This window comes from Streptomyces sp. NPDC001700 (assembly GCF_053596435.1).
Genome location: NZ_JBSFGE010000019.1, coordinates 1 through 112,844, shown reverse-complemented (window position 1 = coordinate 112,844; position 112,844 = coordinate 1). Strand labels below are relative to the sequence as shown.

The following is a 112,844-nucleotide window of genomic DNA, read 5'->3' as shown; positions in this document are numbered from 1 at the left end:
CCGCCTTCCACGCCACCGTGTACGTGCCGTCGGGCAGCCCGGGGCGCAGCGCGGCCGCCGCGGTCGACGACTGGCCGTTCACATGGGCCGTCTTCCCGGTGTCCACGCGCTTGCCCTTGGGGTCGAGGACGCGCACCGCGTCCCGGCCGAGCAGCACGCCCTCGGTGAAGGTGAGCCTGACGTCCGACGGCGCGGACTTCACCACCGAGCCCTCGCCGGGGCTGGTGGAGGTCAGCGCGGCGTGCGCGGACGCGGGCCCGGCGCCGAAGCTCAGCGCGCACAGCAGCGCGGCGAGCAGTGTGCCGAGGACCGACAGCAGCCGCCGCGCGGTGACGGAGACCCGGGGCCGGGCGGTCGGGGAGGTCAGCGAGGGCATCGGCTGTCAGTCCTTGGGACGGTACGTCATCGGCTCGACCGGGACTTTGATCTTGATGGGGTCGGAGGTGGCGAAGTGCAGGGTGAATTCGACCTTCTCACCGAGCTTCGGCCGGTGGACCAGTTTTGTCAGCATCAGATGATCGCCCCCGCTGGTCAGCTTCAGTTCGCCGTTCGCGGGCACGTCGAGCGAGCCGACCTGCTTCATCTGGGTGCCCTTGGTGGTGTGCAGGGTGACGTCGCGGGCGAGCGGGGTGGTGATGGACGTCAGCTTGTCCTGGCCGCCGCCCTTGTTCGTCACGGTCAGGAAGCCCGCCGCCATGTCGGACATCGCGGGGCGCGGGATGTACGCGCCGCCGACGGACAGCTCGGGGCGGTCCCCGCCGTCGTCGCCGCCGCAGGCGGTGAGCGTGCCGGTCAGTCCGAGGGCGAGGGCGGCCGCGGCGGCGGCCCGGTGCCGGGTGATCACGGGTTCTCCCCCTTGATGATCTTCGGGAGGTCCTTGGCGTACTGCTGCGGCGAGGTCGACGTGGTGTAGATCCAGTGCCCCTTGTCGTCCTTGGGCGAGAAGCCCAGCACCTGGGCACCGTGGTTGACGGTGAGGCTGCCGTCCTTCTGCTTCTTCGGCTTCTCGATGAAGATGCCGAGCGGCCTGGCCCCGGCCTCGATGGTGTCGAAGTCGCCGGTCAGCCCGACGAAGTCCTTACCGCCCTGGGCGTCCAGCCACTTGCGCATCCGCTCGGGGGTGTCGCGCTCCGGGTCGGTGGTGACGAACACGACCCGCAGCTTCTCCCGCTCCGCCTTGGACAGCTTGGAGACGGCGATGCCGAGGTTGCTCATGGTCAGCGGGCAGACGTCCGGGCAGTGGGTGTAGCCGAAGAAGACCAGCGTCGGGCGGCCCTTGGTCTCCTTGAGCAGGTCGTACTTCTTGCCCTCGGTGTCGGTGAGGACGAGGTCGGGCTTGGCCTTGGCGTCGTTGTTCAGGACGATCGCCTGTCCCGTCTTCTGGCCGCCCGAGACGCTGGCGGCGCTGTCCCCTTTGTCTCCTCCCTCGCCGGAGCCGCCGCAGGCGGTGAGGGTGAGCGCGGCGGCGGCGACGAGGGCGGAGCCCAGGATCTTGGTGCGCATGGAGCTGTTCTCCAAAAGAGATCGTTGGATCGGTGGTGCGGTACGGCGTGCCGCAGCGCCGGGTCGGGGCGCGCGGACACGCCGTACCGCCACGCGGGGTCGGGGCGGGTCAGGCGGAGCGGCGGCGGCCCGCGAGCACGCCGAAGGCGACTCCGGCGACGCCGATGACGATGCCCGCGATGCCGAGCACCCGTGCGGTGGTGTCGGTGCCGTCGCCGTCGGACGCGGAGGCGGTCTTCGCGGTGCCGGAGCCGGACGCCGTGGTCTTCTTGGCGTTGTCCGCGCTCGCGGAGCCGTGCCCGTGCGCGCCGTCCCCGGCCGCGTCGGTGAGCTTGAGGACCGGCGCCGGGTTCTCCGGCTCGGGCGCGCCCTCCTTGGGCTCCTCGATCCAGCGCACGACCTGCTTGTCGTCGTACGTCTGGAGGGCCTTGAAGGCGATCTGGTCGGCGTCCTTCGGCAGCGGGCCGACCGAGACCGGGAACTGCTGGAACATGCCCGGCTCGATCTTGCCGCCGGTCCAGGTGATCTTGGTGACCGCCTCGGTCACCTTGCCGTCGCTGGTCTCGATGGGCTTGTCCAGCTTGGACTTGGTGACCTTCACGTCCCAGCCGGGCACCGGCTGGGGCATCACGGAGGCGAGCGGATGGTCGGTGGGCAGGTTGACCTCGAGCTTGACGGTCGAGGAGTCGTCCCGCTCGTTGGGCACCTTGAAGTCGACGGTGCTGTAGCCGCCCTTCTCGGCCTGCTCCGGCTGCACGGTGACGTGCGCGAAGGCGGGGCCCGCGGCGAGCAGCAGGGTGCCCGCGGTGAGGCCGCCGAGAACCGGCAGACGGCGAAGACGCATGGCGTTCATGTCAAACGCTCCAGATGAGGAGTGATCGGTGGGGGTCGGCGCGCGTGCGGCGTCGTCGCGGCCACCCTCCGATCCCGCTGGAGGAGTGTCGCGTCAGTCAGGCCGCGAGGTCGTAGCGCGGCGGTCCCCGCCGGATCACGCTGTGCTGGAGGACGACGGAGGTCGTCCCGCCCTCGTCCGCCCCGTCCGGGCGCGGGCGGGGCGGCCCGGTGCCGGACGCGGGGTCCAGGAGCCCGGTAAGCAGCGTCCGTACGAGCCCCAGGGCGGCGCGCAGGGAGCGTACGAGCGCGGCTTCCGCGACCCCGCGCGCGCCGTCCAGCGACAGCCGTACCGCCCGCCACACGGCCCGCTCGCCGCGCCGCAGCAGCCAGCCGACGGCGAGGGCGGCCAGCAGATGGCCCAGGGCCATCGGCAGCGACGGCAGCAGGGCGGCGAGGCCCATGTGGTGCTCGGGGCCGGTCGCGGCGGGGTGCAGGGACTTCGGGTCCATGCCCGACCGGGCGACGATCCGGTGCGCCGTGGCCGCGTCGAGGCGGCCGGGGAGCGTGGTGCACAGCAGCTTCGCCGCCATGCCGATGACCCGGCCGTCGGCGGCGTCCGCGCGGTGGGCGGCCTCCGCGGCGGCGGCTGCCTGCTGTCCGTAGCTGAAGAGGCTGTGCAGCGCGAGCTGGCCCAGGGCCAGCACCGCCGCGATCCCGGGCAGCGACCGCTCCCGCCCGGCCAGCGGCAGGACGACCGCGAACACCGCCGCGGCCCCCGCGCCGAGCGTCCACAGCGGCACGGCCGTACAGGACGCCAGGACGTGCCCCGCCGCGGACAGCACAACGCAGACCGCGGTGAACACCGCGGCCCGCAGCATGCGCAGATCGGCACCCGCACGGGCGACAGGGGAAGCCATGGCCGCGCCATCATCCCACTGGGTAAACGCGTTCCCTACGGCGGGTAGGGCGTACCGGCGCACACCAGGACAGGCCTATACACCGATGCGCCTACCGCGCGCGTCCGCCGAATGAGCGGAGTCACGTCAATCGGACGCTTACGGACCATGGACCCAGGCAATACGTAACGGTATGTCGAGCCGCGGCCGGGAGGCTGGAGCATGAGCATCTGGTGGTCACTCCATTTGCCCCGCGAGGCGGCGAGCGTTCCGCTCGCACGACGACTGCTCCTCGGCACCATGGAGACGGCCGGAGTCGATCCGGAAATCTCCTACGACCTGTCGGTCGCCCTTTCCGAGGCATGCGCGAACGCGGTGGAGCACGGCGGCAGCGACGGTACGGGCGGGGACTACCGGGTCACGGCCTTCATCGACGGCGACACCTGCCGTATCGAGGTCACCGACTCGGGTCCCGGCTTCTCCGGCCGTGGCACCGTGCGCCGCGAATCGCGCACCCGGAGCGAGCGGCGTCCGGCGTCGGCGCCGAGGCCGCAGCACCCGCACAGTCCGGCTCCCGCGCACGCGGAGCACGGACGGGGGCTCTTTCTCATCGAAGCGCTCACCGATCACGTCCGCTACCGCGACCGGCCCGGTCGCGGTGGGGTGGTGGTGAGTTTCGACAAGATCCTCAAGTGGCGCGAGGACTCCCTGCTCAGGGCGTCGTAGTCGCGCGTCACTCCTCACCGGGGCACTTTTTCACCGGGGGGGGGGCTCTCACCGGGGGGACTTTCACCGGGCGGCAGCGCCCGGCACAGCGCGTCCAGCGCCCCCGCGAAGGCGTGGTCGGGCGGGGCCGCGTAGCCCACGACCAGGCCGTCGTGGGCCGGTCCCGTGGCGTCGGGGTGGCGGAAGGCGGCCAGCCCGTCCAGGGCGAGCCCCTGCCGGGCGGCGGCCCGTACGGCGGAGCGCTCGGTTCCGGGCGGCAGCGCGAGCACCGCGTGCAGCCCGGCGGCGATGCCGGAGACCCGTACGTGCGGGGCGCGCTCGGCGAGCGCGGCCACCAGCTGGTCGCGGCGCCGCCGGTAGCGCTGGCGCGCCCGGCGCACGTGGCGGTCGTAGCCGCCGGACTCCAGGAAGTCCGCGAGCGTCAGCTGATCAAGGGCGCTCGCCCACGCCTCGCGCTCTCCCTTGGCGACCAGCACCTCGTCCACCAGCGCGTCCGGAAGGACCATCCAGCCCAGCCGCAGCGCGGGCGACAGGCTCTTGCTGACCGAGCCGACGTACAGCACACGCTCGGGGTCGAGGCCCTGGACGGCGCCGACCGGGCGGCGGTCGTAGCGGAACTCCCCGTCGTAGTCGTCCTCCACGATCAGCCCGCCGCCCGCCCGCGCCCAGTCGACGGCCGTGGCCCGCCGCTCCGGACGCAGCGGCCCGCCGGTCGGGAACTGGTGGGCGGGGGTGAGCAGCACCGTCGTCACGCCCCGCAGATCCCGGCGGGTGGCCAGCTCCTCGATGCGGGCGCCGTGCTCGTCCAGCGGGAGCGGCACCGTCCGGATTCCGGCGTCGGCCAGCAGCGAACGGTGGAAGCCCAGGCCGTACGCCTCGACGGCCACCGTGCGGCGCAGCGCGCTGGTGCCGCTCAGCAGCCGCAGGGCGTGCGCGAAGCCCGAGCAGATCACGATCCGGTCCGGGCCGGTCCGCACCCCCCGGGCCCGGGAGAGGTAGTCGGCCAGGACGCGGCGCAGCTCCGGGCGGCCGTGCGGATCGCCGGGGCCGAACGCCTCGCTGGGCGCGGCGGTCAGGGCGAGCTGTGGGTCGGGCGGCGGCGTCCGGCTGGCCCTGGAGCAGGTTGTGGACCGGGCGCGGGGCGCTTTCCCGTTGGGTCGCGGCAACGCCGGTACGCCGGGGCGGGGGCGGGTCGGCCCGGGGCGCCACGTGCGTCCCTGACCCCTGGCGGGCGGTGAGCCAGCCCTCGGCGACCAGCTCCGCGTACGCGTCGGCGACCGTGTTGCGGGCGATGCCGAGGTCGGCGGCGAGCGAACGGTAGGGCGGCAGCCGGGTGCCGGGGGCGAGCCGTCCGCCCCGGACGGCGTCCCGCAGCGCGCGGATCAGGGCGGCCCGGCGGCCGCCCGCCCCGGCCAGCTCCAGATGCAGATCACTGACCACAGGGCCTCCGCCGGATCGACCGAGAGCGGGGGAGCGCCTTCCGACGCTCCCCCGCTCTCATTCCGGCTTGTCTGAGCCGCTTCCGGCTTCTCTCAGCCGCTTCCGCCTCGTCTCAGCCGCGCTGCGCGACGATCCGCGCCATCCACGCCTCGACGTCATCGGCGGACCTCGGAAGCGCCGCCGACAGATTGCGGTTGCCGTCCTCCGTCACCAGGATGTCGTCCTCGATCCGGACGCCGATGCCCCGGTACTCCTCGGGCACGGTCAGATCGTCCGGCTGGAAGTAGAGGCCCGGCTCGACGGTGAGGCACATGCCGGGCTCCAGCGTGCCCGCCACATAGGTCTCGGTGCGGGCCACGGCGCAGTCGTGCACGTCCAGGCCGAGCATGTGACCGGTGCCGTGCAGCGTCCAGCGGCGCTGCAGACCCAGCTCCAGGACGCGCTCGACCGGGCCCTCGACCAGGCCCCATTCGACGAGCTTGGTGGCCAGGACGCGCTGGGCGGCGTCGTGGAAGTCGCGGTACTTCGCGCCCGGCTTGACCGCCGCGATGCCCGCCTCCTGCGCCTCGTACACCGCGTCGTAGATCTTCCGCTGGAGCGGGGTGTAGCCGCCGTTGACCGGCAGGGTGCGGGTGACGTCCGCGGTGTAGAGCGTGGTCGTCTCGACCCCGGCGTCGAGGAGCAGCAGATCGCCGGAGCGGACCGGGCCGTCGTTGCGCACCCAGTGGAGGGTGGTGGCGTGCGGACCGGAGGCGCAGATCGAGCCGTAGCCGACGTCGTTCCCCTCGACGCGGGCCCGCAGGAAGAACGTCCCCTCGATGTAGCGCTCCGAGGTCGCCTCCGCCTTGTCGAGGACCTTCACGACGTCCTCGAAGCCCCGCACGGTCGAGTCGACGGCGGACTGCAGCTGGGCGATCTCGAACTCGTCCTTGACCAGGCGCTGCTCGCTGAGGAAGACCCGCAGCTCCTCGTCGCGCTCGGCGGTGACCTTGTCGGTCAGCGCCGACTCGATGCCCGCGTCATGGCCGCGTACGACGCGCACCGGGCCGGTCGCGGCGCCGAGCTGGTCGGCCAGCTCGCGCACGTCCTGGGCGGGCAGCCCCAGCAGCCGCTCGGCCTCGCCGAGGCTGTGCCGCCGCCCGACCCACAGCTCGCCCTGGCCGTCCAGCCAGAACTCGCCGTTGTCCCGGTCGGAGCGCGGCAGGAGGTACACCGTCGCCTTGTGACCCCCGGCCGCGTCCGGCTCCAGCACCAGGACGCCGTTCTCCGTCTGGTCGCCGGTGAGGTACGCGTACTCGGTGGCGGCGCGGAAGCTGTACTCCGTGTCGTTGGAGCGGGTGCGGAGGTTGCCCGCGGGGATGACCAGGCGCTCGCCGGGGAAGCGCGCGGAGAGCGCGGCACGGCGGCGGGCGGTGTTCGGGGCCTGTTCGATGGGGCTCAGGTCGTGCAGCTCGGTGTCCGCCCAGCCGGACTTCATGTTCTCGGCAAGCTCGTCGGACACGCCCGGGTAGAGGCCGTTCTTCCGCTGCTTGATGGGCTGCTCCTCGGCCTCCGGGGTCTCCAGGGCGTCAGGAGTGGGCTCCTCGGTCACGTCATCCTCCTCGAACTGGACCTCTCCCATGGTAGGTCCGGGGCCGCGGCGCCCGGGAGACGTCCGGGGCGCCGCTGATCATTCGAAGCGGGCGACTCTTTCGAAGCAGGCGGCTCATTCGAAGGGAGACGACTCATTCGAAGGGAGACGACTCATTCGAAGTGGGCGACGAGCAGGACGATGTCCTCCGAACCGTCCCCCGTGGCGGGCCCGCGAACGGCGTCACCGGTCTCGCCGGTCCCGGCCGCCGAGTCCGTTTCGCCGGGGAGCATCGTCAGCAGCACATGGTCCGCGAAGGCGTCCGGATCGGCGCGCACCGCCCTGGGGGCGGTGGCCGCGGCCGCGTGCAGCCGGGCGAAGGCCCGGTCCATCGGCTCACCGGTGCGGTGGAGCAGCCCGTCGCTGTAGAACAAAAGCGTTTCTCCGCAGGCGGGCTCGATCTCCACGCTCGGCGCCTCCCAGCAGGAGAGCATGCCCAGCGGCGCGGACAGCGTGGTCTCCACGAACTCCGTGCGCCGCTCCCCGGTGATCAGCGGCGGGCAGTGCCCCGCCCCGGCCAGCACCACCCGGCGCGCCCCGGGCTCGCAGTAGGCGAACAGGGCGGTCGCGGAGCGGGCGGGCTCGGTGAGCCGCAGCAGCAGTTCCAGATCGGAGAGCACGGCGACCGGATCCTCGCCCTCCATCACGGCGTACGCGCGCAGCGAGGCCCGCAGCCGTCCCATCGCGACGATGGTGCCCGGCCCGGAACCGGTGACCGCGCCGACCGACAGCCCGAGGGCGCCGTCCGGCAGCGGCAGCGCGTCGTACCAGTCCCCGCCGCCCCGCGCGCCGGGGCGGTGGCGGACGGCGAGGCGCACCCCGGGCAGCCGCGGCAGCCGGGTGGGCAGCAGCTCCTCCCGGACGGTCGCCACGGTGGCGCGGGCGCGGGCCAGCTCGATCAGCCGGGTGATGTGGGCGGCGGCGTAACGGCAGTACAGGGCCACCAGATGGCGCTGGTGCTCCTCGGGTTCGGCCGGTTCGTCGTAGAGCCAGGCGACCGCGCCGAGCCGCCCGGCGGGCACGCCCGCCAGACCGGGGGCACCGGCCGGGGCGGAGGCCTGCGCGGCGCCCTGCCCCGCCGCGCCCTGCCCCGCCGCGCCCGGCGCCGTACGGTCGCCCGCGCCCTGGGGCGCGTCCTCGGCGGCGTCGGCGGGGGCGGGGACCATGGCGAGCCCGGGGCCGATTCCTGGGCCGCTGCCGGGGCCGTTGCCGGGTCCGCTGCCGGGGAACGGGTCCAGCGGGACCGCGTAGCTGGCGGCGAAGCCGAGGCGGGCGGCGACCTCGCGGTGGCGCGGGTGGAGACCCGCCTCGCCCGGGATGTCGGGGTGGGTGACGGCGGGGTGCCGCTCGCCGCCCGGTTCGGGCAGCCCGTCGAGGAGATGGCCCGCGGGCGCGGAGCTGCCCGGGATCGTCTCGATCTGGCCGAGGTCGGCGCGGCCGAGGCCGAGGCCGACGGTGGTCACCGGGCCCTGCCCGTCCGCCGGTTCGAGCGCGACCAGCCCGCGCTGCGCGCCCACGAGCGCGGCGCCCGCGCGCAGCAGTTCCCGCAGCGCGTCGTCCAGGGCGCTGGTGTGGATCAGCCGCTCGGTGAGTTCGTGAAGTGTCGTGAGATCCGAGACCCACCCCGCCAGCCGGTCCTGGACACCGGGCGCCGGTTCGCCGGGCTGCGCGGCAAGGGGCGGGGTGATGGGGTCGGCAGTTTGCGTGGGTGCGGGGAGGGAAGAATCGATTCCAGCCACTTTCGGCGGATGAGGCGAGTTCATGGACCGCTGCCTTCACCCGCTGCGCCCAGCCTGCTCAATAGCATCGCAAACCCCCTGTCATGCTGCGCCGCTACTGTGCCGCTACTGTCTCCAGATGTACACGCACGGGAGAGCCGATGTCCAGCATTGTCCCGGTGGTCTTGTTAGTGTCTGTGGGGAATTCAACTTGGCCGAAAAAAAGTCGCTAGGCTGCCAATTTGAGGTCGACTGACGTCATTCGACAGCGCGTCGTCTCCATCGCGGCGGGTACACATTCGGAGAGGGACTGGGGCAGTTCGGACCGCCCCGGAACCCAGCGGCCGGTCCAGGCGTCATAGACCACAACGGCCGCGCCCCTCCCCGAGTGGCGAGGAAACGCACCACCCAGGACGGTAAGCGCCATGCGCGCGCCACCCCTCGCCACGTTCCACGCTCGGCCCGCGGCGTGATGCGCTGCCTTGTACGCGCAGTGACTTGTGATCCACGTGCTGTGAGCGGCCGAACGACGCCCGGCAGCGCCACGTAGTGCCATGTGAAGTGCCACGAAGTGCCGAAGTGCCACGAAGTGCCATGTAGTGCGAACGGATACAGCCCTCGGCGTTAACGGAAAGGAACGAGCGCTCATGCGCGAGATCCTCGGAAGGCGACGCAAGTTCTCGCTGCGGCGCGGCGCACGCTCGCCGCTGCTCCGCGCGGCGCTCACCTGCGCCGACGAGTGGCAGTGGCCTGTCCTGCCGGGTATCGGCCTCCAGTCCGGCGGCGGGCGCGCGCGGGTGTGCGGCTGCCCCGACCCGGACTGCGCGGTGCCGGGCGGACACCCCTTCGACCCCGTTCTCCTCGCGGCCACCACCGATCCGCGCATGGTGCGCTGGTGGTGGAGCAACCGCCCCGGTGCGCCGCTCCTCCTGGCCACCGGCGGCACGGCCCCGTGCGCGCTCAGCCTGCCCGCGGTCGCCGGGGCCAGGGCGCTGGCCGCGTTCGACCGGGCGGGCGTCCGGCTCGGCCCGGTGGTCGCCACGCCCACCCGCTGGTCGCTGCTGGTGGCTCCGTACTCCCTCGAAGAGCTGGGCGAGCTGCTCAACCGCCAGGACTGGGTGCCCAGCTCGCTGCGGTTCCACGGCGAGGGCGGCTATCTGGTGCTGCCGCCGTCGCAGACGGGGCTTGGCCGGGTGCGCTGGGAGCGGGCGCCGCAGCGCCGCGGGCGGCCCTGGCTGCCGGAGGTGGCCACCGTGGTGGACGCGCTCGTCGAGGCGAGCAGCAGCGCGCCGGACGGGGGCAGCAGGCTGGCCTACTGACCCGGCCGTCTTGTCGGTAGAACGCCACACGCGGCGCGGCCTCGGGCCGCGCCGCGTGTCGCGCGTTCGGGTGATCTTCAGCGGCCTGCTGGCGACGGGGGCCTGCTGCCGATCGGGGCCTGCTGTCGACGGGGGCCCGCTGCCGATCGGGGCCTGCGGCGGGGCAACTCCCGCGGCGCCGCAGCCGGTTGGTCCGTACCGGATCCGTGCGTTCCGGTACCGGGCATGCAAGCGCCCGGTCGCTGGCGACGGGGGATGCACCAGCGACCGGGCTTTTAGAACCGTAACAAGAGATCGGCGCTAAGCAAATTCGATCGCGGATTTCCGGACGCGTACTTCCAGGCTGTAACGGTGAGTTGTGAGCAGCGTCACGCGGTCCGAGCGCCGTGCCGACCCCGTCCGGAACGTCAGCTGAGCGTCACCTGACGGTTGGTGAGACCGCCCCGGGCGCGGCGCTGTTCTGGGGTGAGCGGCTCGTCCGAGGCAAGGGCCTCGCCCAGCCGCTCCGCCAGCTCCGCGGCCGGCTTCTCGACCTCCTCCGCGCCCATGCCGCGGGGCAGGTCCCACACCGGCACGGTGAGCCCGTGAGCCCGGAAAGAGCCCACCAGACGGGTGTCTTCGCCCAGTGAGGACGCCCCCGCCGCATGCAGCCGCGCGAGCGCGTCGAGCAGCTTCTCCTCCGGGTGGGACATCACCCAGCGCAGGTGGTTCTTCTCCGGCGTCTCGCACCAGTAGGCGGCCTCCGCACCGGTGAGCCGGACGGTGGGGATCGCGGCCGCGTTGGCCCGTTCCAGCGACGCGGCGACCTCCCCGGTCGCGTTCGCGGCGTCCTCCAGCCAGAACTCGAACCCCTCGTGCAGGGTCGGCGTGAAAGCGCCGTTCGGGTCGAGCAGATCCTGCAGACGCGGACCGTCGCCGGGCGCCCGCTGGGCCGACACCGGCGTACCGGGCTCGGCGGTCAGCGCGCGCCGCAGCGTGTCGGCGAGATCGCGGCTGAGGTCGCCGGAGGCCGTGTCGTTCTGCAGACCGACCAGCACCGCGCCGCTGTCCCGGCGCAGCGCGGGCCAGGCCATCGGCAGCACGGTCGCCAGGGTGACCGACGGCACGCCCTCGGGCAGCCCCTCGGCGAGGTTCAGGCGGACGGTCGCGGCGGGCACCAGCTCGCGCAGGGCCACCCAGTCGCATTCGCCGGGGAGCCCCTCGAAGGGCCGCTGCACCAGCTCGGTGACGGCGTGGGCGGCCTCCCGGCCGTGGCAGGCCTTGTAGCGGCGGCCCGAACCGCACGGGCAGGGCTCCCGCGCGCTCACCACGGGGATGTCGCCCGTGGCACCCCGTGATCCTGCGGCCTTCGTCTGGGGGCGGCGCTTCTTGGCCATGATGTGGCTGTCTCCCGATCGTGGCGGCTCAGGGCTTGTGCGTACGGCTCGCATACGGCTCGTATCGGCTACGGCTCGTATCGGGGCGTACGTCCTCGTACTCGTACGGCAACGCGTACGGGCGGGAGCCTAGCCCGTCGGCCGAACGTCGTCGGCCAGATGCGCCGCGCCGCTCACGCCAGCTCGTCCAGATCGGCGAAGCCCAGGTCGCGGTCGAAATCGGGATCGATGTTCGCGTCGATATTCGCCACGAGGCCTGGCCCGGCGCCCGCGCCGCTCTTCGGGGCGCTGTGCGCGCCGCTGTGCGCGCCGCTGTGCGCGCCGCTGTGCGCGCCGCCGCTCGTACCGCGAAGGCCGGGGGTCAGTTCCGCGCCGAGATCGGTGCCGAGGTCGGGGCCGAGATCGGGCGGCAGGACGACCCGCCCGGAGAAGCCGGTGTCGGTCGGGAGGAGGGCCCATACGGTGACCTCGCCCGTGCCGTCCCGTACGCCCCAGTCGTCGGCCAGGGACCTGATGATGTTCAGCCCGCGGCCGCCGCGGGCCGTAACGGAAGGTTTGGCCGGAAGTGGCCTTGTGGGGCCACCGCCATCGGTGACTTCGACCGTCACCCGATCGTCTTCGTCGACGTTCCACGCCGCGCGAACCGTCTCGCCGCCAGGGCCGGAGCGCCATGGGCTGCCATGCCGCCACGCATTGCTGAGCAGTTCCGAAAGGATCAACACTGCGTCGTCTATGACCGAATCCGATACCCCAGTCCTGCCCAAATCGCCGCGCATCCAGTGTCGTGCCGCGCGGACGCCCGCAGGACCATGGGGTACGGCCATGGTCGACGACGTCGGCACCTTCTGTGCCACCACCAACGCCACCCCCGAGACCTCCTTAGCCCCACGCCAGGGGATGGATGCCCCGATGGGCTGGAGCGGAAACCGGCCAAGTGGCATCGCGTGACGCACTCGTCACGATCGAATACGTAACGAACGCGCCGGTGCACGCCTTGTAATGCCCACTATGAGCGCCCGAGTTGGGACAGTACCTGTTTGGGGCGATTCGTGATCAGCGCGTCGACGCCCAGTCGCACGCACAGCTCGACATCGGCCGGTTCGTCGACGGTCCACACGTGCACTCGGTGCCCCGCGCGCCGCAGCCGCGCCACATAGGCGGGGTGGTTGCGCACGATCCGGATGCTGGGTCCCGCGATGCGCACCCCCGGCGGGAGATGTCCGTCCCGGTGGCGCGGCAGGACGAACTGCATCAGATAGACGGTGGGGATGGCGGGCGCCGCGAGCCGCACCCGGTGCAGCGAGCGCGCCGAGAAGCTCATGACGCGCACGGGCGGCGGCTCGCCCGGCGGCGGCGCGTCGAGCCCGTACCGGCGCAGCAGCTGGATCAGCCGGTCCTCGACCTGGCCCGCCCACCGGGTGGGGTGCTTGGTCTCGATGGCCAGTTCGACATGGCGTCCGGTGTCGGCGATCAGGCCGAGCAGCCGTTCGAGGGTGAGGACGGACGTACTGTCGCGGCTGTTCCGGTCCGGCGCCTCCTGGTCGGTGGCCTGCCCCTTCCAGGACCCGAAGTCGAGGGCCGCGAGATCGGCCAGCTCCAGCCCGGAGACCGCGCCGCGGCCATTGGAGGTGCGGTCGATACGCCGGTCGTGGACGCAGACGAGGTGGCCGTCGGCGGTCAGCCGGACATCGCATTCCAGGGCGTCGGCGCCGTCCTCCAGCGCTCTGCGGTACGCGGACAGGGTGTGTTCCGGTGCGTCCTCGGAGGCCCCGCGGTGGGCCACGACGGACACGGTGTGCGGACCCGGGCGGATGTCCCGGTCAGAACGCGCATAGGTCACCGCGTTATGGTGCCACCGCCCGGTGTCCATCGGTGGAAGGTTCCTCTTCCGGCCGTTGCCCGGAATGGCGGTAGGGCGAATTGTCCGGGATAAAGGGTGGTAGTCCACACGGCCGCCCCTCCTTACGGCGGTCTGACGCGCCGTGGGAAAAGCTGACAACGGTAATACGTACGCGTGGGCCGTCATGGAAAATCTGTCGTGCACCTGAGGAGACAGCTGTGAGCACCGAGAACGAGGGCGCTGCCGTACCGCCTGCGGCCGGGCCGCACCCGGCCCCTCCGGCGCCGCACCCGAACCCCGCGGTGCCCCCCGCGCCGGACTTCGAGCCCACCGCGGGCGCGAAGGCGGCCGCACCGGACGCGCCGATAGGCCGGACCCCGGACCAGCCCGCCCCGGACCCCACGGCTCCGGACCAGACCGCTTCGAACCCCACGGCTCCGAACCCCACGGCACCGGACCACACCGCTCCGGACCACCACACGGCTCCGGACCACCAGACCGCTCCGGGCCAGACGGCGACGGCGGGTGGCAGCCCGGCGCCGTCCTCCCCCACCCCTCCGGCCCAGCCCCCGGCCCCGGCCCAGCCCCCGGCGGCGTTCGCGTCGACCGGCGCGGGCGACCCCGGCTACGGCGCCCCCGGACCGTGGCCCTCCGACGGCGGCCAGCCGGGCGGCCCCGGCGGTGCCCCCGGCTACGGCGCCGAGGGCGGCGGCCCGGGCGGCCCCGGCGGCCCGTGGGGCAACGCCCCCGTACCGCCGCCTCCCGGTCCCCCCGGGGCCTCGGAGCGCAAGCCCCGCGGGCTCGTGGCAGCCGTCCTGGCCGCCGTGCTGGTCGCGGGCGGCATCGGCGGCGGCGTCGGCTTCTGGGCGGCCGACCGGGAGAGCGACAGCGGCGACACCACCACCGTCTCCGCCGTCGGCAACCCGAAGGCGGAAAGCCGCGCACCCGGCTCCGTGTCCAACATCGCGGGCAAGACCCTGCCGAGCGTCGTCACCATCGAGGCGCAGGGCAACAATGGCGAGGGCGGCACCGGCACCGGCTTCGTCTACGACAAGCAGGGCCACATCCTCACCAACAACCACGTGGTCGCCTCCGCCGCCGACAACGGCAAGCTCACCGCCACCTTCTCCAACGGCAAGCGGTACACCGCCGAGGTCGTGGGCAAGGCCCAGGGCTACGACGTCGCCGTCATCAAGCTCAAGAACGCCTCCGGCGCCAAGCTCAACCCGCTGCCGCTCGGTGACTCCGACCGGGTCGTCGTGGGCGACGCCACGGTCGCCATCGGCGCCCCCTTCGGCCTGTCCGGCACCGTCACCACAGGCATCGTGAGCGCCAAGAACCGGCCGGTCGCCTCCAGCGACGGCGGCGGTGGCAACGCCTCGTACATGAGCGCCCTGCAGACCGACGCCTCCATCAACCCCGGCAACTCCGGCGGCCCGCTGCTCAACGCGGAAGGCGGCGTCATCGGGATCAACTCGGCCATCCAGTCCGCGGGCAGCGGCAGCGGCCTCGGCGAGTCCCAGCAGTCCGGCAGCATCGGCCTCGGCTTCGCCATCCCGATCAACACGGCGAAGAACGTCGCCCAGCAGCTGATCAAGACCGGCCAGCCGGTCTACCCGGTGATCGAGGCCACGGTCAGCATGAAGGACAGCGCCTCGGGCGCCAAGATCGCCGCCAACGCCACCGGCGGCAGCCCCGCCGTCGTCCCCGGCGGCCCGGCCGCCAAGGCGGGCCTCAAGTCCGGCGACGTGATCACCAAGCTCGACGACACCGTGATCGACAGCGGCCCGACCCTGATCAGCGAGATCTGGACCCACAAGCCCGGCGACAAGGTCACCCTCACCTACAAGCGCGATGGCAAGACGTCCACGGTCGACGTCACCCTGGGGCAGCGCAAGGGAGACAGCTGACACGCTAGGCTGATCCCCGCGCCACCAAGGTGGCGCGGGGAGGCTTGCCCGAGCGGCCTAAGGGAACGGTCTTGAAAACCGTCGTGGCAGCGATGTCACCGAGGGTTCAAATCCCTCAGCCTCCGCAAGTGAACGGCCCCTGACCAGGAATGACGGTCGGGGGCCGTCGCTATGCGCGCTACCCGCCGGGCACCGCCGTTCCCCATGATTCCCCGACCGATCGGGCACGGAAGGGGCACGGCCGAACACCGGCTGAGAGAGCCCCGCCGACTACCGATTGATCGGAATCTCGTACACGATCTCGCAGTGAGCGGCGGGTACGACGATGTCCGCCGTCTCCACGGGCCGCCCTTGGTCGCTGTAGTACGTCCGCCGGATGTGCGTGACGAGCGCGGCCTTCTGGATGCCGAGAAGCGATGCCTCCTCGGCGGTCGCCTGCCTCGGCTCCGGCTGCTCCACAGCATGGCTGACGGTGATTCCGATAGCGGCCATGCGGTTCACGACTCCCGCCCCGGCGTGCGGACCTCCCTCAGGGAGGACGACGAGCGTCCCTGCGGTGAGGTCGTACGGCTCCCAACTCGTCGACAGCTGCACGGGCCTGCCGTCGGCCAGGAACTCGTACGACGTCCGGACGCACAACTCGCCCTCGGCGATGCCCAGTCGCGCCACGATGTCCGCCGGGGCTGGCACCTTGGCATCGGTCCGGCTCTCCCAGTCGCCGTACTTGCCGACGGCCTTCATATCCGCGCGGAACGGCGACCCTTCAGGCTGCTCGCGCGCCGATGACCGGACGACCCGCACTCGCTGCCGGGGCTCGGCGACGTAGGTACCCGATCCGGCTCGGCCCTCCAGCACACCCTGGGAGATCAGCAGCTCCTGCGCCCGGCGGACCACGTTCTCGCCCACCCCGCACTCCTGGCCGATCTGGGCGCGGGACGGCAGGCGGTCCCCCGGCTCCCATACGTGCTCCGCGATCCGCCGCCGTAGTTCGTCGGCGACGCGGAGATAGGGCGGCTGCTCAGGCATATGGAAAATCTAGTCCACTAGCTCTAATCTAGTTAACTAGCTTCACTGAAAGTGATCGCGAGTTGACGGAGGCTGCCCTGTGCCCGTTCCGGGAGTTAGCGCGGCGGCCATCGCTGCCCGGCTGTCCGCCGTCGGGCTCCCCACGCGCGTGGAGGAGCACGTCCGATTCACATCGGTCGAAGCGGAGGTGCCGGAATCACTCTCCGCCGAGTCATGGAAGGAGGTCCTGGCGGCGGTGGCCGAGGCCGATCGGTTCGGGCTCCTCGCCAGCTGCCAGAACGGCCGCACTCTCCGGGCGGTCGTAGAAAAACCGGTCCCCACGACGGGCGATGTCGGGGGACCGAGCCATCAGCGATAGGAGCTGATTCAGCGTGCTCAACCGTATCCGCCGTGCCGTCTCCCTCACCAGGGCGCGGCACTTCTCCAAGGGCAGGCACCGTCGCCCCTTAGTGCCCTCCCGACCGTCGGTCGCTCCCGCCTTCTCTCCGCGCGCTGACGAACCGACGCTCAGCCTGGGCCGGGCCTCCGATTGGGCGAGGCACCGCTACACGCTCATGGCCGAGGAAACCGCGCTCGTCCGCCCGTACGTGCTGGCCTGGGAAAGGCGTGCACGACAGCGCCCGACGGTTGTCGTCGCTCCCCATCTACCGACCGAGGCCCGGTCGGCTCTCCTGGGGGTCAACTGATGCCCTCTCGAAGGCAGACCCACCGCCCGGTCTCCTCGGCCGCCCCCTACCGCTCGCCCGCCTGCCGGATCGGCACGCACCAGGCTTGCGTGGAGTCTTCTCCAGCTCCGGCACCGGTCGATGTGCCGTTGATCTACGAGGCGTGCGCATGCCCGTGTCACTCGGCGTCCGGACAGGTCGGGCCAGCAGAGGCGAAGCAATGAGCGACTGGGCACCCGGCAGCGCGCCGACATCCAGTAGCGAGATCCACCGAGAGGCAGACGCAGGGATGACTGCACAGAACGAACTGAGGCTTCTCCCGTGGGCTGGGCCAGAGGGCAAGCCGTGCTACCTGGACACCGACGACCGGGAGGGCTACATGTCCCGCTTGGCGGACCATATCGAGGCGGTGCAACTCGGGATGGCGGCCGAACTGCTCGGGCAGACAGTTCAGGTACTCGACGACGAGACTGAAGATCTGGAGAAACTGAGGCTCACTGCTGCGCAGTTGGCTGGCGCACTACGGGACGTGCTGCGCGTGGCGACCAGCCGTGGACACCGCCTGGTGACGCCTGAGTAGCACCCTCAGAGGAACACCGGTCGACTTGCCACCGCGGGTTCTGGCTAGCAGCCATGTGCAGTACAACAGGGAGCCTCGGATCCGTTCCGAGACCTCCCTGCTTTCTCTTGGCGACGCGGGGTTGGCTGACTGCTCTCGCCCTAGCCTGGCCCCGGATGCCAGATGACGGGACGCCGCCGGAGCGTCAGGGGTCCCTCTTGTGACCACTTCAGCTCCTCCTTGACCGCCTCGTCCAGGCCTCAAGGGACATGACAGCCCGCTTCCTCCTGTAGCTACAAACGCGTTTGAAGCTCGTGGAGTGTCTTGCCTCCAGTACATAAGTCGGGAGCGGTGCCGAAGGAGAACACGGAAGCGCTGTGACCAGTCGCTTCGTGGTCGCTGTACTGGGTCGTGCCGCACTTAACAGAGTGGCGCACGACCCAGTGCCTATTCAGCGGCGGCGGCGTTCGCGGTGCTTGCGCACGACGGGGCGTCCACGTCCGCCGGGGCCCTCGACGAACTCGTCTACCGAATCGATCAGCTCATCGGCAACGGCTGGCTCATGCAGGATGACCATGCGGCCGCCCTCGTCGAAGAGCAGCACAGGGTATGTCGGCTCAGTCACCGATGACCCTCCTGCGCGGCCGAAGGTACTGCGGCCTCGATGCGCTGCTGCCCCTTAAAACCGAACATCAGTATGACTTGGGGGCAATCTGCGAGAACTATATTCCACAGCCACGGGGCACCCCCTAAGGTAGATCCACAAGTTTCGAGCACTCAGCTTGCAGGGGGCACCGACCATGCGGATCAGCAGACTGCGAATCAAGAATTTCCGCAATCTCGCCGCGGTTGACATTCCGCTAGGTTCCTACAACGTGGTCGTGGGCGAGAACAGGGTCGGAAAATCAAATCTCGTTCATGCCTTGCGTCTACTTTTTGATCCGACTCTCCCAAACAGCGACCGAAACCTCCGTCGCGAGGACTTCTGGGACGGACTCGCGAAAGGCAAGGTGGATTGGGACCCCTTCGTTGAGAAATCCGAAATATCCGTCTCGGTAGACATTGAAGACTTCGAGGATGAGGATCGCGCTGCAGCCGTACTGTCAGGCGCCCTGGTCAGCAAATCACCGCTTGTTGCTCGACTTACCTTCAAATATGCACCTAAGGATCTGCCGGGCGATGCAACGGATGCCACAACCTACCGAGGTTTCATCTTCCAGGGGGACGATGAAAGCAACTTCATGCCAGCGGAACTCCGCGGGTTCCTGCACATGGCCTTTCTCCACGCCCTAAGAGATGTCGAGTCAGACGTGACGAACTGGCGCCGTTCGCCATTGCGTCAACTACTGGAAGCTGCAGCCGAGTCGTCGACGGCAGAAGAACTTACGAAGATAGCTCAATCTATCGAACAGGCCAATAGTCAAGTCAGCGCTCTACCATCCATTAAGGATCTCGGTGAGAAAATCACAGAGCTGATGACTGACATGGTGGGCTCATCCCACGCACTACAGTCAGAACTCAGTGTGGCTTCCACGGATCCGCAGCGTCTTATCCGGACGCTACGTGTATTCGTCGATGGCGACAACAAACGTCCCCTGTCGAGTGCAAGCCTGGGAAGTCTTAACATCCTCTATTTTGCCCTAATGGAACTAGGGTTGGAGCAGCGACTAACCAAGGAAATTGCTCACGCTATCTTGACCATTGAGGAGCCGGAGGCCCACCTTCATCCTCACCTACAACGCCTGATTTTTCGCCGACTTCTGGAAAATTCCAGCGACACGCACACTGTCTTCGTTACAACCCAATCTCCTCATATTGCAAGCGCCGCCGGACCACAAAATATCATCTTCGTCCGAAGCGAGGAGGATCGCTCCACCGTACTCTCCGCAGCGGATGTCGACCTTAGTGACGAGGAATGGGAAGACATCACTCGTTACCTGGACGTCACGCGTGCTGAGATGATTTTCTCCAAGCGCGTACTGCTTGTCGAGGGCTACGCGGAACAGGCAATCATCCCTTCCTTGGCCGAGGCGATGGGGTACGAACTAGATAAGCATGGCATCACCGTCTGCGCGATCCACGGGACCCATTTCCTTCCATACATCAAGTTTTGTAGGGCCGTCGGCATCCCGTGCGCGGTCATCACAGACGGCGACGAGACTGGTCCCCGAGCAAACGGAAGAAAGGTGGTCACCGGTCGTATTCGCGCCCGCAGGTGGTTGACAGCCCTCGCAGAGAAGCGCACCGCTGAAGAAGCTGGCGTGTTCGTGGGGAATACCACCTTCGAGTACGACCTAGCGGCCGTTTCAGATGCCAACCTTCAGGCCGGCATCGCCACGCTCAAGGAACTCGCCCGTACTCAGCAAGCGCTCCGGGATATTGCATCTTGGGGCGGCTTGCTGCCGACATACAAAAAGTACCTGGGAATGATCGGCCGTGTTGGTGGTAAGGGACGCTACGCTAACGCCGTCCTAGGCTATGAGCTGGACTGTCCCGCCTACGTACAGAATGCCATTGAGTACCTGGTGGCAGAGTGAAGCCCCTCTCAGCCTCCATTGCGGAGCTAAAACGGAACGAACGACAATGGCAAGCCTTCAATGTTGAAGGTCACTGCGTGGTTGTCGCTCCCCCCGGAAGCGGAAAGACTAAGTTGCTCTCGACCCGTATTGCCTTCGATCTGGCGACCCGCATTCCTGCACCGCAAGGTGCGGCGTGCGTCACATTGACGAATGCTGCGGCTGGCGAGCTAAACCGTCGCGTCAATTCGCTTACGGATCAACGGCGACGAAACCTGTTTGTAGGCACCGTTCACGCTTTCGCGCTCAAGGAAATAATTCGCCCCTTCGCTTCAGTCTGTGGTTACCCATACCTGCTAGATCGAAAAATTGCAACCAATAAGCAGGTCAATGCTGCATATCGCGAGGCTGTCGCCGAGGTCTACCTGCGCGGTGAAGATACTCGAAACGTGGTGTCTACGGCGAAGCAGCATCTAACGATGCTGGCAACCGAAGATGAGTGGCGCAGAGCGGGCCCACGCATTCAGAAGGTGGCCCATCGGTACTCAGAGATCCTGGCCACTCAGGGGCTTGTCGACTTTGACACGCTGATTAGATCTGCATTGCGTATGGTGGAGGAGAATTCCTTTGTTCGGCGTCTCCTGGTATCAAAGTTTCCTCGAATCTACGTCGATGAATACCAAGACCTTGCGCCAGCACTAGACAGGATCGTGCGGTTGCTCTGTTTCGGCGAGAAGAGCAAGGCGATTCTTTTTGCTGTGGGCGACTATAATCAGGCGATTTATGGTTGGCTCGGAAGCCGACCCGAACTCTTGAAAGAAATTGGTGCACTTGATGACGTGACACCAGTTGAACTAAAGATCAACTACCGCTGCGCTCAGGAAATCATCGATGCCGCCAATCGCCTCCTGGAGGTTGGCGGGGTCGAGGGAACTCGCAGCGGCGGGGCGGTGGAGGCCCACTACTGCCCTGGCACCCTTCTCCTTCAATACAACCAAGCGGCTAGTTCCATCGCACGACTGATTACTGAGGGAGTCTCTCCTCATGAAATTGCCGTGCTGTGTCCGACAAACGATCACTCGGCGCGCTTCGTCAACCTGTGCCGAGAGATTGATATTCCAGCCGTTGACCAAGGGTCCCCTTATGTCTCAACCACCTTCACGACACTGATTGAGCAATTGGCGGTCTGGGTAGTGCACGGCGACGACGACTCGATCGAAAGGTCGCGGTTGCTCCTAGAGTGGAAATACTTGCAAGAGGAGGTACCAGACGGGCTTGACTCAGAAGTAGCACTCTTGAAGGCGCTGAGGGATACACAGTCGACCGAGTCCGCCAGCTCATTCCTAACCCGTCTTATGTCGAGCGGGCCAGGCGACGAATATGGACTTCTTCGCCCGGAGAATCAGACGTCCTGCGTCGAGCTACGAGAGATGTTTGATTCAGGAGGAGAGTTGGCGCGATGGACCGTTAGCGAACTGAGCGAACGGGGTTGCCGGAATGGTCAGGTTCAGGTTTGCACGATGTCTTCAAGTAAAGGCCTTGAATTTGATTACGTGTTCATCATGTGCGCCAACGACGGCATAATTCCACATTTCTTGTCCCAGTACTCGGCGGCAAAGATGGCAGAGGATCAGCGGAAGTTCTACGTATCGGTCACACGAGCAAGGCTAGGAACGCATATTTACTACTCGGACCGAAGTGAATGGCTGACTACAGGAAAGAGTCGCCTAAGTGGCCCCAGTCGGTTTCTACGCCAGATGAGACTCGCATAGCGATCTGCCACTCCGCCCGTGCTCTGCGAAGTCCGTCCACCCACCGGCTGCCGAGTCACGCCGCGCAGTCCCGTGGCTGACCTCCCAGGTGTCGTAGGCCAGCCTCCCGCAACGAGACGTCTAGGACTGACCCGGTCAACGTTCCCCCGCTACCACCCACCCCGGCTCCCATCCCGTCTGCCGTCGACCCACACACCGTGGAGCGGGCGTGGTCCCTGGCGTCCAGGTGGAGCGCGCCACTGTACGAACGACCTGGACGCCAGGGACCACGTCTGCTCGGCTTCGCCTGGGTCGACGGCAGACGGGATGGGAGCTCCCCACGCACGCCACAGGTAACCGGCACTCGCGGACGGCGCCCCGTCCATCCCGGAGCCTGAGCGCCCCCGCCGGAGGCATCAATCTCTAGGGTCAAGCGGCTGATTGCTGTGTGCGCGGCACGGACGGCGGCCGGGCTGGAGCGGGGCGGAGACAGGAGCGCAGGCCCGGCCGGGGGCCGGGCCGCGCGCGGGGAGCGGAGCGAGCCGCCTTGATCGAGTAGGGAAAGTTCTACCGCGCTCTGGTTGATCGTCTTGGTCGGTCGATGCCTACTCACGTGAGTAGGCACGCGGATACCCTGGTTTTAGGTACGTACGCAACTAGAACCAACGACGGCAGGAGTGTGCTGACCGGATGGGACCGAAGTCGGAGCGGGTCTACCTCACGATTCGCGAGTGGATCGCTGCGGGCAAGTACTCGCCAGGTTCCAAGCTCCCGTCCGAGCGGACCCTGTCGGAGGATCTGGAGATCGGGCGTACGGCCCTGCGCCAGGTGCTGGCCAAGCTCCTTGCTGAAGGCGTTGTCGAGGTGCATGGCCGTAGCTCCTACCGGGTGCCGGATCGGTCAGTGACCACCGAAGCGCCAGCAGACGTCGAGCCCTGGCAGATCCACGGTGAGCGGACGGTGTACGACAACCGATGGGTGAAGCTGAGCCTCGTTGACGTGGAACCTCCCGGCGTGAAGCGCTTCGAGCACCATGTCGTCAAGCTCCACCATGTGGCCATCGCCGCCGTGATCGATGACCAGGACCGAGTGCTCATGATGTGGCGGTACCGCTTCGTCCCTGATGCCTTCGGCTGGGAGTTGCCGGGCGGCATCGTCGATCCGGGGGAGGAACCCCTTCAGACCGCCTTGCGTGAAGTCGAGGAAGAGACTGGCTGGCGGCCGGAGGCCTTGCGGCACGTGGTCACCTACCAGCCCATGGTCGGCATGGTCGACTCACCGCATGAAATCTTCGTCGGCCATGAGGCGAAGCTGGTCGGTGAGCCGACCGATCTGGAAGAGGCCGGGCACATCGCCTGGGTGCCTCTGTCCGACATTCCCGGGCTGATGGCTCGTGGTGAGCTGATGGGGTCCGGCACCTTGGTCGCCCTCCTTCATGTGCTCGCTTCACGGGGTGCCGGTACGTCGCCTACAACCCCTGCGTGAGCTGCTCGATCCGGCGCCTGTGACGTACTGACCTGGTCCGGCTCGCCACCAGTTGGGCTTGCCGCAGGTGCTTCTGCGCCTGGTCCTGCTCGCTGCGGGCCAAGTGGGCCTGCGCCAAGTCGCAGTGGAGTCCCGACGATGCCCTGACGAACGTGGGGTCGGTCGTCTCCAGTGCGGCGTACAGGCTGCCCACTGCTTCCTCGTCGCCTATCAGGGCGAGAGCGCTCCCGCGCCACCTGGTGAGGTGGCCTTCATTCAGGAAGATGCTCAGCATGTCCGGATCGCGGGCGTCTTCTCCTGCGGGCAGGTGTCGCATCGCGAGTTCAAGAGCCTGCTGACACTCGGCCTGAAGCCCAGCTCGGGCGCAGATTTCCGCCTCGGCTGCGTACAGCCAAGCCCTGAGGCGTGAAGACATGCCCTTCCCGCCGAGGCGCTGCGCATCTCGAACCAGCTGCACCGCCATCTCAGGACGTCCGGCGTCACACAGCACGTATGCCTGTTCGGCGGTGGCGTGCGCGAGGTACATGGGCTCCTCGGCCTCCTGGGCGGCGCGCTTCCCCAGCTCGTAGTGACGCCAGGCTCGTTCCACGGCTCCGACGTCGAGAGCCTGCCAGGCCGCCAAGGTGGCTGCTCCGGCCAGAGCCAGAGCGACCGGACGTCGGGTCTCCGGGAGTACCGCGAAGGTGAGGGCGTCTTCCAGCCGCGTCAGGTGGGCGGTCATCTGGTCGACCAGACTGGCGGCGCCCATCTGCCGGTCGACGGTCCGGAGCAGTTCGGTCTGGTCCATGAACGTCTCGACCATCGTCAGGCTGACGTTCTTGGCCTCGTCGATCCGGTCTATCAGCTCGTCGTACCCGTCGGCTGTGGCGACTGCCAGCGGCGACTGTGATCCGCCTGCCAGTTCATCGTCGGTGATCCCGAGCAGCGCGCGGAGGATCTTGGCGTAGTGGCTGGAGATCGTCCGTCGGCCGTTCTCCCACTCCGAGACGTACACTCGCAAACTCGCGGTTGAGGCGACGGTAAGCATGTGCTGGCGCGCATGGCGTTCGATCTCCCGCACAAGACGCTCTTGTGACCATGCCCGTGCCGTCCTCGCTGCCTTGAGTCCATTCATCGGGTACTGCCGCTCCGGGTCGGGGGTGTTGAGCCGTAACAGCAGCATGCCTCACATCGGCCCAGGTCGGCAGGGGTTAATGGGGCTGCTGTTAACCCCTGTTGTCTACCGGATCGTTGCTCGGCGCGCTTTCCTGGAACTGTCGCAGTCAGGCGAGTTGAGACGCCGGACCAACGGCGATGCTTGACATCTGGTGCGCACCAGATGCAACCTTCTGGTGCGCACCAGTTGGAAGCGCAAGCACTCCGCAAGTTTGCTGCGGCATTCAATCAACGTTCAGGAGCGGCGACCCACCGCCAAGCAAGTACGCCGCTCCCGCCCCTGAAGGGACCTCCATCATGCGTCAGATTCCCGTCGACACGTCCGCCGCGACCGTGATGGTCGCCAAGTCCGCCCAGCCGAAGGTTCGTGACCGCCGCACCGGTGAGATCGCCTTGGACGCGGACGGTGTGAAGCTGATGACCGTGGACGTGATGTTCGCGGCCAACGACAACGTCGAGATCCTGTCCATCACCGTCCCGGAGACCGGTATCTCCGGCGACCTGGCCATGGGCGCCCCGGTCGCGCTCACGGGCCTGATCGCCCGGCCGTGGGAGAACGAGTTCAACGGTCAGAAGCGGCACGGGATCGCTTTCCGCGCCGTCGCGGTCACCTCGCTCGCCACCTCGGGCGCGAAGGCGGCCTGATCATGACCTGGTTCATGGTCGCTGTGGTGGTGGTCGTCGCTGCTGCGGGTCTCCTGCGGTGGCGGCGCCCCGCCTGGTACTGGCTCTCCCTCGGCGTCACCTTCGCCACCGTGCGGGTCCTGGTCCGCTACGCCTCGGTCATGGACGCCTGCGGGCTGACCGTCCCGCCCGCCCGCTGGCGTCTGGCCCTGGCTCGGATGGCTGGCCGGGAGGTGCCGGAGTCCCGCCCGCCGCGCATCCTGCGTCTGCGCCCGACCCGCACTGGCCTGGTGCTGCGGCTCAAGCTCAAGCCTGGACAGGACGCCTTCGACGTCGCCGCCGCCACCGACCGGCTCCGCCACTCCTTCGGCCTGTACGGGGTCACCTCCCGTGAGATCCGCTCGGGTGTGGTGGAGATGCGGATGACCGGCTACGACGTGCTCAAGCGGGTGCAGATGCCCGCCCGGCTCGATACCCGGCCGATGTGCATCCCGGTCGCCCTGCGAGAGGACGGCTCGGTGCACTACCGCGACTACCGCGCCGTCCCACACGGGCTGACCCTCGGCGCCACGGAGTCCGGCAAGTCCGTATACCAGCGCAACCTGGTCGCCGGGCTCGCCTCGCACCGTGTCGCCCTGGTCGGCATCGACTGCAAGCAGGGCGTGGAGTTGTTCCCGCTGGCCCGCCGGTTCTCCGCGCTCGCCGACAACCCCGACACCGCGCTGGAGCTGCTGGAGGCGCTGGTGACGCACATGGAGGAGGTGTACCAGCTCATCCGGGCCGAGCAGAGGATCAGCATCGCCGTGCCGGATGCGGAGATCGCCGCCGACATCTGGGACCTGCCCGAGGACATCCGGCCGGTACCGGTCGTGGTCCTGGTCGACGAGGTCGCCGAACTCGCCCTGTACGCCACCAAGGACGAAGAGAAGCGCCGGGACCGGATCATCACCGCCCTCGTCCGCGTCGCCCAGCTCGGCCGCGCGGCCGGCATCTACCTGGAGATCTGCGGGCAGCGCTTCGGCTCCGAACTCGGCAAAGGCATCACCATGCTTCGCGCCCAGCTCACCGGCCGCACCGCCCACCGCGTCAACGACGAAACGTCCGCCAACATGGCCTTCGGAGACATCGCCCCCGATGCCGTGCTGGCCGCGATCCAGATCCCGGCCGAGACCCGCGGCCTGGGCATCGCGGGCGATTCGACCGGCGGCTGGCACCGCATCCGCGCCCCGCACACCTCGCTGCGCGAGGCCGTGAACGTCTGCAACAAGCACGCCCACCGCACCCCTGACGTGCCCGCCTTGGCGGCCTTCCGCCCCGCCACCGCAGCGGTGCCTTCGGCTCGGGCCCGGCTGTCCAAGACAGCCCCGGCTTCCGCCTGACCTCACCCTCTCTTCCGGTCGGCGTGACCGTCTTCGCGCCAGCTCCCTACCCCTCCCATGCCTGACGACAGGAAGGAACCCGTGATGGCCCGCCCGCGTGTCGACGCCGTCCTGGTCCAAGCCGTCATCGCCGGGGCGCTGTCCTTCGCCCACCTGCACGATCTGGCCGCCGCTGCCGGACAGGACGGCTGGAAAGCCTGGGCCTACCCGATCAGCGTCGACCTGCTCCTGGTCGCTGCCTGGCGTCGACTGCGCACCGGCGGGCCCACTCGGCTGGCCTGGTGCTGGTTCCTCATCGCCCTCGCTGCCTCCCTCGGCGCCAACGTCGCCACCGCCGGACTCCTCGACATGCACCACGTCCCTGCCTGGCTGCGCATCCTCGTCGCCGCCTGGCCCGCCCTCGCCTTCATGGGCGGAACTCTCCTCGCCCACACCACCGCTCACGCGGAGCCGGAAGCGTCGGTGCACCCCGATTCGGCACCCCGGCCCCCGGCTGTCGAGGACGACCAAAAGCCCGAACCCGCACTCGGGCCGGTGGCCAACGTCGAGGAACCCGTCGCGCCTCCCGCCCCCGGGCCCCAGCCCGACCCGGCCCCGCCCGCTGCTCCCGCCGCGCCGGTCCCGGCCGCGCTGGTCGACCACGCCCGCAAAGTCGCTGATGACCACCACGCCCGTACCGGGGCCCCGATCGACACCGACACCCTCCGCGCCCGTCTCGGCGTCCCGCCCCATCTCGCCGATGCCATCGCCGCTCAACTCGCCTGACCCCGAAAGGAAGCGACGTCCCATGACCCGCGTCCCGGCTGACTTGACCGCTGCCGACTACCTCGACGGCGCCCGCGAGATGGCCGCCGCCGACCGGCCCTTCCTCGCCCACCTGCTTGCTGAGAAAGCCGCCCAACGCACCACCGACCCGGCCACCGCCGCCGGTATCCGCGCCAGCTTCCTCGACCCGACTACACGAACGGAGACCGACTGAGATGCCCGCACGCGACCACTTCCACTCGGTGATGCGCATCGGACCGGTGCAGGTCGGCACCCACCGCGACCGGCACGGCCGCACCGTGCACGCCGCCGTGTGCACCAACGACCGCTGCGGCTGGTCCGCCGACTACTCCAGCCGGTCCGCCGCCCAGCTCGCCGCCCGCACCCACCGCTGCCGCATCAACTGACCGGAGGTTCTGCCATGGACGTCCCGCTCTGGCTCGCCCTGATCGTCGTCGGCTGGCTCGGCGTCAAGCTCATCCGTCCGCCCTGGTGGCTCATCGCCGTACTCCTCCTCGGCGGCTACCTCCTCGCCGACAGCCTCTTGGCCCCCGTCATCGACACCGCCGTCAAGTAACCCCAGGAAGGGGAACAGCCCATGCTCCGGCCCAAGCACCCGATCATGCCCCAGCCCACCGGCCTGGTCACCCCGCAGACGCCGACCACCATCCAGCCGACGAACATCACCCCTGGCACTCCAGCTCCGCCGCCGATACCCAACGCCCCGGCCTCTACCCGGCCGGTCGTGCAGCTCACGCCCGGCACCGCGATAGCCCTTGTCGGTGGTGGTACGGCCGTGGTCCTGGTCGTCGGCGCCGTGCTGGTCTCCATGCTCCTGGCCGTCGCCGTGACCGGCGTTTCGGTCGCCGTCTGCGCCGTCGTCCTGCGCTCCCTGCTCGCCTACGACACCAAGCGTCGCTGACCGGCCCCCGGGCGGCTCCGATACCGCCAAGCATCCGCCGCCCGGGCGCCGTCCCTGTCCGATCCACTGAACCGGAAGGAAGTCCCAGCATGCCGCAGCGCACCAGCCCGACGCCCCGCATCTGCCCGAGCTGCGACGGCTTCGCCTCCGCCGCCATTACCACCGGCGGACGCGACCAGTGCGGCCACCTCCACACCATCACCGCCGACTGCCCGGCCTGCCACGGCACCGGCATCCGCATCGTCCGCCGTGACCAGGAGGACGCCCGTGTCTGACGTGCTCGACCCGACCACCCTCGGCGACCTGCTGAGGGTGGCTTCGGCTCCTGACTACACCCGCTGGGAAGACCAGATCCGCCGTACCGGCGGCTGCGCCGACCCCATTCACCTGCGCGGCTGGGTGACCCAAAAGGACAAGACGACCGGTGCCACGCTGCACCACTACACCACCGCTAGCGAGCCGGGCGGGCGGCTCCGTGTCGCCTGCGGCAACCGCCGCGCCTCCCGCTGCCCGGCCTGCGCCTGGACCTACGCGGGCGACACCTACCACCTCATCCGAGCTGGCCTGGCCGGGGACGACCGCCGAGACATCCGTGCCACCGTCCGCAACCACCCCCGCGTCTTCGCCACCCTCACCGCCCCCTCCTTCGGCCCGGTCCACAACCGACCGGACCGTGGCGCCTGCCGCTGCGGTACCCACCACGCTCCAGACGCACCGGAGCTGGGCACCGCCCTCGATCCGGCCACCTACGATTACGCGGGCGCCGTGCTGTTCAACAACCACACCGGACAGCTCTGGCAGCGCTTCACCAACCGGCTACGCCGAGAGATCGCCGTACGCGCTGGCATCACCCAGCGAGAGCTGAAGGAGCGTGCCCGCCTCTCGTACGGCAAGGTCGCCGAGTTCCAGAAGCGCGGCGCCATCCACTTCCACGCCGTCATCCGCCTCGACGGCCCCGACGGACCCAACACCCCGCCACCGTCCTGGGCCACTGTGCAGCTCCTCACCGATGCCATCCACGCCGCCGCCACGCACGCCTACACCTCCGTCTCGGTCCCGGCCGCCGAAGAGCAGCCCGCCCGCACCTTCCGCTGGGGCACTCAGCTCGACGTCCGCCCCGTCGAGGCGTTCGGCGACGGCTCCGACATCACCGAACAGGCCGTCGCCTCCTACGTCGCCAAGTACGCCACCAAAGCCGCCGAGACCACCGGAACCCTGGACCGCCGCATTGGCGAACTCTCCGAACTCGACCGTTACGACGTCCCCGACCACACCCGTCGCCTGATCGAAGCCTGCAAGCGGCTCGACCTGCTCTACCCCGACCGGCGCCTGTGGGCCTGGGCGCACATGCTCGGCTTCCGGGGCCACTTCTCCTCCAAGTCCCGCCGCTACTCCACCACCCTGGGCACCCTGCGCCAGGCACGTGCCGACTACCGGGCCGCCCAAGAGACCGCCGCCCTCGGCCTGGAGGACGTTGAGCTGGACACCGTTCTGGTCCTGGCCGACTGGCAGTACGCCGGACACGGCCACACCCCCGGCGAATCCGCCCTCTCCGCCACCATCCACCGCGACCTGCAACTCAACCGCGAGACAGCTCGTGACGCACTGACGAACGAGGGGGAGTGGTGACCATGGACCGGCTCCTCACCGTGTACGAGGTCGCGGAGCGGCTCGGCACGGGCGTCCGCTTCCCCCGCCGACTCATCGAGGAACGCCGCATCACCTTCGTCAAGGTCGGTCGGCACGTCCGCATCCCTGAGGGCGCCGTCGAAGCGTTCGTGGGGGCCAACACCGTGGAACCGATCACTCTGCGGCCCACGAAGCTCAGGAGGGCTGCCTGATGGCTGGCAAGCGCAAGTCTCGCCGGGACTTTGGACGCGTCCGCAAGCTGCCTTCCGGCCGGTTCCAGGCTCGGTATCCGGGACCTGACGGTGTCCTGCGCCCGGCGGATCGAACTTTCGCGACGTCGACGGACGCTGATCGCTGGCTGATACGGAAGCGCATCGAGGTCGAAGAGGGGCGCTGGCTCGATCCTGCCGAGGGGCAGACGACCGTACGCGACTGGGCGGCCCGCTGGCTCGCTGCCGTCTCGCCGCAGCTCAAGCACAAGACGCAAGCCTCGTACCGGTCGCTGATCAACTCGCTGATCAATCCGGCACTCGGCGACCGCGAGCTGTCGACCCTCCGGCCGATCACGATCGCTGAGTGGGTCGGTGCGATGAAGACCAAGGGGCTCAGCGCTTCACGTATCCGGCAGGCGTACCGGGTCCTGTCGCAGATCATGCGGGCGGCTTTCGACAACGACATGATTCCGCAGACGCCATGCAGGGGCGTGAAGCTGCCTCGGATGCCGCAGACCGAGCCGCACATCCTCACCCCGCTCGAAGCCTCCCGGATCGTGCGGAGTGCCGACAAGCCGCATGACTTGTTGATCGCGCTCCTCGCGTACGCGGGACTGCGCGTCGGCGAAGCGTTCGCCCTCCGGCGCGTGGACATCGATGTGTCCGGCGGCTTCGTCCTGGTCGATGAGAACCTGGCGGAGGCCAACGGTGCCTTGGTCTTCGACACACCAAAGTCCCATCAGAAGCGGCTCCTGCGGGTTGGCCCGTCGCTCGCGAAGCGGCTCGGCCGGTATCTGGAGGTCCTGCCCGGTGGAGATGACGCGCTCCTGTTCACGACACCCGGCGGCAAGCCGCTCCGCTACAACCAGTGGCGCAAGGCGTACTTCGACCCCGCCGTGTCGGCAGCCGGGCTGACCGACGTGACCCCACATGACTTGCGCGCCTCACACGGAACGTGGGTCGCCGATCAGTACGGCGTGATGACCGCCGCTCACCGGCTCGGCCACTCGAACGCGAGCGTCACGACTCGGCACTACGCCCGGCCGGTCGCCGGTCGTGATGACCAGGTTGCCGAAGCGGCGGACTCCTGGCTCAGCGGGCACAACCATGAGCTTGGGGCACGTAGCGGGCACGACGACGATGACGACGGCTCCGCTGGGGTGCTCGCACCCGTCTGACCTGTGGCGGAGCGCCCCGCCGGGCAAATCGTCGAGAGATCTTGAAAACCGTCGTGGCAGCGATGTCACCGAGGGTTCAAATCCCTCAGCCTCCGCGCAGGTCAGCGAAGTAGCTGGTCAGAAGGGGTGCCCCGAGTCGAGGGGCACCCCTTCCGCATGTCCGCTGCCTCACCCTGCGCCGCCCGAATCGTGGGCCAGGCGTGGGCCAGGGGCGCACCAGGTGTCAGGAGATGGAGAGGCTGGTGCCGAACTCGAAGGCCCTGGACTCGTTCGGCCTGACCTGACCGATCCGCTGCCCCTGACAGTTGGGAAGAGCGAAGACGGTGGCGACCTGGTTGGTGTTGTTCGCGACCAACATCGGCCAGATGTCCGTCGTGTAACAGCCACTTGGGTTGGTGTGGGTGGTCAGCCCGACGGTCAGGGTTCCCTCGGCGGCCACGGCTGACCCCGCTGACGACAGGGCGAGGACCACCGCACCCATCACCGACGCCGCCACAAGCCCAATTCGACGCATCGTTGCCTCCTGCTCAGACACGATCCGGAGGAGACGCCAACCGCCTCCCGACCCATTGCTAACGGCCGTCGCTTGACGGACACTCACGGCTCGCGTGAGTGCCGCCGGTGCTCCTCGGCGATCAGCGCGTGCGGCCAACCTGTGGCCAACTGGCCGGGGGCTTACGGGTGGTACTTCTCCTCGACCGTCTCGGCGCCGCCGGACTTGGTGTTCATGGTGACGCGGACGGTCACGCTGTTGCTCTTCGCGGACTTCTCCAGCTCTTCCACGCTGCACTTCGCGGTGCCGTAGCCGTCGTCGCCGATGGACGCGCCTCCGTTGCTGTCGTCGGAGCAGATCGCGGCCGCGCCGAGGATCTTCGTGGCGTTGGAGATCAGGAACGCCTGCTCCGTGCCGCCCTCTTCAGGCGTGACGGTCAGCTTGCCGGGCGCGAGGTACTTCAGGGTGCCGACGATCGCGCGGTGGTTGCCCGCGTTGGCGGCGCCGCCCCCGTCGGGCGGAGCGGGGGCGGCGCTGCCGTCTTCCTGGCCCTGCGAGCCGGAGCTGTCGGAGTTGTCCGAGGAGGAGCCGCCCGTGGACTGGGGTGCGGACGATTCCTGGGAGCTCGAGGAGCCGGAGGCGTCCGACGCGCCGTCCTCGGGCCCGCAGGCCGTGGCGCCCAGGCTCAGCGCCGCGGCGGCGACGAGGGTGGCGGCGAGGCGGCGGCCAGCGCGGCCGCGGAGGCGGTTGGTGGCGGTGTTCATGGCGTTCTCCTGTTGCTCTGTTCTCTCGTGTCTCTCCCGGACAACACCCAGCTTCGAAGATCGACTTGGTGTTCTACTAACAGACGACTAATGCGCCCTCAGGGCGCCTACCTGCTGGTTCATGCGGCGAGCAGGCGTAGACCGGCCCGGTCCGCCCGGCGTGCCGACCTCTTGGAGTCCCGACGTCATCTCGGGGCCCGCGCGGCTGTCAGGCGACCGGCGGCAGGTGGCGGCCGGTGGTGCTACGGGCCGCGGAGGCGACCGTAGCCTCGGCTTCGCGCCGCGTCAGGCCGGTGTGGAGCGCGGCGTCGATGAGGGCCGGGGCCAGTGCGTCCCCCGCGCCGGTCTCGTACGCCCGGCAGGCGGCCCAGAACAGCCGGTCGTTGCGCCGCCCCTCCTGGGATGCGCGGACGAACCGTATGAGGGCGGCGTCGCGCCCCGGCGCCCCGCCGGTGTCCGGGGGGATGCGATCCGGCGGCGTACGGTCCGGCGGCGTACGGTCCGGGGGCCGCAGCAGGCTGAGGAGCGCGGGCGGTACGGGGGCGGGGCGCCAGGCGGGGGATCCGGGCGCCAGGCGGTAGCGGCCGCGTGAGGTGGCCGAACCGGGGCCGACGAGATAGCCGCCCGCCCCACGGATGTCGATGCCGGGGGCGATCCGTCCGGCGGAGTTGGGGACGGCGAGCCCGGGCGGTCCGCACAGCCACAGATGGCGCCCGCCGCCGGGGGTGAGCACGGTGACGGTACGGGGGAGGGCGAAGGCGTACCGGAGGGCCAGCCGTGCGAGCGCGGCGGCACCGTCGACGCGCGGTTCGTGCTTGAGGTCGAGGTCGACGCCGATGAGGTGGTGCGGGGCGCAGCCGCAGGCGATGCCGTAGCCGGTGGCCCAGGGGGCGGCGGCGAACAGCGCCCGGATCGCCGCCGGGTCGGCGGACGCGTCGTGGACGCCGTGGCCGGGCTGCCCGCAGGCGCCGCGGCAGGGCAGCGGTACGGGGTCGTGGTGGTGAGGGGAGCGTACGGCGGGCAGCTTCGCGCGGGTCAGCGGGATGACGCGGAAGCCATGGGCGGCGGCCGCAAGGGCATGGGCGAGTGGAGTGTTCGCCATGTCCTCCATTTTCGTACAGGTGTCCGATAAGGGGAAGGGGGTGAAGGGCCGGGAGCGGTGCACCGGGGCGTTCTGGGGCGCGGGGGCGCGTCGAAGGTTTGAAAGGAGTTCATCATGCTTGCGTGGTAATACGTCGTTCGGTGCGCTTCGTCTGCCGATGGGTGGGCAACTTTCCGTCATGGCAGGTGTTCGCGCATGACCGGCACGAGTGAGTAGTGGTGATTCATTGAGTGAACGGGACGGGTGAGGTCGTTTACGGTCACGCGGCGGCGCTTCGGTGCCGCCGCGCGGTCGTGTTCGCTCCGCCGCTGCCCGGCCTGCTCGACTGCCTGCTCGACGGCGTGCTTGACAGTGTCAAATTATCTGACGGATAGTCAGAAAGCTTTCCGTGCGGTCGTACGTGCGGCCGTGCGACGCCGTCAAGCCCAGGGGAGCCCGCTGCCCATGCACCTCGCCCCCACGCCCCGCCAGCGGCAACTGCGCGAGCGACTCCGCGCCTACTTCCGCGAGCTGATCACTCCTGAGGTCCGTGCGGCGCTGCCGGGCGACCCGGCGGGCCAGCGACGGCTGTTGCGGCGGATCGGCGCCGACGGGCTGCTCGGGCTCGGCTGGCCGGTCGAGTACGGCGGTCAAGGGCGCGGTCCGGACGAGCAGTTCGTGTTCTTCGACGAGGCGTACCGGGCGGGTGCACCGGTCTCCATGGTCACGCTCAATACGGTCGGTCCGACGCTGATGCGGTACGGCACCGAGGAGCAGAAGCGGTTCTTCCTGCCGCGCATCCTCAGCGGCGAGATCGTCTTCGCCATCGGCTACTCCGAACCGGAGGCCGGGACCGACCTCGCCTCGCTGCGCACGAAGGCCGTGCGGGAGGTAGGCGGGGAGGATGGGGAGCATGGGGCCAAGTCCGGTGCCGGGCGCGGCGGGGCGGACGCCGAGTCGTGGCGTATCGACGGCGCCAAGACCTTCACCAGCAACGCCCAGAACGCCGACTGGATCTGGCTCGCCTGCCGCACCGACCCGGAGGCCCCCAAGCACAAGGGCATCTCGATCATCCTGGTGCCCACCGACGCGCCCGGCTTCTCCTGGACGCCGATCGAGACGGTCGCGGGCCTGACCACGACAGCGACCTACTACGACGCGGTCCGCGTCCCGGCCAGCCATCTCGTCGGCGAGGAGAACGGCGGCTGGGGGCTGATCACCACTCAGCTCAACCACGAGCGGGTCGCGCTCGCCGCCATCGGCATGCAGGCCGAGGACTTCTACGAGGCCGTACTCGCCCACGCCCGCACCCCCGACCCGGACACCGGGGCCCGCCCCGCCGACCAGGACTGGGTACGGGCCCGGCTGGCGGAGGCGCACGCCCGGCTGGCCGCGACCCGGCTGCTCAACTGGCGGCTGGTCGGGGACGTGGGGGCGGGGACGCTGAGCCCGGGAGACGCGAGCGGCGTCAAGTTCGCGGGAACCGAAAGCGCGGTGGCGGTGTATTGCCTATGTCAGGAAATCGCGGGAGAGGCGGGGCTGATCCGGTCGGGGTCGCCGGGAGCGTTCGGGGACGGCGAGCTGGAGCGGATGAACAGGGCCGCGCAGATCAACACCTTTGGGGGCGGGGCGAGTGAGGTGCAGAGGGAGATCGTGGCGACGATGCGGCTCGGCATGCGGCGGGTGCGGCGATGACCGCTGAGACGCATGAGCTGTACGAGAGGCTGCGGGGATTCGAGGGCCGAGTGGCGGCGCGCGGCGGCGAGGGCAGGGACCCCGTCAACGAGCCCATGATCAGGCACTGGTGCGAGGCTATGGGCGACACCAACCCCGCCTATCCGGGCATCGCACCGCCGACGATGCTCCAGGCATGGACGATGGGCGGGCTCGGCGGGCACCCCGGCGGCTCGGCCAGGTCGGAGGCGTATGAGGAGCTGCTGGCGCTGCTCGACGAGGCGGGCTGCACCTCGGTCGTCGCGACGGACTGCGAGCAGGAGTATCTGCGGCCGCTGCGTCCGGGAGACCGGATCACCTTCGACGCGGTGATCGAGTCGGTGTCGCCGCGCAAGACCACCAAGCTGGGCACGGGCCACTTCGTCACCACCCGGATGGACATCCGTGCGGGCGATGAACTGGCCGGGACGCATCGCTTCCGCATCCTCAAATACGCGCCGACGCAGCAGCAGCAGCCGAAGCCGAAGCCGAAGGCGAAGCGCCCGCGTCCCGTCATCAACCGGGACAACGCGGGGTTCTGGGAGGGGGTCGCCGCCCACCAGTTGCTCATCCAGCGTTGCACTGGGTGCGGCACCCTCCGCTTCCCCTGGCTGCCGGGGTGCGGCGGCTGCGGTTCACCGGAGTGGGACACGGTCGCGGCCTCCGGCGCGGGCACGGTGTTCAGCTATGTGGTCATGCACCATCCGCCCTTCCCCGCCTTCGATCCGCCGTATGCCGTGGGTCTGATCGAGCTGGCCGAGGGGGTTCGCATCGTCAGCAACATCACGGGGGTGCCATACGAGGAGGTGCGCATCGGGATGCCTGTCGAGCTGGAGTTCCTGCGGGCCGATGACGAGCTGGAGCTGCCCGTTTTCCGAGGGGCGGTGGCCTGATGGACTTCACGCCCACCGCCGAGCAGCAGGCCGCCCGGGACCTGGCGGCGGAGATCTTCGGGGATCTGTCCACCCATGAGCGGCTATCGGCCCTCGGGACCGGTGTCGACGGCGAGTTGTGGAAGACGCTCTGCGCGGCGGGGCTGCCCGCCGCTGTGGAGGAGATCGGCCTGGTCGGCCTGGTGCTGCTGCTGGAGGAGCAGGGCCGGGTGACCGCCCAGGTGCCGCTCGCGGCCAGCTGTGCGTACGGGCTGCTGCCGGTGGCCGTCCATGGCACGGCAGAGCAGCGCGCGCGGCTGCTGCCCGCCCTGCGGGACGGTACGGCGGTGGCGACGGCCGCGTACCGGCCCGGCTCCTCTCCGGCGGCCTCGGCCCGCCGGACCACCGCGGGGTGGGTGCTGACCGGCACGTTTCCGGTGGTCCCCTGGCTGCGGGCCGCGACCCATGTGCTGGTCGCGGCCCGCACGGAGGAGGGGCGCACACGCTGCTTCCTGATCGAGACCCCGCCGGTCTCCGCCCCGGCCGCCTCCGCCCCATCCACCCCTCCCGCGCTTGCCTCTGGTGCGCATACCTCAGACGTGCCCATCCGGACCGAATCCGTCGAGACCACCGCACCCTGGGCGGCGGGGCGGCTCACGCTCCAGGACGCGCCCGCCGAGCCGCTCGGTGACGACAGCGTCGTCTGGGCCGATGTGCTCGGCAGGGCCCGTACCGCCTTCGCCGGATTGCAGGCGGGCGTCTGTCAGGGATCGGTCGCGCGGGTGGTCCATCACACCTCCGTCCGCGAGCAGTTCGGGCGCCCGCTCTCCGCCCAGCAGGGCGTGCTGCTGCGCGCGGCGGACGCCCATATGGACACCGAGGCGATCCGGGTGACCGCCTACGAGGCGGCCTGGCGCTATGACCGGCATCTGCCCGCGGCCACCCATGCGCTCACCACCGCCTGGTGGGCCTGTGAGGCGGGCAGACGGATCGTCCACGCGGGGCAGCATCTGCATGGCGGCATCGGCGCTGATGTGGAGCATCCGGTGCACCGGCACTTCCTGTGGGGGCGCCAGTTGGACGCGTATCTGGGCCCGGCCCCCGCCCTGCTGGCCGCGCTGGGCACCCTGCTCACGGAGGAGACGTCCGCATGACGGTCATGGTCACGGTCACGGTCCGCGCGGGCGAGGCGCTGCCGCCGCTGCGTATCCCGATCACCCGGACGCTCATCGTCTCCGGCGCCCTCGCCTCCCGGGACTACCAGGATGTGCACCACGATGCCGAGGCGGCCAGGGAGAAGGGCTCTCCGGACATCTTCATGAACATCCTGACCACCAATGGCCTGGTCGGGCGCTATATCACCGACCACTTCGGGCCGCGGGCCCGTCTCCGGAGGGTCGCCATCCGGCTCGGCGCCCCCAACTACCCCGGAGACGAGATGGTGCTGACCGGAGAGGTCACCTCGGTCGCGGACGCCACGGTGGAGGTCGCGGTGACCGGGCAGAACGCCATCGGCCGCCATGTGACCGGCACGGTCACGGTGGAACTTCCCGCTGGTTCCGCCGAATCCCCGACCGGAGCGGTCCGATGAGCGCCCGTCGGCCGGACCGGCTCGGGGGGCGGGCGGCCGTCGTGGGCATCGGCGCCACCGAGTTCTCCAAGGACTCCGGCCGCAGCGAGCTGACGCTCGCGGCCGAGGCCGTCCGGGCGGCGCTGGACGATGCGGGGATCGCCCCGGCCGAGGTCGACGGGCTGGTCACCTTCACCATGGACACCAGCCCCGAGATCACCGTGGCCCAGGCATGCGGCATCGGCGAGCTGACGTTCTTCTCCCGGGTGCACTACGGCGGGGGCGCCGCCTGCGCCACCGTGCAGCAGGCCGCGCTCGCCGTCGCCACAGGTGTCGCCGAGGTCGTCGTCTGCTACCGCGCGTTCAATGAGCGCTCCGGGCGCCGCTTCGGTTCCGGGGTGCAGCACCGCGAGCCATCGGCCGAGGGGGCGGCGCTCGGCTGGTCGCTGCCCTTCGGTCTGCTGACCCCCGCGTCGTGGGTCGCCATGGCCGCACAGCGCTATCTGCACACCTACGGTCTGACGCCCGAGGCCTTCGGCCAGGTGGCCGTCATCGACCGGCGCCATGCCGCCACCAACCCGGCCGCGTATTTCCACGGCAAGCCGATCACCCTGGCCGATCACGCCGCCTCCCGCTGGATCGTGGAGCCGCTGCGGCTGCTCGACTGCTGTCAGGAGACGGACGGCGGCCAGGCGATCGTGGTCACCAGCGTCGAGCGGGCCCGCGACCTCCCGCGGCCGCCCGTCGTGATCACGGCGGCGGCGCAGGGCGCGGGCCGGGCGCAGGAGCAGATGACGAGCTTCTACCGGGACGATCTCTCAGGGCTGCCGGAGATGGGCGTGGTCGCGCGGCAACTGTGGAGCGGCAGCGGGCTGAGTCCCGCCGACATCGATGTGGCCATCCTCTATGACCACTTCACGCCGTTCGTGCTGATGCAGCTGGAGGAGTTCGGCTTCTGTAAGCGCGGCGAGGCGGCCGGATGCGTCGCCGAGGGCGCGCTGCCGCTCAACACCCATGGCGGACAGCTCGGCGAGGCGTATCTGCACGGGATGAATGGGATAGCGGAGGCCGTCCGCCAGATACGCGGCACGGCCGTCAACCAGGTGCCGCATGCCGCCAGCGCACTGGTCACCGCGGGCACCGGAGTACCGACATCCGGGCTCCTCCTCGGCGCAGACGGCTGAACCACGCGCGTGTCTGCGGCACCGGCCCTCCGGTGTCCACATTGACTCCTCATATGAACCGAGGAAAGAAGAGCAGATGGATGTTCATGGGCTGGGCTGCCAGTCTGATCGCGGTGCTGGCCACCTCGATCAGCGGCCCCGCCTCCGCCTCGGCGGAAGCCCTCCCCGACCCGCGTCCCCTGGGCGCCAAGGTCTTCCAGGGCCGGGGCTTCGACACCTGCCACACCCCCACGCTCGCGGCCCTGCGCGCGTGGAAGGCCTCCCCCTATCGCGCCGTCGGCGTCTACTACGCGGGCCGTGGCCGGGCCTGCCCCAGCCAGCCCAACCTCACCGTCTCCTGGATGCGCGGAGTGAAGAGCATGGGGTGGCATGTGCTGCCCATCTTCGTGGGGTCCCAGTCCCCCTGCGTCCGCAACAAGAACAAGAGGAAGTTCGCCATCGGCAGCACACCCTGGGCGCAGGGCCGCAAGGAGGGGAAGGACGCGGTGGCCCGCGCGAAGGCGCTGGCGATGAAGAAGCGCAGCGCGCTCTATCTGGACATGGAGGCCTACGACCCGGGGAAGGCGAGCTGCGCGGCCACCACGCTCTCCTTCATCCGAGGCTGGAACCGCGAGGTGCGCTCGCACGGCTTCTTTCCCGGTTTCTACAGCAGCGCCGAGTCCGGGGTGCGCCATCTGGAGAAGTCCCGGAAGGCGGGGATCCGTGATCTCCCCTCCGTGATGTGGTTCGCGCGCTGGAACGGGAAGGCGGCGCTGGCCGGAGAGCCGGTCCTGGCCAAGAAGGCCTGGAATCCGCACCGCCGCATCCATCAGTACGTGGGCAATGTGCATGAGAAGCACGGCGGCCGGACGATCCAGATCGACCGCAACAAGGTGGACGCGCCGGTCGCGATCATCAGCTGAAGCATCGGCTGATCCGTCAGCTGATCCGTCCGCTGTGCCGTCAGCCGCTGGGAGGACCCTCTACGGCACAACCCTGACGGAAGTCCCGCTCTATCCATCCCCAGGAGGTGTTGTCAGCCCTACCCCTACAACCTCAGGTTGATTCGGCTTCGGCACTTGTGGCCGATCCGCGGTGAGCCCCTCACTCCCTAGCGTTGGGGCATGACCACGACCGTGTGCTCAGGGGCTTCCGTCGCCGCGTTCCCGTCGTTCACCTCGTACGTACGGGCACGGGGGCCGATGCTGCTGCGCACCGCCCGCTCGCTGACGCCCAACGCCTGTGACGCCGAGGATCTGCTGCAGACCGCGCTGACCAAGACATACGTCGCGTGGGAGCGGATCGAGGACCACAAGGCGCTGGACGGCTATGTGCGCCGGGCGCTGGTCAACACGCGGACCTCCCAGTGGCGCAAGCGCAAGGTCGACGAGTTCGTCTGCGAGGAGCTGCCCGAGCCGGACCCGGTCCCCGCCCCCGACCCCGCCGAGCAGCAGGTCCTGCGCGACATGATGTGGCGCGCGGTGATGCGGCTGCCGGACCGCCAGCGGGCCATGGTCGTCCTCAGGTATTACGAGGACCTGAGCGAGGCCCAGACGGCGGAGGTGCTCGGGGTGTCCATCGGCACGGTCAAGAGCGCCGTCTCGCGCGCCCTCGTCAAGCTCCGCGAAGACCCGGAACTGATCCGCGCGGCCTGACGATCTACGGTGGACTCCAGGGCCGAGCGGGGTAGTGACATACCGGCCGGTCGCTTGCACAATCGGCGGACTACCCGCGCGTAACCGTAAATTCCTGGAGGCCACGGTGCTCAGCACGATGCAGGACGTACCGCTGACCGTGACCCGCATCCTCGAGCATGGAGCGCTGGCCCACGGCACGGCTCAGGTGCTCACCTGGACCGGTGGCGGTGAGCCGCAGCGCCGTACCTTCCACGAAGTGGGCCTGCGGGCCACCCGGCTGGCGAACGCGCTGCGCGACGAGCTGGGCGTCGAACAGGGGCAGCCTGTCGGCACGCTCATGTGGAACAACTGCGAGCATCTGGAGGCCTATCTCGCGGTCCCCTCCATGGGCGCCGTGCTGCACACCCTGAATCTCCGGATGCCCACCGGCCAGCTGACCTGGATCATCAACCACGCCGCCGACCGCGTGATCGTGGTGAATGGTTCGCTGCTCCCGCTCCTGGCCCCGCTGCTGCCCGAGCTGGGGTCCGTGGAGCACATCGTCGTCTCCGGGCCGGGCGACCGTTCCGTGCTGGACGGGTGCCGGGCCCGCGTCCACGACTACGAGGAACTGATCGAGGGCCGTCCCGAGCGTCATCCCTGGCCGGTGACCGACGAGCGGCAGGCCGCGGCTCTGTGTTACACCTCCGGCACCACCGGCGACCCCAAGGGCGTGGCCTACAGCCATCGCTCCATCTACCTGCACTCGATGCAGGTCAACAGCGCCGAGGCGTTCGGCATGTCCGCGAAGGACACCCTGCTGCCCGTGGTGCCGATGTTTCACGCGAACGCGTGGGGCACCCCGCACGCCGCCTTCATGGCGGGCGCGTCGATGGTGATGCCCGACCGCTTCCTGCAGCCCGCCCCGCTCGCCGACATGGTCGAGACCGCCCGGCCCACCCTCGCCGCCGCCGTCCCCACCATCTGGCAGGGGCTGCTCGCCGAACTCACCGCCACGCCACGGGACGTGTCCAGCCTCACCCATGTCTACATCGGCGGGTCGGCCTGCCCACCGTCCCTGATGAAGGCGTTCGAGGAGCGGCACGGCATCCGGGTCGTGCACGCGTGGGGCATGACGGAGCTGTCGCCGCTCGGATCCATGGCCCATCCGCCCGCCGGTCTCACGGCCGAGGAGGAATGGCCGTACCGGGTGACGCAGGGCCGGTTCCCGGCCTCCGTGGAGTACCGGCTGATGGCGCCCGGGGGCGAGGTCGTGCCCGCGGACGGGGAGGCGGTCGGCGAACTGGAGGTGCGTGGACCGTGGATCGCGGCCGCGTACTACGGAGGGGCGACGGGCGAGCCCATGCGTCCGGAGGACAAGTTCACCGAGGACGGCTGGCTGAAGACCGGCGACGTCGGCACGGTCTCCCCGGACGGCTATCTGACCCTGACCGACCGGGCGAAGGACGTCATCAAGTCGGGCGGCGAATGGATCTCGTCGGTCGAGCTGGAGAACCATCTGATGGGCCATCCGGAGGTCGCCGAGGCGGCGGTGGTGGCGGTGCCCGACGAGAAGTGGGACGAGCGCCCGCTCGCCACGGTGGTGCTGAAGGAGGGCGCCACCGTGGACTACGCGGGGCTGCGGGAGTTCCTCGCCGGGCGGGTCGCGCGCTGGCAGCTGCCGGAGCGCTGGGCCCTGATCCCGGAGGTGCCGAAGACGAGCGTGGGGAAGTTCGACAAGAAGGTCATCCGGAAGCGGTACGCGGACGGGGAGCTGGAAGTGACCACCCTCGACTGAGGCCGCCCGACTGAAACCGCCTGGCTGAACCCGCCCGGCTGAACCCGTACGACCGAGGCCGTCCGGCTGGGGGCATCCCCCTCAGCCGGTGCCCGACCTCAGCCGGTGCCCTACGCCTCCGCCGGTGCCTCAGTTGGTGCCGATCTTCGCCAGCAGGTCGACGATCCGGGCCTGCACCTCCGCGCTCGTCGAGCGCTCCGCGAGGAACAGCACCGTCTCGCCCGAACTGAGCCGCGACAGGTTCGCCGGGTCGATGTCCGCGGAGGTGTAGACGACCAGCGGGGTGCGGTTGAGCAGCCCGTTGCCGCGCAGCCAGTCGACGATCCCGGCCCGGCGGCGGCGTACCTGCATCAGGTCCATCACCACCAGGTTCGGCCGCATACGCCCCGCGAGCGCCACCGCGTCCGCGTCCGTCGCGGCCCGGGCGACCTGCATGCCGCGCCGCTCCAGGGCCCCCGTCAGCGCCGCCGCGATCGGCTCGTGCTCCTCGATCAGCAGGACGCGCGGCGGATGCTGTTCGCTGTCGCGCGGGGCGAGCGCCTTGAGCAGGACGGCCGGGTCGGCCCCGTACGCCGCCTCCCGCGTCGCCTGGCCGAGCCCCGCCGTCACCAGCACCGGCACCTCGGCGGCGACCGCCGCCGTCCGCAGCGACTGCAGCGCGGTCCGGGTGATCGGCCCGGTCAGGGGGTCGACGAACAGCGCCGCCGGATACGCGGCGATCTGCGCGTCCACCTCCTCACGGGAGTTCACGATCACCGGGCGGTAGCCGCGGTCGCTCAGCGCCTGCTGCGTGGACATGTCCGGCGCGGGCCACACCAGGAGCCGGCGCGGGTTGTCCAGCGGCTCCGGGGGCAGTTCGTCGTCGGGCGGCGGGGTGCGGTCGTCGACGATCTCTATGGCGCCGTTGGGCCCGTCCAGCGGCTCCGGCCCCTCCGCTCCTTCGTCCGGCGCGCCGATCGCGAACGCGCGCCCCGAACTGTGCGGCGAGGCCGGGCGGGGCGGCTGCGGCCCCGGGCCGGGCTGGTTGCGCGGCTGGGCTCCGGGTGGGGGCCCGGCCTGGCCGGGGGCCTGCGCCGGGGACTGGGGGTGGGCGCGGCTGCCGGTGGGTTCCAGATCCGCCGAGCTGTTCTGGTCGGCCATATCGGGGCGGGCGGCCAGCTTGCGCCGCCTGCCCGACCCCGCGGTGGCCGTACCGCCGGAGGGCGTCTGGGGCTGCTGCGGCTGTTGCGGCTGGGGAGTGCGCTGGTGCTCGCTGACCTGCTGTGCGAACGGCACCCCTTGGCCCAGCGTGCGCACGCTGAACGCGCGCCCCTGGGTGGTCTCCGCGCCCTGCGGAGCGCCCTGCGGGCGGCCTTGGGGGGCGCTTTGGGGCGCGCCCTGAGGGGGCTGAGGTGCCTGGGGGGCGTTCGGGCGTGCGTTCTGGGGCGTGCTCTGGGGCGCGCGCGGCGCCTCGGGAGGCAGCTGCTGCGCCGGGGGAGCCCCGGGCGCGGGCTCCGGCTGCTCCTCGGAGAGGGGGCGCCGGGCGCGGCGGCGGCCGGAGTGCTGAGCCGCCTGCTGGCCGCCCATGGAGTCCTGCGCGGGCTCGCCCCAGGCGGGCTGCTGCTGTTCGGGGGTGCGCGCGGCGGGGAGCGCGGGCATGGCGGACCCGCCGCCCGCACCGGAGCCCGGCCCGGCACCCTGCCCGGCACCTGGTTCGGCACCCGGCCCGGCCGTGCCCGGACGCGGGGCCTGCGGCCCGCCCTGCCCCTGATTCTGGTTCTGGCCCTGCTGGGCCGGTGCCTGTTGCGGGGCCTGACCGGGACCGGACGGCCAGCCTCCGTTGCGGGGCGCGGTCCCGCCCGGGGGCACGGGCTGTACGGCCAGGCCACCGCCCTGCGGCTGGGCCTGCGCCTGCGGGGCGCCGACGCGCGCGTCCCGGGGGCCATGCTGCGCGGGGACGAGCCCGGCGGGCCCGGCCGGGCCCAGCTCGGGCGGCAGCGCGCCGGGCTGCGACGGCCGGTCGGCCGCCGCGGGCGGCAGCGCGAACGGAGAGCGTGCCGCGCCGGGTTCCCCCGCCGCCTGTGCCTGGGGCTGCGGCTGTGCCTGAGGGTGAGGCTGTGTCTGGCGTTGCGGCTGAGGCTGAGCGCCCTGCTCGGGCACCGCCCGGTTCGGCGTCTCGGTCAGGGGCCGCCGGGCACGACGGCGGCCGCTGGGGACCGCCCCCTCGCCCTCGGCGGAGTCCTGGGAAGGGTCGCCCCAAGCGGGCTGCTGCTGGTCCGGGGTGCGGGCGGCGGGGAGCGCGGGCACGGCGGACTCGCCCGCACCGGCCGCATCGGGGCCGTTCACGTCGGGGCCGTTCGCGTCGGCCGCCGCCGGAGGCAGGGCGAACGGGGAGCGGCCGCCGCCCTGGCCACCCTGCTGGGCCGGATACGGACCGGCGGCCTCCTGAGCCGGGGAGCCGCGCCGACGACCGCCCGCGGCCGGGTGCTGCGGCTGGGCGATGCCCTGCGGCGGTACGACGCCCATCGCGGCGGCGCCGACCGCCTGCGGACCGGCACCGGCACCGGTGCCCTGGCCGTCCGTACCGTCGTTCGCGGCCGCCGGGGCCTCCTCGTCGGCGCGCGGGCGTGCCCGGCGCCGTCCGGTCGGCCGCGGCTGGTCCTGCTCGCCCGGCTGCTGCCCGCCCTGCTGGTTCTGCTGCCGCGGATCGGTACCGGCCTCCGCGGGGAGCGTGGCGGGTACGGAACGGTTCTGCGCGCCGCTCGTGTCCGCCCCCGGCGCGTTCTGCGGATCGCCGGAGCCGGGGGCGCCGTTCGGACCGCCGTCCGCGCCGTCGCCGCCCGCGGTGCCCGCGGTGTCCGTGGCCGCGCCGGTTCCGCCGCCCGAAGTGCCCTGCCCCTGCGTACCCTCGGCGCCTCCGGACGCCGCCTGGGCGTCGGCCTTCGCCCGCTCCTGGTCGGCGGCCGCCGCCGAGATCGGCACCTCCAGGACGTAGGCGTGCCCGCCCATGCCCGGCATCTCATGTGTCTGCAGCACACCACCGTGCCGGCGCACGATCCCGCGCACGATCGGCTCGTGCACCGGGTCGCCGCCCGCGTACGGTCCGCGGACCTCGAACCGTACGACGTTGCCGCGCTGTGCCGCCGCGACCACGATCGTCGAGTCCCCGGACGCGCCGCCTCCGCCCGAGGCCGCCTTGCCGGTCGAGTCGACCCCGGCCACGTCCGCGATCAGGTGGGCGAGCGCCTGGGCCACCCGCTGCGGGTCCACTTCGGCCTCGATCGGCGGGGCGTGCACGGCGAACTGCGCGCGCCCCGGACCGATCAGCTCGACCGCGCCCTCCACACCGGCGGCCACGACCTCGTCCATGGAGACCGCGCGCCGGGCCAGCTCCTCGCCGTCCGCGTCGAGCCGCTGATAGCTCAGGACGTTGTCGACGAGCGTGGTCATCCGGGTGTACCCGGCGGCCAGGTGGTGCAGGATCTGGTTGGCCTCGGGCCACAGCTGCCCGGCCGGGTCGTCGGCCAGGACGCCGAGTTCGCCGCGCAGCTCCTGGAGCGGACCGCGCAGCGACTGGTCGAGCACCGCCAGCAGCTGGCTGTTTCGGGCGGTGAGGGCGTCCAGCCGCTCCGCGTACGTCTGCCGCTCCCGGTCGAGCTGCGCCTGCAGCTCCTCCAGCGCCTTGGCGTGCTCGTCGCGAAGCTCTTCCAGCTCCTTGGCGCGCTCGTCGCGAAGCTCCTCCAGCTCCTTGCTGTGCTGCGCCGTGAGGCTCTCCACCTCCTCGGCGTGCGTCGAGACGAGCGCTTCCTCGGCGCGCCGGTCGGTGAAGGTCATGACGGCGCCGACGAGTTGCTCGCCGTCCCGTACGGGCGCGGTCGTCAGGTCGACCGGTACCGCGCTCCCGTCCTTGGCCCACAGCACCTGGCCGCGCACCCGGTGCTTGCGGCCGGAGCGCAGGGTGTCGGCGAGCGGGGACTCCTCGTACGGGAAAGGGGAACCATCGGGGCGCGAGTGGTGTACAAGAGAGTGAAGTACCTGACCGCCCAGGTCACTGGCCCGGAAGCCGAGGATCTGCGCTGCGGACGGGTTGACGAGGACCACCTTGCCCTCGGTGTCCACGCCGACCACGCCCTCCGCCGCCGCGCGCAGAATCATCTCGGTCTGGCGCTGCTGGCGGGCGAGTTCGGCCTCGGTGTCGAGCGTCCCGGTCAGGTCCCTCACGATGAGCATCAGCAGCTCGTCGCCGGTGTAGCTGTACTGATCGGCGTACGGGTCCGCGTACGGGGTCCGGCTGTCCTCGACGTTCGCGCTGGTCACCTCTACGGGGAACTGAGCCCCGTCGGTGCGCCGCGCGATCATCCGGGTCGGCTTGGTGCTGGTGATCCGTTCCGCGTCCCCGGGCCTGCGCATCGACCCGGGGATCCGATTGGGATCGAAGGAGGGGAGAAGATCGAGCAGACCACGGCCCACGAGTGCGGTGCCCGGCGTCTCGAAGGACTCCAGCGCGATGTGGTTGGCGTTGACGATCGTGCCGTTGCAGTTGACCAACAGCAGAGCGTCGGGAAGGGCGTCGAGTATCGCTGCGAGGCGAGCAGCGCCTCGGGATGGCCTGCTGCTCACGACGACGCTTCCTCCCTGACTTACCGCACCTTGCTGACACCCGCGGTCATTGTGCCGCCCGTCCGTGGAGTGTCTCAGGGGAGTCTACGGGCACCAAGGGCGGGCGCGGCGGTAGATGAGAGGGAGGTCGCAGCACGACATGCACGTCTCGGCGCACGCCCGGACAAACTTCCCGGGCCCCGCCGCCGCACACTCCCGGCTCAATCCCCAGGTCAGCTCCCAGGCAGACGCAAAACGATCGAGAAACGGTTCCACCTGGAGATTTCGCACCCATTCGTTCGCGTGAAGCGAGCGTTGACGGGGCGCCCCGCCCACCGCCCCCGCACCGTCGCCGTGGCCTCCCCGCCGTACTGACCCGTGCACATCGCCCCGGGCGGCACCGGCGCGAACGGATCCCGGCCCCACTTGGTCTGAGCCTCCAGCTGACGGCAGGCGGCCCGGGCCCGGGGGTGGGTACCGCCGGTGGGGTGGCATGCCAGTACGTACCGCACGGTGTCGAGGTGCTGGCCCGTCTCGCTCACCCTGATGACGAGACGATCGGAACTCTCCCCGTCGTACGACACGGGCAGCGGCAGCGGCGTGGCCGCCGCGGGGCTCAGCGCGGCCACGGTGGCGGCGACAGCGGCGGCGGTGGTGACGGCGAGGCGATGCAGCAGGGGCATGTGAGTACTCCTGGTGTGATCAGACCGGGGCGCGCTGCCCCTGCCCCTGCTAACGCGCCTCCGCCGCGCGCGTTGCGCCGCCATCCGGGCATCGCGCCCCCTAAGAGCTTTGCGGTCCTGCCCGCCCGCCGAGTACCGTAGGCCGCGATTGGTGACATCCCGCTGGGCTGTGACATCATCTGCACACGCCACATCGCGCTCACGCGAGCGCGCCACGGCGTGCTGGAGGCTTCGCCTAGTCTGGTCTATGGCGCCGCACTGCTAATGCGGTTTGGGCCCTAAAGCCCATCGAGGGTTCAAATCCCTCAGCCTCCGCTTCTCGAGAGCCCCGGTCGATCACGACCGGGGCTCTTGTGTCGCGTGCCCCTCCCGAGTGACGGCCCCTCTCCGCAGCGTCACCCCGCCCAAGCGCCCCCAGCCCCCCTCCCGCGCGGCCGTTCTCCCAGCCGCGGCCCCGCCTGCCCGAACGGGCCTCGCAGGCCTCAAAACAGGTATTTCCGCAGGTCAGGTGGGGTGTGGCAAACGGATTTCGCGTGACGGCGCAGGTCATGTAATGTTGTTCCCGCAACGCCGACCGGCAAGAAAAACCGCCGGGAAGCCAAGCGCTCGTAGCTTAACGGATAGAGCACTTGACTACGGATCAAGAGGTTGCAGGTTCGAATCCTGCCGAGCGCGCAGCAGCGTAGAGGCCCCTTCCAGAGATGGAAGGGGCCTTTTGCGTTGGCCGTTGCCCGGTTCGGTGCGCGGTCGTGGGGGCGTCAACCTGGGGCGTCGTTGGCCCTTCGTGTGGGTTATGGCCTTTCCGGCCTCGAAGGAAGCGCCGCAAGGCGGCCGATCCCCCAGCCTTCAAGGGTCGATCAAAGTAAACGTCTGTTTTTGGATATTTAAAGCATCCCATCACAAAATGAGACTGTTTGGGTGTTCCTGTCGCTTGCCAAGTACCTGAGGACAGCGTCCGAGGCAAAGGGGCACAGGCATGGCTGACTGGAAGAACATCTCCGGGGGACTCACGACGATCTCGGTCGGTTCCCGGACGCACGTGTGGGGTGTGAACTCCTTGGGGCAGATCTACCGTTACACGGGTCACGATGCGAATCCGTGGATCGGTATCCCGGGTAGGGCGGTCGACATCGGTGTGGCTGCTGATGGCACGGTGTGGCATGTCAACTCTGCCGGTGCTATCTACCGGTACACCGGGGATCAGGGTTCGACTGACTGGGTCAGCGTCGCGGGTGGTCTGAGTCGGATCTCGGTGGGTTCGCGGACGCATGTGTGGGGTGTGAACTCCTTGGGGCAGATCTACCGTTACACGGGGCATGACGCGAATCCGTGGATCGGTATCCCGGGTAGGGCGGTCGACATCGGTGTGGCTGCTGATGGCACGGTGTGGCATGTCAACTCTGCCGGTGCTATCTACCGGTACACCGGGGATCAGGGTTCGACTGACTGGGTCAGCGTCGCGGGTGGTCTGAGTCGGATCTCGGTGGGTTCGCGGACGCATGTGTGGGGTGTGAACTCGTCGGGGCAGATCTACCGTTACACGGGGCATGACGCGAATCCGTGGATCGGTATCCCGGGGGGTGCGGTTGATATCGGTGTTGCCGCTGATGGCACGGTGTGGCACGTCAACTCCGCCGGTGCCATCTACCGCTACATCGGAGACCAGCCGAGCTGACAAGTCGGCAACCGTGCGAGGGGCCCCGATCCGGAAGGGCCGGGACCCCTCCTGGGGCGCGGTCCGCGTCGAGCGCCAGGTCAGTCAGGAGCGGGAGCGGTCACCTGTGGCCTCCAGTGGTGAGTTCGCGGACGAGGCTTTCGACGCGGGCTCGGATCTCGTCGCGGATCGGCCGTACCGCCGCGACGCCCTGTCCGGCCGGGTCGTCGAGCTTCCAGTCCAGGTAGGTCTTGCCGGGGAAGTACGGGCAGGCGTCGCCGCAGCCCATGGTGATGACGACGTCCGAGGCTTGTACGGCTTCGGCCGTCAGCACCTTGGGGATTTCCGCGGCGATGTCGATGCCGACCTCCGCCATCGCTTCCACCACGGCGGAGTTGACGTGCTCGGCGGGGGCCGAACCGGCGGAGCGGACTTCGACGCGGTCACCCGCGAGGTGGGTGAGGAAGGCGGCGGCCATCTGGGAGCGGCCCGCGTTGTGGACGCAGACGAACAGCACGGACGGCCTCGGGGAGTCAGACATGGGCGGGACCTTCCTGGGCGGGCGTGCGGTCGGCGGACGCGTCGGATGAGCGTGGGAAGGAGCGCCGGGTGGCCAGGGCGACGTAGACGAGGCCGATCAGTACGGGGACCTCGATGAGCGGGCCGACGACTCCGGCCAGGGCCTGGCCGGAGGAGGCGCCGAAGGTCGCGATGGCGACGGCGATGGCGAGTTCGAAGTTGTTGCCCGCGGCGGTGAACGCCAGCGTGGTCGCGCGGGGGTAGTCCAGGCCCACGGCCTTGCCCAGCGCCATGGACCCGGCCCACATCATGGCGAAGTAGACCAGGAGCGGTACCGCGATCCGGGCCACGTCCATCGGCTGCGAGGTGATCGCGTCACCTTGGAGGGCGAACAGGAGGACGATCGTGAACAGCAGCCCGTACAGGGCGAACGGGCCGATGCGCGGGATGAGTGTCGTCTCGTACCAGGCCCGGCCCCTGGCCTTCTCGCCGAGGCGCCGGGTCAGGAATCCGGCCACCAGCGGGATGCCGAGGAAGATCAGGACGCTGCGGGCGATCTCCCACACGCCGACGTCGAGACCGGTCTGCTCCAGGCCGAGCCAGCCGGGGAGGACGGTGAGGTAGAACCAGCCGAGCGCGGAGAAGGCGATCACCTGGAACACGGAGTTCAGGGCGACGAGGACGGCGGCGGCTTCCCGGTCGCCGCAGGCCAGGTCGTTCCAGATGATGACCATGGCGATGCAGCGGGCCAGGCCGACGATGATCAGGCCTGTCCGGTACTCCGGCAGGTCCGGCAGGAGGAGCCAGGCGAGCGCGAACATGAGCGCCGGGCCGAGGATCCAGTTGAGGACGAGCGAGGGGATCAGCAGGCGCCGGTCCCGGGTGACCGTGTCGAGGCGGTCGTAGCGGACCTTGGCCAGGACCGGGTACATCATCACCAGCAGGCCGAGCGCGATCGGCAGGGAGACGCCGGTGACGGTCACCTTCGCCAAGGCTTCGCCCAGGCCTGGGACGAGCCGTCCCAGGCCGAGGCCGGTGGCCATCGCGAGCAGGATCCACACCGCGAGGTACCGGTCCACGAAGGACAGGCGCGCGGCGAGCGGGGCGGTGGCCATCAGGCGTCGTCCGCCGTCGCGGCGGGCTCGGGCAGCGGCTGCCCGGCGGGGCGGGGCTCGGTGGGGCGGGTTCCGGCGGGTCGGGTGAGGAATCCGGCGAGCCGGTCGGTCATCTCCGGCAGGAGCCGGTAGTAGACCCAGGTGCCCCGGCGCTCGCAGTCGATCAGCCCGGCCTGTCGCAGCAGCTTCAGGTGGTGGGAGATCGTCGGCTGCGAGAGGTCGAAGGCGGGGGTGAGGTCGCAGACGCAGACCTCGCCCCCGGCGCGCGAGGCGATCATCGACAGCAGCCGCAGCCGGATGGGATCGCCCAGTGCCTTGAACACCTTCGCCAGCTCGACGGACTGCGCCTCGTCGAGCTGGGCGGTCAGAAGTCCGGGGCAGCAGCCGTCGTTCTCGTCCTCGTCCTGGCCGGGCACCGCGAGCTCTTGTTTCGACATGCTTCTATGTTGACGTTCTTCAATGCAAGACGCAAGCTTGCATTGAAGGAGATCGATACAGGCCGATGGGAGACCACCATGTCCCGCGCGCAGCTCGCCTTGAACGTGCCCGACCTCGACGCCTCAGTGGCGTTCTACTCCAAGCTCTTCGGTGTCGAGCCAGCCAAGCGCCGCCCCGGATACGCCAACTTCGCGATCACCGAGCCGCCGCTGAAACTCGTCCTCATCGAAGGCGAAGCAGACCAGGAAACCCGGCTCGATCACCTCGGCGTCGAGGTCGATTCCACCGACCAGGTCAACGCCGCCACCGACCGCCTCAAGGATGCCGGACTCGCCACGTTCGAGGAGGACGACACCTCCTGCTGCTACGCCCTCCAGGACAAGGTCTGGGTCCACGGTCCTGGCAAGGAACCCTGGGAGGTCTACGTCGTCAAGGGCGACGCCGAGGAGATGGGCAAGAAGGCCGCCACGGGCTGTGCATGTGGAACCTGAGTCGTCCTGTCGAGTGCGCGGCAGTTCAGAGGCCCCTGTCCGGGCATGAGTGAGGGGCGGTGAAGGGGACGTTGGTGGCTTGGGCGGGGATCTCGATCTCGTCGCCCAGGGCCCATTCGGCTACTCGCGAGACCATCGGCGCCGGTACCGCGTCGTGCCGGACGGGGGCGGGGCGTTAGTGATGCGTTAGCGGGCGCCACCGGGGTGTTAATGGGGCAATAGCGGCGGTCGTCAGGGTTGGTGGTGAGAGGGACGTTCCATCGACCAAGGGGGTTCCCATGTCGCACAGCACGCTCACCCGCCGGGGCAAGGTCGTCGTCGCCACGATGGCGGCTGTGGCGGCCATGGGGATCACGGCTTGTCAGGGGAGTGATCCCAAGCCTGCGGGGGCCGAGTCCGTGGGGTCCGGGGCCGCAGCCTCGAAGGATGCCTCGGTGGACGGGGAGGGCATCGGGGCCATGGCCGGGAGTGCCGGGGGCGGGCGGTGTGAGTCCTCGTCGATGAGTCTGCGTGTGGGGAACGCGGACGTGGGGGCGGGCAACATCCGGTATTCGCTGGTGTTCACCAACAAGGGGAAGAGCGCCTGCACGCTCAACGGGTTCCCCGGGGTGTCGCTCCTGGCCAAGGACGGGCAGCGGATCGGGAAGCCCGCCGAGCGGGAGGGGGCCGCGGGGAAGCCCGTCACAGTGGCCGCCGGGGGGAGCGCGCATGCCGTGCTGCACACGATCAACGACGGTCTCTCGGACAAGCCGTGCTGGAAGAGCGCCTCTCTGGTGCAGGCCTACCCGCCCGGCTCGAAGGAGGCCATGACCGCGCGGGTCGCCTCGGGACTGCGGGTGTGCGGGGACGAGTTCACCGTCACGGCTGTTGAGTCCGGCGCCGGGGTGTGAGTCGGGGCGGTATGACGCCCCGCCTGCCTGCGCGCCCGGTCGACACACCGGGCGCGCAGGCATTTCTGTGTTCATCCGGGCGTCGTCGCTCCGGCGTAACCGGCCCATCGCCCGGTCGCCTCGGATACCGCGCCGGGCTCGCCGAGGGCGATCACGGTCATGGCGTCCGCCCGGAACAGCGCGGCGCCCGCCGCACCGACCTCGGCCGCCGTGGTCTGCCGGAGGTCGTCCGGCAGGCGTTCGGCCCAGTGGACCGGGCGGCCTGCCGAGACACCGTCGCGCAGCAGATCGGCCTTCGCCGCCGGGGAGTCGAAGGCGCTGAGGAGCTGGGCCGCGCAGAAGGCGCGGATCGGTTCCAGCTCCGCCGCGGTGGCGGGCGTGTCCGGCAGCGACCGCAGGGCCTCCTGGATGCCCGCGACGCCGCGGGCCGCGTCCCGGCGGGGCAGCGTCGCCCTGACGTAGGCACGTGGGAGGCCGAGGCAGATGTCGCGTCCCGCGTGGAGCGAGGGGGTCAGGCCCGCGCCGAGGGCGCTGGTGACCAGCCGGGATCCGTGGTGGGCGCCGAACAGCGCGGTGGCGAGGTAACGGGCCGCTCCTGTGGGACGGTCGTCGGCCGGTTCCGGGGCGCTCAGCGTCAGGCGCACAGCGTCCGGCACGTCGTGGTGGACCGCCAGTAGGCCGCCGGTGGGGGGCGGGGAGGCGGTGTGGGGGGCGGTGTGCCCGGACGGGCCGGGGGCCAGCGTCCGTTCGGCCTCGGCGGTGAACCGTTCGGGATCGAGATCGCCTACCGCGATCAGCCAGCCACCGTGCCGCAGGATCTCCTGGTGCATCGCGCCGAGGTCGCAGGGGGTGGCGGAATGGGTCGCGGGAAGCGTTTCGGCCAGCCAGTGGCGGCGTAGCGCGGTGTCCATCAGCGCCTCGGGGGCGTGCGGTCTGCGGGACGTGGGGGGCGTACGGGGCGGCGAGGTCGCGGTGTCGAGTGGTGTGGCCAGCCCGCCCAGCAACGTCAGCCATGCGCCGACCTGGTCCGCGGTGGTGTAGCCGGAGACGTCGAACCACTCGCCGTCGGTGGTCAGCTGGCAGCTTCCGCCCGCGTGCTCCGCCCGGGACGCGACCCGGTACCGGGCGGCCAGCAGCCGCACCAGCGCGTCCGCGCCCTCCGGATCGCGCCACCCCGACGGCCCCAGCGGCAGCCGCCACCGCAGCTCCACCAGCGGGGAACGGGCGTCCCGGACGGCCACGACGCGGGTGCCTCCCGGAAGCGTGGTCTCGCGCCGCGCACCGTGGTACGGGGCGGGCCGTACGCCCAGGGGCGGTACGGGGCGGGCTGCTGCCGGGGGCCGGGCACTCGGTGTCGGATCGGGGACGGCCTCCGCCGCTGTCCCTCGCACCGGGTCCGGGCGGGTCCGGGTGGGGCCGGGGGCCATGACGAGCACTCCCTTCGGGGCCGTCCCCAGGCCTCGGGCCGCCTGTGCCACCTCCTCCGGGCCGATCCCGGCGAGCAGCGCGGGGTACGCGTCGAGCAGGTCGGCCCGGTCGAACAGAAGTTCCAGCCGTCCGAGGGCTCGGGCGCGCGCGTACGCGTCGGCGTGTTCGCGGTGGTGCCGTGTGATCAGGCGCCGTACCGCTTGGGACTGGGCCTGCTCGAAGTGAGGTGCGGCCGCCCACGGGGACCAGCTGTCGGTCACGGTGCCGACCGCCTGTTCTGGCGGGACCATCGAGGGGACCAGGCCGGTGATGACGAGGAGGTCGGGGGACTGCGCGTCGAGCGGGCCGAAGACGCCGCAGCCGGCGGACACGGTCTGGAGCCCGTCGAGGCCGTGGTGGGTGATCATGTCGGCGAGCACGACGTGGGCCAGGTACCGCGTCATGTCCTCCCGCGGATCCGGCAGCCGGTAGCCGAGCGCGAGGGCCGCGGCGGTCACGGCGGGTTCGGTGCAGGTCTGCCACCGGTCCTCGAGGAGCGCGGGTTCGTGCAGGTCGGGCGGTGGGGCGGACGGGCGCGCCGGGATGTCGCCGAAGTGCCGCTCGATCAGGGGCAGCAGGGTGTCGGGGTGGTGGTCGCCGACGACGGTGAGGACCGCGTTGCCGGGCGCGTAGTGGGTGTGGAAGAACGTTTCGCACGCCTCGAGCGTGGCGTTACGGAGCTGTTCCAGCCGCCCGTAGCCGTCGTGGGCGTTGGCGAAGCGGTCGAAGACCACGCCGGGCAGCAGGGGCCACGGCAGTCCGCCGTACGGGCGTGCCGTGACGGCCTGGTGGATCTCGCCCTCGATGCCGTCGCGCTGCTCGGCGAGGGTGGCCTCGGTGAAGACGGGCGCCCGCATCCGGTCGGCCTCGCTGAACAGCGCGCGGTCCACCGCCGCCGATGGAACCAATTGGTGGTAGTCGGTGTAATCCTGATGGGTAGTCCCGTTGGCCTGCCCGCCGAGGGGGTGGATGTGTTCGTAGAACGAGCCGGGCGGCAAGCTGGCGCTGCCGCGGAACATCAGATGCTCGAAGAGGTGGGCGAAGCCCTCCTGCCCTGGGCGCTCGGACCGGTAGCCGACGCCGTAGTGGACGCAGATGGCGGTTCGCGGGGATTCCGGCCGGTGTTCGAGTATCACCCGCAGACCGTTGGGGAGGGTCGTCCGGTGCACCTTGCTCTTGATCATGTGCCCCTCCCTCTACACGAGGTCGACGAGGAATCGGAGGAAGCCGCAGTAGTGGTCGAATCCGTGGTCGAAGTCGTCCAGATACGCGGCGATGTCATGGACGTGGAGCAGAATCCGGAGGGCAGCGGTCCGGTTCCACTCCTCGCCGAGGTCACGGCCGTACCCCTCGAAGAGCGCGTCGGTGAGGGTCTGCCACGCGTCCTTGTCGCCGCCGAGCTGCCACTGCAGCTCCACCAGTTCCCCGACCACCCAGCCCAGGTCGACGTACCAGGGCGCCGTGCAGACGTCCTCGCCGATCAGCAGGTCGACGCCGCCGGACGTCCGGTCGACGACGAGCGAGCCGAGTCCGGCGGCACCGTGCGCGAGGGTGGTGGCGGAGTCGGTCACCGTGGCGCGGTACCAGCAGCGCAGCCGGGCCCAGCGCTCCTCGCCGAGGCTCCGGCGCACCTGGCCCTGGGCGCAGGCGGCGCGGGGCGAGGCGGAGCGGCCGCTCAGCCAGTCGCCCAGCCGGGTCAGCCCACGGGACGGCCCGGGCGGCAGCCCAGCGGGGGCCGGCCGGTCGTGGACCGTGCGCAGCAGCTGGCCCAGGGCGTGCAGCGGCTTCTCCAGCGTGGCCGCGGGGGCGCCGTGCAGGAGCAGATGCGCGGCCGAGACCCCGCCGCGTACGTCGTAGAGCCGGGCCGGACCGTCGGCGGTGCCCGCCACCAGCCGGGCGCCATCGGCACCCGCCCGGTCGGCCGCGTCCGTCCAGCCCGCCCGCGGCTCCGCATGCGGCTCGCCGGGTACGGGGGGTTGGAAGGGCACCGGAGCGAGGGGGCCCGGCGTACGGCGCCAGCGGTGGCCGCCGCCGGGCAGGGCGCGGACGCGGGTGCGCAGCAGCCCGGTGCCGAATTCGCTCGCCTCCGCTTCCTCGCCCGCCTGCTCGCCTGCTTCCTCATCGGCCTCACCGGCCTCGTGAGACGCGTCGGCCCGCCGTTCGCCGATCAGCCGCAGCACCTCCGGCAGCGGTGGCGGCACCCAGGCGTCCTCGCGGCCCGTGGTGAGGCTGCGGCCGGGGAGCGGCGGGACCAGCACGACGTTCGGCCGGGCCGCCAAGGCGGCCCAGTGCTGCCGTGCGGCCTCGCCCTCCAGGGCCCCCGGCGGCAGGGCGGGTGCCACGGCGATCGGGGCACGGGTGCACTGGGCGGCCAGCAGGGCGGGGCTGTCCGCGAGCCCCAGCGCGAGCCGCGCCATGAAGTGGAGGGTCGCCGGATAGACGACGATCGCCTCGGCCCACTCCGCCCATGCGACATGCCGTGCCGTGGTCTCGTCCTCGGGCCAGACGTCCACCGTCACGGATTCCGCTCGGGCGCCGACGGCCTGCCGTGTCACGAACCGCTCCGCGCTGCGGGTCAGCACGACCCGGACGGACAGTCCGGGGTGGTGGAGCCGCAGCGACTCCAGCCAGTAGGGGGTGGACCAGGCATAGGCGGACCCGGTGACGACGACCAGGACCCGGGTCAGCCCCGGATCGGGAAGTTCTCCGGGGCTGTAGGGCTCGCCCATCATCGTGTGACCGCTTCCAACAGGGTCTCCAGCTCCGTGAGGGAGGCGCGTTCGCCGTACCGCATATGCACTCCGGTGACGTTGAGCACGATCTCGTCCGCCCCCGCGTCCGCGAACTCCCGCAGCCGCTCGGCCAGTTCCACCGCCTCGCCGTACAGGAAGGCGTGGCCGTCGAGCAGCGCCTCGGCGTTGCCGCGCGGGTTCTCCACCGAGGTCTCGATACCGGAGCGGCGCAGCATATCGGCGTAGTGCGGCAGCATCGTGTGGCTGGTGTTGCTCGCCGCTGCCAGCTCCACCGGGTCGCGGCCGGGCGCCGCCAGCGCCAGCGGGACGATCACCGCCACCCTGGGCACAGGGCGCCCGGCGGCCTCGGCACCGGCCCGCAGCGCGGGTATCACGGTGTCGCGTACGTAGCGGGCCGGGGTGAGCCAGGTGATCGCGACATCGGCGATCTCCCCGGCGAGCCGGGCCATCCGGGGCCGCAGGACCCCCAGGCCGATCTCCACGGGCGGCCGGGGCAGGGCGGCGAACTGCGAGCGGCAGACGAAGTACTCGCCGACGTGGTCGGTCTCGCCCTTCTCGAGGAGATCCCGCATCACGGTGACGTACTCGCATACGGCTCCCAGCTGGCTGCGGTAGGGCGCGCCGAGGACGCTGTGCTGGAACGCGGCGGAGCCCGGCCCGAAACCGGCCACCACCGGGTGGCCGCTCGCGACCGCCAGCGAATGGGCCTGGATCGCGGCCTGGTAGGGGTGGCGCAGCGGCATCAGGGTGACGCCGGTGCCGGTGGGCACGCGGAAGCCGCAGGCGGCGGCGTGGGTGAAGTCCTGGAAGGGGTCGTTCACCACCGCCTGGCCCTGCCACATCCGGTACGCGTCGCTCCACTGCGCGAGCGCCGCGTACGGCAGCAACTGCTCGGGGCGGTAGGGGGCTGTCGGGGCCAGGAACGAGTAGGTGGTCATGGGGTGCCTCCCGCCAGGGCCGGGGCCGCGGCCGTCGTGTCGGATCCGCCCAGGTGCTGGCCGCGTACCAGCTCGGCGTACCTGGAGCTGGTACGGGTCAAGTCCTCGTGCCGGCCTTCCGCGGTGACCCGCCCGCCGTCCATCACGATCACGTGGTCGGCGTGGCGCACGGTGGAGATGCGGTGGGCGACGACGAGTACGGCGCGGTCCCGGCTGATCGTGTCGACCAGTTCGCGCAGCCGCAGTTCGTTGACGCTGTCCAGCTGAGAGGAGGGTTCGTCGAGCAGCACCAGGGGCGCGTCCGACAGGCTCGCGCGGGCCAGCGCCAGCCGCTGCCGCTGGCCGCCCGACAGGTCGTGGGCGCCGCCGAGCACCGTGTCCAGCCCGTCCGGCAGCCGGGTGATCTCCTCAGCCAGCCCGACGTCGCGCAGCGCACGCAGCAGGGTGTCGTCGGCCACGGGCCGCTCCTGGCCGAGAGTGAGGTTGTCGCGCACGGTGTCGCGCAGCAGGGTGGCGTTCTGGTCCACGTAGGCGAGCCGGCCGCGCAGTTCGTGCAGCGGCCATCGGTCCGAGGCGTGTCCGAAGACCTCGATCCGGCCGCCCTGCGGGTCCATGAAGCGCTCGACCAGCCCGAGGACGGTGGACTTGCCCGAGCCGGACAGTCCCACCATGGCGGTCAGTCCCGTGGCGGGGACGGTCAGGTCGACCTCGTGCAGCACGGGTTCCTCGCCGTAGGCGAAGCGGACCTTGTCGAACCGCACGGCGGGGGCGCCGGGTTCGGGCGTCGGCGCGGCGTCCCCGGCCCCGCCGTCCGCCCCGCCAACCGCCGGTGCCTGTGCCTGTGCCACGGTCGGCGCCGGTGCTTCGGAGGGGAGGGCGAACAGGTCGTCGAAGCGCTGACGTGCCGCGAGCCCCGCCTGAATGGTGCTCATGCCCGACATCGCCATGATCAACGGAGCGGTGAGCTGGAAGAGGTAGAGGAGGAACGACACGAAGGTGCCGAGGTCCAGATCGCCGCTGGTGATCCGGGCCCCGCCGCCCAGGATGACCGCCACCAGGGCGATCTGCTGGCCGAGGTTGATGACGGGCACCATCAGCGCTTCCAGCGCGGACGCGCCGACCTCGTAGCGGGCGGCCCGCCGGGCGCTGTCGGCGAGTTCGGCCGATACGGCGGGCTCGGCGCGGTGCGCCTTGATCACCGTCAGCGCCTCCATCGTCGCGACGAAGTGCTCGGTGAGCGATCCGACCTCCTGCTGGATCGCGACGTACTTGCGGCGCAGCGCGACCACCACGACACCGACCACGGCCAGCGCGACGAGGAAGGCTCCGAGCGTGATGAGGAGCAGCATCCAGTCCAGCCACCCCATGATCGCCAGCGTGCCGACCAGGGTGACCAGTGACATCGGCAACTGGATCGGGCCGATGTCGACGATGCTCTTGATCGCGGACGCGTCGGCGGTGAGCCGGGTCGCCAGATTGCCGGTGCCCTCGCGGCGGGCAGTGTGCAGGCTCAGTCCGATGGAGTGGCGCATGCTGCGGATCCGCAGCCGGCAGACCAGCTGGTGGCCCCTGCGGGAGAGCAGATAGGTGGACAGCGCGTTGGCCGCGCCGGATCCGAGGCCCACCGCGACCATCAGCCAGGTCCACCGGGAGAAGCCGCGGTCCTCCTGGATCGCTTCGAGCAGCTTGCCGACAGTCCACGGCAGCACCAGCGTGGCCGCCGTGGCGGCCAGGGACAGCGCCAGGATGGCCGTGAACTGGAGCCTGCGGCCCTCGAAGATCTCCTTCAGGATGTGCAGCCGCGCCGCCTTCCCGGGGGCGCCGGCGGTGTCGGTGGTACCGGCGATGTCGGTGGTACCGGCGGTTCCTGGGGTGCTCATGCCGGTGCCTCCTCGACCGAGAACTCGATCAGCGACCGGACCGGAGTCACCGGACCCTCTCCCGTCACCTCCAGCCCCGCGGCCCGTCCGAGCCGCTTCAGCTGGTCAACCGTCCGCACCGGGGTGGGCATCATGGCCCGCAGCCACAGCTCCGTCCGGGCCGCGGCGTCGCCCCGCATCACGACATCGAGGTTGACGTCGGCCAGCAGCACCTTGCCGCCCTCACCCGCCGCCTCGGCGCAGCGGCGCAGGATCGCGATCGCCTTCTCGTCGTCCCAGTCGCCGAGGATGGCGGAGAGCAGATAGACGTCGTGCCCGGCGGGCAGCGGGTCGAAGAAGCTGCCGGCCACGGCGGTGCACCGGTCCTCCAGACCGGCGTTCACGATGTTCGTGGCGGCGACCCGGGCCATGCTCCCGAGGTCCAGGAGGGTGCCGGTCAGGTGCGGATGGCGGTGCAGGAGGCTGGTCAGGACCGTACCGCTGTTGCCGCCCACGTCGACGACGCTGCGCGCGGCCGACCAGTCGTAGCCGTCGAGGATGAGTTCCGCGTCGAACACCAACTGGCCCGAGGAGCCGCGTTCGATGGCCTCGGTGCAGGACTGGTCCGCGTTGAGGCTTTCCCAGTAGTCGCGGCCGAACAGTCCCACATGAGCCGGTTCCCCGGTCCGTACGGTGTGGACGAGGTCCACCAGGGCCATGTCGGACCGGCCGGTCATCCCGTCCAGGCGCAGGGCCTCGCGCACGGTGAACGGATGGTCATCCAGCAGCGGTCGCCCGGCCTCCCGCAGCATGTGTCCGCCGTTGCCGTCGCGGTCCAGCAGGCCGAGCGAGACCAGGTAGCGCAGCAGGACGTCCAGCACATCGGCCCGGGCGCCGCAGCGGCGGGCCAGCGTTTCGGTGTCCGTCACTCCGGCGGCGATGTGGTCGGCCACGCCGAGGGTCGCCGCCGTGCGGATGGCGGACGGCCGCAGAAGGTCGGCCAGATCCAGCAGGTGCTCGGCGCGGGCCAGATCGTCCATGGTCAGTGCCCCCAGAAGTGGTGCGGTGAGAGGAAGTGCGGGCGCCGGGTGCGGGCCGTCCAAGGTCCGGTCCGCACCCGGCTCATGACCGGGGTGTACCGATCGCGGTCACCCCGGGAGGGCGGCTAGCAGCCGCCGTTGACGGTTCGCGCCGAGAAAGCGCTGGCTAGCCAGGAAATGCCGGCGCTCGCGCAGAACGGGCTGGTCGCCGGGGCGTCGGCGGTCGCGGTGGGCTGAAGCTCCTCGGAGTCGGCGTACGCGTCGTAACCGGCGACGAGCTCCATGATCGCGGTGGTCTTCACAAATTCACCTCCTTTGTCGGGTGAGGTCAGGGGTGAGGGGGCGTCGGGCCCCGCTCAGCAGGTGACCTCGTAGGTGGCGCCGCTCGCGGCGCTGATCGAGGCGCCCGCCCAGCTCACGCACTTGGCGGAGCTGGCGCGCGACACGGTGGCGGAGACACAGACCAGGGTGGTGGCCGGGGCGCCCGCGGCGGCGGTGACGTCCAGCTCGTCGGCGTCGGTGTAGGCGCTGTAGCCGGCGACCAGGTCGGTGATGACCGTGCTCTTGTTCTCCATTGCTCGCCCTTTCATCGGGTTCATCGGTTCTGAGCCGCAACCAGGAGGCGCGATCACGCCCCCTGGAAGACACCTCAGCTCCGGGCCCCTGGGGCGTCGCCGTCCTCCGGGGAGTCGGCGTTGCGGGACGGGTCGGCCGGGTCGACGTTGGCCGCGACCAGGCAGTCGTGCAGCACCTGCGGGAGCGTGCCGGGCGCGTCGGCCGTCTCCACCAGGGCCTTCGCCAGCACGCTGGCCCGGTGCTGGCCGAAGCTCAGGCCGTCCATGCCGGGAGAGGGGTCCCGTGGTTCCCAGGCCGTGGCCACGCCGGGGCGCAGCCGCCGGGTGAAGACGGACGTGTCGCCGCCGAGTCCGGGCAGGCCGCCGACGGCATCGGCGATGCCGTCGGCCGCGTGCCGGTCCCGTTCGTCCAGGTAGACGACGAGGGCGTCGCGGCGCGGGTAGAGCAGCGTGCTGGAGACGACCTTCGCCCGGTACGTCACTCCCCGCTCCTCCAGATAGGTGAGCGCGGTGCCCCACACCTCTGGTGCGGCGGTCGGCTCCGTGATGTGCGCGTAGAGCCGCAGCAGATCGGCGGAGCGGTGCGGACGGACGCCCTCGACCAGGAAGAATCCGGGCGAGAGGGCGGGCCGCAGGGGCGTGTTGACGACGCCGACGACGCTGCCCCGGGCGACGGGCCCGTCGGCGCGGATCCGGTCCGCGGGCACCCGGACCCGTACCCCGCCCAGCTCGACCACGTGGGTGTCCGATTCGGTGGCGCGCACCGGGCCGTGCAGGGTGGTCTCCCGATGCGGTACGACCTTCGCGAGGTCCTGCTCGAACGCGGGCTCCCGCAGCCGGAACGGGAGCGGCTCCTGTGTCGACAGCCCCGCGTGCAGCTCCTGGTACAGCGCGTCGGAGAGCAGGCGCCGCAGTTCGCGGGGGGTGTCGGCCTCGATGGTCCGCTCGGCCACGGTGGCCCAGGAGAGGTCGGGGGCCACCTCGACGAGCGCGGCGGCATCGAGCAGCGCGGGGGAGACAGGGCGGTCACTCATGACGTTTCCTCGAATCCGAGAAGGGCGGCGAACTTCCGCGGGGTGATCAGGGCGCCGCGGCCGACTCCCGCCGCGGCCCGCTCGATGCCGGACAGCCGCTGTCCCTGCGCGGCGCCGGCGATGAGCCGGTCGAGCAGGTGCCAGCCGGCGAACGCGGTGGCCCGTACGGGGAACTCCGGATCGACCTCGCGGCAGCCGCGGTAGCCGCGCCAGAAGTCGTGGACCAGGGGGAGCAGCCGCTCCATCTTGGCCACGCCGCGCGTCAGGACCTGCCGATGCGTCAACTCCACGTCGGGGAAGTCCGAGTCGCCGTCACCTCGGTTGGTGACGATGTCCAGGACCGAGCGGTAGAGCCACTCCCCGGCGAAGGCCCCCACGTCCCGGGCCGCGTCGGCGAGCCGGAACTCCTCCCAGTCCGCGATGACGGGGGTCCCGTCCTCGACGATGAGGAGCTGGTCCACGCGCAGATCGCAGTGGGCGGGCACCCGGGGCGCCGCCGCCTCCCACCGGCGCAGAGCCGTCAGGCCCTCGCGGAGCGCCTGGTCGTGCTGCATGAGCCGCCAGGCTTCCAGCTCGGCGAAGCTCAGCTCGTTGAACATGCCCAGCGGCAGCGCGTGCAGCAGACCGGGCTCCGGCATCGGGGGCGGCTCCTCGTCCAGCCCGTCGGCGGGAGTCGGAGAGGCGGCGTGCAGTGCGCCGATCTTCTCGCCGACCACGGTGGCCAGTTCCCCGCCGAAGGTCTCGTCGACCATCAGCTCGGCGCCGCTCCTGGCCTCCACATGGTCGAAGACCACCAGCCCCGCGTCGTCGTCATGGCCGAGTAACGCCGGTACATGGCCGGTGAGTTTGGGGACCCGTCCGACGAAGCGCTCGAAGGCCAGCATGCGACGCATCCGGTCCCGTACGTCCCGCTCCGCGCCGACCAGGTGCTTGACGAACACCCGGCGGCCGGACTCGGTCCGGCCGGACCAGGCGTGGTTGCGGCCGACCGGTGCGGACACCGAATCGCGGTCGAAGACGCCGACGCCGATGCGCCGCAGCAGAAGATCCACATCCGGGAACTGGTCGAGGTCCACCGGACGGAATGTGGGCGGAGCGTCCGCCTTCATATATTCCCCCGTTCAGATTCCTGCCTACGGGGATAAGTATGTCGCGGTGCCATGGGCCGGACCAGCCGTCTTCCGTCGGAATTCACCAGCCGGATGGCGGTAAAAAGCAAAGGAATGATGCCGATCGGCTGGTGCCCTGAAGAAAAGAAATACGGCGGGTCCGGTACGGTCATGCCGTACCGGACCCGCCGTGCTGCGAGAAATGCGAGAAATTGTTTGTCAGGCTGTTTTCAGGGTGTTATCAGGCCGCCGTGGCGGTCGTGGCCGCAGTGGCCGTCGTGGAAGCGGCGGACACGCCGGTGGGCAGGCCCGCCCGATAGGCGATGACCGCCGCTTGGACGCGATTGGTGACGGCGAGTTTGTTCAGGATGTCGCTCACGCAATCCTTGACGGTTCCGGTGCCGAGCATGAGCCGTCGTCCGATGCAGGCGTTGGACAATCCCTCGGCGATCATCGCCAGCACCTCGTGCTCGCGCGCGCTCAGCGACGCGGTCATGCGGCGCGCCTTCAGGACGGCGTCCGCGTGGTGCACGTCGTCCTCCAGCTCCGCCATCAGCGTCGAGGTGGCCAGGGTGGACAGTACGGTGTTGCCGACCGCGAGGGCGCGGACGGACGCCAGCAGTTCCTCGGGCCCGGTGTCCTTGAGTAGACAGCCCGCCGCCCCCATGCGCAGCGCGGTGAAGACGGACTTGTCGACCGCGGGGGAGGACAGCACCGCCACCCGCGGCGGATCGGCCAGGTCGAGCAGCTCGCGCAGGAGCGCGAAGCCGTTCGTGACCCGGGTGCCGATGTCGAGCAGGACGACGTCCGGGCGGCTGCGCCGCGCCTCCGCGAGCGCCTCGGCGCCACCCGCGACCCTGGCCTCCAAGTCGTCGGCGGACTCGATGATCATCTGCAGTCCGGCCCGCAACAGGGGTTCGTCGTTGACGATGAGAGTGAGGGTCACGATCGGCTCCTGGAAGCTCGCTTGCTCATCGCCACCTGCGCGAGAAAGGCCCCGGCGATGACGGCCAGGGAAACCCAGACGGCGTGGTCGGAAATGGTTTCGGCCAGGTCGACCGCCGGCTTCCCGATGGCGTATCCGAGGCCCGTGAACAGTCCGGTCCAGGCCAGCGTGCCGATCAGGTTGAGCACCAGGAAGGTGACGAGCCCCATCCCCGCCCAGCCCGCCGAGGCGAACGCGAGCGGGCCCGGCACCAGCGGAAGCGGCGCCAGGACGACGGCCGCCCCGATGATCCATCGGCGGGCCGGGGTGTCCTGGGCGAGCGGATGGCGGCGCTTCGTACCGCCCTCCTCGGGCGGCGTGCCGGACAGCAGCCGTACCAGGTTCCTCCCCCACAGCCGGCCGGCCAGCCAGAACACCCAGACGAACTTCATCACCCCGAAGACGCCCGCGGCCACGGCCAGCGCGAGTGGCGCGTCACCGACGCGGGCGAATGCCCCGGCGATGGTCATCGAGGTCTGGGTGCCGGTCAACGCTTCCAGCAGGACCGGGTGCGTTCCGATGAGCCAGGGTTTGAGCGGCCACATCGCGAACGAGTAGGCGAAGACCAGCCACATGGCGTACCAGCAGAACAGGTCCTTCGACGTGGGTGCCCCTCCCCAGGGCAGCCAGGGCTTGTCCAAAGGACGAGAATTGCGGGTGCGATCGGTCTGGGTCTCGGTTTTCAAGCGGGACCTCCCGTGCAATCTGCGTTTCTTTTCCGAGCCGAATCCGTGGAATTCCCGTGAAGGATGGAACGGGATACGGACCGCATGAGTGCGCGCCATGGCGTCGATCGCCATGGCGTCGGGGGTCATCGGCGGATGAAAGCCGCCTCGAAAGGTCGCAGAATGCTGCTTGCGATGCCACTCGTCATGCCACTGTCGAAACGGTGTGCACGCATAGGTTCCCCCGCCTTTGCGTAAATCCTGATGTAGTGGTCGCCGCACTCGGCAGCGACAAAGATCATCGCATGATCGAAGCCGGGTATCAACCTCCTTCGCCGAGTGGGCGGGTGTTCAGCCGACCGGCTGGTGAGATCAGTCGGTCGGCAGGAAAGAGGAGCGGGAAGGTGGGGAATGGTCCGCGTGGCACCCGTCGCAGCCTGTTCGCTTTTCCCCTGAATGGCTTGCTCTTTACCCTTTCGCGGTGATGGTCGGGGCGGGATCCGGGGCGCCAAACCACTTGCCACACTGGACAGTGGTCTGCGATGCTTTCCAGCATGGAAAGTACTTCGGGCAACTCCGCCAGCATGGACCCCCGTTCGGCGCGCGCCGCCCTGGACGACGTCGACGCCTCCCGGGTGCGGGTGGCGGACCATGTCTCCGCACCGTGGTGGTACCACTGGGGGCTGGGGGCCGCTCTCGCCCTCGTCTTCCTTTCGATGAGTTTGCGCATCGCCTCGTGGGCGGGCGCCGCCCTGGTCCTCGCGGTGCTCGGTCTCGAGTGGGCTGTCCGCCGGGTGACGGGGGTCTCCTTCGAGCGCTTCACGGCCACGCCGGGAGCCGGGCGGCTCTACGGCGCGTACCTGGTGGCCTTCGTCCTGCTCGCCGCGGCCGGGATGGCGCTGGAGTGGGCGGCCGACGTGCGCTTCGCGATCGCCGGGGCCGGGCTGGTGATCGGCGCGCTCGCCGTCGCCGTCGGCTACCGCGTCGACGCGGCGGCGCGCAGGGACCTGCGGGCCGGGCGATGACCGACGCCGCCTTCGACGAGCTGATCCACGCGCCGAACCGGCTTCAGATCTGCACCATGCTCGCGGCCGTCGACGCCATGGAGTTCTCCGTGGTCCGCGAGGCGCTGAGCGTGAGCGACTCGGTGCTCAGCAAGCACGTCAAGGTGTTGCAGGGGGCCTCGTACCTCACGGTCGAGAAGGTGCGCGGGAAGTCCTACCCGCGCACCAGGCTCGCCCTCACCCCCGAAGGGCGGCGGGCCGTCGCCGGGCACATCGCCGAGCTGCGGCGCATCGTCGAGCTGGCGGAGGCGGACGGATAGGGAGCGGATTTCCCTCAGCGGGATGGATGACGTAGAGTTGCATTCAACGGCGCGGGGTGGAGCAGCTCGGTAGCTCGCTGGGCTCATAACCCAGAGGTCGCAGGTTCAAATCCTGTCCCCGCTACTCGAAAACGAGGGCCCGGCATCAGAAATGGTGCCGGGCCCTCGTGATTTCGGTGGTCGTACCGTGATCCGTATGACTGATCCTGACGTGGTGCCGGTCCGCCGCTTCTGGCAGGGGCTCGGGCTGCCCGGACTCATCGACGTGCATACGCACTTCATGCCGAAGAACGTCCTGGACAAGGTCTGGGCGTACTTCGACGCCGCCGAGCCGATGGTGGGCATCGCCTGGCCCATCACCTACCGGGAGGGCGAGGACGAACGGCTCGCGCTCATACGGGAGTTCGGGGTGCGGGCCTTCACCTCGATGGTCTACCCCCACAAGCCCGGCATGGCGGCGTGGCTGAACGAGTGGGCGGCCGGGTTCGCGGCCCGTACGCCCGACTGTCTGCACACCGCGACCTTCTTCCCGGAGCCGGGCGCGGAGGAATACGTGCGCGGGGCGCTGGACGGCGGGGCGCGGGTGTTCAAGGCGCATGTGCAGGTGGGGGCGTACGACCCGAACGACGCGCTGCTCGACCCCGTGTGGGGGATGCTCGCCGACGCCCGTACGCCCATCGTCATCCACTGCGGTTCGGGCCCGGCGCCCGGCAAGCACACCGGCCCCGAACCGGTGGCCCGGCTGCTGGCCCGGCACCCCCGGCTGCGGCTGGTCGTCGCGCACATGGGGCTCCCGGAGTACGCGGACTTCCTGGGGCTCGCCGAGCGGTACGAGGGGGTGCACCTGGATACGACGATGGCCTTCACCGACTTCACCGAGCGCAACTGGCCGTTCCCGCCGGAGGAGCGGGGGCGGCTCGGCGCGCTGGGCGACCGGGTGCTGTTCGGGAGCGACTTCCCCAACATCCCGTACGGATACGGGCACGCCCTGGAGGCGCTGACCCGGCTGGACCAGGACGACGCGTGGCTGCGGGGGGTGTGCTGGGGGAACGCGGCCCGGTTGTTCGGCCTGTGACACCCCCCGCTACCCGGTGCGTCAGCGGCTGGCCAGGGGAAGGGCCTCGGCCAGGGCGCGCCACTCCTCGCGGGGGAGGTCGCTGAACGGGTCCTCGGTCACCACCTGGACCGCCAGGTGGTCCGCGCCCGCCTCCAGGTACGTGTCGACGCGGCGCCGGATCGCCTCCGCGTCGCCGAGCGCGAAGACCGACGTCAGGAGGCGCTCGCTGCCGCCGTCCGCGAAGTCCTGCTCCTCGAAGCCCAGCCGCAGCAGGTTGTTGGTGTAGTTGGGCAGCTTCAGGTACATGGACAGGTAGTCGCGGGCGATGGTGCGGGCGCGGTCGGGGTCGGTGTCGAGGACCACCTTGAGGTCCGGGGCGAGCAGGGCGCCGTCGCCCAGGATCTCCCGCGCCTCGGCCGTGAACTCCGGGGTGACCAGGTACGGATGGGCACCGGCGGCGCGGTCGCGGGACAGCTCCAGCATCTTCGGGCCGAGGGCGGCCAGCACCCGCCGGGACGCGGGGACCGGGATCGGGGCGGTGTCCAGGGCGGTCAGATACTCCCGCATCGCCGAGTACGGCCGCTTGTACCGCTCACCGGCGAGCGCGCTGTGGCTGACGCCGAGGCCCAGGACGAAACGGCCCTTGTGGGCGGCGTCGATGGCGGCGTACCGGTCGGCGACCTGGGCCGCCTCGTGGTCCCAGATGCTGAGGATGCCGGTCGCGACGGTGATCCGGTTGGTGGCCTGGAGGAGGGTCGCGGCCTGGTCCGCGCTGGGACTGCCGCCGAACCAGAGGGCGTCGTAGCCGAGCGTCTCCAGCTCGGCCGCCGCCTCGCTGACCTCCTGCGCGGAGCGGGACTCCGTGACGCGCAGGGCCGCGGTCCAGATGCCGATCTTGCCGAGGGCGGGGTGAGTAGCCATATCCTCGCGAACCGGAGGGTGGATCCGGCTATTCCCGGCCGGTCAGCGGTTCACCCAGATGGGGGCTCGGGGGCTCCGTGGGCTCCCGTGGGCTCCGGGGATCGGGCTCCCGGGGGCCGTTCTCGGGGCCACAGGATTCTCAGGTTATTCACAGGTAGCCGAAAGGAACCTCTCAGACCGTCGCCGGAAGCTGACGTTCATGATGGCGACCTCGCCCCATGGGCGTACCGAGCTGCTGCGACCCGACGGAAGCCCCGTCCGGGTGCTGGTTGTGGACGACGAGTCGGCCCTCGCCGACCTGCTGTCGATGGCCCTGCGCTACGAGGGCTGGGAGGTGCGGACGGCGGGCGACGGCGCCGAGGCGATCCGTACGACCCGTGAGCTGCGCCCGGACGCGGTCGTCCTCGACGTCATGCTGCCCGACATGGACGGGCTCACCGTCCTGGGCCGGTTGCGCCGCGAGCTGCCCGAGGTGCCGGTGCTGTTCCTGACCGCGCGGGACGCGGTCGAGGACCGGATCGCCGGGCTGACGGCGGGCGGCGACGACTACGTCACCAAGCCGTTCAGCCTGGAGGAGGTCGTCGCCCGGCTGCGCGGACTGCTGCGCAGGTCGGGGGCGGCGGCCGCGCGCAGCGAATCAGTGCTGGCGGTCGGCGACCTGGTGCTGGACGAGGACAGCCACGAGGTGTCGCGGGCGGGTCAGGAGATCCATCTGACCGCGACCGAGTTCGAGCTGCTGCGCTATCTGATGCGCAATCCGCGCCGGGTGCTCAGCAAGGCGCAGATCCTGGACCGGGTGTGGAGTTACGACTTCGGCGGCCAGGCCAACGTCGTCGAGCTGTACATCTCGTATCTGCGGCGCAAGATCGACGCCGGCCGCAGCCCGATGATCCACACCCGGCGCGGCGCCGGGTATCTGATCAAGCCCGGGGAGTAGACACCGTGGCGCACCCCCAGACCCCGCCCCCCGCACGGCCGTCCCGTGCCAGGAAGGACTCCCGGGCGGCCGCCCGGCGGCCCTGGTCGCTGCGGACCCGCCTGGTCGTCTCGGCGGTGTCGCTGATCGCCGTGGTCTGCGCGGTGATCGGCACGGTCACGACGATCGCCCTGAAGTCGTACCTGGAGGGCCAGGTCGACAACGATCTGCGCTCGTCGGCGGGCGGCGCCATGCGCAAGGTGGGCGAGCAGCCGAACCCGGCCGACCCGCGCTCCCCGGAGAGCAGCATCTTCTTCCTCAACGGGCCCGGGCAGCCGATCGGAACCGCGGGGGCGCGCCTCGGGGTGAACGGCAAGGCGATCCAGTCCGGGAAGAGCAACGACGAGCCCATGCTGCCGGACTTCTCGAACGCCGCGCAGCGGGTCGACAAGCTGACCAGCGCCCAGGAGAAGGCGCTCACCGCCATCCCCCTCGACGACAAGGTGCACGCCGTCGATCTGCCCGGCCTCGGCAGCTACCGGGCGGTGGCCAAGTGGAATCCGAGGGACGGCGGGATCATCATGGCCTTCCCGCTCAACCAGACCCAGGACACCGTCAACACCCTCATCCTGGTCGAGGTCTGCGTCGCCGCCGCCGGGCTGGTCGCGGCCGGGCTCGCCGGGGCCACCATGGTCGGCATCTCGCTGCGCCCGCTGCGCCGGGTCGCCGCGACCGCGACCCGGGTCTCGGAACTGCCGCTGCACAGCGGCGAGGTGGCGCTGCGGGAGCGGGTCCCGGCCTCCGAGGCCGATCCGCGGACCGAGGTCGGCCAGGTCGGGGCGGCGCTCAACCGCATGCTCGGGCACATCGAATCGGCGCTGGCGGCCCGCCAGGAGAGCGAGACGCGGGTACGGCAGTTCGTCGCCGACGCCAGCCATGAGCTGCGGACCCCGCTCGCCTCGATCCGCGGCTACGCCGAGCTGACCCGGCGCGGCCGCGAGGACATCGGGCCCGACACCCGGCACGCGCTGGGCCGGGTGGAGTCCGAGGCCGGGCGGATGACCGGGCTGGTGGAGGATCTGCTGCTGCTGGCCCGGCTGGACGCCGGGCGGCCGCTGGAGTACGCCGAGGTGGACCTGTCCCCGCTGGTGGTGGACGCGGTCAGCGACGCGCGGGCGCTCGGATCCGACCACCGGTGGCGGCTGGAGCTGCCCGACGAACCCGCGCTCGTCCAGGGCGACTCGGCGCGGCTGCACCAGGTCCTGGTCAACCTGCTGGGCAACGCCCGTAACCACACCCCGGCGGGGACGACCGTCACCGCGCGGGTGCTGTGGGGCGGGCCGCACGCCTCGCCGCGCCCGTCGCCGTACCTGGCGCCGTACGGGATGGTGCACGGCCCGTCGTACGGGTCGGGGAACGGTTCGGGTAACGGCAACGGCTTCGGGCCCGGTTCGCCGTACGCCTTCGGCCATGACGCGGCGCCCGGGCCGCCCGGAAGCAACGGCTCCGGCAACCCCTACGCGGCGCCGTACGGCTCCCCGTACGCCATGGCGCGGGCCGCGCACCCCGGCACCTACGGGCCGCCGCAGCCGCCCTCGTATCTCTCGCTGCAGATCGAGGACGACGGGCCCGGCATCCCGCCCGACCTCCTGCCGCACGTCTTCGAGCGCTTCGCGCGCGGTGACGCCTCGCGCTCGCGCACCGCGGGCAGCACCGGTCTTGGGCTGGCCATCGTGCACGCGGTGGTCGCCGCGCACGACGGCCATGTGACCGTGGACAGCGTGCCGGGGCGGACCGTGTTCGGCGTCCATCTCCCTGTTCACCTGGGCGTAACGCACTCACAGCCAGGCCACAGGCTGACCACACAGCCGTGACAGCGCCGCTCGCGAATGTCGTTCCATGCGAACCGACACCCCTCTCGAGGCGCCGCCCGAGACACCCCTGCAGACCTTGCCCGCGCGTCGGCACATCGTGGTCGACCGCAGCCGCCCGGTGCTCGACGTCGTGATCCCCGTCTACAACGAGGAGGCGGACCTTGAGCGGTGTGTGCGGCGGCTGCACGACCATCTGACGCGGACCTTCCCCTACCGCTTCCGGATCACCATCGCGGACAACGCCAGTACGGACCGCACGCCCCATGTGGCGGCCTACCTGGACGACACCGTCGAGGAGGTGACGGCGGTCCGGCTGGACCAGAAGGGGCGCGGGCGGGCGCTGCGCACCGTGTGGACGCTGTCCGAGGCGCCGGTGCTCGCGTACATGGACGTCGATCTGTCGACCGATCTGAACGCGCTGTTTCCGCTGGTGGCCCCGCTGATCTCCGGTCACTCGGACCTGGCGATCGGGTCGCGGCTGGCGCGCAGCTCGCGCGTCGTACGGGGCACCAAGCGGGAGTTCATCTCGCGCGCGTACAACCTGATCCTGCGAGGCAGCCTGGCGGCCCGGTTCTCGGACGCCCAGTGCGGCTTCAAGGCGATCCGCAAGGACGTCGCGGAGCGGCTGCTGCCGATGGTCGAGGACACCGGGTGGTTCTTCGACACCGAGATGCTGGTGCTGGCCGAGCGGGCGGGGCTGCGCATCCACGAGGTGCCGGTGGACTGGGTCGACGACCCGAACAGCACGGTGCACATCGTGAAGACGGCCACCGACGACCTGAAGGGCGTCTGGCGGGTGGGGCGCGCGCTGGCCACCGGCGCGCTCCCGCTGGACCGGCTGCGCCGCCCGTTCGGTGACGATCCGCGCGACCGGGAACTGAGCGGGGTGCCGGGCGGACTGGCCCGGCAGCTCGTCGGGTTCTGCGTGGTGGGCGGGCTGTCCACGCTCGTCTATCTGGCGCTGTATACGCTCTTCCGGCTCGGTACGGGCCCGCAGGTGGCCAACGCGCTGGCGCTGCTGCTGTCCGCGCTCGGCAACACCGCGGCCAACCGGAGGCTCACCTTCGGCGTACGCGGACGGGACCGGGCGATCCGTCACCAGGCGCAGGGGCTGGTCGTCTTCGGCATCGGTCTCGTGCTGACCAGCGGCTCCCTGGCCGCCCTCGACACCGCCCCCGGCTCCCCCTCGCACGGCACCGAACTCGCCGTGCTCATCGCGGCCAACCTCGCCGCCACTGTTCTGCGCTTCCTGCTCTTCCGGGCCTGGGTCTTCCCCTCGGACAGCGGGGCCACCTCCGACGACGACCCGAGGATCAACCGATGACGACGCACGACTACGGCACCCGGGAAGCCGGTCCGCCGCCCCTGCCTGCCGCTCCTCCCGCTCCCCCTGCTCCTGCCGCCGCGCCCGCCGCTCCCGGTGGCTCGCGTCTGGCGCGGGCGTGGCGGGGCCGTCCGGAGGATCCCCGCTGGGCGCGGCCCGCGCTGTGGGCCCTGCTGGCCGTGACCACCGTGCTCTATCTGTGGAGCCTGGGCGCCTCCGGCTATGCGAACCAGTTCTACTCGGCCGCCGTGCAGGCGGGCAGCGAGAGCTGGAAGGCGTTCTTCTTCGGCTCCTCGGACGCCGCGAACTCCATCACCGTCGACAAGCCCCCGGCCGCGCTGTGGCCGATGGCCCTCGCGGTGCGCGTCTTCGGCCTCTCCTCCTGGGCGATCCTGGTCCCGGAGGCGCTGATGGGCGTCGCGACGGTCGGGGTGCTCTACGCGGCCGTACGCCGCAGGTTCAGCGCGGCCGCCGGGCTTATCGCGGGCGGCGTGCTCGCGGTGACCCCGGTCGCGGCGCTGATGTTCCGCTTCAACAACCCCGACGCGCTGCTGTGCCTGCTGATGGTCGCGGCCGTCTACTGCGTGCTGCGCGCGCTGGAGGACGCCCGGACGAAGTGGCTGGTGCTGGCCGGGATCTGCTTCGGCTTCGGCTTCCTCACCAAGACGCTCCAGGCGTGGCTGATCCTGCCGCCGCTCGCGGTGGTGTACGCGGTGTGCGCCCCGGCGAAGCTCGGCCGCCGGATCGGTCAACTGCTGCTCGCGGGGCTCGCGATGGTGGTCTCCGGCGGCTGGTGGGTCGCGATCGTGGAGCTGTGGCCCGCGTCGTCGCGGCCGTACATCGGCGGCTCGCAGAGCAACAGCTTCCTGGAGCTGACCTTCGGCTACAACGGCCTCGGCCGGATCAACGGCAACGAGACCGGCAGCGTCGGCGGCGGCGGTCGCGGTGGTGGCGGCGGTGGCGGCGGGATGTGGGGCGAGACCGGTATCGACCGGCTCTTCGGCTCCGACATGGGCGGTCAGATCGCCTGGCTGCTGCCCGCCGCGTTCATCCTGCTGGTGGCGGGGGTCTGGCTGACCTGGCGGGCCAAGCGGACGGACACCCGGCGCGCGGCGTTCCTGGTGTGGGGCGGCGCGATGCTGATCACGTTCGCGACGTTCAGCTTCATGTCCGGGATCTTCCACCAGTACTACAACATCGCCCTCGCGCCGTACATCGCGGCGATCGTGGGCATGGGCGCGACGATGCTGTGGGAGCGGCGGGGGCAGACCGAGGGCCGCGTCGGCACCGTGGCCTCGGTGGTGCTCGCCGTCACGGCCGCGATCACGGCCTACTGGTCGTACGTGCTGCTGGGCCGGTCCGCGGACTGGCACCCGTGGCTGCGCTGGGCGGTGCTGATCGCGGGTCTGGCGGCCGCGGTGGGGCTGCTGTTCGCGGCGCGGCTGGGACGGAACCTCGCGCTGGGCGTGGCCGCGCTCGGTCTCGCGGCGGCGCTGGCCGGGCCGGTGGCGTACACGCTGAACACGGTGGAGACGCCGAAGGGCGGCTCGATCATCACGGCCGGTCCGACGGTGTCGGGCGGCATGGGCGGCGGACCTGGTGGCGGTCGCCCCGGCGGCGGCCGCATGGGCGGCCCGCCGGGAATGCAGGGCGGTCAGCAGGGGCAGGGCCAGCAGGGCCAGGCCCAAGGCCAGGGACAGCAGGGCATGCCCGGCGGCGGTCCCGGCGGTGGCGGCTTCCCGGGCGGCGGCCAGCCGCAGCAGAACGGCAACGGAAACGGCAACGGGAACGCCAACGGCAACGGGAACGGAAACGCCCAGGGCCAGGGCCAAGGCCAGCAGAGGCAGAACCAGGGCCAGAACGGTCAGCCCGGCATGATGCCCGGCGGCATGGGCGAAGGCGGCCGCCGTGGCATGGGCGGTGGCGGCATGGGCGGGCTGCTCAACGGCCAGCAGGTCAACGCCAAGGTGAAGGCGAAGCTGGAGAAGAACGCCGACGACTACACCTGGGTCGCGGCGGCCATCGGCTCGCAGAACGCCGCGAGCTACCAGCTCGCCACCCAGAACCCGGTCATGGCCATCGGCGGCTTCAACGGCAGCGACCCGTCGCCGACTCTCGCCCAGTTCAAGGAGTACGTGAAGCAGGGGAAGATCCACTACTTCCTCTCCTCGGGCAACGGCATGGGCGGCGGCCCGGGCGGTGGCAGCAATGGCACCTCCTCCAAGATCACGACCTGGGTCGAGGCGACCTACAAGAAGGTCACCGTGGGCAGCACCACGCTCTACGACCTGACGCAGAAGAAGTCCTCCAGCTGACGCCGGAGTCCCGTCGATACGGGCCGGTGGCCGGGTTCCCCCCGAGGCCACCGGCCCGTACCCGTATGGGCGGGCGCAGGGGCGCGGAAATTCGCTGTACGCCGTACAGTGGAATTTGTACGGTGTACAGCAAACGCGGAGCCATGCACCGCACACACGTCTCCCTGGAGTGCCCATGACGGCCCAGACCGCCGATACCGGACCCCCCGCCGCCCCACCAGCCACCACCTCCGGCAGCCATCCCCAGCGCTGGCTGATCCTCGCGGTGATCTGCCTCGCCCAGCTCACCGTGTTGCTGGACAACACGATCCTCAACGTGGCGGTCCCCTCGCTCTCCCGGGAGATGGACGCGACCACCGCCGACATCCAGTGGATGATCAACGCCTATTCGCTGGTCCAGTCCGGGCTGCTGCTCAGCGCGGGCAGCGCCGCCGACCGCTACGGGCGCAAGAAGATGCTGATCGCGGGTCTCGCCCTGTTCGGGGTTGGCTCGCTGATCGCGTCCGTGGCACAGGACGCCGGACAGCTCATCGCCGCCCGCGCCGGGATGGGGATCGGCGGCGCGCTGCTCATGACCACGACGCTCGCCGTCGTGGTGCAGATCTTCGACGACGCCGAGCGGACCAAGGCGATCGGCGTGTGGGGCGCGGTCAGCTCGCTCGGCTTCGCCGCGGGCCCGCTCATCGGCGGCAGTCTGCTGGAGCACTTCTGGTGGGGCTCGATCTTCCTCATCAACCTCCCGGTCGCCCTGCTCGGCATCGTCGCCGTGGTCTGGCTCGTCCCCGAGTCCAAGAACCCGACCGGCGACCGGCCCGATCTGCTGGGCGCGCTGCTGTCCACGGTCGGCATGACCGGGGTGGTCTTCGCCATCATCTCCGGGCCCGAGCACGGCTGGACCTCGAACCGGGTGCTGCTGTCGGCCTTCGTCGGCGTCGCCGTGCTGGCCGGGTTCGCGCTGTGGGAGCGTCATATCCCGTATCCGATGCTGGACATGCACTTCTTCCGCAACCGCTCCTTCGTGGGCGCCGTCGCGGGCGGCATCCTCGTCGCGTTCGGCCTGGCCGGTTCGCTCTTCCTGCTCACCCAGCATCTGCAGTTCGTACTCGGCTACGACGCGCTGGACGCGGGGCTGCGCACCGCGCCGCTCGCCCTGGTGATCGTGGCGCTCAACCTCACCGGCTTCGGGGCCCGGCTGCTGCCGAAGCTCGGCACGCCGATGATGATCGCCACCGGTATGGGGATGCTCGCGGTCGGTCTCGCGCTGATCGCGGTCCTCGGCGCGGACGGCTACGGCGGGATGCTGCTGGGACTCGTGGTGATGGGGACCGGGATCGCGTTCGCCATGCCCGCGATGGCGAACGCCGTCATGTCGGCGATCCCGCCGGAGAAGGCCGGGGTGGGCGCGGGGGTCAACGGCACCCTCAACGAATGCGGCAACGGGCTCGGCGTCGCGGTCCTGGGCGCGGTGCTGAACTCCCGCTTCGGCACGCTGCTGCCCGCGGTCGCGGCCGGAGCGGGCTCGCTCCCGGCCGCTGTCGCCGCGGCCCGCACCCCCGAGGAGCGGGAGGCCGTCATGGACGCCTTCGCCTCCGGGGTGGAGACCAGCCAGCTGGTGGGCGCTGCGGCCGTGTTCGCCGGTGGTGTGCTGGCCGGGCTGCTGCTCCGCCGGGCCGAGCGATCTTCACAGACGGCTCCGGCGGCATAGCATCGGACATGTATGACCCGTCGCGCATCGTGTCCGCCGGATACGCGGCAGCAGCGCAGCGCAGAAGGAGAGCCGCCATGGCAACCGGCAGCCGTGTCACCCGCCCACGGTCCAGCGTCTGGCTCTCCGAGCGCAAAGCCCCCAAACGCAAGGGCGATCAGCAGCCGGTCGGCCTCGACCATGTGAAGATCATCGCGGCGACCGTCCGGCTGCTGGACGCCGAGGGGCTCGCGGGCTTCTCCATGCGCCGGCTGGCGGCGGATCTGGGCGTCACCGCGATGTCGGTCTACTGGTACGTGGAGACCAAGGACCAGCTGCTCGAACTCGCCCTCGACGCCGCCATGGGAGAGGTCGCACTCCCCCCGGAGGCCGTCCAGCCCACCGGGGAGCGGGAACACCCGGCCGCCGAGGGCCGGGACTGGCGCGAGCAGCTGCGCCAGCTCGCCTCCGAATACCGTCTGCTGCTGGTGCGCCACCCCTGGCTGTCCCCGCTGATGGGGGAGTACTTCAACATCGGGCCGAACGCGATGGCCTTCTCCAGAGCCGCCCAGCGGGTGATGCACAACAGCGGGCTGCCGGACGAGAAGATCACCAGCGCGCTCTCCCTCGTCTACCAGTTCGTCTACGGCTTCAGCACCATCGAGGGCCGCTTCTCCGCCCGCTGCCGGGCGGCGGGGGTCTCCCAGGACGAGCTGCTGCACGAAGTGATGAGCGCGGTCGAGGACCGCCCGGAGTTCGACGAATCGCGCAAGAACATGGAAGCGCGCGGCGGACAGACCGTCGAGGAGATGCGCGACCGGGACTTCACCATGGCCCTGGACTTCGCGATCGCCGGTATCGAGGCCCTGCGGAACACCCCCTAGCCCGCGCCCGCGCGCGGGCGGCGCGGTGGTCATGCCGCCGCCGGAAGCTCCTCGCCCTGGACGGCCTGTATGTCCAGCTCCACCCGCAGAGTGGTACCGATCGCCGCGATGCCCGCCGCGACCACCTGGTTGTAGTTCATCGCGAAGTCCTCGCGGCGCAGCTCCGCGGTCGCCCGGAAGGCCGCCCGCACTCCGCCCCAGGGGTCGGGGCCGGTGCCCAGGTAGGTGAGGTCCAGATCCACCGCCCGCACCACACCGTGCATGGACAGCTCACCGTGGACCGTCCACCGGTCAGGACCGGCCGCGCTCAGATGGGTGCTCTGGTAGGTGAGCACCGGGAACTGCTCCACGTTCAGGAAGTCGGGCGACTTCAGATGGCCGTCCCGCATCTCGTTCCCGGTGTCGATGCTGGCCGCCTGGATCACCGCCTCGACCCGCGACTTCTCGATGTCCTCGGCGATCTCGATCCGCCCGCCGAAGTCCGTGAACCGCCCGTGCACACTGGAGATCCCCAGGTGCTGCGCGGTGGCGCCCACCGTCGAATGCGCCGGATCCAGCGTCCACGCGCCGGGCGGCGGCAGCTCCACCCCGCCCTGCCGGGCCAGCACCAGCGTGCCCACATCGGCGCGCCCCGCCGCCGTGACGATCGACGTCGAGGCCACCGGTGCGTACCCCACCGCGGTGGCGATGATCGTGTACGGACCGGGCGGCAGCGGCTCCGCGCTGCGCACCGAGCCGTCCTCGGCGGCCTGGGCGCGCAGCACCTGCCCGCCCGTCATATCCGTGACGGTCAGCACCGCGTGCTGCACCGCCCATCCGTCGCGGGTGAGGATCCGGGCCCGCAGCCCCGCTCCCCCGCCTGCTCCTGCCCCAGTCGTCGTCATGCCGCCTGTCGTCTCCTGCTCCCGTGGTGCTGTGATGTGCCGCGCCCGGACCCGGGCAGCGGTGTGAGGCCGTCCCCTGCCTGATGTACACCGCTGCCCCGATCCGGGTTCCGGGTCCGGCGGAATTCCCGCCGCCCGGGTCCGGGGCCGGGGCGTGTCTCCGCTCTTCGCACGCCCCGGCCCCGGAGTTCTCAGTCGCCGGGGTGGGCGAGTTCGACGTCGTGTGCGTCGATCCCGTGCCCGGCGACCGTCAGGTTGCCCGCGACCGGCGGGTAGCCGCTCGCGATGACCGTGTAGTCGCCCGCGTCCAGGTCGGTGAAGGCGTACGCGCCGTCCTCACCGGTGGTGGAGGTGGCGACCACATTCCCGGCCGCGTCGACCAGCGTCACCCGCGCGTCCGGCAGCGGGCGGCGGTCGGCCCCGGCCCGTACGGTGCCCTGCACCCGGGCACCGGCCTGCAGCGCGATCTCCAGCCGGGTCAGGCCCTGGGAGCCGACCTCGACGGGCAGCGCGGCGGGCCGGTAGCCGGGCGCGTTCACCGCGACCGTGAAGGTTCCGGCGATCAGCTCCTCGAAGCTGAACTCGCCGCGCTCACCGGTCTTGCCGGTGGCCAGCACCTCACCGCGGACATCGGTGACCACGACCATCGCCGCGTCCACCGGCTGCCCGTCGTCGGCGCCGCGCACGGTGCCCACGAGCCCGCTGGTGGCCGACAGCACGATGTCGAAGCCGAGCGGTTCGTCGCCGACGACGACCGTGGAGGCCTGCGGCTGGTGGCCGTCGGCGGCCGCGATCAGCACGTACGAGCCGGAGCCCGGGGCGTCCAGGGCGTACGAGCCGTCGGTGTGCGCCACCGAACGGCCGAGCTGCCGTCCGGCGAGCGAGATCAGCGTCACCGCGGCGCGCGGCACGGCGCCGCCGTCCGCGTTCCGCACGAAGCCGTGCACGCCCTGCCGGGGCTGGTGTCCGGACCCGCCGTCACCGGCCGAGGCGAACGCGGCCAGGCGCTGCGGGGCGACCGTGGCGGCCGGTGCGCGGCCGGAGTCGGAGGTGGACAGATCGGCGGACGGGGCGCCCACCAGGGCGGGCTCCCGCTCCTCGATCCGGTCGGGACCGGTCTCCGCGACGGCAGCGGCGGTCGCGGTGGCCGCGACAGTCACGTCGTTCGCGGGGGCGGTCGCCGGGGCGGCGGCTTCGGCGGACGCTTGCGAGCCCGAGTTGGTACGCAGCGCGACCTCCTTGATGAAGAGGGTGAGCAGGAAGGCGAGGAACGCGGCCGGAGCGGCGAACAGGAAGACGTCCGCGACACCGTGCCCGTAGGCGCTCTCCATGATCGAACGCAGCGGCTCCGGGAGCTTGTCCAGATCGGGGATGCCGCCTCCGGTGCTGCCGCCCGCCTTCTGGGCCAGCGCCGCGCCCTTGGGGCCGAGGTCGGTCAGGCCGTCCTTGACGTAGTCGGAGACCCGGTTGCCGAGCACCGCGCCGAGCGCCGAGACGCCGACCGCACCGCCCAGCGAACGGAAGAAGGTGACGACGGCGCTGGCCGCGCCGAGGTCCTGCGGAGCCACCTGGTTCTGGGTGGCCAGCACCAGGTTCTGCATCATCATGCCGATGCCGAGGCCCATGAGCGCCATGTAGATCGCCAGGTGCCAGTACGGGGTGTCGTACCGCATCGTGCCGAGCAGGCCGAGGCCCGCGGTCAGCAGCGCGCCACCGCTGACCAGCCACACCTTCCAGCGGCCGGTCTTGGTGATGATCTGGCCGGAGAGGGTCGAGGAGACGAACAGGCCGCCGATCATCGGGATGGTCATGACGCCGGACATCGTGGGCGTCTTGCCGCGCGCCAGCTGGAAGTACTGGCTGAAGAAGACGGTTCCGGCGAACATCGCCACACCGACGAAGAGGGACGCCAGCGAGGCCAGGGTGATCGTCTTGTTGCGGAACAGCCGCAGCGGGATGATCGGCTCGGTCGCCTTGGACTCGATCAGCATGAAGATCAGGCCGAGGGCGATCGCACCGCCGACCATCGCGTAGGTCTGCCAGGAGATCCAGTCGTACTTGTCACCCGCGAAGGTGACCCACAGCAGCAGGAGCGAGACGGCGGCGCTGATGAAGAGCGCGCCCGCCCAGTCGACCTTGACGTCCCGCTTCACGACCGGGAGCTTCAGGGTCTTCTGCAGCACGATCAGCGCGATGACCGCGAACGGCACGCCGACGTAGAAGCACCAGCGCCAGCCCAGCCAGTCGGTGTCGGTGATGACGCCGCCCAGCAGCGGACCGCCGACGGTCGCGACGGCGAAGGTCGCGCCCAGGTAGCCGCTGTACCGGCCGCGCTCGCGCGGGGAGATCATCGCGGCCATGACGATCTGGGCGAGCGCGGAGAGTCCGCCGACGCCGACGCCCTGGACGACACGGCACGCGATCAGCATGCCGGTGTTCTGCGACAGGCCCGCGACGACCGAGCCCCCGACGTAGATCAGCAGGGCTATCTGGACCAGCAGCTTCTTGCTGAACAGGTCGGAGAGCTTGCCCCACAGCGGAGTGGCGGCCGTCATGGACAGCAGCGCGGCGGTGACGACCCAGGTGTACGAGGACTGGCTGCCGTGGAGGTCGGCGATGATCTCGGGGAGCGCGTTGGAGACGATCGTCGACGACAGGATCGCGACGAACATCCCGAGCAGCAGCCCGGACAGCGCTTCCATGATCTGCCGGTGGGTCATCGGTGCCGCGTCGTCGGCACCGTGACCGTGGGGGCCGTGGTGTCCTCCTCCGCCATGCTTGGCGTGGGCGGGGCCGCCCGCGGGTCCCCGCACACCGCCGTCCGGTGTGGTCGTTGCCATGAATGTCCTTAACTTTGCGAAGGTGTACGGGTAGTGCTTTCGGCCTGGTGCGGCAGGAGCCGGTGCCGGGTGTCACCGAAGCTCGTCCGCAGCCGGGCCAGAAGTTCGTTGAGGCGGCCGACGTCGTCGTCCGACCAGTCGCTCAGACGGCACGCGAGCGCGTCCGTGTAGCGCTCGGACACCTGGCTGAGCAGTTTCAATCCGCTGGCGTTGATGCTCAGCAGCCGTGAGCGCCGGTCGAGCACGTCGGGCGTGCGATCCACCCAGCCGCGATCGACGACATGGGCCACATGGCGACTGGTGACCGACATGTCGATGCCGAGCAGCTCGGCCAGTTTGCTCATGCGCATCTCGCCGTAGCGGTCGAGGAGCATGAGGACGACGGCCGAGCCGGCCGGGCAGTCGGCCGGGAGGGCCCGGCCGAGGTCGCGCTTGACGGTGCCGATGGCGCTGAGCTGACGGGCCAGCTCTTCGTACTGGCTCTGCGCTGCCATCGCACCTCCTTGACTTTAGGTTGCTTTAGGCAACCATAGAAGAAGTTAGTTGCTACAGGCAAATGACAGGGTGGGTTGGGGCGGTAAATTCCCCTTAAAGGCTTGTCCTCTTGTCAGTCAAATGGGGGCCTTGAGGTGTGTGGTGCCTCGTGTGACCCAGGGGTGGGCGGGAATCCGCTCGTTCGCTAGGGTCTGGGCCCATGGCGAACAACCCGCAGAGCCCTAACGGCAACCCCGATCCGGCCGGATCCACTCAGATGTTCCGTGCGTTCGTCGACGAGGGCGGACGGCAGCCGCAGACGGCCGCCCCGGCGAGCGGTGGCTCGCGGGTCGGCGTGATCGTCGGCGTGGTCGCCGCGATCGTCATCGTCGCGGCGGTGGCCTGGCTGGCGCTGGGCTGACCGGCCCGTCCGTTCAGGACGCCCGCGGCTCGGTCTCCCGGGGCTTCGAGGACGCCGAGGCCTTCGGGGATTCCGAGGGCTTCGGGGGTTTCCAGGGCTTCCAGTCGACGGAGATGTCCCGGGTCTCGATGTGCATCCCCAGCGGGACCCGCCAGGCGTCCACGCACACCTTCCAGGTCCGCTCCCGCTTCTGACCCGCGCCGATCGGCGCGGGCAGCTTCCTCTTCGATTCCAGCGTCGCCCAGTCGAGGCCGAGCGTGTCGATGACGTGGGTCGACAGCGTCACCGTGCCCGAGATGACGGGCAGTCCACCGGTGTTGCGGAACTCGACCGTCACCTTCTCGCACCAGCGCTCGTCGGTCGCCTCGCGCTCGGGGGCGCCGACCTTCAGGGCGGCCGGTCCGCTGGGCGTGGACGGGGTGGAGGGTGCGGGAGACGTGGTGCCGGATGAGGGCGAGGGCGCGGGCTCGTCGTTCGTACGTCCGCCAGTGGGGCTCGTAGCGCCGCCGCCGCCCGCTTCGCCGGTGCCCGGTGGGCTGGTGGCGGCCGAGGGCCGCTGGGGTGACGGTGCGGCGGGCGAGGGCGTGCCGGACCCGGTGGTCGGGGGCGCGCTGCCGTGGGCTCCGCCCGTACCGGCCCTCTCCGGTGACCCGCTCCCTCTGTTCTTCCCGGCGGTGTTCTTCCTGTTCGTGCCGCCGCCGTCCTGATCGAGCGGCACCAGGTCCACGCCGCCCTCCGGGGGGACGGCCTTCGTCGGGGCCCGCCCGTCGCCGGGACCGGCCGCCCCGGTCGCGACATGGCCGCCGCCGTCTCCGGCGCAGCCGCTGAGTAGTGCGCCCAGGCACAGCGCGGCCGCCGAGGCGGCGATTGCCGTGCCTCGGCGGCCCGTTGTCCGGCTCCCCGCTGGTCGCATCGGGCCAGTGTGGCTGACGGCCCGTCAGGAGTACAGGGTCAGTCCGCGATGAGTCCCTCGCGCAGCTGGGCCAGGGTCCGGGTGAGCAGCCGGGAGACATGCATCTGGGAGATCCCGACCTCCTCGCCGATCTGGGACTGCGTCATGTTGGCGAAGAAGCGGAGCATGATGATCTGGCGCTCGCGCGGGGGCAGTTTGGCGAGGAGCGGCTTGAGCGACTCGCGGTACTCCACCCCCTCCAGGGCGCTGTCCTCGTACCCGAGCCGGTCGGCCAGGGAGCCCTCGCCGCCCTCGTCCTCTGGGGAGGGGGAGTCCAGCGAGGACGCGGTGTAGGCGTTGCCCACCGCGAGCCCGTCGACCACGTCCTCCTCGGAGACGCCGAGGGCCGTGGCCAGCTCGGGGACGGTCGGGGAGCGGTCGAGCTTCTGGGCCAGTTCGTCGCTGGTCTTGGTCAGCGCCAGCCGCAGCTCCTGCAGCCGCCGCGGCACCCGCACCGACCAGCTGGTGTCGCGGAAGAAGCGCTTGATCTCGCCCACGACGGTCGGCATCGCGAACGTGGGAAACTCCACGCCCCGTTCGCAGTCGAAACGGTCGATCGCCTTGATCAGACCGATCGTGCCGACCTGGACGATGTCCTCCATCGGCTCGTTGCGGCTGCGGAACCGGGCCGCCGCGTAGCGAACCAGCGGCAGGTTCAGCTCGATGAGGGTGTCACGTACATACCCGGCTTCCTCGCTGTCCCGGTCGAGTGCGGCAAGCCGCAGGAAGAGGGAGCGAGAGAGGGTGCGGGTGTCGATGGCGTCGCAGTCGTCAAGCACGTGCGGTGCGTCGTTGGTGAGCACCTTCGAGCTGCCCAGTTCTACGGACATGCCACCCCCTTGAGGTCGCGGACGGATCCCAGTTGCGCTCTCCGCGTTCAAACGCAGCCTTCCCCTGAATACCGGAGGTCGGGCCGCGGCAAACGCGACTCCAGCAGAATGTCACATGTCGGCAACACGCTGTAGCGCCATGTCGACATTACAGCGCCGAAGGGGCGGGGCGGGGGTCCCCCGTCACGATGACGGTTCGATCCGATTTGCGGATCTCAGCCTGGCGAAGCTGCGGGACAGCAGTCGCGACACATGCATCTGTGAGACACCCAGCTCGGCGCTGATCTGAGATTGAGTCAGATTGCTGTAGTAACGGAGCAAAAGAATACGCTGCTCCCGCTCGGGCAGCTGTACGAGGAGGTGGCGCACCAAGTCGCGGTGCTCGACTCCGGCGAGCGCCGGGTCCTCGTAGCCGAGCCGGTCGACCAGTCCCGGCAGCCCGTCGCCCTCCTGGGCGGCCTCCAGTGAGGTGGCGTGGTACGAGCGCCCGGCCTCGATGCAGGCCAGCACCTCGTCCTCGCCCAGCCCCAGCCGTTCGGCGATCTCGGCGGTGGTGGGCGAGCGGCCGTGCAGCACCGTCAGATCCTCGGTCGCGCCGTTGACCTGCACCCATAGCTCGTGCAGGCGGCGCGGTACGTGCACGGTGCGGACGTTGTCGCGGAAGTAGCGCTTGATCTCGCCGACCACGGTCGGCATCGCGAAGGTCGGGAACTGGACGCCGCGCTCCGGGTCGAACCGGTCGATCGCGTTGATCAGGCCGATCGTGCCGACCTGGATCACGTCTTCCATGGGCTCGTTGCGGCTGCGGAAGCGGGCGGCGGCGTAGCGGACCAGCGGCAGGTTGGCCTCGATCAGCGCGTCGCGCACCCGGTTGTGCTCGGGGGTGCCGACGGTGAGGCCGGACAGCTCGGCGAAGAGCACCTGGGTGAGGGCTCTGGCGTCAGCCCCGCGGCTTCTGCCGCTCTCGCTGCCGCCGTCACCTCGGCCGCCATCGCCTTGGGGCGGGGTTCTGGGCGCGGTACGGGCCGACACGGTCACGCCACCCCTTCACGATGTACTCACCCGGCAAAGCGGTCATAGCATCACAAGACATGTGCACTGTGTGCAAGCACCGCTTTACTACGTGTTGGTGGCGAAATTGCCCCATAGTGGGGCAGCCGCTTCCGTCGGTACTCGGAAGGCGGAGCCGGTGATCACCCGGGTGCTGATCCCGGGCGGCGGGTCAGTTGACCAGTTCGCTCATGAACTCACCCACGCTCTTCGCGGCATCCGATATGCCCTCGAACCCCACCTGGACGAGATCGGCCGCTCGCGCCGGGGTCTGGATGATCGTGTACAGCACGAAGACGATCAGCATGTAAAGCGCGATTTTCTTCGCCTGGGCCATCTCGTACTGCCTCTCCCGCCGTGTCCCCTGAGGTAATCGCGGCGGAGTCTATCCACACCGCACAAACATCAGTCTTATCAGTCCGATCATCTGGCAGGTGATCCACAGGTGCGGACTCCGTGGAGTGGGCGCCCGGGCGACGATGGGTGGACTCTGGAGAGGGGCGGGCATCGAAGGCCGTGGAGGGAGGCGGAGATGCGGGTGGGAGTGCTGACGGGTGGCGGTGACTGCCCTGGGCTGAACGCGGCGATCCGCGGCATCGTCCGCAAGGGCGTCGAGGTGCACGGCCTCGACTTCGTCGGGGTGCGGGACGGCTGGCGCGGCGCCCTCGACGGCGGGATCGTGCCGCTGGACGTGCCGGCCGTGCGCGGCATCCTGCCCCGTGGCGGGACGATTCTCGGGTCCTCCCGCACCAACCCGCTGGCCAGCGAGGACGGGGTGCGCCGGGTCCGGGAGACCCTCGCGGACTACGAGGTGGACGCGCTGATCGCCATCGGCGGCGAGGACACGCTCGGGGTCGCGGCGGCCCTCGCGGAGCAGGGGATCGACGTGGTCGGCGTGCCCAAGACCATCGACAACGACGTCGCGGGGACCGACAGCACCTTCGGCTTCGACACCGCGGTCAACATCGCCACGGAGGCCATCGACCGGCTGCACACCACCGCCGAGTCCCACACCCGCACCCTGGTCGTGGAGGTGATGGGCCGCCACGCGGGCTGGATAGCCCTGCACTCGGGCATCGCGGGCGGCGCCAACGTCATCCTCATCCCCGAGCAGCCCTTCGACGTCGACCAGGTCTGCGGCTGGGTGGAGAGCCGCTTCAAGATCAGGTACGCGCCGATCGTGGTGGTGGCGGAAGGGGCCGTGCCGAAGGAGGGTCAGATGGTGGTCAAGGACTCGGCGCTGGACGAGTTCGGCCATGTGCGGCTGTCCGGCGTCGGGGAGTGGCTGGCCCGGGAGATAGCCGATCGCACCGGCAAGGAGGCCCGCACGACCGTGCTCGGGCACATACAGCGCGGCGGTACGCCCAGCGCCTTCGACCGCTGGCTGGCCACCCGCTTCGGGCTGCGCGCGGTCGACGCGGTGAAGGAGCGCCAGTTCGGGGTCATGGTCGCGCTGCGCGGTACGGACGTGGTGCGCGTACCGCTCGCCGAGGCCGCGGCCGGGATCAGGACCGTGGATCCCGCGCTCTACGCCGAGTTCGGCGTGTTTTTCGGGTGAGAGGTGGGGGTGTCCTTCGGACGAGGGGGTGATGGGGCTGAGCGGGTGCTACGGGGCTGACGTCGGCTGACGGGCGTGGGGGCGTACGTCCTGGGTGAGGCGGGGCGGGCGGCTCGCCGGTGCGGTGCCGGTGCGGTCAGGCGGTGTGTGGCGTGCGGTCGGGCGGTGTGCGGTCAGGCGGGGTGGGGGACGACGGCTACCGGGCAGTGGGCGTGGTGGAGGGCCGCGTGGGTGACCGGGCCCAGGCGGCGCTCGGCCGGTCGTGGGCTCGTACGGCGTCCGACGACCAGCAGCCGGGCCCGCTCCGACGCCCGCACCAGCGCCTGGGCCGGGCCCAGCAGCACCACATCCGGCACCACCGTGACCTGTGGGTATTTCTCCCGCCACCCCCGCAGGGCGTCGGAGACCGCCTGGCTCTCCTGGTCCTCCCACAGGCCGCGGTCCTCCTCCAGCACGGTCAGCATCCAGGCGGACGGCGAGGCCGGGGGCAGCGCCCAGGCGTGCACGACCCGCAGCAGGGCGTCCCGCTCCCGGGCGGCGCGGAAGGCGAAGCCGATCGTCTCGTCCGCCGGGGCGTGTGCGGCGAAACCGGCCACCACCTCGTCCGCCGCCCCCTCCGCGTCCGGCGGCCGCGCCGCCGGGTCGGGCACGGTCACGACGGGGCAGTCCGCGGTGGCCGCCACGCGCAGCGCCACCGACCCGACCGCGAGGCCGTCGAAGCCGCCCCAGCCGCGCGCCCCGACGACCAGCAGTCCGGCGTCCGCCGCGGCCGCGAGAAGGGCCTCGTCGGGTTCGGTGTCGGTGTGTGTCCCCTCGACGTCGAGGCCGGGGTGGCGGGCCAGGAACGCGTCCACGGTGCGCCGCAGCATCTGCTCGCCCACCTGCTGCCACGCGTCCACCCCGGGCACCGGGGAGACCCTGCGCGGCAGCGGGGGACCCGCGTGGACCAGCAGCAGCCCGGCCCCACGGCGCAGCGCCTCCCGCGCCGCCCACTCCGCCGCCATCAGGCTGCGCTCTGAGCCGTCGACGCCCGCGACGACAGGGCCGGTCATCGCGTTCTCCCTCCCGGAGCGTGAATGGGGTTTTGCGTTTAGTCTAGATACGAGGGATATATCCGCGATGTGCGTGATGAGTCCCCGACTGAACCGCGAGGGGCAGCGGCCGCCCCCGGTCCGGGCCACCGGACCGGGGGCGGTTCTGCGTCTGCGGCCCCGCCGCGCCGGGGTGCACGCCGAATGGGGGTGGCGGAGGCGTCCCCCGAAGGTGGGGGCGGATGTCCGGGGTTCGGGGGACGCGGCGGCGCGAGGGGCGAGCGCAGGATGGGGTCGACGGAAGGGAAACGGACATGCGCTCGATCTCATGGCATCTCACCTCGCGCCGCTCACGACTTGCCGCCGGATCCGTCGCCGTCGTGTCCGCCGTGGCGGTCCTGGGGACGGTCACCCCCTCCGCGGCGCGGGGCGCGGCGGCGGAATACCGTCGCGAACCGGTCGGGAAGACCTCGGTACCGGCGTTCACCCCGGCCATCGGCCATGACCGCAGACATGTGGTCTCGCCCTCCAACGGTGGCCGGGCCTTCCAGGGCGACACCCCCGGCCTCTACTCCGGAGTCCCGGGCCGCCAGCCCTGTGACCGGCGGGAACTGATCCGCGACCTCAAGGCGTCCCCGAAGAAGGCCGCCGCCTGGAGCCGGGTCCAGCACATCCGGCCGCAGCGCGTACCGGCCTACGTCCACCGGCTCTCCGGTGTCGTCCTGCGCTCGGACACCTACGCCAGGACGTACGGCTACCAGGGCCGGGTGAAACCCGCGGCCACCGTGCTCCAGGCGGGCACCGCGGTGCTCGTCGACCGGCGGGGCATGCCGGTCGTGAAGTGCGCCTCCGGCAACCCCATCAGGGCGGCGGCCCCGAAGAAGGACGCCGAGACGAAGTTCACCGGTCCCGAGTGGTCCGGCTTCTCCCGTAACGCGGTCACCGTCATCCGCCCGGCCCCGGACGCGGTCAAGCGGCTCACCCTGGTGACGGTCGGCAAGTCGGAGCTGTTCCGGCGGGTGATCGGTGAGGCCAAGGGCAAGAAGGGGCGGGACGCGGTGCTGTCCCCGGCCCGCTACCCGAAGTACCTGGCGATGCCGGGCGAGCAGAACGCCCCGAACCTGGCGGAGGCGCCGAAGAGGATCAAGCGCCACTCGCCGCTGGGCCTGGAGACGATCCGTCCGTCCGAGACCTCGTCGGCGGAGCCGTCCCAGCCGCCGGATCAGTCCCAGCAGCCCACGGACCCCGGTCAGCAGCAGCCCTCGGATCCCGGGCAGCAGCCCTCGGATCCGGGCCAGCAGCAGCCGTCCGATCCGGGGCAACAGCCGTCGGATCCGGCGCAGCAGCAGCCGCCGCCGTCCCAGCCGCCGTCCGACCCGGCCCAGCAGAACCAGCAGCCCCCGCCCCCGCAGCAGCCCACGGACCCGAACCAGCAGAACCAGCAGCAGCAACCCCCGCCTCCGCCCCCGCCTCAGCAACCTCCGCCCCAGCAGCCACCGCAGCAACAGCCCCCGCCGCAGCCCCCGCAGTAGTAACAAGAAGCCGTCCCTGGCCCGGTTGTTCCTCCCGGACCAGGGACGGCTGGCGGCGTGGCGCGGGCGTCTAGAACGGCATGCGTCTAGAACGGCATGCGGCTCCGGGCGCGGCGACCGGCGGCGCCGCTGCGGCCAACTGCCTTGGAGCTGCTGCGGAAGGGCTTGCTGAAGATCCGTCCCAGGATGCCGGGGGCCTTGTAGCCCGCGCGGGTTCCGGCGCCCAGGGTGCGTTGGGTGCCGCGTTCGGGGTGGCGGGACAGGCGCGGGACGAAGAAGGCCAGCACCGCCAGGACGACACAAATGCCAACAATGGCGAAGATCATGGTGAAACACTCCTCTGTAGAGGCGTGCCCGCCGGGTACCCGCCTTGTCCGGTCGCATGCCCGGCCGCATGCTTGCCCCGGCAACTGCCTATCCTTCCCAGTCCACTTCGTGCCATGGAACGATCAGGAGATGACCGATTTCCTGACATCAGAACACATCGCCCGCCGCTCCTCCGCCGCCCTCGACGCGGCGGTCGGAGCAGGCCGCGAACGCGGCCTCACCGTGACCGACGCCAGGGTCCTCCATGACCTGTTCTCCGTCGTCGTCCATCTCGCGCCCTCGCCGGTGGTGGTCCGGGTCCCCACCGTCCTGCCGCCCTCCGCGGACCTCGCGACCCAGGCCGCCCGCCAGCAGACCGAACTGGACGTGACCCGGTGGCTCGCGGACCAGGGGACGCCCGTGATCCCGCCGAGCCCTCTCGTGCCACGGGAACCCGTCCAGCGCGACGGCTTCTCGATGACGTTCTGGCAGTTCGTCGAGGAGGACCGGGACAAACAGCCCGACTACGCGGCGAACTCCGAAAGCGTCGCCGACCTGCACGCCGCGATGCGCGCCTACCCGGGCCGCCTGCCGTATCTGTCCGCGGCCGAACCGCGGTTCATCGCGGAGAGCCTCGCTCTGCTCGAAAAACGCCCCGACCTGCTGAGCCCGGCCGACCTGGACCGCGCACACCGCGAGTGGCAGGTGCTGGAGCCGCTCACGGGGTCGCGCACGGTCTTCGAGACGAGGTTCCCGGGGGTCGATCTCCAGCCCGTCCACGGCGACTCCCCGCCCGCGAACATCTTCTCCGGGGCGGACGGGGACCTCTACGCCGACTTCGAGCTGGTCACGTTGGGCCCCGTCGAATGGGACCTGGCCGGTCTCGGGCCCGACCTCGAAGCCGCGTACAACCGTGGCGCGGAGCGCAACGGAATGAGGCCGCTGAACCAGGACGTCATGCGCTTCGTGAACGCCGTGGGCATGCTGCGGGCCATCTCCTGCCTCGCGCTCACGCCGCAGCTGCCCGTATTGGCGGACTACGTGAAACCGGCCGTCGACCAGTGGCGCACGCTGCCGTTCGCCGGTGGCCTGGCCGACTGACACCACCTCCGCACCCGCAAGGCGTCTACAGCCACAGGAGGCGGAGGCGGTCGGGGGCGCTCGGGGTCATCGGCGCTCTTCCTTCCGAGACGGCGCGGGTGCGGGCGCGGGTGCGTGCGTGGGCGCGGGCGCTGAGGGGGCGCTCCAGCTGGCGAGCAGGGCCAGGGCTTCGGCGGACGGCGAGCCCGCTTCCGCCGTGTAGAGGCACAGGGTCTGGTCGGGGTCGGCGGGGAAGGCCAGGGTCTCGTGGTGGAGGGTGAGGCTCCCGACGGTGGGGTGGCGGAAGTGCTGCTCGCCGTGGGCGCACTGGGCGACGCGGTGGGTGTCCCACCAGGCGCGGAACTCGGGCACCTTGACGAGGAACTCCCCGATCAGCTCGTTGAACCGCGTGTCGTCCGGGTGGTGCGCGGCGACCAGGCGGAGGTTGGCGACGACGATCTCGGCGACCTCGTCCCAGTTCTCGTACCGCTCGCGCGCGGCCGGGTCGAGCAGGACGAACCGCGCGAAGTTGCGCTCCCGGTACGGCAGCGCGTCGAAGTCGGTGATCAGGGCGCGGGCGAGCCGGTTGGAGCCGATCACGTCCTGGCGGTGGTCGGTGACGAAGGCGGGGGTGACCTCGCCCAGGACGTCGAGCATCCGGTGCACCGCGGGCCGGGCCCGCGCGGCGCGCGCGGTACGGCGGCGCCGTGGGCCTGCGGGGCGGGGCCGGGCGAGGGTGAACAGGTAGTCGCGTTCGTCGTCGTCCAGCCGCAGGGCCTGGGCGACGGAGGTCAGCACGGCCTCGGAGACGTGGGGATGGCGGCCCTGTTCGAGGCGGGTGTAGTAGTCGGTGCTGACACCGGCCAGCAGGGCGACCTCCTCGCGCCGCAGCCCGGGAACACGGCGCGCACCGGGCCCGGGCGCCAGGCCGGCGGCGTCGGGGGTGAGGCGTGCGCGACGGGAGCGCAGGAAGTCGCCGAGTTCGCGGTTGTGCTCCATCCCTCCAGTATCGAAGGGCCGGGGGCGCGCCGTACGGGGTGAGGGTGGCCCAGCTGGACCCAGGCTCGCCGTACGGCCTTGAAGACGGCGGCTATACGCGCCTCGTCTCGCGTTGGGCGGGCTCCGCCGCCAGGCTGGCCAGGAGCTTGAGCCGGTCCTCGGAGGCGCTGCCCGGCTCGGCGGTGTAGAAGGTCAGCTCGTGCACCGACCGGTGGGAGGTGGGCAGGTCCAGGGACCGGTACGTCAGCTCCAGACGGCCGACCTCCGGGTGCTGCAGGGGCTTGATGCCGTCATGGCGGATACGGACGTCGTGCGCCGCCCACAACGTGCGGAAGTCGGGGCTGAGAGTGGACAGCTCGCCGATGAGGTCGCGCAGGGCCCGGTCGTGGGGTTCGCGCCCGGCCTCGGCGCGCAGCAGGGCGACGGTGGTGCGGGCGGCGGCGTCCCAGTCGACGAAGAAGTGGTGGGCGCCGGGGTCGAGGAAGTGGAAGCGGGCGATGTTGGCGCGGCCGCGCCGGTCGGTGGTCTCGCTGTCGAACATCGGCGCGTGCAGGGCCCGGGCCAGCGGGTTGGTCGCGACGACATCCATGCGGCCGTTGCGTACGAAGGCGGCGGACAGCGCGACGGAGTCGAGCAGCCACTGCACGGGCCCCGGAACCTCGACGTCCTTGCGGCGGGACGGCGTGCGGCGGGCGGGGCGGGCCGCGCGGGCCAGGTCGAACAGATAGGTGCTTTCGTCCTCGTCCAGCCGCAGGGCCTGGGCGACCGCGTTGAGCACGTCTTCGGATACGCCGCTGATGTGGCCCTTCTCCAGCCGCGTGTACCACTCGGTGCTCACCCCGGCGAGCACCGCGACTTCCTCCCGCCGCAGCCCCGGGACCCGGCGACGGCCGCTGGTCGGCAGCCCGACCTGCTCCGGGGTGATCTTCGCGCGCCGACTGGCGAGGAAGTCCCGGATCTCGGAGCGGTTGTCGGCGCGACTGTCGGCGCGGTCGCCGGTGCGGTCGTCGGCGCGGCTGCCGGTGCGACTGTCGGCGCGGTCACCGGCGCGGCTGCCGGTGCGGTCGTCGGGGCGGTGGTCCATGCCCTCCACGGTAGTCACGGACATCCGGGGAGGGAGGTTGAGCTTGTACCCCCCATAAACGCAGCCTTCCTCGGGCGCGACGCGGGCGGTTTCGTGGGCCGGGCACTGTGAACACGACCGCTGCGGAGACGACGTCATGACCACCCGAGGAGGGACCCTCCCCACCCCCGCCCCCACCGGCGTACAGGAACGCCACGCCCGGCCGCCCGCCCGGCTGCCTCCCGTCGTCTACGCGCTGGCGCTGGGCACGTTCCTGATGGGCACGGCCGAGTTCGTGGTGGCGGGTCTGCTGCCGGAGATCGCCGGTGATCTGCGCGTGGGCATGGCCCAGGCCGGAATGCTGATCACGGTCTTCGCGGCCGGGATGATCGTCGGCGCGCCGCTGATGGCGATGCTGACGCTGCGGCTGCCCCGGCGGCTGACGCTGATGCTCGCCCTGGGGATCTTCGCGGCCGGACATGTCGTCGTCGGGCTCGGCTCCAGTTTCGGTCTGCTGCTGGCGGCGCGATTTCTGACGGCGCTGGCGACCGGAGCGTTCTGGGCGGTGGCCAACGTGGTCGCCGCGGACGCCGCCGGTCCCGCGTCGAGTTCCCGCGCCCTGGGCGTCGTGGGCTCCGGCGCGATGCTCGCCAATGTCGTCGGGGTGCCGCTCGGCGCGTTCGCGGGGCAGCTCATGGGCTGGCGGGGACCGTTCTGGGCGCTCGCCGTGCTCGCGGTGGCCGCCATGGCGCTCATGGCCCGCTGCGTCCCGCACGACGGCGGCGGCGGTCAGCAGACGGTGTCCGTACGGTCCGAGCTGTCCGCCCTGCGGTCGGGCCGCCTGTGGCTGGCGCTGGCGGCCTGCGCGACCACGACCGGCGGCGTCCTGTCGGCGTACTCCTACATCTCACCGCTGCTGACCGAGCGGGCCGGTCTGGACGCCGGTCTCGTACCGCTGGTGCTCGTCGGCTTCGGCGTCGGCGCGCTGGCGGGCTTCCTCGTCGGCGGCCGGATCGGAGACCGGCGCCCGCACGCGACGACGATCGTCGCGGCCGCGGTGACCACGGTCCTGCTGCTCGCGATCTGCCTGCTCTCCGGCTACGCCGCCCCGACGGCCGCGCTGGTCGCCCTGCTCGGGCTCTTCGGGCTCGGCGCCAACCCGGTGCTGATCTCGCTGGGCGTCCGCTACGCGGGCCAAGCGCCCACCCTCGGGTCCGCGCTCGTCGTCTCGGCGTTCAACGTCGGTACCGCGATCGGCTCGCGGATCGCCGGATACGCCCTCGATTCCAGCCTCCAGACCACCGGACCCGCCGTGGTCGGCGCCGCCATCGCCGCGCTGACCCTGGTGCCCACGGTCGCCATGGCCGTCATCCAGCGCCGCCGCTCCGCGTCACGCGTCGTCGCACACCACGCGTAACACCCGTAACCACCTGCACCAGAAGCACGCACCACCCCGAGGAGAACACCCCATGCGCGCCACCCTCATGTACGGCGCCGGTGACGTCCGCGTCGAGGACGTCCCGGACTCCGTCATCAAGCAGCCCACCGACGTTCTCGTCCGCGTCACCGCCTCCTGCGTCTGCGGCAGCGACCTGTGGCCGTACGGCTCGATGTCCCCGGCGGACGGCCCCGCCCGGATGGGGCACGAGTTCATCGGCGTCGTCGAGGCCACCGGCTCCGACGTGACCACCGTCAGGAAGGGCGACCTGGTCGTCGCCCCGTTCGCCTTCTCGGACGGCACCTGCGCGTTCTGCCGGGAGGGGCTGCACACGTCCTGCGTCCACGGCACCTTCTGGGACATGGAGCCCGACGAGGGCGGTCAGGCCGAAGCGGTCCGGGTGCCGTTCGCCGACGGGACGCTCGTGAGGCTCCCCGTCGCCGCCGACTCGGCGCTCATACCGTCCCTGCTGACCCTCTCGGACGTCTTCGGCACCGGTTACCACGCCGCCGTCGCGGGCGGCGTCAGCGAGCGCACCCGCGTCACCGTGATCGGCGACGGGGCGGTCGGGCTCATGGCCGTGCTGTCGGCGAAGCGCCTCGGCGCCGAGCAGATCATCCTGATGGGGCGCCACCAGGCGCGTACCGACCTCGGCCGGGAGTTCGGCGCCACCGACGTCGTCTCCGCCCGTGGCGAGGAGGGCATCGCCCGGGTCCGCGAGCTGACCGGCGGCCACGGCACCCACGTCGTCCTGGAGGCGGTCGGCAACATGCCCGCGTACGAGCAGTCGGTCGGCGTCGTCCGCCCGGGCGGCGTCATCAGCCGGGTCGGCGTTCCGCAGTACGAGGACGCGCCGATCGGCTTCGGCAGCCTCTTCGCCCACAACATCCGCCTGGCCGGGGGACCCGCCCCGGCGCGCGCCTACATGGCGGAGCTGATGCCCGACATCCTGGACGGCATCATCGAGCCCGGAAAGGTCTTCGACGCCACGACCGGCCTCGACGGCGTCCCCGCCGGATACCGGGACATGGCCGACCGCACGAGCCTCAAGGTCCTCATCAAGCCCTGACGCGCTCCCGTCGGAATTTTGGAACGGAGCGCTCCGCTCCGATAAGGTCGCCGCACCATGAACCCGTTCCGCCCAGACGGAGGACAGATGAAGGCGACGACCAAGCCGACGGCCCTGGTGACCGGCGGCAGCCGGGGGATAGGCGCGGCGACCTCGCTGGAGCTGGCGGCCCGCGGCTACCGCGTGGCCGTGAACTACTTCTCGAACCGCGAGGCGGCCGACCAGGTGGTCAAGCTCATCGAGGCCGACGGAGGCGAAGCCTTCGCCCTGCGAGCCGATGTGCACGACCCCGGCCAGGCGGCCGAACTCCTCCGGCGCTCCACGGCAGACGGGCGCCTGGACGTCCTCGTCTGCAACGCCGGTGCCAGCTTCATCCCCACCCCCGTGCGGGACCTCGCCTGGGACGACTTCAAGGCGAAGGTGACGGACGAACTCGCGTCCGTCTACACCCTCACCCAGCAGGCGCTGGCCGTCATGGGCGCCCAGGGGCGGGGCCGGATCGTGTACGTCTCCAGCACGGTGGCCGACGGTCCGCCCGCCCCGGGCATGGCGGCCCACGGGACGGCCAAGTCCGCCCTGAACACCTTCGCCCGCTTCGTCGCCCACGAGGCCGGTCCGCTCGGCATCAACGTCAACGTCGTGGCACCGGGCTTCGTCCGCACCGAGGCCAGCGCCGGGATGCCGGAGGAGTTCAAGCGGAGGCTGGCGGACCGTACGCCGCTCGGGCGGGTCGCGGAAGCGGAGGACGTGGCCCGGGCGATCGCCATGCTCGTCGGCGAGGAGGCGGGCTTCGTCACCGGCGAGATCCTCACCGTCGACGGGGGCCTCAACGTGGCGCGGGCGTAGGGGAGAATGCCGCACCATGGGTGACACGCACGCCGGTACGGCACACTCCGGTACGCCGCGCGGCCGACAGCGGGAGGCGGACCGCAACGACGCCCGCCTCATGCGCGCCGCGCGCGAGGTCTTCGCCGAACTCGGCTGGGACGCCCCCGTATCGGAGATCGCCCGTCGCGCCGGTATCGGCATGGGCAGCCTCTACCGCCGCTACCCCAGCAAGGAACTGCTGGCCCAGCGGATGCGGATCGTGGCGATGGAGCAGCTCGTCACCCAGGTGCGTACGGCCCTCGCCGAAGAGCCCGACCCCTGGGCGGCCTTCGCCCGCTTCCTGCGGGACGCGCTGTCGGTCCAGGACCCCGGCGGTCCGCTGCTCCCCCTGATCGGCGGGCGGCTACCGGCCACGGACGACGTCGCGGACGCCGCCGCACGGCTGCGGGCCGCCCTCGACGACCTGGTGGCGCCCGCGCACCGGGCCGGGGTGCTGCGGGCCGACTTCACCTCCGCCGACATCCCCATGCTGCTGGAACACCTCACCGCGCGGATGCCCCTCACCGGGGAGCGTGCCACCGCGCTCCACCTGCGCTACCTCGACCTGGTCCTCGCCGGGCTGCGCACCCCGGCCGCCGCGCCCGCCGACCCGCCCGCCGCCCTTCCGGGTCCGGCACCGCACTGGGCCGAACTCCGGGACCTGTGGAACGCCCCCGAGGGGTGAGCCCGCCTCACCAGTAGGCGCGGTCGTCCCAGGGCTCGAACTCCGCGTACTCGACAGGGTCGTCGTCCTCGTCCAGCGCCGCCAGCCCCGCCGTGACGAAGGTGCCGCGCAGCCAGGCGAGGAGCGCGTCGACGAGGCCGCGGTCCCACGGCCCGCCCTGCCGGGCGTGGCGGGGCCAGACGATCAGGGGCCAGGCGTCGGGGTCGGCGCCCTCGGTGAGCCAGCCCAGGTAGTCGCCGTCGATGGAGTTGGCGAAGGGCAGAAAGCCGCCGGGCTCGGGCCACATCGCGAGCGGATAGTGCTCCGGGAACTTCTCCTTGAGCTGCCCGTAGGCGTCCAGGGTCTCCTCGACGTGGTGGACGAACCCCTGACCGGCCGGGCGCAGCGGGGTGTGGAAGCGCAGCCATTCGCTCCAGCACCCGGCGCCGTACAGCTCCAGGAGGGTCACGTACTCCCGGGGCAGCCGTGTGCCCAGCTCCTCGAAGAGCGCGTCCCAGGTGCCGCCGCCCAGGTACGGGGCCTCGGCCGGGGGCGGGGACAGCAGGCGCAGCGCGTCCAGGCCGGTGCCGGTCTCCAGGGCGACGCGGCGTTCGGCGTCGGTGAGGCGGGGAACGGTGGGCTCGGGCGGCGTCCAGGGCCCGGCCTCCGGCAGAAAGGCGGTGCGGGCGGCCGTGCCGGGCAGCGGGCCCATCAGGGGGCCGGGCGGGGAGGGGAGTTCCCAGCCCTCGCGGACCATGCGGCGCAGATAGCCGGTGAGGGTGAGGTCGTACCGGTGCCAGGGGAGGAGCCCGCTGCCGGGGACGGGCCCGGTGTGGCGGACGACCACCGTCCACTCGTTGGGGTCCGCCGAGACGGACGTGTCCCAGAACAGCACATCGCTCCCCCGGGTCTCGCCCCAGGCGAGGAGCCCGCCGGGGTCCGGGTGGACGGCCGACCGCTCCGGCTCCGGCAGGGCGCGGTGCGCGATCCGGGCTTCGCGGTGCGTTTCGCGCAGCCAGTCCCCGTAGTCGAACGCGCCCTCCTGGACGCAGGGCACGTGGATCCACACGTACGCGCCGAAGTCCAGCGGCCCGTGGGCGTCGGCCAGCCGCTTGTAGTCGTCCGGCAGAGCCACCCCCAGCCACGCCTCGACCGCCGCCCAGTCGACGGGGACGGGCACGGGCGGCCGCTCCGGGCCGGGGGTGGTGAACGCGGCGATGTCCAGGGGCACGTGGGGTCCTCCGGTTCGGACGGTCGGGACGGTCGTACGGTCGGGACGGTCGTACGGTCGGACCCCTATCGTCGCTGTTCCCCGGCGGCCGCGGTGGACGCAAGGAACGGGTCGAGGACGCGCGGCCTGGTCCTTCGCGCTGTCCAGCACCGCGAGCACGCTGCACGCTCGCAATCGGAAGGAACGGTCATCTCAACGATAGGTGGCGCGGTTGTAGGACATGCGTGAATCCCGCGTGTCACTCCGCCGGTGCGCGCGTTCCGGGTTCCGGGTGGAACGGGCACTTCCAGTCTGCCGATACGGCCCGCCCCGAGTACTGCCGTGCTTCCGACGACGTGCCGTGATCGGCCAGCATGGGATTGATGCTTCCCTGCAGCCGCATCTCTCTGGCGCGAATCCTCCGCTGCAGCCCGGCGTACGTGCCGTCGGACTTCAGCCGGCCGAACTGCACATGCGAGTTGAAGACGAGAGCGGGGTAGGAGAACCGCCGGGAGATCCGCGAAGCGCTCGGATTGAGTCCGGCGATGAAGAACGGGTGGCCCGCGACGCTGAACGCGAAGTCCGGCGATCTCACGTCGCTCGAGAATCTTTCGCTCCATGAATATGATTCGGCGTCAAGCCTGTGCAGTCGGCCGAGCTGATCCCAGAGGACCTTTTCGAACTCTTCCTCGCCGCACTCCAGGGGTGTGCGGAACACGGCCATGAATGAAGCGAAGTCATGCCCTTCGTAAATGTTCGAATCGATGAATTCGATAAGATTCCGGTGTAATTTCTCCGTGCCGTCCTCGGAATTCAGCTCTTCGTATACGTGAGTCACCAGGGTGCCCTGGCGAAGTGCGGCACGCGCCCCCAGGCAGGTAAAGGAATCTCCGCGTATCCAGGATCTTAATTCCTCCTCGACGTCCTGCTGCATACTGCCTCCGTTCCGACACAAGGCCTGCGACCGTAGCACTCGCCCGCAGGCGGCAGCCCCGGGTGCGACCTCTTTAAGCTGGGGCTGAATATGGGGCGGGCCGCACCGGCAAGAACCTCAATGGATTTTAAGTTGAGGGTTAATGACCTCGGTTTTTGCTTGCACCCGCGCGGGCGGCGCAATAGGTTGCTGGTCGCTATTGCTGCCTGCTCTTTTACCGGTGGCGACATAAAAGACGAATTGCGGTCCGGGTGGGAGACATGGCAGTGACGCGACAGCCACGCAAGATCGAAGACATCTACCCGCTGTCCCCGCTCCAGGAAGGCATGCTCTTCCACAACGTCCTCGACGGGACGGCCGCCGACGCGGACGACGACACCGGTGGCACCGATGTGTACGTGGCTCAGGTGGCGACGGATTTCGAGGGCCCGCTCGACGCGGACGCCCTGCGCGCGGCCGCCGAAGCGCTACTCGTCCGCTACCCGAACCTGCGGGTCGCCTTCCGCCAGCGCAAGTCCGGGGAATGGGCCCAGCTGGTGCTGCGCGACGTCACCGCGCCGTGGCGGACCGTCGACCTCAGGTCGGCCCCGGACGGCGAGCGGGACGGGCTGGCGGAGCAGGCGGCCCTTGAGGACCGCGATCGCCGGTTCGACCTCGGGCAGGCCCCGCTGATCCGCTTCACCCTGCTCCGGCTCGGCGAGCAGCGCTACCGGTTCCTCCTCACCAACCACCACATCCTGCTGGACGGTTGGTCGATGCAGATCGTCATGCGAGAGCTGTTCACGCTCTATCACGCCAAGGGCGACGCGTCAGGGCTGCCCCGAGTGCGCCCGTACCGCGACCACCTCACCTGGCTCGCCGAGCAGGACGCCACTGAGGCCCGCGCGGCCTGGACCGAGGAGCTGGCCGGGCTCGAAGAGCCCACCCGGGTCGCCTCCCTCGGCGTGGAACAGCCGCCGGTAGTGCCCGAGCACGTCCTCTTCGGCCTCGACGAGCAGGAGACCGAGGCCCTGACGGCCTTCGCCCGCACGCGCGGCCTGACCCTCAACACCCTGGTGCAGGGCGCCTGGGCGCTGCTGCTTTCCCGGATGAGCGGCCTGGACGACGTGGTGTTCGGCGTGACCGTGTCCGGCCGCCCGCCGGAGCTAGACGGCGTCGAGGACATGGTCGGCCTCTTCATCAACACCCTGCCACTGCGGCTGCGACTGCGCCCCGAAGAGCCCTTCTCGGCGCTGCTCAGCAGGCTCCAGGAGCAGCAGACCCGGCTGCTGCCCCACCAGCACCTGGGGCTGTCCGAGATCCAGCGGATCGCCGGACTCGGTGAACTCTTCGACACGTCCATGGTGTTCGAGAGCTATCCGCTGGACGCCGGTGACATGAACCAGGCGTCCGACGGCCTCAAGGTGCTGCGGACCGTCGGTTACGACGCCACGCATTACCCGCTCGGCCTCGTGGCGATGCCCGACAGCACCCTGCGGTTCCAGCTCGACCACCGCCCGGACGTCTTCAGCGCCGCCGAGGCCGCGGAGCTGGGCGAGCAGCTGCTGCGGACCCTGCGGCTGCTCCTCACCGCCCCCCGGACACCGGTCGGCCGCATCGACGTACTCGACGCCGAGCAGACCCGGCGCATGCTGGTCGACTGGAACCGCACCGAACGGGACATGCCGGGCGAGATCCTGCCCCGGCTCTTCGAAGCCCAGGTGGCCCGCACCCCGGACGAGACGGCCGTCGTCTTCCAGGACACCTCGGTGACCTACCGCCAGCTCAACGGCCGGGTCAACCGGCTGGCCCGGCTGCTCGTCGAGCACGGTGTCGGCCCCGAGGACATCGTGGCCGTGGTGCTGCCGCGCTCGGTGGACTCCGTGGTCGCCCTCCTCGCGGCCATGAAGGCCGGGGCCGTCTATCTGCCGGTCGACCCCGCCTACCCGGCCGAGCGCACCTCGTTCATGCTGACCGACTCGGCGCCCGCCCTCGTGGTGACCGCTGGCGCCGCCGCCGACCGCGTGAGCGTCCTGGACGGCCCGGGCGTGCCCGTGCTGCGCCTCGACGCCCCGGAGCTGACGGCGTCCCTCGCGAAGCTCCCGGCCACGGATCTGCCGGACGTACGGGCGACCCGGGACAACGGCGCGTACATCCTCTACACCTCCGGCTCCACGGGACGGCCCAAGGCCGCACTGATCAACCACTCCAGCCTCACCAACCTGCTCCACCACCACCAGGCCGAAGTGCTCACGCCGGTGGTGGAGTCCGTCGGCGGCAGACGGCTGCGCATGGCGCACACCGCGTCGTTCTCCTTCGACGCCTCCTGGGGTCTCTTCCTCTGGATGGCGGCCCACGGGCACGAGCTCCACCTGATCGGCGACGAGGACCGGCACGACCCCGAGGCGTTCGCGCACCTGGTGCACCAACACCGCATCGACGTCGTCGACATGACGCCCTCCGAATGCCAGCACCTGATCACCGCGGGCCTGCTGAGCCCCGACCGGCACCGCCCGGCCCTGGTCGTCCTCGGCGGCGAGGCCATCGGCGAGGCGCTGCGCCGGGAGCTGGCCTCCGTCGAGGGCCTGACGAGCTTCAACTTCTACGGTCCCACCGAGTGCACCGCCGACAGTGTCACCGGCATCGTCCGCGAAGGCAGCCCCGCCGAGCTGGGCACGCCGGTGTCCAACGCCCAGATCTACGTGCTCGACTCGGCACTCCGTCCGATGCCGCCCGGTGTGCCGGGGGAGCTGTACGTCGCCGGTGCGGGGGTGGCACGCGGCTACCTCCACCGGCCGGGGCTGACCGCCGAGCGTTTCGTGGCGAACCCGTTCGGCCCGGCGGGTTCCCGCATGTACCGGACCGGCGATGTAGTGCGCTGGACGGCCTCGGGGGTGGTCGAGTTCATCGGCCGCGCCGACAACCAGGTCAAGGTGCGCGGGTTCCGCATCGAGCTGGGCGAGATCGAGTCGCTGCTCGGGGCGCATGCGTCGGTGGCCCAGTGCGCCGTGGTCGCCCGCGAGGACGAGCCCGGTGACAAGCGGCTCGTCGCCTACGTGACGCCCTCGGACGGCGCTGGCACCGACCCTGCCGAGCTGCGTCGGCACATCGCTGAGCAGCTCCCGAACCATATGGTCCCGGCGGCCGTCGTGCAGCTCGCCGAGCTTCCCCTGACCCCCACCGGCAAGCTGGACCGCCGGGCCCTGCCCGCCCCCGACTATGCCGCCTCCGCGGCGGCGGCCCGTCGGCCGCGTACCCCGCAGGAGGAGATCCTGTGCGGGCTGTTCGCCGACGTCCTGGGCCTGGAGCGGGTCGGTGTGGACGACAGCTTCTTCGACCTCGGCGGGCATTCGCTGCTCGCCACCCGCCTCGTCTCCCGCGTCCGCACCGCCCTCGGCGCCGAACTCCCGGTCCGGCGGCTCTTCGAAGCTCCGACCCCTGCCTCCCTGGCGGAGGGCCTGACGGGCGCTGCCACGGCGCGGACGGGCCTGGTGGCCGGGGTGCGTCCGGAGCGGGTGCCGTTGTCGTTCGCTCAGCGGCGGCTGTGGTTTTTGCAGCAGTATGAGCCGGGCAGCTCGCTGTACAACATTCCGGTGGCGCTGCGTCTGAGCGGGGCCTTGGATGGTGTGGCTCTTGAGGCGGCGCTGGGTGATGTGGTGGAGCGGCATGAGTCGTTGCGTACGGTTTTCCCGCAGGATGACGAGGGTGGTTTCCAGGTCGTCCGCAAGGACGCCCGGCCCGGGCTCATCCACATCGGCTCCAGCCCTGAACGCCTTGATGCGGATCTCGCCGAGGCGGTGTCCTATGGGTTCGACCTGGCGGCGGAGATTCCTGTCCGGGGGACGCTGTTCGAGGTCTCTTCGGATGAGTATGTGCTGTTGTTGGTCATCCATCACATCGCTGCGGATGGGTGGTCGCTGTCTCCGTTGGCCCGGGATCTGACCACGGCGTATACGGCTCGTGTGGGGGGCGGTGCGCCGGGTTGGGTGCCGTTGCCGGTTCAGTACGCCGATTTCACTGTGTGGCAGCGCGAGGTCCTCGGTTCCGAGGATGATCCGGAGAGTGCGATCGCGCGGCAGTTGGGTTATTGGCGGGAGACGCTGGCTGGTCTTCCGGCTGAGTTGGAGCTGCCCACTGACCGGCCTCGCCCGGCGGTTCCTTCCCATCGGGGTGGGACTGTTGAGTTCGATGTTCCGCAGGAGCTTCATGCGGCGGTGGTGCGGCTGGCTCGTGAGCAGCAGGCCAGCGTTTTCATGGTGCTGCAGGCCGCGCTGGGCGTGCTGCTCTCGCGGCTCGGTGCCGGGACCGATATCCCGATCGGGTCGCCAATCGCGGGCCGTACCGATGACGCCGTCGAGGACCTGGTGGGGTTCTTCGTCAACACTCTGGTTCTGCGTACGGACCTGTCCGGGGATCCCACGTTCACCGAGCTTCTTGGTCGGGTCCGGCAGACCGATCTCGCGGCGTACAGCAATCAGGATGTCCCGTTCGAGCGTCTCGTCGAGATCCTCAACCCGGAACGGTCCACCGCCCGCCATCCCCTCTTCCAGACCATGCTGTCCCTGCACAACATGGAGCTGGGGGCAGCGGCCCAGTCGCTGACGGAGTGGCCCGGGGTCAGCGTCTCGGACCAGAGCATGGGCTCCGACGCGGCCCGGTTCGACCTCGCCTTCAACCTGGGTGAGCGGCACGGGCCGGACGGCTCCGAGGCGGGCATCGGCGCGGTCCTGGAGTTCAGTGCGGATCTGTTCGACGTGGGGAGTGCGGAGCTGCTCTGTGAGCGGTTCCTGCGGGTCTTGGAGACGGTCGTCACCGAGCCCACCACTCCCATTAGCGAGGTCAGCCTCCTTGGCACGGGCGAGCGGCGGCTGCTTCTGGAGGAGTGGAGCACCACGGTCCGCGCCTTCGCGGCCGATGCCGATGTGGTGGCTCTCTTCGAGGCGCGGGTCAAGGTGGCCCCGGACGCGGTGGCTGTCGTCTTCGAGGGCACCAGTGTCACGTATGCGGAGCTGGACGAGCGGGCTGCCAGGCTCGCGGGATCGCTGATCGAGCGGGGGGTGGGTCCCGAGCGGTTCGTGGCGGTGGCTTTGCCTCGTTCGGTGGAGCTGGTCGTCGCTCTGCTCGCCGTGCTGAAGACCGGTGGTGCCTATCTGCCGCTCGACCTGGCTTACCCGGCTGACCGGGTCGACTACATGCTGGGCGCGACCCGGCCCGTCCTCACTCTGGACGCTGACACGCTGCCCGCGCTGCTCGACGGGGCACCGGCGCAGAGCGTGCCGGTGGATCCGCGTGGGGCCGCGTATGTGATCTACACGTCCGGTTCTACGGGTCGCCCCAAGGGTGTCGTGGTGTCGCGGGGCAGCCTGGCGAACCTCCTTGTGGACATGCGTGAGCGCGTTGGATTCACTTCGGTCGACCGGTTGTTGGCGGTGACCACGGTCGGCTTCGACATCGCGGGGCTGGAGCTGTTCGCGCCGCTGGTGTCCGGCTCCGCCGTGGTCCTCGCGAGCCGGGATCTCGTCCTGGACCCGGCCGGGCTGCGTGCGGCGGTCACTGGGCAGGGCATCTCGGTCATGCAGGCGACGCCGAGTCTGTGGCGTGCGGTGGCTGACGATGCGGGGGACGCGCTGAGGGGCGTACGGGTCCTGGTGGGCGGCGAGGCTCTGCCCACGGACCTCGCGGGGCGACTGGCGGCCTCCGCCGCGTCGGTGCTGAATGTGTACGGGCCGACGGAGACCACGATCTGGTCCACCGCTGCTGAGATCGCCGGAGAGGGTGCGGTGACCATTGGGAGGCCGCTGTCCCGTACCCGGGTGTATGTCCTGGACGGTCATCTGCAGCCGGTCCCGGCTGGTGTGTCGGGGGAGCTGTATATCGCGGGTGCGGGTGTGGCGCGCGGCTATCTCAAGCGTCCCGGGCTGACCGGGGAGCGGTTCGTCGCCGACCCGTACGGCCCGGCCGGTTCCCGTATGTACCGCACTGGCGATGTGGTCCGCTGGACCAGTACCGGCGACCTCGTCTACCTGCGGCGCGCGGACGACCAGGTCAAGGTGCGCGGGTTCCGTATCGAGCTGGGTGAGATCGAGACCGTGCTCACCGGCATCGAAGGCGTCGCCCGGGCGGCCGTCGTCGTCCGCGACGATCGGCTGGTCGCCTATCTCGTCGGGTCCCCCGCCGCGCCCGGCGGTGTGCCCGACGCGCCCGGCCTGCGGGACCGCCTGGCCGAGGCCGTGCCGGACTACATGGTGCCCGCCGCCTTCGTCACCCTCGACGCACTCCCGCTGACCGCCAACGGGAAGCTCGACCGCAAGGCGCTCCCCGAGCCGGAGTTCAGCGGCGCCGCCCTGGGCCGCGCGCCGCGCACCCCGCAGGAGGAGATCCTGTGCGGGCTGTTCACCGAGGTCCTCGGCGTCTCCGGCGTCGGCATCGACGACAACTTCTTCGCGCTGGGCGGGCATTCGCTGCTCGCCACCCGGCTGGTCTCGCGCATCCGCACCGCGCTCGGTGTCGAGCTGGCCGTGCGGCGGCTCTTCGAGGCTCCCACGGTCGCCGGGATCGCCGCGGAGCTGCGGGGCGCCGACACGGCCCGCGCCGCGATGACCGCCGGGCCGCGGCCCGACCGGATCCCGCTGTCCTTCGCCCAGCGGGGGCAGTGGTTCCTGCACCGGCTCGAAGGCCCCACCGCGACCTACAACCTTCCGGTCGCACTGCGCCTCACCGGCCCCCTCGACCACACGGCGCTGCGCGCCGCGCTTGCCGACGTCGTAGCGCGGCACGAGGTGCTGCGGACCGTCGTCGCCGAGGACGCCGAGGGCGCCCATCAGGTCATACGGGCCGCCGCCGCGCCCCCGCTGACCGTCGAACGGGTCGTCGCCGATGAGCTAACGGCCGCTCTGCGGACCGCCACGGGCCACGCGTTCGACCTCACGGCGGAGATCCCGATCCGGGGCACCCTGTTCGAGACCGGGCAGGACGACCACGTACTGCTGCTCCTGATCCACCACATCGCGGCCGACGAGTGGTCGTTCGGACCGCTGGCCCGGGAGCTGACCGCCGCCTACGCCGCCCGCGCCGCGGGCAGCGCACCGGCCTGGGCTCCGCTGCCCGTCCAGTACGCCGACTTCACCCTCTGGCAGCGCGACATCCTCGGCTCCGAGGACGACGCCGACAGCCGGATCTCCCGGCAACTCGCCTACTGGGAAGGCGCGCTGGACAGCCTTCCGGCCGAGCTGGAGCTGCCCACCGACCGGCCCCGACCGGCGACTCCCTCCCACCGGGGCGGAACCGTCGAGTTCGAGGTGTCGCAGGAGCTGCGCGAGCGCATCGAGGCGGCGGCGCGCGAGCACCGGGCGAGCACCTTCATGGTCGTGCAGGCCGCCCTCGCCGTGCTCCTCTCCCGCCTCGGCGCCGGTACGGACATCCCCATCGGCTCGCCCGTCGCGGGCCGCACCGACGACGCGGTCGAGGACCTCGTCGGGTTCTTCGTCAACACCCTCGTCCTGCGCACCGACCTCTCCGGCGACCCCACCTTCGCCCAGCTCATCGACCGGGTACGGGAGACCGACCTCGCCGCGTACAGCAACCAGGACGTGCCCTTCGAGCGGCTTGTCGAGCTGCTCAACCCGGAACGGTCCGCCGCCCGTCATCCGCTGTTCCAGGTGCGTCTGGTGGTGCAGAACGCGGATCCGCGCAGCTCCGTCGGCGGCGCGCTCGCCCTGCCCGGCCTTACGGCATCCGCGATGCCGACCGAGGACACGGGGGCCAAGTTCGACTTGCTGTTCCGCCTCTACGAGAAGCCGACGGGCGGCTTGGGCGGAGTCCTTGAGTACAGCGCCGACCTGTTCGACGCCCCCACCGCCCGCTCGCTCGGCGAGCGCTTCCTGCTGGTACTCGACGCGGCACTGGCCGACCAGGACCGGCGGGTCGGCGAAGTGGACGTACTGACCGCTGCCGAGCGGCACCGCGTGCTGCACGAGTGGAACGACACGGCACGTGACGTGGCACCCGCGAGCGTGGTCTCCCTCTTCGCGGCCCAGGTGGCCCGCACCCCGGATGCCACCGCGCTCGTCCACGCCGGTACGTCACTCTCGTACGCCGAACTCGACGAGCGCAGCGACCGCCTGGCCCGGCTCCTCACCGAGCGCGGTGTCGGCCCCGAGCGGTTCGTGGCGGTGGCGCTGCCCCGGTCCACCGAGCTGATCGTGAGCCTGCTCGCGGTCCTGAAGGCGGGCGGCGCCTACCTGCCGCTCGACCTGGAGTACCCGGCGGAACGCCTGCGCTACATGCTGGCGGACACCGCGCCCGTCCTCGCGCTGACCAATGGCGAATGGTCCGGCCTGGTGCCCGGCGTCGAAGCCCTGCTCCTCGACCGGACGGAGACGCGGACGGCCCTGGCAGCGGCGACCGCGGCTCCGGCGGGTCCGCTGTCGCCGCACAACCCCGCGTACGTGATCTACACGTCGGGCTCGACGGGCCGACCCAAGGGTGTCGTGGTCGAGCACCGTTCGGTGGGCGCCTACCTCCAGCGCGCCCGCCACGCCTACCCGGACGCCTCGGGCAGCGCGCTGCTGCACTCCCGGATCGCCTTCGACCTGACGGTCACGGCCCTGTACACGCCGCTGGTCTCGGGCGGCTGCGTACGGCTCGCCGACCTCAGCGAAGAGCCGCCCCGGAACGCCGCCCGCCCGGCCTTCATGAAGGCCACCCCGAGCCACCTGGCGCTCCTCGACACACTCCCCGACACGGCCTCGCCGTCCGGCACGCTCGTCCTCGGCGGTGAGCAGCTCCTCGGCGAGAAGCTCGCCGAGTGGCGCGAGAGACACCCCGGCGCGACGGTCGTCAACGCGTACGGCCCGACCGAAGCCACCGTCAACTGCACGGACTTCACCCTCGCACCGGGCGCACCGACCCCGTCCGGTGCCGTCCCCATCGGCCGCCCGTTCTGGAACACGCAGGCGTACGTCCTCGACGCGGGCCTGCGGCCCATGGCTCCCGGAGTGACGGGCGAGCTGTACATCGCTGGCACCGGGCTCGCCCGTGGCTATCTGGGACGCCCCGACCTGACCGGCGAGCGTTTCGTGGCGAACCCGTTCGGTCCGGCGGGCTCCCGCATGTACCGCACCGGCGACCGCGCCCTGTGGACCGCCGACGGATATCTCCAGTACGCGGGCCGGGCCGACCAGCAGGTGAAACTGCGCGGGTTCCGGCTCGAACTCGGCGAGATCGAGGCCGTGTTGCTGGGCATCGACGGCGTACAGGAGGCCGTCGTGATGGTCCACGAGGACGGCGCGGGCGATCAGAGTCTCGTCGCGTACGCCGTCACCACGGCCGGTACCGATGTGCCGGTGGACCTGCTGCTCTCGCACGCCAAGGAGCAGCTCCCCGACTACATGGTTCCGTCGGCGATCGTGCTCCTGGACGCGCTGCCCCTCACGCCCAACGGCAAGCTGGACCGGCGCGCACTCCCCAAGCCGGTGCCCGGCCCGGCTTCCGGGGCGGGCGACCTGCTGGCCGCGCACGGCTCGCGGAGCCCGTGGGAGGACGCCATCGCCGGGCTGTTCGCCGAGGTCCTGGGCCTGGAGCGGGTCGGCGTCGACGACGACTTCTTCGACCTCGGCGGCCACTCCCTGCTGGCCATCCGGCTGCTCGCCCGGGCGCGATCGGTGCTCGGCATGGAGCTGTCGGTACGCGACATGTTCGACAACCCGACGGTGGCCCAGCTCGCCAAGCTGACGACTGTGGCGGGCCGTTCGGGCCAACGCCTGGTGGCCGGGGTGCGTCCGGAGCGGGTGCCGTTGTCGTTCGCTCAGCGGCGGCTGTGGTTTTTGCAGCAGTACGAGCCGGGCAGCTCGCTCTACAACATCCCGGTCGCGCTGCGTCTGACGGGGGCCTTGGATCGTGTGGCTCTTGAGGCGGCGCTGGGTGATGTGGTGGAGCGGCATGAGTCGCTGCGTACGGTTTTCCCGCAGGATGACGAGGGGGGTTTCCAGGCCGTCCGCAAGGACGCCCGGCCCGGCCTGGTCCATGTCAGTTCCAGTCCCGAACGTCTGGATGTCGATCTTGCCGAGGCGGTGTCGTACGGGTTCGACCTGGCGGTGGAGATTCCGGTCCGGGGGACGCTGTTCGAGACGGCTCCGGATGAGTTTGTGCTGCTGTTGGTCATTCACCACATCGCTGCGGATGGGTGGTCGCTGGCTCCGCTGGCCAGGGATCTGACCACGGCGTATACCGCTCGGGTGAGGGGCGGTGCGCCGGGTTGGGTGCCGTTGCCGGTTCAGTACGCCGATTTCACCCTCTGGCAGCGCGAGGTCCTCGGTTCCGAGGACGACTCGGAGAGTGCGATCGCGCGGCAGTTGGGTTATTGGCGGGAGACGCTGGCCGATCTGCCCGCCGAGCTGGAATTGCCGACGGACCGGGCGCGGCCCGCTGTCCCGTCGCACGAAGGCGGCACCGTCGAGTTCGCCATCCCGCAGGAACTCCACGCGGCGGTGGTGCGGCTGGCTCGTGAGCAGCAGGCCAGCGTGTTCATGGTGCTGCAGGCCGCTCTGGGTGTGCTGCTCTCGCGGCTCGGTGCCGGTACGGACATTCCGATCGGATCGCCCATCGCGGGGCGCACTGATGACGCGGTCGAGGACCTGGTGGGGTTCTTCGTCAATACCCTGGTTCTGCGTACTGATCTGTCCGGGGATCCCACGTTCACCGAGCTGCTGGGCCGGGTTCGGCAGACCGATCTGGCGGCGTACAGCAATCAGGATGTGCCCTTCGAGCGGCTTGTCGAGATCCTGAACCCCGAACGGTCCACCGCCCGCCATCCCCTCTTCCAGACCATGCTGTCCCTGCACAACGTCGACCCAACTGCGGGGACCGGGACCGGTCGGCTCCCGGGCCTCACCGTGAGCGCCATGAACGCCGACAACGCGGTGGCGAAGTTCGACCTGCTCCTGGCGGTCCAGGAGCTGCAGGACCCCGGTCGGACCGAAGCGGGCGGGATGCACGCGGTCCTGGAGTTCAGTGCGGATCTGTTCGATGTGGGGAGCGCGGAGCTGCTGTGCGAGCGGTTCCTGCGTGTGCTGGAGGCCGTCGTCGCCGACCCCGCCACTCCTACCAGCGGGATCACCCTTCTCGACGCCGCCGAGCGGCAGCTGCTCCTGGAGGAGTGGAACACCGCCGTCGCCCGCCCCTTGGGGGCCGATGCCGATGTGGTGGCTCTCTTCGAGGCGCGGGTCAAGGCGGATCCGGACGCGGTGGCCGTTGTCTTCGAGGGCACCGCTGTCACGTATGCGGAGCTGGATGAGCGGGCTGCCCGGCTCGCCGGGTCGCTTATCGAGCGGGGGGTGGGGCCGGAGCGGTTCGTGGCGGTGGCGTTGCCTCGGTCGGTGGAGCTGGTGGTGGCTCTGCTCGCGGTGTTGAAGACCGGTGGCGCCTATCTGCCGGTCGACCTGGCCTACCCGGCGGATCGGGTCGAGTACATGCTGAGCATGACCCGGCCCGTTCTCACTCTGGACGCTGACACGCTGCCCGCGCTGCTCGACGGCGCACCGGCACAGAGTGTGCCGGTGGATCCGCGGGGCGGCGCGTATGCCATCTTCACGTCGGGTTCGACGGGCCGTCCCAAGGGCGTCGTGGTGTCGCGCGGCAACCTGGCCAACCTCCTTGTGGACATGCGCGAGCGCGTCGGATTCACCCCGGCCGACCGGCTGCTGGCGGTGACCACGGTCGGCTTCGACATCGCGGGGCTGGAGCTGTTCGCGCCGCTGGTGTCCGGCTCCGCCGTGGTCCTCGCGAGCCGGGATCTCGTCCTGGACCCGGCCGGGCTGCGTGCGGCGATTACTGGGCAGGGCATCTCGGTCATGCAGGCAACGCCGAGTCTGTGGCGCGCGGTCACCGACGAGGCGGGGGATGCGCTGAGGGGCGTACGGGTCCTGGTGGGGGGCGAAGCCCTGCCCACGGACCTGGCGGGGCGACTGGCCGCCGCTGCGGCGTCGGTGCTGAATGTGTACGGGCCGACGGAGACCACCATCTGGTCCACCGCCGCCGAGGTCGCCGGAGAGGGTGCGGTGACCATTGGGAGGCCGCTGTCCCGTACCCGGCTGTATGTCCTGGACGGTCATCTGCAGCCGGTCCCGGCCGGTGTGTCGGGGGAGCTGTATATCGCGGGTGCGGGTGTGGCGCGCGGCTATCTCAAGCGTCCCGGGCTGACCGGGGAGCGGTTCGTCGCCGACCCGTACGGCCCGGCGGGTTCCCGTATGTATCGCACGGGAGACGTCGTCCGCTGGACCAGTACCGGCGACCTCGTCTACCTGCGGCGTGCTGATGATCAGGTCAAGGTGCGGGGGTTCCGTATCGAGCTGGGTGAGGTGGAGTCCGCGCTGGCCGGTCATCCGGACGTGGTCCGGGCCGCTGTCGCCGTCCGGGAAGACCGCCTGGTGGCGTACCTGGTCAGTGGCGGTGCGGAGGTGTCGGAAGCGCGGTTGCGTGACCATCTCGCGCAGAGTCTGCCCGCTTACATGGTCCCGTCCCTGTTCGTGGAACTCGACGCGCTCCCGCTGACCGCGAACGGCAAGCTCGACCGCAAGGCCCTGCCCGACCCCGAGTTCCCCGCCACCGGTACCGGACGCGCTCCCCGTACCCCGCAGGAAGAAGTCCTGGCCGCCCTGTTCGCCGACATTCTCGGTCTGGAACAGGTCGGCATCGACGACAGCTTCTTCGACCTCGGCGGACACTCCCTCCTCGCCACTCGCCTGGTCTCCCGTGTCCGTACCGTCCTCGGCGCCGAACTCTCCGTCCGCCAGCTCTTCGAAACCCCCACCATCACCGGCCTCACCCACGCACTCACCAACGCCACCACTGCCCGTACTGCCCTCACCACCCGACCACGACCCACCCGCATCCCCCTCTCCCACGCCCAGCAACGGCTGTGGTTCCTGCACCAGTACGAGCCGGGCAGCTCGCTCTACAACATCCCGGTGGCACTCCGCCTGACCGGCCCACTCGACCATGCGGCCCTAGAGGCCGCACTGGCCGATGTCGTGGAGCGCCACGAGTCGCTGCGCACCGTGTTCGCAGGCGACGACAAGGGCGCCTACCAGGTCGTCCTCAACGGAGAGGCCGCGCGTCCGGCATTCGCTGTCGTACCGACTCCCGCCTCGCGGCTCGATGACGACCTTGTCGCCGCCGCACGTCACGGGTTCGACCTGACTGCGGAGGTGCCGCTGCGTGCGACCTTGTTCGAGGTCTCCCCGGACGAGCATGTGCTGTTGTTGGTCATTCACCACATCGCTGCGGATGGGTGGTCGCTGTCTCCGTTGGCTCGGGATCTGACCACGGCGTATACCGCTCGTGTGAGGGGCGGTGCGCCGGGTTGGGTGCCGCTGCCGGTTCAGTACGCCGATTTCACTGTGTGGCAGCGCGAGGTCCTCGGTTCCGAGGATGACCCGGAGAGTGCGATCGCGCGGCAGTTGGGTTATTGGCGGGAGACGCTGGCTGGTCTTCCGGCTGAGTTGGAGCTGCCCACTGACCGGCCTCGCCCGGCGGTTCCTTCCCATCGGGGTGGGACTGTTGAGTTCGATGTTCCTCGGGAACTTCATGCGGCGGTGGTGCGGCTGGCGCGTGAGCAGCAGGCCAGCGTGTTTATGGTGCTGCAGGCCGCGCTGGGCGTGCTGCTTTCGCGGCTCGGTGCCGGGACCGATATCCCGATCGGGTCGCCTATCGCGGGTCGTACCGATGACGCGGTTGAGGATCTGGTGGGGTTCTTCGTCAACACTCTTGTTCTGCGTACGGACCTGTCCGGGGATCCCACGTTCACCGAGCTTCTTGGTCGGGTCCGGCAGTCGGATCTCGCGGCGTACAGCAACCAGGATGTTCCCTTCGAGCGGCTCGTCGAGATCCTCAACCCGGAACGGTCCACCGCCCGCCACCCCCTCTTCCAGACCATGCTCAACCCGAATGTGACCTCGCAGTCGGTCACGGGCGGCGCGGTGGAATTTGGTGGGCTCAAAGTGGAGCAGCGGACGAGCGGCACGGGGGCCTCGCGCTTCGATCTCTCCTTGTCCTACGCGGAGTTGGGGCAGACGGGCGGGATCAGTGCGGCCCTGGAGTTCAGCGCGGATCTCTTCGACGCGGGGAGCGCGGAGCTGCTCTGCGAGCGGTTCCTGCGTGTCCTGGAGGTGGCCGTCACCGCGCCGGACACGCGGGTGACGCAGATCCACGTATTGGACGAGGAGGAGCGGGGCCGGGTTCTTGGTGAGTGGGGTTCTGGTGTGAGGGCGGGTGAGGCCTGTGCGGCTGATGTGGTGGCGTTGTTCGAGGCCCAGGTAGCTGCTTGCCCGGATGCTGTGGCGTTGGTCTTTGGTGATGTGCGGGTTTCGTATGGGGAGTTGGGTGCGTGGGTGGATCGGCTGGCGCGGGTGCTGGCCGGTCGGGGGGTGGGGCCGGAGCGGTTCGT

At 70.7% G+C, this 112,844-nt stretch carries 94 protein-coding genes, 4 tRNA genes and 2 pseudogenes (1 of these 100 running past the window's edge); 52 read left to right on the top strand and 48 right to left on the bottom strand.

All coding sequences use genetic code 11. The features are described 5' to 3' along the window. The 5 genes from ACWC5C_RS30115 to ACWC5C_RS30095 form a co-directional block, all read right to left on the bottom strand. On the bottom strand, window positions 1-376 hold the 5' end (the start) of the coding sequence (locus ACWC5C_RS30115; RefSeq protein WP_450880476.1) for a copper resistance CopC/CopD family protein. It extends 1,628 nt beyond the left edge of the window; the window shows 376 of its 2,004 coding nt (coding positions 1-376); its start codon is at window positions 374-376; its stop codon lies beyond the left edge, outside the window. A 6-nt stretch (window positions 377-382) separates the two neighbouring features. Then, window positions 383-841, bottom strand: coding sequence for a copper chaperone PCu(A)C (locus ACWC5C_RS30110; protein WP_450880579.1), 459 nt, complete (start codon window positions 839-841; stop codon window positions 383-385). After that, entirely contained in the window at window positions 841-1,503 is a 663-nt protein-coding gene (locus tag ACWC5C_RS30105; protein ID WP_385443214.1) for an SCO family protein, read from the bottom strand. Before ACWC5C_RS30105 ends, ACWC5C_RS30110 begins: the two co-directional genes overlap by 1 nt. Before the next feature lie 109 nt (window positions 1,504-1,612). Then, window positions 1,613-2,356 carry a YcnI family copper-binding membrane protein gene (locus tag ACWC5C_RS30100; RefSeq protein ID WP_450880473.1) on the bottom strand — a complete coding sequence of 248 codons (744 nt, stop codon included), beginning with the start codon at window positions 2,354-2,356 and terminating at the stop codon, window positions 1,613-1,615. A gap of 97 nt (window positions 2,357-2,453) precedes the next feature. Further along, window positions 2,454-3,254, bottom strand: coding sequence for a hypothetical protein (locus tag ACWC5C_RS30095; protein ID WP_450880471.1), 801 nt, complete (start codon window positions 3,252-3,254; stop codon window positions 2,454-2,456). 201 nt (window positions 3,255-3,455) lie between these two features. Here ACWC5C_RS30095 and ACWC5C_RS30090 point away from each other — a divergent pair, with 201 nt between their 5' ends. After that, on the top strand, window positions 3,456-3,959 hold the full coding sequence (locus ACWC5C_RS30090; protein ID WP_385443206.1) for an ATP-binding protein: 504 nt from the start codon (window positions 3,456-3,458) through the stop codon (window positions 3,957-3,959). A 14-nt stretch (window positions 3,960-3,973) separates the two neighbouring features. On the opposite strand, the pseudogene pdxR reads toward ACWC5C_RS30090, so the two are convergent. From pdxR to ACWC5C_RS30075, 3 genes and pseudogenes are all read right to left on the bottom strand, one after another. Further along, window positions 3,974-5,399, bottom strand: a pseudogene (pdxR, locus tag ACWC5C_RS30085) (MocR-like pyridoxine biosynthesis transcription factor PdxR). A gap of 112 nt (window positions 5,400-5,511) precedes the next feature. Then, window positions 5,512-7,020 (bottom strand): aminopeptidase P family protein, encoded by a 1,509-nt coding sequence (locus tag ACWC5C_RS30080; RefSeq protein ID WP_450880469.1) that lies wholly within the window; start codon window positions 7,018-7,020, stop codon window positions 5,512-5,514. A gap of 122 nt (window positions 7,021-7,142) precedes the next feature. Next, window positions 7,143-8,792: a PP2C family protein-serine/threonine phosphatase gene (locus ACWC5C_RS30075; protein ID WP_450880467.1), complete on the bottom strand. Its 1,650-nt coding sequence runs from the start codon at window positions 8,790-8,792 to the stop codon at window positions 7,143-7,145. Between the two features lie 602 nt (window positions 8,793-9,394). Between ACWC5C_RS30075 and ACWC5C_RS30070 the strand changes: the two genes are divergently transcribed. Continuing rightward, on the top strand, window positions 9,395-10,066 hold the full coding sequence (locus ACWC5C_RS30070) for a bifunctional DNA primase/polymerase (protein WP_385443197.1): 672 nt from the start codon (window positions 9,395-9,397) through the stop codon (window positions 10,064-10,066). A gap of 407 nt (window positions 10,067-10,473) precedes the next feature. Here the strand turns inward: ACWC5C_RS30070 and ACWC5C_RS30065 are convergent, their stop codons facing one another. The 3 genes from ACWC5C_RS30065 to ACWC5C_RS30055 form a co-directional block, all read right to left on the bottom strand. Beyond that, complete coding sequence (locus ACWC5C_RS30065) at window positions 10,474-11,442, bottom strand: DUF5926 family protein (protein WP_385443195.1); 969 nt, start codon at window positions 11,440-11,442, stop codon at window positions 10,474-10,476. Window positions 11,443-11,615: 173 nt separating this feature from the next. Continuing rightward, window positions 11,616-12,308: an ATP-binding protein gene (locus tag ACWC5C_RS30060; protein WP_450880464.1), complete on the bottom strand. Its 693-nt coding sequence runs from the start codon at window positions 12,306-12,308 to the stop codon at window positions 11,616-11,618. A 140-nt stretch (window positions 12,309-12,448) separates the two neighbouring features. Then, complete coding sequence (locus ACWC5C_RS30055) at window positions 12,449-13,312, bottom strand: glycerophosphodiester phosphodiesterase (RefSeq protein WP_450880462.1); 864 nt, start codon at window positions 13,310-13,312, stop codon at window positions 12,449-12,451. 188 nt (window positions 13,313-13,500) lie between these two features. On the opposite strand from ACWC5C_RS30055, the gene ACWC5C_RS30050 reads away from it, so the two are divergent. Together ACWC5C_RS30050 and ACWC5C_RS30045 are read left to right on the top strand one after the other, a co-directional pair. Next, on the top strand, window positions 13,501-15,192 hold the full coding sequence (locus tag ACWC5C_RS30050) for a S1C family serine protease (protein WP_450880460.1): 1,692 nt from the start codon (window positions 13,501-13,503) through the stop codon (window positions 15,190-15,192). 38 nt (window positions 15,193-15,230) lie between these two features. Further along, window positions 15,231-15,317: transfer RNA gene (locus ACWC5C_RS30045), tRNA-Ser, on the top strand. A 145-nt stretch (window positions 15,318-15,462) separates the two neighbouring features. Here ACWC5C_RS30045 and ACWC5C_RS30040 read toward each other — a convergent pair. Further along, window positions 15,463-16,218: a GntR family transcriptional regulator gene (locus tag ACWC5C_RS30040; protein WP_450880458.1), complete on the bottom strand. Its 756-nt coding sequence runs from the start codon at window positions 16,216-16,218 to the stop codon at window positions 15,463-15,465. A 79-nt stretch (window positions 16,219-16,297) separates the two neighbouring features. Here ACWC5C_RS30040 and ACWC5C_RS30035 point away from each other — a divergent pair, with 79 nt between their 5' ends. Both ACWC5C_RS30035 and ACWC5C_RS30030 read left to right on the top strand, forming a co-directional pair. Next, window positions 16,298-16,576 (top strand): hypothetical protein, encoded by a 279-nt coding sequence (locus tag ACWC5C_RS30035; RefSeq protein ID WP_450880456.1) that lies wholly within the window; start codon window positions 16,298-16,300, stop codon window positions 16,574-16,576. 596 nt (window positions 16,577-17,172) lie between these two features. Beyond that, entirely contained in the window at window positions 17,173-17,463 is a 291-nt protein-coding gene (locus tag ACWC5C_RS30030) for a hypothetical protein (RefSeq protein ID WP_450880454.1), read from the top strand. 430 nt (window positions 17,464-17,893) lie between these two features. Here ACWC5C_RS30030 and ACWC5C_RS30025 read toward each other — a convergent pair whose 3' ends face one another. Continuing rightward, window positions 17,894-18,067 (bottom strand): hypothetical protein, encoded by a 174-nt coding sequence (locus ACWC5C_RS30025; RefSeq protein ID WP_450880452.1) that lies wholly within the window; start codon window positions 18,065-18,067, stop codon window positions 17,894-17,896. Between the two features lie 175 nt (window positions 18,068-18,242). Between ACWC5C_RS30025 and ACWC5C_RS30020 the strand changes: the two genes are divergently transcribed. The 3 genes from ACWC5C_RS30020 (at window position 18,243) to ACWC5C_RS30010 (ending at window position 23,194) form a co-directional block, all read left to right on the top strand. After that, window positions 18,243-19,979 (top strand): ATP-dependent nuclease, encoded by a 1,737-nt coding sequence (locus ACWC5C_RS30020; protein WP_450880450.1) that lies wholly within the window; start codon window positions 18,243-18,245, stop codon window positions 19,977-19,979. Then, entirely contained in the window at window positions 19,976-21,730 is a 1,755-nt protein-coding gene (locus ACWC5C_RS30015; protein WP_450880448.1) for an ATP-dependent helicase, read from the top strand. The genes ACWC5C_RS30020 and ACWC5C_RS30015 overlap by 4 nt, the downstream gene beginning before the upstream one ends. A 669-nt stretch (window positions 21,731-22,399) precedes the next feature. Then, window positions 22,400-23,194: an NUDIX domain-containing protein gene (locus ACWC5C_RS30010; RefSeq protein ID WP_450880446.1), complete on the top strand. Its 795-nt coding sequence runs from the start codon at window positions 22,400-22,402 to the stop codon at window positions 23,192-23,194. On the opposite strand, the gene ACWC5C_RS30005 is transcribed toward ACWC5C_RS30010, so the two are convergent. Continuing rightward, window positions 23,178-24,221, bottom strand: a complete 1,044-nt coding sequence (locus ACWC5C_RS30005) for an XRE family transcriptional regulator (protein ID WP_450880577.1) — start codon at window positions 24,219-24,221, stop codon at window positions 23,178-23,180. The two genes, ACWC5C_RS30010 and ACWC5C_RS30005, sit on opposite strands and share 17 nt — an antisense overlap. Before the next feature lie 425 nt (window positions 24,222-24,646). Between ACWC5C_RS30005 and ACWC5C_RS30000 the strand changes: the two genes are divergently transcribed. From ACWC5C_RS30000 to ACWC5C_RS29950, 11 genes are all read left to right on the top strand, one after another. Next, window positions 24,647-24,994, top strand: coding sequence for an SCO3933 family regulatory protein (locus ACWC5C_RS30000; RefSeq protein ID WP_450880444.1), 348 nt, complete (start codon window positions 24,647-24,649; stop codon window positions 24,992-24,994). Between the two features lie 2 nt (window positions 24,995-24,996). Next, on the top strand, window positions 24,997-26,352 hold the full coding sequence (locus tag ACWC5C_RS29995; RefSeq protein WP_450880442.1) for an FtsK/SpoIIIE domain-containing protein: 1,356 nt from the start codon (window positions 24,997-24,999) through the stop codon (window positions 26,350-26,352). An 84-nt stretch (window positions 26,353-26,436) separates the two neighbouring features. Beyond that, window positions 26,437-27,117 carry a DUF2637 domain-containing protein gene (locus ACWC5C_RS29990; protein ID WP_450880440.1) on the top strand — a complete coding sequence of 227 codons (681 nt, stop codon included), beginning with the start codon at window positions 26,437-26,439 and terminating at the stop codon, window positions 27,115-27,117. 22 nt (window positions 27,118-27,139) lie between these two features. Next, entirely contained in the window at window positions 27,140-27,331 is a 192-nt protein-coding gene (locus tag ACWC5C_RS29985) for a hypothetical protein (RefSeq protein ID WP_450880438.1), read from the top strand. Window position 27,332: 1 nt separating this feature from the next. After that, window positions 27,333-27,524 carry a mobile element transfer protein gene (locus tag ACWC5C_RS29980; protein ID WP_450880436.1) on the top strand — a complete coding sequence of 64 codons (192 nt, stop codon included), beginning with the start codon at window positions 27,333-27,335 and terminating at the stop codon, window positions 27,522-27,524. Between the two features lie 14 nt (window positions 27,525-27,538). Continuing rightward, a complete protein-coding gene (locus tag ACWC5C_RS29975; protein WP_109376597.1) occupies window positions 27,539-27,694 on the top strand; it encodes a hypothetical protein in 156 nt (51 codons plus the stop codon). Window positions 27,695-27,715: 21 nt separating this feature from the next. Beyond that, window positions 27,716-28,039, top strand: coding sequence for a SpdD-like protein (locus tag ACWC5C_RS29970; RefSeq protein WP_450880433.1), 324 nt, complete (start codon window positions 27,716-27,718; stop codon window positions 28,037-28,039). Between the two features lie 89 nt (window positions 28,040-28,128). Then, window positions 28,129-28,314, top strand: a complete 186-nt coding sequence (locus ACWC5C_RS29965) for a hypothetical protein (protein WP_450880431.1) — start codon at window positions 28,129-28,131, stop codon at window positions 28,312-28,314. After that, a complete protein-coding gene (repSA, locus tag ACWC5C_RS29960) occupies window positions 28,307-29,668 on the top strand; it encodes a replication initiator protein RepSA (protein WP_450880430.1) in 1,362 nt (453 codons plus the stop codon). The genes ACWC5C_RS29965 and repSA overlap by 8 nt, the downstream gene beginning before the upstream one ends. Window positions 29,669-29,670: 2 nt before the next feature. After that, window positions 29,671-29,880 carry an excisionase family DNA-binding protein gene (locus tag ACWC5C_RS29955; protein ID WP_450880428.1) on the top strand — a complete coding sequence of 70 codons (210 nt, stop codon included), beginning with the start codon at window positions 29,671-29,673 and terminating at the stop codon, window positions 29,878-29,880. After that, window positions 29,880-31,058 (top strand): tyrosine-type recombinase/integrase, encoded by a 1,179-nt coding sequence (locus tag ACWC5C_RS29950; protein ID WP_450880426.1) that lies wholly within the window; start codon window positions 29,880-29,882, stop codon window positions 31,056-31,058. Before ACWC5C_RS29955 ends, ACWC5C_RS29950 begins: the two co-directional genes overlap by 1 nt. Before the next feature lie 223 nt (window positions 31,059-31,281). Here ACWC5C_RS29950 and ACWC5C_RS29945 read toward each other — a convergent pair whose 3' ends face one another. The 3 genes from ACWC5C_RS29945 to ACWC5C_RS29935 form a co-directional block, all read right to left on the bottom strand. Next, the gene (locus ACWC5C_RS29945; RefSeq protein WP_450880424.1) at window positions 31,282-31,572 is read right to left on the bottom strand and encodes a hypothetical protein; all 291 of its coding nucleotides are present in this window, start codon (window positions 31,570-31,572) and stop codon (window positions 31,282-31,284) included. A 161-nt stretch (window positions 31,573-31,733) separates the two neighbouring features. After that, window positions 31,734-32,315, bottom strand: a complete 582-nt coding sequence (locus tag ACWC5C_RS29940) for a hypothetical protein (RefSeq protein ID WP_450880422.1) — start codon at window positions 32,313-32,315, stop codon at window positions 31,734-31,736. A 208-nt stretch (window positions 32,316-32,523) separates the two neighbouring features. Beyond that, complete coding sequence (locus tag ACWC5C_RS29935) at window positions 32,524-33,417, bottom strand: bifunctional DNA primase/polymerase (RefSeq protein WP_450880420.1); 894 nt, start codon at window positions 33,415-33,417, stop codon at window positions 32,524-32,526. Window positions 33,418-33,861: 444 nt separating this feature from the next. Between ACWC5C_RS29935 and ACWC5C_RS29930 the strand changes: the two genes are divergently transcribed. The 8 genes from ACWC5C_RS29930 (at window position 33,862) to ACWC5C_RS29895 (ending at window position 42,128) form a co-directional block, all read left to right on the top strand. Then, entirely contained in the window at window positions 33,862-35,091 is a 1,230-nt protein-coding gene (locus ACWC5C_RS29930) for an acyl-CoA dehydrogenase family protein (RefSeq protein WP_450880418.1), read from the top strand. Next, a complete protein-coding gene (locus ACWC5C_RS29925) occupies window positions 35,088-36,002 on the top strand; it encodes a bifunctional MaoC family dehydratase N-terminal/OB-fold nucleic acid binding domain-containing protein (RefSeq protein WP_450880416.1) in 915 nt (304 codons plus the stop codon). Before ACWC5C_RS29930 ends, ACWC5C_RS29925 begins: the two co-directional genes overlap by 4 nt. Continuing rightward, window positions 36,002-37,135, top strand: coding sequence for an acyl-CoA dehydrogenase family protein (locus tag ACWC5C_RS29920; RefSeq protein WP_450880414.1), 1,134 nt, complete (start codon window positions 36,002-36,004; stop codon window positions 37,133-37,135). The genes ACWC5C_RS29925 and ACWC5C_RS29920 overlap by 1 nt, the downstream gene beginning before the upstream one ends. Continuing rightward, window positions 37,132-37,572, top strand: coding sequence for a MaoC family dehydratase (locus ACWC5C_RS29915; protein ID WP_450880412.1), 441 nt, complete (start codon window positions 37,132-37,134; stop codon window positions 37,570-37,572). Before ACWC5C_RS29920 ends, ACWC5C_RS29915 begins: the two co-directional genes overlap by 4 nt. Next, window positions 37,569-38,735, top strand: coding sequence for a lipid-transfer protein (locus ACWC5C_RS29910; protein WP_450880410.1), 1,167 nt, complete (start codon window positions 37,569-37,571; stop codon window positions 38,733-38,735). The genes ACWC5C_RS29915 and ACWC5C_RS29910 overlap by 4 nt, the downstream gene beginning before the upstream one ends. A 53-nt stretch (window positions 38,736-38,788) precedes the next feature. Next, on the top strand, window positions 38,789-39,637 hold the full coding sequence (locus ACWC5C_RS29905) for a DUF1906 domain-containing protein (protein WP_450880408.1): 849 nt from the start codon (window positions 38,789-38,791) through the stop codon (window positions 39,635-39,637). 201 nt (window positions 39,638-39,838) lie between these two features. After that, window positions 39,839-40,369, top strand: coding sequence for a SigE family RNA polymerase sigma factor (locus ACWC5C_RS29900; protein WP_450880406.1), 531 nt, complete (start codon window positions 39,839-39,841; stop codon window positions 40,367-40,369). A gap of 106 nt (window positions 40,370-40,475) precedes the next feature. Then, entirely contained in the window at window positions 40,476-42,128 is a 1,653-nt protein-coding gene (locus ACWC5C_RS29895; RefSeq protein WP_450880404.1) for a long-chain fatty acid--CoA ligase, read from the top strand. A 129-nt stretch (window positions 42,129-42,257) separates the two neighbouring features. Here the strand turns inward: ACWC5C_RS29895 and ACWC5C_RS29890 are convergent, their stop codons facing one another. Both ACWC5C_RS29890 and ACWC5C_RS29885 read right to left on the bottom strand, forming a co-directional pair. Beyond that, window positions 42,258-46,727, bottom strand: coding sequence for a PAS domain-containing protein (locus tag ACWC5C_RS29890; RefSeq protein WP_450880402.1), 4,470 nt, complete (start codon window positions 46,725-46,727; stop codon window positions 42,258-42,260). A 212-nt stretch (window positions 46,728-46,939) separates the two neighbouring features. Then, a complete protein-coding gene (locus ACWC5C_RS29885; protein ID WP_385443161.1) occupies window positions 46,940-47,389 on the bottom strand; it encodes an SSI family serine proteinase inhibitor in 450 nt (149 codons plus the stop codon). Between the two features lie 224 nt (window positions 47,390-47,613). On the opposite strand from ACWC5C_RS29885, the gene ACWC5C_RS29880 reads away from it, so the two are divergent. From ACWC5C_RS29880 to ACWC5C_RS29870, 3 genes are all read left to right on the top strand, one after another. Further along, window positions 47,614-47,704, top strand: a tRNA-Ser gene (locus tag ACWC5C_RS29880). A gap of 287 nt (window positions 47,705-47,991) precedes the next feature. Next, window positions 47,992-48,064, top strand: a tRNA-Arg gene (locus ACWC5C_RS29875). Window positions 48,065-48,365: 301 nt separating this feature from the next. Further along, the gene (locus ACWC5C_RS29870; protein WP_450880400.1) at window positions 48,366-49,064 is read left to right on the top strand and encodes a tectonin domain-containing protein; all 699 of its coding nucleotides are present in this window, start codon (window positions 48,366-48,368) and stop codon (window positions 49,062-49,064) included. Window positions 49,065-49,164: 100 nt separating this feature from the next. Here ACWC5C_RS29870 and ACWC5C_RS29865 read toward each other — a convergent pair whose 3' ends face one another. The 3 genes from ACWC5C_RS29865 to ACWC5C_RS29855 are packed head-to-tail and all read right to left on the bottom strand — an operon-like array spanning window position 49,165 to window position 51,114. Next, the gene (locus tag ACWC5C_RS29865; RefSeq protein ID WP_450880398.1) at window positions 49,165-49,584 is read right to left on the bottom strand and encodes an arsenate reductase ArsC; all 420 of its coding nucleotides are present in this window, start codon (window positions 49,582-49,584) and stop codon (window positions 49,165-49,167) included. Further along, on the bottom strand, window positions 49,577-50,677 hold the full coding sequence (gene arsB / locus ACWC5C_RS29860; RefSeq protein ID WP_450880396.1) for an ACR3 family arsenite efflux transporter: 1,101 nt from the start codon (window positions 50,675-50,677) through the stop codon (window positions 49,577-49,579). The genes ACWC5C_RS29865 and arsB overlap by 8 nt, the downstream gene beginning before the upstream one ends. Further along, entirely contained in the window at window positions 50,677-51,114 is a 438-nt protein-coding gene (locus tag ACWC5C_RS29855; protein ID WP_450880394.1) for an ArsR/SmtB family transcription factor, read from the bottom strand. Before ACWC5C_RS29855 ends, arsB begins: the two co-directional genes overlap by 1 nt. Before the next feature lie 78 nt (window positions 51,115-51,192). Here ACWC5C_RS29855 and ACWC5C_RS29850 point away from each other — a divergent pair, with 78 nt between their 5' ends. Then, window positions 51,193-51,606, top strand: coding sequence for an ArsI/CadI family heavy metal resistance metalloenzyme (locus ACWC5C_RS29850; RefSeq protein WP_450880392.1), 414 nt, complete (start codon window positions 51,193-51,195; stop codon window positions 51,604-51,606). Window positions 51,607-51,631: 25 nt separating this feature from the next. On the opposite strand, the pseudogene ACWC5C_RS29845 reads toward ACWC5C_RS29850, so the two are convergent. After that, a pseudogene (locus ACWC5C_RS29845) lies at window positions 51,632-51,775 on the bottom strand (cysteine hydrolase); the annotation flags it as partial. A 109-nt stretch (window positions 51,776-51,884) separates the two neighbouring features. On the opposite strand from ACWC5C_RS29845, the gene ACWC5C_RS29840 reads away from it, so the two are divergent. Continuing rightward, on the top strand, window positions 51,885-52,496 hold the full coding sequence (locus ACWC5C_RS29840; protein ID WP_450880390.1) for a DUF4232 domain-containing protein: 612 nt from the start codon (window positions 51,885-51,887) through the stop codon (window positions 52,494-52,496). 71 nt (window positions 52,497-52,567) lie between these two features. On the opposite strand, the gene ACWC5C_RS29835 is transcribed toward ACWC5C_RS29840, so the two are convergent. From ACWC5C_RS29835 to ACWC5C_RS29785, 11 genes are all read right to left on the bottom strand, one after another. Beyond that, the gene (locus ACWC5C_RS29835) at window positions 52,568-55,147 is read right to left on the bottom strand and encodes an insulinase family protein (RefSeq protein WP_450880388.1); all 2,580 of its coding nucleotides are present in this window, start codon (window positions 55,145-55,147) and stop codon (window positions 52,568-52,570) included. A gap of 12 nt (window positions 55,148-55,159) precedes the next feature. Further along, entirely contained in the window at window positions 55,160-56,695 is a 1,536-nt protein-coding gene (locus tag ACWC5C_RS29830) for a flavoprotein (RefSeq protein WP_450880386.1), read from the bottom strand. Then, window positions 56,692-57,654, bottom strand: a complete 963-nt coding sequence (locus ACWC5C_RS29825; protein WP_450880384.1) for an LLM class flavin-dependent oxidoreductase — start codon at window positions 57,652-57,654, stop codon at window positions 56,692-56,694. The genes ACWC5C_RS29830 and ACWC5C_RS29825 overlap by 4 nt, the downstream gene beginning before the upstream one ends. Then, window positions 57,651-59,534 (bottom strand): ABC transporter ATP-binding protein, encoded by a 1,884-nt coding sequence (locus ACWC5C_RS29820; protein WP_450880382.1) that lies wholly within the window; start codon window positions 59,532-59,534, stop codon window positions 57,651-57,653. The genes ACWC5C_RS29825 and ACWC5C_RS29820 overlap by 4 nt, the downstream gene beginning before the upstream one ends. Continuing rightward, the gene (locus ACWC5C_RS29815) at window positions 59,531-60,553 is read right to left on the bottom strand and encodes a methyltransferase (protein WP_450880380.1); all 1,023 of its coding nucleotides are present in this window, start codon (window positions 60,551-60,553) and stop codon (window positions 59,531-59,533) included. The genes ACWC5C_RS29820 and ACWC5C_RS29815 overlap by 4 nt, the downstream gene beginning before the upstream one ends. 125 nt (window positions 60,554-60,678) lie before the next feature. Continuing rightward, window positions 60,679-60,855 (bottom strand): LxmA leader domain family RiPP, encoded by a 177-nt coding sequence (locus ACWC5C_RS29810; RefSeq protein WP_450880378.1) that lies wholly within the window; start codon window positions 60,853-60,855, stop codon window positions 60,679-60,681. Between the two features lie 54 nt (window positions 60,856-60,909). Next, complete coding sequence (locus ACWC5C_RS29805) at window positions 60,910-61,128, bottom strand: LxmA leader domain family RiPP (protein WP_450880376.1); 219 nt, start codon at window positions 61,126-61,128, stop codon at window positions 60,910-60,912. 74 nt (window positions 61,129-61,202) lie between these two features. Continuing rightward, entirely contained in the window at window positions 61,203-62,162 is a 960-nt protein-coding gene (locus tag ACWC5C_RS29800; RefSeq protein ID WP_450880374.1) for a T3SS effector HopA1 family protein, read from the bottom strand. Then, window positions 62,159-63,238 (bottom strand): class V lanthionine synthetase subunit LxmK, encoded by a 1,080-nt coding sequence (gene lxmK / locus ACWC5C_RS29795; protein ID WP_450880372.1) that lies wholly within the window; start codon window positions 63,236-63,238, stop codon window positions 62,159-62,161. The genes ACWC5C_RS29800 and lxmK overlap by 4 nt, the downstream gene beginning before the upstream one ends. A gap of 274 nt (window positions 63,239-63,512) precedes the next feature. Further along, a complete protein-coding gene (locus ACWC5C_RS29790; protein ID WP_450880370.1) occupies window positions 63,513-64,217 on the bottom strand; it encodes a response regulator in 705 nt (234 codons plus the stop codon). Beyond that, window positions 64,214-65,071 carry a DedA family protein gene (locus tag ACWC5C_RS29785; RefSeq protein ID WP_450880368.1) on the bottom strand — a complete coding sequence of 286 codons (858 nt, stop codon included), beginning with the start codon at window positions 65,069-65,071 and terminating at the stop codon, window positions 64,214-64,216. The genes ACWC5C_RS29790 and ACWC5C_RS29785 overlap by 4 nt, the downstream gene beginning before the upstream one ends. A 404-nt stretch (window positions 65,072-65,475) precedes the next feature. Between ACWC5C_RS29785 and ACWC5C_RS29780 the strand changes: the two genes are divergently transcribed. The 4 genes from ACWC5C_RS29780 to ACWC5C_RS29765 all read left to right on the top strand — a co-directional run bounded on the left by ACWC5C_RS29780 (window position 65,476) and on the right by ACWC5C_RS29765 (window position 67,320). Beyond that, window positions 65,476-65,946 (top strand): hypothetical protein, encoded by a 471-nt coding sequence (locus ACWC5C_RS29780; RefSeq protein ID WP_450880366.1) that lies wholly within the window; start codon window positions 65,476-65,478, stop codon window positions 65,944-65,946. Beyond that, on the top strand, window positions 65,943-66,245 hold the full coding sequence (locus ACWC5C_RS29775; RefSeq protein ID WP_450880364.1) for a transcriptional regulator: 303 nt from the start codon (window positions 65,943-65,945) through the stop codon (window positions 66,243-66,245). The genes ACWC5C_RS29780 and ACWC5C_RS29775 overlap by 4 nt, the downstream gene beginning before the upstream one ends. A gap of 50 nt (window positions 66,246-66,295) precedes the next feature. Next, window positions 66,296-66,369, top strand: a tRNA-Met gene (locus ACWC5C_RS29770). A gap of 72 nt (window positions 66,370-66,441) precedes the next feature. Then, window positions 66,442-67,320, top strand: coding sequence for an amidohydrolase family protein (locus tag ACWC5C_RS29765; RefSeq protein WP_450880362.1), 879 nt, complete (start codon window positions 66,442-66,444; stop codon window positions 67,318-67,320). Between the two features lie 21 nt (window positions 67,321-67,341). On the opposite strand, the gene ACWC5C_RS29760 is transcribed toward ACWC5C_RS29765, so the two are convergent. Beyond that, window positions 67,342-68,223: an LLM class F420-dependent oxidoreductase gene (locus tag ACWC5C_RS29760; protein ID WP_450880360.1), complete on the bottom strand. Its 882-nt coding sequence runs from the start codon at window positions 68,221-68,223 to the stop codon at window positions 67,342-67,344. A 199-nt stretch (window positions 68,224-68,422) separates the two neighbouring features. On the opposite strand from ACWC5C_RS29760, the gene ACWC5C_RS29755 reads away from it, so the two are divergent. The 6 genes from ACWC5C_RS29755 to ACWC5C_RS29730 all read left to right on the top strand — a co-directional run bounded on the left by ACWC5C_RS29755 (window position 68,423) and on the right by ACWC5C_RS29730 (window position 77,220). After that, window positions 68,423-69,160, top strand: coding sequence for a response regulator transcription factor (locus ACWC5C_RS29755; RefSeq protein ID WP_039938430.1), 738 nt, complete (start codon window positions 68,423-68,425; stop codon window positions 69,158-69,160). An 89-nt stretch (window positions 69,161-69,249) separates the two neighbouring features. Next, complete coding sequence (locus tag ACWC5C_RS29750) at window positions 69,250-71,013, top strand: sensor histidine kinase (RefSeq protein WP_450880575.1); 1,764 nt, start codon at window positions 69,250-69,252, stop codon at window positions 71,011-71,013. Between the two features lie 25 nt (window positions 71,014-71,038). Beyond that, window positions 71,039-72,337, top strand: a complete 1,299-nt coding sequence (locus tag ACWC5C_RS29745; protein WP_450880358.1) for a glycosyltransferase — start codon at window positions 71,039-71,041, stop codon at window positions 72,335-72,337. Then, window positions 72,334-74,652 carry an ArnT family glycosyltransferase gene (locus tag ACWC5C_RS29740; RefSeq protein ID WP_450880356.1) on the top strand — a complete coding sequence of 773 codons (2,319 nt, stop codon included), beginning with the start codon at window positions 72,334-72,336 and terminating at the stop codon, window positions 74,650-74,652. The genes ACWC5C_RS29745 and ACWC5C_RS29740 overlap by 4 nt, the downstream gene beginning before the upstream one ends. Before the next feature lie 175 nt (window positions 74,653-74,827). Continuing rightward, a complete protein-coding gene (locus ACWC5C_RS29735) occupies window positions 74,828-76,357 on the top strand; it encodes an MFS transporter (protein ID WP_450880354.1) in 1,530 nt (509 codons plus the stop codon). 77 nt (window positions 76,358-76,434) lie between these two features. Then, a complete protein-coding gene (locus ACWC5C_RS29730) occupies window positions 76,435-77,220 on the top strand; it encodes a TetR/AcrR family transcriptional regulator (RefSeq protein WP_450880352.1) in 786 nt (261 codons plus the stop codon). A gap of 29 nt (window positions 77,221-77,249) precedes the next feature. Here the strand turns inward: ACWC5C_RS29730 and ACWC5C_RS29725 are convergent, their stop codons facing one another. The 3 genes from ACWC5C_RS29725 to ACWC5C_RS29715 form a co-directional block, all read right to left on the bottom strand. Next, complete coding sequence (locus ACWC5C_RS29725) at window positions 77,250-78,104, bottom strand: YceI family protein (protein WP_450880350.1); 855 nt, start codon at window positions 78,102-78,104, stop codon at window positions 77,250-77,252. Between the two features lie 191 nt (window positions 78,105-78,295). Continuing rightward, window positions 78,296-80,944, bottom strand: a complete 2,649-nt coding sequence (locus ACWC5C_RS29720) for an MFS transporter (RefSeq protein WP_450880348.1) — start codon at window positions 80,942-80,944, stop codon at window positions 78,296-78,298. 8 nt (window positions 80,945-80,952) lie between these two features. After that, on the bottom strand, window positions 80,953-81,438 hold the full coding sequence (locus ACWC5C_RS29715) for a MarR family winged helix-turn-helix transcriptional regulator (protein WP_450880346.1): 486 nt from the start codon (window positions 81,436-81,438) through the stop codon (window positions 80,953-80,955). Window positions 81,439-81,638: 200 nt separating this feature from the next. On the opposite strand from ACWC5C_RS29715, the gene ACWC5C_RS29710 reads away from it, so the two are divergent. Next, the gene (locus ACWC5C_RS29710) at window positions 81,639-81,839 is read left to right on the top strand and encodes a hypothetical protein (protein WP_385436137.1); all 201 of its coding nucleotides are present in this window, start codon (window positions 81,639-81,641) and stop codon (window positions 81,837-81,839) included. A gap of 13 nt (window positions 81,840-81,852) precedes the next feature. On the opposite strand, the gene ACWC5C_RS29705 is transcribed toward ACWC5C_RS29710, so the two are convergent. The 4 genes from ACWC5C_RS29705 to ACWC5C_RS29690 all read right to left on the bottom strand — a co-directional run bounded on the left by ACWC5C_RS29705 (window position 81,853) and on the right by ACWC5C_RS29690 (window position 85,008). Next, the gene (locus ACWC5C_RS29705) at window positions 81,853-82,752 is read right to left on the bottom strand and encodes a hypothetical protein (protein ID WP_450880344.1); all 900 of its coding nucleotides are present in this window, start codon (window positions 82,750-82,752) and stop codon (window positions 81,853-81,855) included. Between the two features lie 38 nt (window positions 82,753-82,790). Further along, complete coding sequence (locus tag ACWC5C_RS29700; RefSeq protein WP_450880342.1) at window positions 82,791-83,621, bottom strand: RNA polymerase sigma factor SigF; 831 nt, start codon at window positions 83,619-83,621, stop codon at window positions 82,791-82,793. 183 nt (window positions 83,622-83,804) lie between these two features. After that, on the bottom strand, window positions 83,805-84,659 hold the full coding sequence (locus ACWC5C_RS29695; RefSeq protein WP_385436140.1) for an RNA polymerase sigma factor SigF: 855 nt from the start codon (window positions 84,657-84,659) through the stop codon (window positions 83,805-83,807). Between the two features lie 184 nt (window positions 84,660-84,843). Continuing rightward, window positions 84,844-85,008 carry a hypothetical protein gene (locus ACWC5C_RS29690; protein ID WP_450880340.1) on the bottom strand — a complete coding sequence of 55 codons (165 nt, stop codon included), beginning with the start codon at window positions 85,006-85,008 and terminating at the stop codon, window positions 84,844-84,846. Between the two features lie 195 nt (window positions 85,009-85,203). Here ACWC5C_RS29690 and ACWC5C_RS29685 point away from each other — a divergent pair, with 195 nt between their 5' ends. Beyond that, window positions 85,204-86,229: a 6-phosphofructokinase gene (locus ACWC5C_RS29685; RefSeq protein ID WP_385436141.1), complete on the top strand. Its 1,026-nt coding sequence runs from the start codon at window positions 85,204-85,206 to the stop codon at window positions 86,227-86,229. A gap of 173 nt (window positions 86,230-86,402) precedes the next feature. Here ACWC5C_RS29685 and ACWC5C_RS29680 read toward each other — a convergent pair whose 3' ends face one another. Further along, window positions 86,403-87,281 (bottom strand): universal stress protein, encoded by an 879-nt coding sequence (locus ACWC5C_RS29680; RefSeq protein ID WP_450880337.1) that lies wholly within the window; start codon window positions 87,279-87,281, stop codon window positions 86,403-86,405. Between the two features lie 293 nt (window positions 87,282-87,574). Here ACWC5C_RS29680 and ACWC5C_RS29675 point away from each other — a divergent pair, with 293 nt between their 5' ends. Further along, window positions 87,575-88,792 carry a DUF6777 domain-containing protein gene (locus tag ACWC5C_RS29675; protein WP_450880335.1) on the top strand — a complete coding sequence of 406 codons (1,218 nt, stop codon included), beginning with the start codon at window positions 87,575-87,577 and terminating at the stop codon, window positions 88,790-88,792. Between the two features lie 86 nt (window positions 88,793-88,878). Here the strand turns inward: ACWC5C_RS29675 and ACWC5C_RS29670 are convergent, their stop codons facing one another. After that, window positions 88,879-89,118: a DUF6411 family protein gene (locus ACWC5C_RS29670; RefSeq protein ID WP_450880333.1), complete on the bottom strand. Its 240-nt coding sequence runs from the start codon at window positions 89,116-89,118 to the stop codon at window positions 88,879-88,881. Window positions 89,119-89,248: 130 nt separating this feature from the next. Here ACWC5C_RS29670 and ACWC5C_RS29665 point away from each other — a divergent pair, with 130 nt between their 5' ends. Beyond that, the gene (locus ACWC5C_RS29665; RefSeq protein ID WP_450880331.1) at window positions 89,249-90,199 is read left to right on the top strand and encodes a phosphotransferase; all 951 of its coding nucleotides are present in this window, start codon (window positions 89,249-89,251) and stop codon (window positions 90,197-90,199) included. 66 nt (window positions 90,200-90,265) lie between these two features. On the opposite strand, the gene ACWC5C_RS29660 is transcribed toward ACWC5C_RS29665, so the two are convergent. Both ACWC5C_RS29660 and ACWC5C_RS29655 read right to left on the bottom strand, forming a co-directional pair. Then, window positions 90,266-91,177, bottom strand: a complete 912-nt coding sequence (locus ACWC5C_RS29660; protein WP_450880329.1) for a helix-turn-helix transcriptional regulator — start codon at window positions 91,175-91,177, stop codon at window positions 90,266-90,268. A gap of 91 nt (window positions 91,178-91,268) precedes the next feature. Beyond that, window positions 91,269-92,285, bottom strand: coding sequence for a helix-turn-helix domain-containing protein (locus ACWC5C_RS29655; protein ID WP_450880327.1), 1,017 nt, complete (start codon window positions 92,283-92,285; stop codon window positions 91,269-91,271). A gap of 112 nt (window positions 92,286-92,397) precedes the next feature. Between ACWC5C_RS29655 and ACWC5C_RS29650 the strand changes: the two genes are divergently transcribed. From ACWC5C_RS29650 to ACWC5C_RS29635, 4 genes are all read left to right on the top strand, one after another. Next, window positions 92,398-93,657: an MFS transporter gene (locus ACWC5C_RS29650; RefSeq protein WP_450880325.1), complete on the top strand. Its 1,260-nt coding sequence runs from the start codon at window positions 92,398-92,400 to the stop codon at window positions 93,655-93,657. A gap of 52 nt (window positions 93,658-93,709) precedes the next feature. Then, on the top strand, window positions 93,710-94,747 hold the full coding sequence (locus tag ACWC5C_RS29645; protein WP_450880323.1) for a zinc-dependent alcohol dehydrogenase family protein: 1,038 nt from the start codon (window positions 93,710-93,712) through the stop codon (window positions 94,745-94,747). A gap of 87 nt (window positions 94,748-94,834) precedes the next feature. Further along, window positions 94,835-95,593 carry an SDR family oxidoreductase gene (locus ACWC5C_RS29640; RefSeq protein WP_450880321.1) on the top strand — a complete coding sequence of 253 codons (759 nt, stop codon included), beginning with the start codon at window positions 94,835-94,837 and terminating at the stop codon, window positions 95,591-95,593. A 16-nt stretch (window positions 95,594-95,609) separates the two neighbouring features. Then, window positions 95,610-96,299 carry a TetR/AcrR family transcriptional regulator gene (locus ACWC5C_RS29635; RefSeq protein ID WP_450880319.1) on the top strand — a complete coding sequence of 230 codons (690 nt, stop codon included), beginning with the start codon at window positions 95,610-95,612 and terminating at the stop codon, window positions 96,297-96,299. A 7-nt stretch (window positions 96,300-96,306) separates the two neighbouring features. Here the strand turns inward: ACWC5C_RS29635 and ACWC5C_RS29630 are convergent, their stop codons facing one another. Together ACWC5C_RS29630 and gntA are read right to left on the bottom strand one after the other, a co-directional pair. Next, window positions 96,307-97,509: an SMI1/KNR4 family protein gene (locus ACWC5C_RS29630; RefSeq protein WP_450880317.1), complete on the bottom strand. Its 1,203-nt coding sequence runs from the start codon at window positions 97,507-97,509 to the stop codon at window positions 96,307-96,309. Window positions 97,510-97,747: 238 nt separating this feature from the next. Next, window positions 97,748-98,422, bottom strand: coding sequence for a guanitoxin biosynthesis heme-dependent pre-guanitoxin N-hydroxylase GntA (gene gntA, locus ACWC5C_RS29625; protein WP_450880315.1), 675 nt, complete (start codon window positions 98,420-98,422; stop codon window positions 97,748-97,750). 260 nt (window positions 98,423-98,682) lie between these two features. Between gntA and ACWC5C_RS29620 the strand changes: the two genes are divergently transcribed. After that, window positions 98,683-112,844 (top strand): amino acid adenylation domain-containing protein (locus ACWC5C_RS29620; RefSeq protein WP_450880313.1); only part of this gene is annotated, 14,162 nt, incomplete at its 3' end.

What these genes read in the sequence shown, in the direction of transcription:
- ACWC5C_RS30105 (WP_385443214.1), bottom strand. Translation starts at nt 1,503, where the DNA reads ATGCGCACCAAGATCCTGGGCTCCGCCCTCGTCGCCGCCGCCGCGCTC.
- ACWC5C_RS30100 (WP_450880473.1), bottom strand. Translation starts at nt 2,356, where the DNA reads ATGAACGCCATGCGTCTTCGCCGTCTGCCGGTTCTCGGCGGCCTCACC.
- ACWC5C_RS30095 (WP_450880471.1), bottom strand. Translation starts at nt 3,254, where the DNA reads ATGGCTTCCCCTGTCGCCCGTGCGGGTGCCGATCTGCGCATGCTGCGG.
- ACWC5C_RS30090 (WP_385443206.1), top strand. Translation starts at nt 3,456, where the DNA reads ATGAGCATCTGGTGGTCACTCCATTTGCCCCGCGAGGCGGCGAGCGTT.
- ACWC5C_RS30080 (WP_450880469.1), bottom strand. Translation starts at nt 7,020, where the DNA reads ATGGGAGAGGTCCAGTTCGAGGAGGATGACGTGACCGAGGAGCCCACT.
- ACWC5C_RS30075 (WP_450880467.1), bottom strand. Translation starts at nt 8,792, where the DNA reads ATGAACTCGCCTCATCCGCCGAAAGTGGCTGGAATCGATTCTTCCCTC.
- ACWC5C_RS30070 (WP_385443197.1), top strand. Translation starts at nt 9,395, where the DNA reads ATGCGCGAGATCCTCGGAAGGCGACGCAAGTTCTCGCTGCGGCGCGGC.
- ACWC5C_RS30065 (WP_385443195.1), bottom strand. Translation starts at nt 11,442, where the DNA reads ATGGCCAAGAAGCGCCGCCCCCAGACGAAGGCCGCAGGATCACGGGGT.
- ACWC5C_RS30055 (WP_450880462.1), bottom strand. Translation starts at nt 13,312, where the DNA reads ATGGACACCGGGCGGTGGCACCATAACGCGGTGACCTATGCGCGTTCT.
- ACWC5C_RS30040 (WP_450880458.1), bottom strand. Translation starts at nt 16,218, where the DNA reads ATGCCTGAGCAGCCGCCCTATCTCCGCGTCGCCGACGAACTACGGCGG.
- ACWC5C_RS30030 (WP_450880454.1), top strand. Translation starts at nt 17,173, where the DNA reads ATGACTGCACAGAACGAACTGAGGCTTCTCCCGTGGGCTGGGCCAGAG.
- ACWC5C_RS30020 (WP_450880450.1), top strand. Translation starts at nt 18,243, where the DNA reads ATGCGGATCAGCAGACTGCGAATCAAGAATTTCCGCAATCTCGCCGCG.
- ACWC5C_RS30010 (WP_450880446.1), top strand. Translation starts at nt 22,400, where the DNA reads ATGGGACCGAAGTCGGAGCGGGTCTACCTCACGATTCGCGAGTGGATC.
- ACWC5C_RS30005 (WP_450880577.1), bottom strand. Translation starts at nt 24,221, where the DNA reads ATGCTTACCGTCGCCTCAACCGCGAGTTTGCGAGTGTACGTCTCGGAG.
- ACWC5C_RS30000 (WP_450880444.1), top strand. Translation starts at nt 24,647, where the DNA reads ATGCGTCAGATTCCCGTCGACACGTCCGCCGCGACCGTGATGGTCGCC.
- ACWC5C_RS29995 (WP_450880442.1), top strand. Translation starts at nt 24,997, where the DNA reads ATGACCTGGTTCATGGTCGCTGTGGTGGTGGTCGTCGCTGCTGCGGGT.
- ACWC5C_RS29990 (WP_450880440.1), top strand. Translation starts at nt 26,437, where the DNA reads ATGGCCCGCCCGCGTGTCGACGCCGTCCTGGTCCAAGCCGTCATCGCC.
- ACWC5C_RS29985 (WP_450880438.1), top strand. Translation starts at nt 27,140, where the DNA reads ATGACCCGCGTCCCGGCTGACTTGACCGCTGCCGACTACCTCGACGGC.
- ACWC5C_RS29980 (WP_450880436.1), top strand. Translation starts at nt 27,333, where the DNA reads ATGCCCGCACGCGACCACTTCCACTCGGTGATGCGCATCGGACCGGTG.
- ACWC5C_RS29975 (WP_109376597.1), top strand. Translation starts at nt 27,539, where the DNA reads ATGGACGTCCCGCTCTGGCTCGCCCTGATCGTCGTCGGCTGGCTCGGC.
- ACWC5C_RS29970 (WP_450880433.1), top strand. Translation starts at nt 27,716, where the DNA reads ATGCTCCGGCCCAAGCACCCGATCATGCCCCAGCCCACCGGCCTGGTC.
- ACWC5C_RS29965 (WP_450880431.1), top strand. Translation starts at nt 28,129, where the DNA reads ATGCCGCAGCGCACCAGCCCGACGCCCCGCATCTGCCCGAGCTGCGAC.
- ACWC5C_RS29955 (WP_450880428.1), top strand. Translation starts at nt 29,671, where the DNA reads ATGGACCGGCTCCTCACCGTGTACGAGGTCGCGGAGCGGCTCGGCACG.
- ACWC5C_RS29950 (WP_450880426.1), top strand. Translation starts at nt 29,880, where the DNA reads ATGGCTGGCAAGCGCAAGTCTCGCCGGGACTTTGGACGCGTCCGCAAG.
- ACWC5C_RS29945 (WP_450880424.1), bottom strand. Translation starts at nt 31,572, where the DNA reads ATGCGTCGAATTGGGCTTGTGGCGGCGTCGGTGATGGGTGCGGTGGTC.
- ACWC5C_RS29940 (WP_450880422.1), bottom strand. Translation starts at nt 32,315, where the DNA reads ATGAACACCGCCACCAACCGCCTCCGCGGCCGCGCTGGCCGCCGCCTC.
- ACWC5C_RS29935 (WP_450880420.1), bottom strand. Translation starts at nt 33,417, where the DNA reads ATGGCGAACACTCCACTCGCCCATGCCCTTGCGGCCGCCGCCCATGGC.
- ACWC5C_RS29930 (WP_450880418.1), top strand. Translation starts at nt 33,862, where the DNA reads ATGCACCTCGCCCCCACGCCCCGCCAGCGGCAACTGCGCGAGCGACTC.
- ACWC5C_RS29925 (WP_450880416.1), top strand. Translation starts at nt 35,088, where the DNA reads ATGACCGCTGAGACGCATGAGCTGTACGAGAGGCTGCGGGGATTCGAG.
- ACWC5C_RS29920 (WP_450880414.1), top strand. Translation starts at nt 36,002, where the DNA reads ATGGACTTCACGCCCACCGCCGAGCAGCAGGCCGCCCGGGACCTGGCG.
- ACWC5C_RS29915 (WP_450880412.1), top strand. Translation starts at nt 37,132, where the DNA reads ATGACGGTCATGGTCACGGTCACGGTCCGCGCGGGCGAGGCGCTGCCG.
- ACWC5C_RS29910 (WP_450880410.1), top strand. Translation starts at nt 37,569, where the DNA reads ATGAGCGCCCGTCGGCCGGACCGGCTCGGGGGGCGGGCGGCCGTCGTG.
- ACWC5C_RS29905 (WP_450880408.1), top strand. Translation starts at nt 38,789, where the DNA reads ATGAACCGAGGAAAGAAGAGCAGATGGATGTTCATGGGCTGGGCTGCC.
- ACWC5C_RS29900 (WP_450880406.1), top strand. Translation starts at nt 39,839, where the DNA reads ATGACCACGACCGTGTGCTCAGGGGCTTCCGTCGCCGCGTTCCCGTCG.
- ACWC5C_RS29885 (WP_385443161.1), bottom strand. Translation starts at nt 47,389, where the DNA reads ATGCCCCTGCTGCATCGCCTCGCCGTCACCACCGCCGCCGCTGTCGCC.
- ACWC5C_RS29870 (WP_450880400.1), top strand. Translation starts at nt 48,366, where the DNA reads ATGGCTGACTGGAAGAACATCTCCGGGGGACTCACGACGATCTCGGTC.
- ACWC5C_RS29865 (WP_450880398.1), bottom strand. Translation starts at nt 49,584, where the DNA reads ATGTCTGACTCCCCGAGGCCGTCCGTGCTGTTCGTCTGCGTCCACAAC.
- arsB (WP_450880396.1), bottom strand. Translation starts at nt 50,677, where the DNA reads ATGGCCACCGCCCCGCTCGCCGCGCGCCTGTCCTTCGTGGACCGGTAC.
- ACWC5C_RS29855 (WP_450880394.1), bottom strand. Translation starts at nt 51,114, where the DNA reads ATGTCGAAACAAGAGCTCGCGGTGCCCGGCCAGGACGAGGACGAGAAC.
- ACWC5C_RS29850 (WP_450880392.1), top strand. Translation starts at nt 51,193, where the DNA reads ATGTCCCGCGCGCAGCTCGCCTTGAACGTGCCCGACCTCGACGCCTCA.
- ACWC5C_RS29840 (WP_450880390.1), top strand. Translation starts at nt 51,885, where the DNA reads ATGTCGCACAGCACGCTCACCCGCCGGGGCAAGGTCGTCGTCGCCACG.
- ACWC5C_RS29835 (WP_450880388.1), bottom strand. Translation starts at nt 55,147, where the DNA reads ATGATCAAGAGCAAGGTGCACCGGACGACCCTCCCCAACGGTCTGCGG.
- ACWC5C_RS29830 (WP_450880386.1), bottom strand. Translation starts at nt 56,695, where the DNA reads ATGATGGGCGAGCCCTACAGCCCCGGAGAACTTCCCGATCCGGGGCTG.
- ACWC5C_RS29825 (WP_450880384.1), bottom strand. Translation starts at nt 57,654, where the DNA reads ATGACCACCTACTCGTTCCTGGCCCCGACAGCCCCCTACCGCCCCGAG.
- ACWC5C_RS29820 (WP_450880382.1), bottom strand. Translation starts at nt 59,534, where the DNA reads ATGAGCACCCCAGGAACCGCCGGTACCACCGACATCGCCGGTACCACC.
- ACWC5C_RS29815 (WP_450880380.1), bottom strand. Translation starts at nt 60,553, where the DNA reads ATGGACGATCTGGCCCGCGCCGAGCACCTGCTGGATCTGGCCGACCTT.
- ACWC5C_RS29805 (WP_450880376.1), bottom strand. Translation starts at nt 61,128, where the DNA reads ATGGAGAACAAGAGCACGGTCATCACCGACCTGGTCGCCGGCTACAGC.
- ACWC5C_RS29800 (WP_450880374.1), bottom strand. Translation starts at nt 62,162, where the DNA reads ATGAGTGACCGCCCTGTCTCCCCCGCGCTGCTCGATGCCGCCGCGCTC.
- ACWC5C_RS29785 (WP_450880368.1), bottom strand. Translation starts at nt 65,071, where the DNA reads ATGACCCCCGACGCCATGGCGATCGACGCCATGGCGCGCACTCATGCG.
- ACWC5C_RS29780 (WP_450880366.1), top strand. Translation starts at nt 65,476, where the DNA reads ATGGAAAGTACTTCGGGCAACTCCGCCAGCATGGACCCCCGTTCGGCG.
- ACWC5C_RS29775 (WP_450880364.1), top strand. Translation starts at nt 65,943, where the DNA reads ATGACCGACGCCGCCTTCGACGAGCTGATCCACGCGCCGAACCGGCTT.
- ACWC5C_RS29765 (WP_450880362.1), top strand. Translation starts at nt 66,442, where the DNA reads ATGACTGATCCTGACGTGGTGCCGGTCCGCCGCTTCTGGCAGGGGCTC.
- ACWC5C_RS29760 (WP_450880360.1), bottom strand. Translation starts at nt 68,223, where the DNA reads ATGGCTACTCACCCCGCCCTCGGCAAGATCGGCATCTGGACCGCGGCC.
- ACWC5C_RS29755 (WP_039938430.1), top strand. Translation starts at nt 68,423, where the DNA reads ATGATGGCGACCTCGCCCCATGGGCGTACCGAGCTGCTGCGACCCGAC.
- ACWC5C_RS29745 (WP_450880358.1), top strand. Translation starts at nt 71,039, where the DNA reads ATGCGAACCGACACCCCTCTCGAGGCGCCGCCCGAGACACCCCTGCAG.
- ACWC5C_RS29740 (WP_450880356.1), top strand. Translation starts at nt 72,334, where the DNA reads ATGACGACGCACGACTACGGCACCCGGGAAGCCGGTCCGCCGCCCCTG.
- ACWC5C_RS29735 (WP_450880354.1), top strand. Translation starts at nt 74,828, where the DNA reads ATGACGGCCCAGACCGCCGATACCGGACCCCCCGCCGCCCCACCAGCC.
- ACWC5C_RS29730 (WP_450880352.1), top strand. Translation starts at nt 76,435, where the DNA reads ATGGCAACCGGCAGCCGTGTCACCCGCCCACGGTCCAGCGTCTGGCTC.
- ACWC5C_RS29725 (WP_450880350.1), bottom strand. Translation starts at nt 78,104, where the DNA reads ATGACGACGACTGGGGCAGGAGCAGGCGGGGGAGCGGGGCTGCGGGCC.
- ACWC5C_RS29720 (WP_450880348.1), bottom strand. Translation starts at nt 80,944, where the DNA reads ATGGCAACGACCACACCGGACGGCGGTGTGCGGGGACCCGCGGGCGGC.
- ACWC5C_RS29715 (WP_450880346.1), bottom strand. Translation starts at nt 81,438, where the DNA reads ATGGCAGCGCAGAGCCAGTACGAAGAGCTGGCCCGTCAGCTCAGCGCC.
- ACWC5C_RS29710 (WP_385436137.1), top strand. Translation starts at nt 81,639, where the DNA reads ATGGCGAACAACCCGCAGAGCCCTAACGGCAACCCCGATCCGGCCGGA.
- ACWC5C_RS29705 (WP_450880344.1), bottom strand. Translation starts at nt 82,752, where the DNA reads ATGCGACCAGCGGGGAGCCGGACAACGGGCCGCCGAGGCACGGCAATC.
- ACWC5C_RS29700 (WP_450880342.1), bottom strand. Translation starts at nt 83,621, where the DNA reads ATGTCCGTAGAACTGGGCAGCTCGAAGGTGCTCACCAACGACGCACCG.
- ACWC5C_RS29690 (WP_450880340.1), bottom strand. Translation starts at nt 85,008, where the DNA reads ATGGCCCAGGCGAAGAAAATCGCGCTTTACATGCTGATCGTCTTCGTG.
- ACWC5C_RS29685 (WP_385436141.1), top strand. Translation starts at nt 85,204, where the DNA reads ATGCGGGTGGGAGTGCTGACGGGTGGCGGTGACTGCCCTGGGCTGAAC.
- ACWC5C_RS29680 (WP_450880337.1), bottom strand. Translation starts at nt 87,281, where the DNA reads ATGACCGGCCCTGTCGTCGCGGGCGTCGACGGCTCAGAGCGCAGCCTG.
- ACWC5C_RS29675 (WP_450880335.1), top strand. Translation starts at nt 87,575, where the DNA reads ATGCGCTCGATCTCATGGCATCTCACCTCGCGCCGCTCACGACTTGCC.
- ACWC5C_RS29670 (WP_450880333.1), bottom strand. Translation starts at nt 89,118, where the DNA reads ATGATCTTCGCCATTGTTGGCATTTGTGTCGTCCTGGCGGTGCTGGCC.
- ACWC5C_RS29665 (WP_450880331.1), top strand. Translation starts at nt 89,249, where the DNA reads ATGACCGATTTCCTGACATCAGAACACATCGCCCGCCGCTCCTCCGCC.
- ACWC5C_RS29660 (WP_450880329.1), bottom strand. Translation starts at nt 91,177, where the DNA reads ATGGAGCACAACCGCGAACTCGGCGACTTCCTGCGCTCCCGTCGCGCA.
- ACWC5C_RS29655 (WP_450880327.1), bottom strand. Translation starts at nt 92,285, where the DNA reads ATGTCCGTGACTACCGTGGAGGGCATGGACCACCGCCCCGACGACCGC.
- ACWC5C_RS29650 (WP_450880325.1), top strand. Translation starts at nt 92,398, where the DNA reads ATGACCACCCGAGGAGGGACCCTCCCCACCCCCGCCCCCACCGGCGTA.
- ACWC5C_RS29645 (WP_450880323.1), top strand. Translation starts at nt 93,710, where the DNA reads ATGCGCGCCACCCTCATGTACGGCGCCGGTGACGTCCGCGTCGAGGAC.
- ACWC5C_RS29640 (WP_450880321.1), top strand. Translation starts at nt 94,835, where the DNA reads ATGAAGGCGACGACCAAGCCGACGGCCCTGGTGACCGGCGGCAGCCGG.
- ACWC5C_RS29635 (WP_450880319.1), top strand. Translation starts at nt 95,610, where the DNA reads ATGGGTGACACGCACGCCGGTACGGCACACTCCGGTACGCCGCGCGGC.
- gntA (WP_450880315.1), bottom strand. Translation starts at nt 98,422, where the DNA reads ATGCAGCAGGACGTCGAGGAGGAATTAAGATCCTGGATACGCGGAGAT.